The 90,194-nt window shown below is 59.0% G+C and carries 90 protein-coding genes, 2 tRNA genes and 1 pseudogene; 40 read left to right on the top strand and 53 right to left on the bottom strand.

Annotated elements, in window-relative coordinates:
- The first annotated feature begins 186 nt into the window (after window positions 1-186).
- The gene (locus tag ACVWZG_RS08940; RefSeq protein ID WP_244349857.1) at window positions 187-276 is read left to right on the top strand and encodes a cytochrome b6-f complex subunit PetN; all 90 of its coding nucleotides are present in this window, start codon (window positions 187-189) and stop codon (window positions 274-276) included.
- Between the two features lie 91 nt (window positions 277-367).
- Entirely contained in the window at window positions 368-529 is a 162-nt protein-coding gene (locus tag ACVWZG_RS08935; RefSeq protein ID WP_011434030.1) for a hypothetical protein, read from the top strand.
- A 23-nt stretch (window positions 530-552) separates the two neighbouring features.
- On the opposite strand, the gene ACVWZG_RS08930 is transcribed toward ACVWZG_RS08935, so the two are convergent.
- The 3 genes from ACVWZG_RS08930 to ACVWZG_RS08920 form a co-directional block, all read right to left on the bottom strand.
- On the bottom strand, window positions 553-924 hold the full coding sequence (locus ACVWZG_RS08930; protein ID WP_011434029.1) for a DUF309 domain-containing protein: 372 nt from the start codon (window positions 922-924) through the stop codon (window positions 553-555).
- A 4-nt stretch (window positions 925-928) separates the two neighbouring features.
- Entirely contained in the window at window positions 929-3,433 is a 2,505-nt protein-coding gene (locus ACVWZG_RS08925) for a sensor histidine kinase (protein ID WP_457405935.1), read from the bottom strand.
- A gap of 214 nt (window positions 3,434-3,647) precedes the next feature.
- Complete coding sequence (locus ACVWZG_RS08920) at window positions 3,648-4,427, bottom strand: TatD family hydrolase (protein ID WP_457406049.1); 780 nt, start codon at window positions 4,425-4,427, stop codon at window positions 3,648-3,650.
- A 207-nt stretch (window positions 4,428-4,634) separates the two neighbouring features.
- On the opposite strand from ACVWZG_RS08920, the gene ACVWZG_RS08915 reads away from it, so the two are divergent.
- Window positions 4,635-5,222: a thioredoxin family protein gene (locus ACVWZG_RS08915; protein ID WP_041437584.1), complete on the top strand. Its 588-nt coding sequence runs from the start codon at window positions 4,635-4,637 to the stop codon at window positions 5,220-5,222.
- On the opposite strand, the gene hisN is transcribed toward ACVWZG_RS08915, so the two are convergent.
- On the bottom strand, window positions 5,207-6,055 hold the full coding sequence (gene hisN, locus ACVWZG_RS08910; protein ID WP_457405937.1) for a histidinol-phosphatase: 849 nt from the start codon (window positions 6,053-6,055) through the stop codon (window positions 5,207-5,209). The genes ACVWZG_RS08915 and hisN overlap by 16 nt on opposite strands.
- Before the next feature lie 35 nt (window positions 6,056-6,090).
- Between hisN and ACVWZG_RS08905 the strand changes: the two genes are divergently transcribed.
- Both ACVWZG_RS08905 and ACVWZG_RS08900 read left to right on the top strand, forming a co-directional pair.
- Window positions 6,091-6,723, top strand: coding sequence for a biotin transporter BioY (locus ACVWZG_RS08905; protein WP_457415341.1), 633 nt, complete (start codon window positions 6,091-6,093; stop codon window positions 6,721-6,723).
- A 175-nt stretch (window positions 6,724-6,898) separates the two neighbouring features.
- Window positions 6,899-7,324, top strand: a complete 426-nt coding sequence (locus ACVWZG_RS08900) for a hypothetical protein (RefSeq protein ID WP_414331421.1) — start codon at window positions 6,899-6,901, stop codon at window positions 7,322-7,324.
- A 293-nt stretch (window positions 7,325-7,617) separates the two neighbouring features.
- Here the strand turns inward: ACVWZG_RS08900 and ACVWZG_RS08895 are convergent, their stop codons facing one another.
- Window positions 7,618-7,734 carry a photosystem II reaction center protein I gene (locus ACVWZG_RS08895; protein ID WP_011434021.1) on the bottom strand — a complete coding sequence of 39 codons (117 nt, stop codon included), beginning with the start codon at window positions 7,732-7,734 and terminating at the stop codon, window positions 7,618-7,620.
- Window positions 7,735-8,120: 386 nt separating this feature from the next.
- Here ACVWZG_RS08895 and ACVWZG_RS08890 point away from each other — a divergent pair, with 386 nt between their 5' ends.
- Window positions 8,121-9,080 carry an alpha/beta hydrolase gene (locus tag ACVWZG_RS08890; protein ID WP_457415338.1) on the top strand — a complete coding sequence of 320 codons (960 nt, stop codon included), beginning with the start codon at window positions 8,121-8,123 and terminating at the stop codon, window positions 9,078-9,080.
- Window positions 9,081-9,105: 25 nt separating this feature from the next.
- Window positions 9,106-10,092: a porphobilinogen synthase gene (gene hemB, locus ACVWZG_RS08885; RefSeq protein ID WP_414344721.1), complete on the top strand. Its 987-nt coding sequence runs from the start codon at window positions 9,106-9,108 to the stop codon at window positions 10,090-10,092.
- Window positions 10,093-10,103: 11 nt separating this feature from the next.
- On the opposite strand, the gene ACVWZG_RS08880 is transcribed toward hemB, so the two are convergent.
- Complete coding sequence (locus tag ACVWZG_RS08880; RefSeq protein WP_414344726.1) at window positions 10,104-10,640, bottom strand: slr1601 family putative cell division protein; 537 nt, start codon at window positions 10,638-10,640, stop codon at window positions 10,104-10,106.
- A gap of 347 nt (window positions 10,641-10,987) precedes the next feature.
- Here ACVWZG_RS08880 and thyD point away from each other — a divergent pair, with 347 nt between their 5' ends.
- Complete coding sequence (thyD, locus tag ACVWZG_RS08875) at window positions 10,988-11,908, top strand: thylakoid membrane protein ThyD (protein WP_457405944.1); 921 nt, start codon at window positions 10,988-10,990, stop codon at window positions 11,906-11,908.
- 16 nt (window positions 11,909-11,924) lie between these two features.
- Here the strand turns inward: thyD and secA are convergent, their stop codons facing one another.
- On the bottom strand, window positions 11,925-14,798 hold the full coding sequence (secA, locus tag ACVWZG_RS08870) for a preprotein translocase subunit SecA (RefSeq protein ID WP_414389641.1): 2,874 nt from the start codon (window positions 14,796-14,798) through the stop codon (window positions 11,925-11,927).
- A gap of 258 nt (window positions 14,799-15,056) precedes the next feature.
- On the opposite strand from secA, the gene ACVWZG_RS08865 reads away from it, so the two are divergent.
- Genes ACVWZG_RS08865 through purU form a run of 3 tightly spaced genes read left to right on the top strand, consistent with a single transcriptional unit; the run spans window position 15,057 to window position 16,541 of the window.
- Window positions 15,057-15,371, top strand: a complete 315-nt coding sequence (locus ACVWZG_RS08865) for a TatA/E family twin arginine-targeting protein translocase (RefSeq protein ID WP_457415336.1) — start codon at window positions 15,057-15,059, stop codon at window positions 15,369-15,371.
- Between the two features lie 3 nt (window positions 15,372-15,374).
- Window positions 15,375-15,635: a hypothetical protein gene (locus tag ACVWZG_RS08860; protein WP_457403072.1), complete on the top strand. Its 261-nt coding sequence runs from the start codon at window positions 15,375-15,377 to the stop codon at window positions 15,633-15,635.
- A 57-nt stretch (window positions 15,636-15,692) separates the two neighbouring features.
- Window positions 15,693-16,541 (top strand): formyltetrahydrofolate deformylase, encoded by an 849-nt coding sequence (purU, locus tag ACVWZG_RS08855; RefSeq protein WP_457405947.1) that lies wholly within the window; start codon window positions 15,693-15,695, stop codon window positions 16,539-16,541.
- On the opposite strand, the pseudogene ACVWZG_RS08850 reads toward purU, so the two are convergent.
- A pseudogene (locus ACVWZG_RS08850) lies at window positions 16,542-16,976 on the bottom strand (ABC transporter ATP-binding protein); the annotation flags it as partial. It abuts the gene before it with no gap.
- A 201-nt stretch (window positions 16,977-17,177) separates the two neighbouring features.
- Complete coding sequence (locus ACVWZG_RS08845) at window positions 17,178-17,486, bottom strand: gas vesicle protein GvpV (RefSeq protein WP_238376787.1); 309 nt, start codon at window positions 17,484-17,486, stop codon at window positions 17,178-17,180.
- A 100-nt stretch (window positions 17,487-17,586) separates the two neighbouring features.
- On the opposite strand from ACVWZG_RS08845, the gene ACVWZG_RS08840 reads away from it, so the two are divergent.
- Window positions 17,587-18,081, top strand: coding sequence for a pentapeptide repeat-containing protein (locus ACVWZG_RS08840; protein ID WP_041436747.1), 495 nt, complete (start codon window positions 17,587-17,589; stop codon window positions 18,079-18,081).
- Window positions 18,082-18,095: 14 nt separating this feature from the next.
- Here the strand turns inward: ACVWZG_RS08840 and ACVWZG_RS08835 are convergent, their stop codons facing one another.
- Complete coding sequence (locus ACVWZG_RS08835) at window positions 18,096-18,404, bottom strand: hypothetical protein (protein WP_414330858.1); 309 nt, start codon at window positions 18,402-18,404, stop codon at window positions 18,096-18,098.
- Between the two features lie 194 nt (window positions 18,405-18,598).
- Between ACVWZG_RS08835 and ACVWZG_RS08830 the strand changes: the two genes are divergently transcribed.
- The 3 genes from ACVWZG_RS08830 (at window position 18,599) to tenA (ending at window position 21,245) form a co-directional block, all read left to right on the top strand.
- Window positions 18,599-19,330 (top strand): aldehyde oxygenase (deformylating), encoded by a 732-nt coding sequence (locus ACVWZG_RS08830; protein WP_041436745.1) that lies wholly within the window; start codon window positions 18,599-18,601, stop codon window positions 19,328-19,330.
- 110 nt (window positions 19,331-19,440) lie between these two features.
- Window positions 19,441-20,466, top strand: coding sequence for a long-chain acyl-[acyl-carrier-protein] reductase (locus ACVWZG_RS08825; RefSeq protein ID WP_457405950.1), 1,026 nt, complete (start codon window positions 19,441-19,443; stop codon window positions 20,464-20,466).
- A gap of 119 nt (window positions 20,467-20,585) precedes the next feature.
- Window positions 20,586-21,245 (top strand): thiaminase II, encoded by a 660-nt coding sequence (gene tenA / locus ACVWZG_RS08820; RefSeq protein WP_414416477.1) that lies wholly within the window; start codon window positions 20,586-20,588, stop codon window positions 21,243-21,245.
- Here the strand turns inward: tenA and ACVWZG_RS08815 are convergent.
- The 4 genes from ACVWZG_RS08815 to rpoB form a co-directional block, all read right to left on the bottom strand.
- Window positions 21,242-21,967: a uracil-DNA glycosylase gene (locus ACVWZG_RS08815; RefSeq protein WP_457405951.1), complete on the bottom strand. Its 726-nt coding sequence runs from the start codon at window positions 21,965-21,967 to the stop codon at window positions 21,242-21,244. The genes tenA and ACVWZG_RS08815 overlap by 4 nt on opposite strands.
- Window positions 21,945-25,862, bottom strand: coding sequence for a DNA-directed RNA polymerase subunit beta' (locus tag ACVWZG_RS08810; RefSeq protein ID WP_457405953.1), 3,918 nt, complete (start codon window positions 25,860-25,862; stop codon window positions 21,945-21,947). Before ACVWZG_RS08810 ends, ACVWZG_RS08815 begins: the two co-directional genes overlap by 23 nt.
- 63 nt (window positions 25,863-25,925) lie before the next feature.
- The gene (locus tag ACVWZG_RS08805; RefSeq protein ID WP_414388674.1) at window positions 25,926-27,809 is read right to left on the bottom strand and encodes a DNA-directed RNA polymerase subunit gamma; all 1,884 of its coding nucleotides are present in this window, start codon (window positions 27,807-27,809) and stop codon (window positions 25,926-25,928) included.
- Between the two features lie 115 nt (window positions 27,810-27,924).
- The gene (gene rpoB, locus ACVWZG_RS08800; protein ID WP_457405956.1) at window positions 27,925-31,344 is read right to left on the bottom strand and encodes a DNA-directed RNA polymerase subunit beta; all 3,420 of its coding nucleotides are present in this window, start codon (window positions 31,342-31,344) and stop codon (window positions 27,925-27,927) included.
- Window positions 31,345-31,937: 593 nt separating this feature from the next.
- Here rpoB and ACVWZG_RS08795 point away from each other — a divergent pair.
- A complete protein-coding gene (locus ACVWZG_RS08795; protein WP_457392901.1) occupies window positions 31,938-32,651 on the top strand; it encodes a biliverdin-producing heme oxygenase in 714 nt (237 codons plus the stop codon).
- Window positions 32,652-32,698: 47 nt separating this feature from the next.
- Here the strand turns inward: ACVWZG_RS08795 and ACVWZG_RS08790 are convergent, their stop codons facing one another.
- A complete protein-coding gene (locus tag ACVWZG_RS08790; RefSeq protein ID WP_457392899.1) occupies window positions 32,699-33,229 on the bottom strand; it encodes a pentapeptide repeat-containing protein in 531 nt (176 codons plus the stop codon).
- 147 nt (window positions 33,230-33,376) lie between these two features.
- Here ACVWZG_RS08790 and pyrR point away from each other — a divergent pair, with 147 nt between their 5' ends.
- The 3 genes from pyrR to ACVWZG_RS08775 all read left to right on the top strand — a co-directional run bounded on the left by pyrR (window position 33,377) and on the right by ACVWZG_RS08775 (window position 35,600).
- A complete protein-coding gene (gene pyrR, locus ACVWZG_RS08785; RefSeq protein ID WP_414391142.1) occupies window positions 33,377-33,925 on the top strand; it encodes a bifunctional pyr operon transcriptional regulator/uracil phosphoribosyltransferase PyrR in 549 nt (182 codons plus the stop codon).
- A 51-nt stretch (window positions 33,926-33,976) separates the two neighbouring features.
- Complete coding sequence (locus ACVWZG_RS08780) at window positions 33,977-34,948, top strand: putative 2-dehydropantoate 2-reductase (protein ID WP_457406051.1); 972 nt, start codon at window positions 33,977-33,979, stop codon at window positions 34,946-34,948.
- A 79-nt stretch (window positions 34,949-35,027) separates the two neighbouring features.
- The gene (locus ACVWZG_RS08775) at window positions 35,028-35,600 is read left to right on the top strand and encodes a metal-binding protein (RefSeq protein ID WP_457415334.1); all 573 of its coding nucleotides are present in this window, start codon (window positions 35,028-35,030) and stop codon (window positions 35,598-35,600) included.
- 1,165 nt (window positions 35,601-36,765) lie between these two features.
- On the opposite strand, the gene ACVWZG_RS08770 is transcribed toward ACVWZG_RS08775, so the two are convergent.
- Window positions 36,766-37,521, bottom strand: a complete 756-nt coding sequence (locus ACVWZG_RS08770; protein ID WP_457405961.1) for an ankyrin repeat domain-containing protein — start codon at window positions 37,519-37,521, stop codon at window positions 36,766-36,768.
- Between the two features lie 241 nt (window positions 37,522-37,762).
- Between ACVWZG_RS08770 and ACVWZG_RS08765 the strand changes: the two genes are divergently transcribed.
- Window positions 37,763-38,371 carry a J domain-containing protein gene (locus ACVWZG_RS08765; protein ID WP_414373594.1) on the top strand — a complete coding sequence of 203 codons (609 nt, stop codon included), beginning with the start codon at window positions 37,763-37,765 and terminating at the stop codon, window positions 38,369-38,371.
- Here the strand turns inward: ACVWZG_RS08765 and ACVWZG_RS08760 are convergent.
- Complete coding sequence (locus tag ACVWZG_RS08760; protein WP_457405964.1) at window positions 38,368-39,771, bottom strand: 2-succinylbenzoate--CoA ligase; 1,404 nt, start codon at window positions 39,769-39,771, stop codon at window positions 38,368-38,370. The two genes, ACVWZG_RS08765 and ACVWZG_RS08760, sit on opposite strands and share 4 nt — an antisense overlap.
- Before the next feature lie 146 nt (window positions 39,772-39,917).
- Here ACVWZG_RS08760 and petG point away from each other — a divergent pair, with 146 nt between their 5' ends.
- The 3 genes from petG (at window position 39,918) to ACVWZG_RS08745 (ending at window position 42,876) form a co-directional block, all read left to right on the top strand.
- A complete protein-coding gene (gene petG, locus ACVWZG_RS08755) occupies window positions 39,918-40,031 on the top strand; it encodes a cytochrome b6-f complex subunit V (RefSeq protein WP_011433989.1) in 114 nt (37 codons plus the stop codon).
- Between the two features lie 63 nt (window positions 40,032-40,094).
- Complete coding sequence (locus ACVWZG_RS08750) at window positions 40,095-41,723, top strand: bifunctional pantoate--beta-alanine ligase/(d)CMP kinase (RefSeq protein ID WP_457406053.1); 1,629 nt, start codon at window positions 40,095-40,097, stop codon at window positions 41,721-41,723.
- 115 nt (window positions 41,724-41,838) lie between these two features.
- Window positions 41,839-42,876, top strand: coding sequence for a hemolysin family protein (locus ACVWZG_RS08745; protein ID WP_457384194.1), 1,038 nt, complete (start codon window positions 41,839-41,841; stop codon window positions 42,874-42,876).
- Window positions 42,877-42,906: 30 nt separating this feature from the next.
- On the opposite strand, the gene ACVWZG_RS08740 is transcribed toward ACVWZG_RS08745, so the two are convergent.
- From ACVWZG_RS08740 to ACVWZG_RS08730, 3 genes are read right to left on the bottom strand one after another with little or no spacing between them, the layout of a single operon-like run.
- Window positions 42,907-43,224 carry a hypothetical protein gene (locus tag ACVWZG_RS08740; protein WP_011433986.1) on the bottom strand — a complete coding sequence of 106 codons (318 nt, stop codon included), beginning with the start codon at window positions 43,222-43,224 and terminating at the stop codon, window positions 42,907-42,909.
- Between the two features lie 15 nt (window positions 43,225-43,239).
- The gene (locus tag ACVWZG_RS08735) at window positions 43,240-43,869 is read right to left on the bottom strand and encodes a DUF4126 domain-containing protein (RefSeq protein ID WP_414413217.1); all 630 of its coding nucleotides are present in this window, start codon (window positions 43,867-43,869) and stop codon (window positions 43,240-43,242) included.
- Window positions 43,870-43,878: 9 nt separating this feature from the next.
- On the bottom strand, window positions 43,879-45,870 hold the full coding sequence (locus ACVWZG_RS08730) for a HAMP domain-containing sensor histidine kinase (protein WP_457406055.1): 1,992 nt from the start codon (window positions 45,868-45,870) through the stop codon (window positions 43,879-43,881).
- A gap of 369 nt (window positions 45,871-46,239) precedes the next feature.
- Between ACVWZG_RS08730 and ACVWZG_RS08725 the strand changes: the two genes are divergently transcribed.
- Entirely contained in the window at window positions 46,240-47,217 is a 978-nt protein-coding gene (locus tag ACVWZG_RS08725; protein ID WP_457406058.1) for a deoxyhypusine synthase family protein, read from the top strand.
- A gap of 10 nt (window positions 47,218-47,227) precedes the next feature.
- Here the strand turns inward: ACVWZG_RS08725 and ACVWZG_RS08720 are convergent, their stop codons facing one another.
- From ACVWZG_RS08720 to ACVWZG_RS08710, 3 genes are read right to left on the bottom strand one after another with little or no spacing between them, the layout of a single operon-like run.
- Complete coding sequence (locus ACVWZG_RS08720; RefSeq protein ID WP_457405966.1) at window positions 47,228-47,794, bottom strand: ankyrin repeat domain-containing protein; 567 nt, start codon at window positions 47,792-47,794, stop codon at window positions 47,228-47,230.
- Window positions 47,795-47,798: 4 nt separating this feature from the next.
- Entirely contained in the window at window positions 47,799-48,617 is an 819-nt protein-coding gene (locus tag ACVWZG_RS08715; RefSeq protein ID WP_414413658.1) for an MBL fold metallo-hydrolase, read from the bottom strand.
- A complete protein-coding gene (locus tag ACVWZG_RS08710) occupies window positions 48,614-49,267 on the bottom strand; it encodes an anthranilate synthase component II (RefSeq protein ID WP_011433980.1) in 654 nt (217 codons plus the stop codon). Before ACVWZG_RS08710 ends, ACVWZG_RS08715 begins: the two co-directional genes overlap by 4 nt.
- A 195-nt stretch (window positions 49,268-49,462) precedes the next feature.
- On the opposite strand from ACVWZG_RS08710, the gene ACVWZG_RS08705 reads away from it, so the two are divergent.
- Both ACVWZG_RS08705 and ACVWZG_RS08700 read left to right on the top strand, forming a co-directional pair.
- Window positions 49,463-51,874, top strand: coding sequence for a DEAD/DEAH box helicase (locus ACVWZG_RS08705; RefSeq protein ID WP_457405967.1), 2,412 nt, complete (start codon window positions 49,463-49,465; stop codon window positions 51,872-51,874).
- A gap of 40 nt (window positions 51,875-51,914) precedes the next feature.
- Window positions 51,915-52,274 carry a hypothetical protein gene (locus ACVWZG_RS08700; RefSeq protein ID WP_414331067.1) on the top strand — a complete coding sequence of 120 codons (360 nt, stop codon included), beginning with the start codon at window positions 51,915-51,917 and terminating at the stop codon, window positions 52,272-52,274.
- 418 nt (window positions 52,275-52,692) lie between these two features.
- Here ACVWZG_RS08700 and ACVWZG_RS08695 read toward each other — a convergent pair.
- From ACVWZG_RS08695 to ACVWZG_RS08660, 8 genes are all read right to left on the bottom strand, one after another.
- Window positions 52,693-52,777 (bottom strand) — tRNA-Ser (locus tag ACVWZG_RS08695).
- 73 nt (window positions 52,778-52,850) lie between these two features.
- On the bottom strand, window positions 52,851-53,279 hold the full coding sequence (locus tag ACVWZG_RS08690; RefSeq protein ID WP_457405968.1) for a DUF2358 domain-containing protein: 429 nt from the start codon (window positions 53,277-53,279) through the stop codon (window positions 52,851-52,853).
- Window positions 53,276-54,073 (bottom strand): MBL fold metallo-hydrolase, encoded by a 798-nt coding sequence (locus tag ACVWZG_RS08685; RefSeq protein ID WP_457405970.1) that lies wholly within the window; start codon window positions 54,071-54,073, stop codon window positions 53,276-53,278. The genes ACVWZG_RS08690 and ACVWZG_RS08685 overlap by 4 nt, the downstream gene beginning before the upstream one ends.
- A gap of 15 nt (window positions 54,074-54,088) precedes the next feature.
- Window positions 54,089-55,429, bottom strand: a complete 1,341-nt coding sequence (locus ACVWZG_RS08680) for a TldD/PmbA family protein (protein WP_457405972.1) — start codon at window positions 55,427-55,429, stop codon at window positions 54,089-54,091.
- Between the two features lie 54 nt (window positions 55,430-55,483).
- Window positions 55,484-56,881 carry an RNA-guided endonuclease InsQ/TnpB family protein gene (locus ACVWZG_RS08675; RefSeq protein ID WP_457405974.1) on the bottom strand — a complete coding sequence of 466 codons (1,398 nt, stop codon included), beginning with the start codon at window positions 56,879-56,881 and terminating at the stop codon, window positions 55,484-55,486.
- A 4-nt stretch (window positions 56,882-56,885) separates the two neighbouring features.
- Complete coding sequence (locus tag ACVWZG_RS08670) at window positions 56,886-57,299, bottom strand: DUF4351 domain-containing protein (protein WP_414331009.1); 414 nt, start codon at window positions 57,297-57,299, stop codon at window positions 56,886-56,888.
- Entirely contained in the window at window positions 57,296-57,727 is a 432-nt protein-coding gene (locus ACVWZG_RS08665) for a hypothetical protein (protein WP_457405976.1), read from the bottom strand. Before ACVWZG_RS08665 ends, ACVWZG_RS08670 begins: the two co-directional genes overlap by 4 nt.
- A gap of 20 nt (window positions 57,728-57,747) precedes the next feature.
- On the bottom strand, window positions 57,748-59,208 hold the full coding sequence (locus ACVWZG_RS08660; protein ID WP_457387919.1) for a TldD/PmbA family protein: 1,461 nt from the start codon (window positions 59,206-59,208) through the stop codon (window positions 57,748-57,750).
- Between the two features lie 160 nt (window positions 59,209-59,368).
- Here ACVWZG_RS08660 and ACVWZG_RS08655 point away from each other — a divergent pair, with 160 nt between their 5' ends.
- Complete coding sequence (locus ACVWZG_RS08655) at window positions 59,369-60,109, top strand: uracil-DNA glycosylase (RefSeq protein WP_457405979.1); 741 nt, start codon at window positions 59,369-59,371, stop codon at window positions 60,107-60,109.
- Between the two features lie 57 nt (window positions 60,110-60,166).
- On the opposite strand, the gene ACVWZG_RS08650 is transcribed toward ACVWZG_RS08655, so the two are convergent.
- Window positions 60,167-61,015 (bottom strand): methyltransferase domain-containing protein, encoded by an 849-nt coding sequence (locus ACVWZG_RS08650; protein WP_457405981.1) that lies wholly within the window; start codon window positions 61,013-61,015, stop codon window positions 60,167-60,169.
- Between the two features lie 122 nt (window positions 61,016-61,137).
- Window positions 61,138-61,797 carry a CDP-alcohol phosphatidyltransferase family protein gene (locus ACVWZG_RS08645; RefSeq protein WP_414407724.1) on the bottom strand — a complete coding sequence of 220 codons (660 nt, stop codon included), beginning with the start codon at window positions 61,795-61,797 and terminating at the stop codon, window positions 61,138-61,140.
- A 421-nt stretch (window positions 61,798-62,218) separates the two neighbouring features.
- Between ACVWZG_RS08645 and ACVWZG_RS08640 the strand changes: the two genes are divergently transcribed.
- Entirely contained in the window at window positions 62,219-63,202 is a 984-nt protein-coding gene (locus ACVWZG_RS08640) for an ABC transporter ATP-binding protein (protein WP_414344385.1), read from the top strand.
- A gap of 95 nt (window positions 63,203-63,297) precedes the next feature.
- Here the strand turns inward: ACVWZG_RS08640 and ACVWZG_RS08635 are convergent, their stop codons facing one another.
- The 3 genes from ACVWZG_RS08635 to ACVWZG_RS08625 form a co-directional block, all read right to left on the bottom strand.
- Window positions 63,298-64,413 (bottom strand): glycosyltransferase family 4 protein, encoded by a 1,116-nt coding sequence (locus tag ACVWZG_RS08635; protein WP_414390806.1) that lies wholly within the window; start codon window positions 64,411-64,413, stop codon window positions 63,298-63,300.
- Between the two features lie 139 nt (window positions 64,414-64,552).
- Complete coding sequence (locus tag ACVWZG_RS08630; protein WP_414419233.1) at window positions 64,553-64,693, bottom strand: hypothetical protein; 141 nt, start codon at window positions 64,691-64,693, stop codon at window positions 64,553-64,555.
- A gap of 131 nt (window positions 64,694-64,824) precedes the next feature.
- Window positions 64,825-65,556: a M50 family metallopeptidase gene (locus ACVWZG_RS08625; RefSeq protein WP_457393304.1), complete on the bottom strand. Its 732-nt coding sequence runs from the start codon at window positions 65,554-65,556 to the stop codon at window positions 64,825-64,827.
- Window positions 65,557-65,715: 159 nt separating this feature from the next.
- Here ACVWZG_RS08625 and ACVWZG_RS08620 point away from each other — a divergent pair, with 159 nt between their 5' ends.
- Window positions 65,716-66,348 (top strand): class I SAM-dependent methyltransferase, encoded by a 633-nt coding sequence (locus tag ACVWZG_RS08620; RefSeq protein ID WP_414328936.1) that lies wholly within the window; start codon window positions 65,716-65,718, stop codon window positions 66,346-66,348.
- Window positions 66,349-66,370: 22 nt separating this feature from the next.
- Here the strand turns inward: ACVWZG_RS08620 and ACVWZG_RS08615 are convergent, their stop codons facing one another.
- From ACVWZG_RS08615 to ACVWZG_RS08600, 4 genes are all read right to left on the bottom strand, one after another.
- Window positions 66,371-67,198, bottom strand: a complete 828-nt coding sequence (locus ACVWZG_RS08615) for a thiazole synthase (RefSeq protein WP_041436737.1) — start codon at window positions 67,196-67,198, stop codon at window positions 66,371-66,373.
- Between the two features lie 32 nt (window positions 67,199-67,230).
- On the bottom strand, window positions 67,231-67,428 hold the full coding sequence (gene thiS / locus ACVWZG_RS08610; protein ID WP_457387925.1) for a sulfur carrier protein ThiS: 198 nt from the start codon (window positions 67,426-67,428) through the stop codon (window positions 67,231-67,233).
- Window positions 67,416-68,564: an FAD-dependent oxidoreductase gene (locus ACVWZG_RS08605; RefSeq protein ID WP_457406061.1), complete on the bottom strand. Its 1,149-nt coding sequence runs from the start codon at window positions 68,562-68,564 to the stop codon at window positions 67,416-67,418. The genes thiS and ACVWZG_RS08605 overlap by 13 nt, the downstream gene beginning before the upstream one ends.
- Before the next feature lie 537 nt (window positions 68,565-69,101).
- Window positions 69,102-70,178 carry an ABC transporter substrate-binding protein gene (locus ACVWZG_RS08600; protein WP_457405985.1) on the bottom strand — a complete coding sequence of 359 codons (1,077 nt, stop codon included), beginning with the start codon at window positions 70,176-70,178 and terminating at the stop codon, window positions 69,102-69,104.
- A gap of 570 nt (window positions 70,179-70,748) precedes the next feature.
- Here ACVWZG_RS08600 and upp point away from each other — a divergent pair.
- From upp to ACVWZG_RS08585, 3 genes are all read left to right on the top strand, one after another.
- On the top strand, window positions 70,749-71,438 hold the full coding sequence (gene upp / locus ACVWZG_RS08595) for a uracil phosphoribosyltransferase (protein WP_011433955.1): 690 nt from the start codon (window positions 70,749-70,751) through the stop codon (window positions 71,436-71,438).
- A gap of 270 nt (window positions 71,439-71,708) precedes the next feature.
- Complete coding sequence (locus tag ACVWZG_RS08590) at window positions 71,709-72,593, top strand: hypothetical protein (RefSeq protein ID WP_457405986.1); 885 nt, start codon at window positions 71,709-71,711, stop codon at window positions 72,591-72,593.
- Window positions 72,580-73,287, top strand: coding sequence for a tetratricopeptide repeat protein (locus ACVWZG_RS08585; protein WP_414383967.1), 708 nt, complete (start codon window positions 72,580-72,582; stop codon window positions 73,285-73,287). The genes ACVWZG_RS08590 and ACVWZG_RS08585 overlap by 14 nt, the downstream gene beginning before the upstream one ends.
- A 75-nt stretch (window positions 73,288-73,362) precedes the next feature.
- Here ACVWZG_RS08585 and ACVWZG_RS08580 read toward each other — a convergent pair whose 3' ends face one another.
- Both ACVWZG_RS08580 and ACVWZG_RS08575 read right to left on the bottom strand, forming a co-directional pair.
- The gene (locus ACVWZG_RS08580) at window positions 73,363-73,515 is read right to left on the bottom strand and encodes a hypothetical protein (protein WP_414328994.1); all 153 of its coding nucleotides are present in this window, start codon (window positions 73,513-73,515) and stop codon (window positions 73,363-73,365) included.
- A gap of 72 nt (window positions 73,516-73,587) precedes the next feature.
- The gene (locus tag ACVWZG_RS08575; RefSeq protein ID WP_457387926.1) at window positions 73,588-74,790 is read right to left on the bottom strand and encodes an LptF/LptG family permease; all 1,203 of its coding nucleotides are present in this window, start codon (window positions 74,788-74,790) and stop codon (window positions 73,588-73,590) included.
- A 173-nt stretch (window positions 74,791-74,963) separates the two neighbouring features.
- On the opposite strand from ACVWZG_RS08575, the gene ACVWZG_RS08570 reads away from it, so the two are divergent.
- Window positions 74,964-76,433 carry a pyruvate kinase gene (locus tag ACVWZG_RS08570; RefSeq protein WP_457405988.1) on the top strand — a complete coding sequence of 490 codons (1,470 nt, stop codon included), beginning with the start codon at window positions 74,964-74,966 and terminating at the stop codon, window positions 76,431-76,433.
- Window positions 76,434-76,445: 12 nt separating this feature from the next.
- Here the strand turns inward: ACVWZG_RS08570 and lptB are convergent, their stop codons facing one another.
- Window positions 76,446-77,174 carry an LPS export ABC transporter ATP-binding protein gene (gene lptB, locus ACVWZG_RS08565; protein ID WP_414344406.1) on the bottom strand — a complete coding sequence of 243 codons (729 nt, stop codon included), beginning with the start codon at window positions 77,172-77,174 and terminating at the stop codon, window positions 76,446-76,448.
- A gap of 25 nt (window positions 77,175-77,199) precedes the next feature.
- On the opposite strand from lptB, the gene ACVWZG_RS08560 reads away from it, so the two are divergent.
- The 3 genes from ACVWZG_RS08560 (at window position 77,200) to ACVWZG_RS08550 (ending at window position 78,395) form a co-directional block, all read left to right on the top strand.
- Window positions 77,200-77,421 carry a hypothetical protein gene (locus tag ACVWZG_RS08560; RefSeq protein WP_457405990.1) on the top strand — a complete coding sequence of 74 codons (222 nt, stop codon included), beginning with the start codon at window positions 77,200-77,202 and terminating at the stop codon, window positions 77,419-77,421.
- Between the two features lie 18 nt (window positions 77,422-77,439).
- Complete coding sequence (locus tag ACVWZG_RS08555; protein ID WP_011433947.1) at window positions 77,440-77,736, top strand: hypothetical protein; 297 nt, start codon at window positions 77,440-77,442, stop codon at window positions 77,734-77,736.
- A gap of 167 nt (window positions 77,737-77,903) precedes the next feature.
- Window positions 77,904-78,395, top strand: a complete 492-nt coding sequence (locus ACVWZG_RS08550; RefSeq protein ID WP_457405992.1) for a pentapeptide repeat-containing protein — start codon at window positions 77,904-77,906, stop codon at window positions 78,393-78,395.
- Window positions 78,396-78,471: 76 nt separating this feature from the next.
- On the opposite strand, the gene ACVWZG_RS08545 is transcribed toward ACVWZG_RS08550, so the two are convergent.
- The 6 genes from ACVWZG_RS08545 to ACVWZG_RS08520 all read right to left on the bottom strand — a co-directional run bounded on the left by ACVWZG_RS08545 (window position 78,472) and on the right by ACVWZG_RS08520 (window position 81,768).
- A tRNA-Leu gene (locus tag ACVWZG_RS08545) sits at window positions 78,472-78,552 on the bottom strand.
- A gap of 90 nt (window positions 78,553-78,642) precedes the next feature.
- On the bottom strand, window positions 78,643-79,566 hold the full coding sequence (locus ACVWZG_RS08540) for an NAD(+) kinase (RefSeq protein WP_011433945.1): 924 nt from the start codon (window positions 79,564-79,566) through the stop codon (window positions 78,643-78,645).
- Window positions 79,567-79,829: 263 nt separating this feature from the next.
- Window positions 79,830-80,402 (bottom strand): response regulator, encoded by a 573-nt coding sequence (locus tag ACVWZG_RS08535; RefSeq protein ID WP_457415331.1) that lies wholly within the window; start codon window positions 80,400-80,402, stop codon window positions 79,830-79,832.
- Window positions 80,403-80,690: 288 nt separating this feature from the next.
- Window positions 80,691-81,005 carry a DUF3007 family protein gene (locus ACVWZG_RS08530; protein WP_457405998.1) on the bottom strand — a complete coding sequence of 105 codons (315 nt, stop codon included), beginning with the start codon at window positions 81,003-81,005 and terminating at the stop codon, window positions 80,691-80,693.
- Between the two features lie 28 nt (window positions 81,006-81,033).
- Window positions 81,034-81,255 (bottom strand): NAD(P)H-quinone oxidoreductase subunit L, encoded by a 222-nt coding sequence (gene ndhL / locus ACVWZG_RS08525; RefSeq protein ID WP_011433942.1) that lies wholly within the window; start codon window positions 81,253-81,255, stop codon window positions 81,034-81,036.
- A gap of 108 nt (window positions 81,256-81,363) precedes the next feature.
- Window positions 81,364-81,768 carry an NIL domain-containing protein gene (locus ACVWZG_RS08520; RefSeq protein ID WP_011433941.1) on the bottom strand — a complete coding sequence of 135 codons (405 nt, stop codon included), beginning with the start codon at window positions 81,766-81,768 and terminating at the stop codon, window positions 81,364-81,366.
- 295 nt (window positions 81,769-82,063) lie between these two features.
- Between ACVWZG_RS08520 and ACVWZG_RS08515 the strand changes: the two genes are divergently transcribed.
- Window positions 82,064-82,234: a hypothetical protein gene (locus ACVWZG_RS08515; protein ID WP_457405999.1), complete on the top strand. Its 171-nt coding sequence runs from the start codon at window positions 82,064-82,066 to the stop codon at window positions 82,232-82,234.
- A 7-nt stretch (window positions 82,235-82,241) separates the two neighbouring features.
- Complete coding sequence (locus tag ACVWZG_RS08510) at window positions 82,242-84,677, top strand: endonuclease MutS2 (protein WP_457406002.1); 2,436 nt, start codon at window positions 82,242-82,244, stop codon at window positions 84,675-84,677.
- Between the two features lie 95 nt (window positions 84,678-84,772).
- On the opposite strand, the gene ACVWZG_RS08505 is transcribed toward ACVWZG_RS08510, so the two are convergent.
- From ACVWZG_RS08505 to ACVWZG_RS08495, 3 genes are all read right to left on the bottom strand, one after another.
- Window positions 84,773-85,027, bottom strand: a complete 255-nt coding sequence (locus tag ACVWZG_RS08505; RefSeq protein WP_011433939.1) for a hypothetical protein — start codon at window positions 85,025-85,027, stop codon at window positions 84,773-84,775.
- A gap of 122 nt (window positions 85,028-85,149) precedes the next feature.
- Window positions 85,150-85,572, bottom strand: a complete 423-nt coding sequence (locus ACVWZG_RS08500; RefSeq protein WP_457406004.1) for an urease subunit beta — start codon at window positions 85,570-85,572, stop codon at window positions 85,150-85,152.
- A gap of 49 nt (window positions 85,573-85,621) precedes the next feature.
- Window positions 85,622-85,924: an urease subunit gamma gene (locus tag ACVWZG_RS08495; protein ID WP_011433938.1), complete on the bottom strand. Its 303-nt coding sequence runs from the start codon at window positions 85,922-85,924 to the stop codon at window positions 85,622-85,624.
- 427 nt (window positions 85,925-86,351) lie between these two features.
- Between ACVWZG_RS08495 and hrcA the strand changes: the two genes are divergently transcribed.
- Together hrcA and tilS are read left to right on the top strand one after the other, a co-directional pair.
- Window positions 86,352-87,503 carry a heat-inducible transcriptional repressor HrcA gene (hrcA, locus tag ACVWZG_RS08490; protein ID WP_414344420.1) on the top strand — a complete coding sequence of 384 codons (1,152 nt, stop codon included), beginning with the start codon at window positions 86,352-86,354 and terminating at the stop codon, window positions 87,501-87,503.
- Window positions 87,504-87,556: 53 nt separating this feature from the next.
- The gene (tilS, locus tag ACVWZG_RS08485; protein ID WP_457392825.1) at window positions 87,557-88,540 is read left to right on the top strand and encodes a tRNA lysidine(34) synthetase TilS; all 984 of its coding nucleotides are present in this window, start codon (window positions 87,557-87,559) and stop codon (window positions 88,538-88,540) included.
- 282 nt (window positions 88,541-88,822) lie between these two features.
- On the opposite strand, the gene arsB is transcribed toward tilS, so the two are convergent.
- Window positions 88,823-89,833 (bottom strand): ACR3 family arsenite efflux transporter, encoded by a 1,011-nt coding sequence (arsB, locus tag ACVWZG_RS08480; RefSeq protein WP_457406006.1) that lies wholly within the window; start codon window positions 89,831-89,833, stop codon window positions 88,823-88,825.
- Between the last annotated feature and the right edge of the window lie 361 nt (window positions 89,834-90,194).

The raw sequence follows: 90,194 nt of genomic DNA, 5'->3' as shown, positions 1-90,194 counted from the left end.
TCAGGACTTGGGTCATGGTTCTATCATAACTTCCGCATTCCTCCCGACACTGACCCTACGGGTACAGTGCGGGGCTCCTGCGATTTCTAGCTGAAAACAGGTGTTCGTAGATGTCCGTTGACAAGGGATCTCCTCTCGTAAAATGGGATCACCTCGAGATAACCCCTCTTTAGCTGGGCTAGACCTATGGACATCATCACCCTTGGCTGGATTGCCGTCCCCACCTTCTTCGTTCTTTCCATTGCCCTGGTGGTCTGGGGGCGCAACGGCATGTAATTTGTCATGCCTGGATTGAGCCTCACATCCATCTTGCATTCATCTTGTTGTTCCTGCCGCCGATATTGACGGGGTTACCCCCGCTCACACCATGGAAACCGATCTTCCCTTGGTCGCCCGCATCGCCTACGGAAGCATCTTTTTGCTGTTGACAGCCGTAACCCTGGGCGTTGGCTACATTACCTTCATCGACTGGCGGGATCGGCGGCGACGCAACGAAGTTGAGCGCAAAGCCCGTCGCTCCAAGCGCTAGCGCCGCTGTTGGGCCTGCTCAGGTCAGTCTTCAACCCAACTCAGGGTGGGGATGGCCAGGTAAGGCAGGGGATCCTGGGGTTGCAGTTGAGAAAGATGCCGCAGGATGCCCTGGTTAGCCTGCCACAGGGCTTGCACATCCCATCCAGCGTAGGTGGGCAGAAAGTCCGCCAGCTTGCGGTTGGCCTCCCCCAACAGGATCATGCAGCCGCGGCGGTTGCCGTTTTGCAGGTGATAGTAGGCCACGGCGGTTTGCAAAAGCCCCTGGTAGAAGCGCCGCTCTGGATCCACTGCCTCCATCCACAGGGCCTCTAGGGTGTCGTGGCAGGCGTAAAATTCCCCCCGGTTAAACTGCTCGGCGGCCAAACGCAACGCTTCTGAGTGGGCATTGCTCATGTGGCTAGGCACAGTTGTGGGCTAGGGGTGAGGTCTGCACAGGCAGGGATCCCTGCGGCAACACCAGGGTAAAGCAGGTTTTGCCTTGAGAGCTCTCCACCGAGACGCTGCCCCCCAGCCGCTGCATCCACTGCTTGACCAAAGCCAGGCCCAGGCCGGTGCCGCCCCGCTTCCAGGGATCCCCGCTGGGAATGCGGTAAAACTTCTCGAAGATGCGCTCCCACTCGCTGTGGGGAATTTCTACTCCCTCGTTGATCACCCGAATTTCCACCTGCTGCGGGCCAGAGCGCTGCGCTGTTACCCAGATGTTGCACCTTGGGGGAGTATACTTGCAGGCGTTGTTGACCAGCTCCTGCACCACCCGCTCCAGGCCACCTTGATCGGTGAGCACCTTGCCCACATTCGGCGCGATCTGCCACTGCAACCGTTGCTGGTTGGCCTGGGCCCGCTGTAGAAACGGCTCCAGCACGCTGGGCAGCCAGGTTGCCAGCGGCACTTCTTCCAGATGGAGCGTTTTGGATCCCTGCTCCAACCGCTGCAGATCCAGCAGGTCGTTCACCAATTCCGCCTCCCGCTCACACTCCTGCTCCAAAATCTTGAGATATTGCTCTCGTTTTTGGGGGGCGCGGGCGGTTTTCAGCAGTTGGATGGCCATCTTCATGTTGGTGATGGGGGTGCGCAGCTCGTGGGAGACGGTGCTCAAAAAATCATCTTTGAGGCGGTTGAGGCGCTCCAGCTCACCAATTTGCTGCACAGAAGCCTGGTAGAGGCGGGCCTGGCGGATGGCAATGGCGCAGTGATCCGCCACCTGCTGCACCACCTGCACCTCCAGTTCATCAAAGCACTCGGCTGCCGGCTTCGCCAGCCAGAGATCCCCCAGCACCCCTTGGTCATCCCGCAGCGGGCACACCAGCAGGGTCAGCCCTTCCCGACGGGGGATCCAGCCCTGCCCAGGCAAGTGGCAGAATTGCACCGCTTGACCCCCTTGCAGGTGCCGGTAAAGATCGGGGTAGTCGGCCAAGGTCAGGGTGATCCCACCGGCAGGTGGTAGAGCAGAGGTGTATTCATAGCGCACCGTCGCCTGGCCAGATGCCCAATCGTAGAGACAGAGATCGCAACCTTGAATGGGCAACCCCAGAGCCAACTCCTGCACCACTGCCCGCAGGATCTGGGCTTCCTCCAAACTGCTGCGCACCTGGTCGGTGACCCGCTGCAAGAGGGCATCCATAGCCAGAGATCGCTGCAGGGCCGCCGTCCGCTCCTGCACCTCCTGCTCCAGACGGGCGTTGAGGGTTTGCAACTGCCGGTAGAGCTGATTTTGCGTAATGGACAGGGCCAAATGTACCCCGACCCGACTCATCAGCTCTTGCTCTGCAGCTGACCAAGCCTTAGGCTCGTCAATTTTCAGCTCCCGCCAGGCAGCAAAAGAAATCAAAGGCAGTTCTTGTCTGGGATCCCCCTGGGTAAACCAACGGTAGCCCGCCCAGTGGGTTTCTTGGTAAACGGCCCCGCGAAACACGCTCAGCCAGCCCACCGGCTGGTCATTCCAGGCGAGCTGGGCCACCAGCAGGCCACGAATGGGTGTCTGCTTCATCTGCTCTTGCAGCTCCGGCCATTTCTCCAAGTGGGATAGCGACCACATCTTGACCCAGCCCCCCGCTCCTCCGGCCCTTCCGAGCTGCTCCTGTAGCCAGGTGTCGTAGCTTGCCGGGGGTTGCACACCATGACAACAGAGGGTGTCTGCGCCCATAAAGTGGATCCGCAGCCGCGCCCCGATCCCCTGCAAACCGGCAGCAAGCTGCTCCAGCACCGTAGTCAAGGTCGTCTCCGGGTGTAGAGGCGAATAAACCAGGGCAGCAATTTGGTTGATGAGGCGTTCCTGCTGCGCCTTCTGCCGCGCCTGCTCCAGCAATTCCGCCTGAGCAATGGCAATGGAAACTTGATCCGCCACCAACTGCACCACCTGCAGCTCTTCTTGGGAGTAGGGACGAGGCTCAGCATGATGGGAGACCAACAGCCCCCATAGCTCCTGGTGATGCATCAGGGGAACCACCAAGGAAGAGGCCACCCCCATGGATTTCAAATAGTGAACATGGCAGGGATCCACAGGCCGCTGTAGCGGCTCGCCCAGCTGATCCCTAGCAGAGAACCCCCAGGACTCCGGCTGGCTGATGGAACGGCTCTGCGCCTCTACATCCACAATCACCCGCGCCTGGGCCGAACGAAACAACCGCCGCGCCTCCACCGGAATATCCCCTGCCGGGAAAGTCAGCCCCAAGAGCGAGGGCAGCCGCTCCCCTCCTCGCGCTTCCGCCACCACCGTCCCATGCCCTTCCGGGTCGAAGCGGTACACCTTCACCCGATCCGTTTCCAGAAAAGACCGTATCTCTTCCGCTGTTGCCTTGAGGATTTCCTCCAGCTCCAGGGATTGCCGAATCTGGTGGGTGATGCGGTTGATGAGGGCATCTCGGCTGGGTCGAGCTGCGGCAGCCCACGTTTCAGTACCCATAGTTGCAAGCCCCTAGCCCCTGGGATTAACGGGAAGTATCTAGAGATACATCCCTTTTTTCCAGCATAGGATGTCTTTGAGAAAGGTAAGCGGGCTCAAAAGAAAAGTTAAAGAAAAAGTTAAAAATGGTAACTCAGGGTTTCCCGGGTTGGAATCGCCTGAGATCTGGAGCCGGGAATGGCCTACGGCTCACCCGCGCCCTCGGAAAGCAGAGCTAGAGGAGAGGCAGCTGAAACAGGCGAGCGGCATTTTGGCTGGTTTCTTCTGCCAGTTTTTCCGGCGGGATTCCCAACAGCTCCGCCAAGGTTTGGGCCACCCGCTGCACATAGGCCGGCTCATTGCGTTTGCCGCGGAAGGGGGTGGGAGCCAGAAAAGGGCAATCGGTTTCCACCAAAAGCTGGGATAGGGGCACCTCCAAGGCCGACCGGCGGACAGTCTCGGCGTTCTTGAAAGTAACAATGCCGCTGAAGCTGATGTAGCAGCCCAGCTCCACAAACTGCCGGGTTTCCACCGGGGATCCGCTCCAGCAATGCATCACCGCCCGCACTGGCCCCCCCGTGGCCATGGCCTCCTTGAGGATGGCGTAGGTGGCTGCTGCCGCCTCGCGGCAATGGACGATCAACGCCAGATCCTGCGCTTGGGCAATGGCAATCTGGGCCCAGAAGGATTCTTTTTGCCGCTCGATATCCGCCGGGTTGGACTTGTAGAAATCCAGGCCCGTCTCCCCGATAGCCACCACTCGCTCGTCGCTGGCGGCCAGGTGGGCGATCTTTTCGGCCAAATCGGGCTGCCACTGGCCCGCCTCCAAAGGGTGCAGCCCCACCGACAAAAATACTTCCGGATACTGGTCGGCAATGGCCTGCAACTGGGGGAATTCTGCCGGTGTTACACAAGAATGCACCAAACGCCGGATCCCCGTCTGACGCCAGCGCTCGGCCACTTGGGGCAGATCCGCGGCAAAATCGGGGTAGTTGAGGTGGACGTGAGTATCCACCAAAGGAGCAGCAGGTAAGACGGCGGTGCTCAAGGCTCAGCTCCCCAACAATCGTGTTGCCAACCTTATCCAATTGTAAAAGCTGTCCCCGGCCTGCTTGGGATCCCTTCCGGCGCTCCCGTTTGCCGGCGAGATCCCCTTGCGACGGCTCCTGTGGGAGCAGGATGATCCACAATGATTGAGGAAACCTTACGCTGGAGGTTTGTTATGGCCCGTACCCCCTCAACCATGCTGCCTTTGGGCACCCCAGCCCCTGACTTCAGCCTGCCGGATGTGGTGAGCGGCCAAACCATCTCCCTCTCCACCTTTGCCGACAAGCCGGCCCTGCTGGTGATGTTCATCTGCCAGCACTGTCCCTATGTGAAGCACGTGCAAGAGGAGCTGGCCCGCCTTGGCAGAGATTACAAGGATCGCGGCGTCGGCATTGTAGCCATCAGCGCCAACGATGTGGAGAAATACCCGGATGACAGCCCAGAGAACTTGAAGAAGATGGCCGAGACCTTGGGCTTTACCTTCCCCTTCTGCTACGACGAAACCCAAGAGGTGGCCAAAGCCTTCACCGCCGCCTGCACCCCCGACTTTTTCTTGTTCGACGCGGATCGCAAGTTGGTCTATCGTGGTCAACTGGACGACAGCCGTCCCAGCCTGACCGATGTGCCGGTGACGGGCAAAGATTTGCGGGCGGCGCTGGATAACCTTCTGGCCGGCAAGCCCATCGATCCCGACCAAAAGCCCAGCCTGGGCTGCAACATCAAGTGGAAACCTGGCAATGAGCCTGCTTATTTCGCTGGGTAGATCCCGCTTTTTTGAATCACGGCCAGGGCCTGTCGATGCAAGCTGGGGTTGGCCGCCGCCAGCACTTCTCCGGTGGAGGTGCGGGTTAAGGGATCCCCTCGCCAATCGGTAATCACGCCACCGGATCCCTCGATCACCGGCACAAGGGCAGCAAAATCGTAGAGGGCAAGGCCACACTCCATCACCAGATCCACACAGCCGCTGGCCAGCAGGCCGTACTGGTAGCCATCGCCCCCATAGGAGGTAATGTGAACTGCTTGGCTGAGCCCCTGGAAGCACCGTTGTTGGTCGGGTTGGGTGAACAAATCAGGGGTGGTACAGCTCAAGTAGGCGCGGCTGAGGTCGGTATTGGCCTTGGTTTGAGCAGCCTGTCGGTGAGAGGGGGTCATCCATTGGGTGGGTTGTCCCCGCACCCCCAGCCAGCGTTCCCGCAACACCGGTTGATCGATGATGCCCAAAATGGGGCGGTCTTCTTCCAAGAGGGCAATCAAAGTGGCAAAGGTGGGCTTGCCGGTGGAAAAGGCGATGGTGCCATCCAGGGGATCCAGAACCCAAGTATAGAGGGATCCCGTCTGGTGAAAACCAAACTCTTCGCCAAGGATGCTGTGTTCTGGCACTTGGGCCATCAGCAAAGCTCGCATGGCCCGCTCTGCCTCCCGGTCGGCCACCGTCACAATTGGGGAGCGGGCCTCTTTGTATTCGGCTTGCAGTTCTCCGCGAAACAGGGGGCGAATCACCGCTCCGGCAGCATCGGCCAGGGCCTGGGCCAGTTCAATCCACTCTGCCTTGACCACCTTTTGCCCACCCCATCTGCCCCTTCCCTTTCTTAGCATAGGGAAAAATTTCCTCTCGGTTTATGCGGTCTGGCTTGCTCTTAACTCCTCTGGAATGGCTTTGGACGGCGATTGGGGTCCTCCTGACCATTTTGGGCACCCTAACCCATTTGAGTTTTCCGCCCGGGCTGCCTGGGTTGGGGGGATACAGCTTCTCGCTGCAAATTGGGGGCGTGTTGCTGACGGCTTGTTTGGCGGGGCCGGTGGCAGCGGTGTGCGCCCAGATCGTCTACCTGGGGTTGGGGCTGGCAGGGCTACAGGTGTTTGCCCAAGGGGGAGGGTGGCAGTACCTATACCAGCCCGCCTTTGGCTACTTGCTGGGGTTTCTGCCAGGAGCCTGGGCCTGCGGGACAATTGCTTTTCCGCAACGGGATCCCTATCCACCCCCTTCTCCTCTGGCCCGCCAACGTGCTGTCGATGGGAAGCGGTTGGCAGGAGGGATCCCTTACTCCCCGGTGGGCCTCCAAGAGCTGGGATCCGGCAGCTTGGTGGCTTTGGCCTTGGTTCACCTGACCGGGATTCTCTACCTTTTGGCCACACAACCCTGGAATGGGGAGTTGCTGAGGTTGATAGGGCTTTACTCCGGCTATACTCTGCCGGGACAGCTCATCGTGGCCAGCTTTGTTGCAGTGATAGCGTTGCTGTTGCGGCGCTTGCTGCTGCTCTGAAGCAAGGGAATCAACTCTGCGCAAAGGCCCATGCAGATTTGGGTCGTGGCGCATCTTTTCTCAAGCTGCAGAGGCAGAAAGTAGCTTAGAGCCGTGCTAACGGCAGTCCCTGAGGGGAGTGTAGATTCTAGTCAGGTCTTGTGAGGATTGACGGGTTTTCGTGAGGAACTGAGGGATGCAACGGACTGCTCTGATCCTTTTGGCCACTGGCCTGGCTGCCTGTGGAGATGGCGGCAGCTCAGGGGGCTCGATCCTGCCCCCACCCCAAGGCCCAACGGTTTCGTTTATCAATGCGCCCACCTCGGTGCGGGTGGGTACCTCCACGCCGGCCTTCACGGTGCAGGTGAGTGTGCCCGGCGGTGCTCGTCCAACGCAGTTCCTCGAGCTGGAAACTTTCAACCCCAGCGGCGTGCGCGTGCAAAGGGAATTCTTCAGCCCACAGCAGGCCGGCTGTAACCCTGGGGCCACCTTTTGTAGCTTCAGTACCGATTTCCGCGTTGCCCTCGGGGATCCCATCGGCGTTTGGCAGTTCCGGATTACCGCGTTTGACCAACAGAATCGCTCCGGATCCCAGACATTGCTGATTACCGCCTTCCAGTGAGCCAGCCGAGTTGCCAGCTTTGAGGCGAGGCCATTCACTCCAGAGGGGAATGGCCGCCACAGGTCGTGCCAGCGGGACGGAGTTGCAATAAGACTGAATCTCGCTCACCGCTGCTGCAACCCATGACCAGCAGCAACTTTGTCGCTACCCCGCCAGCAGGAGCTCCCTGGGCATCCGTTCTCCCATAGCTAGGGCAACCAGCAAGGTTCGGCAAAAACAGGGCCAGAGGCATGCTCCCTCAAGCGATGAGCCAGTTATCACTGGAGTTCGCAAGCTGCCCAAGGCGGGATCCCCTACTCCAGGTCTCGACGGTTGGGGTTACGGGAGGGATCGTTGCTCAAAAAACCAAACACAAAAAGCCCCACAAAAAAGATGACAACCGCGTAAACAGAGATTTTCAGTAACAGCATAGTTTCAGCAACCCGTTTCCGACTGAATGAACCGATGAGGCGCTAAGGCAATGGTAAAGCAAGGGCGAACCACCCCAGAGAGGGGATCCCGTCAAACCTGAGACCCCGCAAAACTTCTTCACAACATCATACCTCTCAGAGGGCCTTTTTCCCGCAAATGGCCCCAGTCTCCCCCCGAGAGATCCTTTCATCCCATCCTCAGAAAAGGCTGCAAAGCTTGGCCTGTTAGGGATCCCCGGCAAGAGCAGAGATTGTTAAGAAATATGCTGGGCTGGAAACAAAGATTGCAACTCCTCAGCGGCGGCAGCGCTCGCGGGCGACTGGGACATAGGAAGATAGGATTTGTGGCTTTGCCGGGTCTTGCCGGACGTGTGTTGGATTTGCCCATGCCTTTTGATCGGTTAGGTGACTTAGAGGCTCTGGATGGGCGGTCGGAAACTCAGCCGCAAACTGCGTCGGGGATCTATCGGCCTCAGGAGTTGCTGCTTTCCGATGGGATCCCAGCTTTTCTGCACCACTGGCCCCAGGGATCCCCTTGCGGACGGGTGTTGCTTTTGCACGGTAAAGGGGATCACGGCGGCGGGTTTTGCCCTTTGGCCGGCGAGTTGGCTGCTCAAGGGTGGGAGGTTTTGGCGCCTGACATGCGGGGATTTGGTCGCTCCGGCGGGATCCGCTGCTGGATCGACCGTTTCAGCCAATATCAAGCCGATCTGGAGAGGATCACGCAGCAGATTTGGCCGCAGAAAGGGATCCCGCAGATCTGGTGTGGGTATAGCGCGGGGGCCAACTGGGTTACGGAATATGCCCTTGCCCATCCCGGCCAGGTGCAGGGCCTGATCCTCATCTCTCCCGCTTTTCGCATCGACCACTATTTCACCCCTTTGACCCACGCCCTTCTGCAAGTTTTGGACAGGGTTATTCCCCAGTTGGCCTTGACCGGCCTCTACGAGCCAGCGCGGGTGACTTCCCTACCCGAGCAGCAAGCCGCCTTTGCGGCGGATCCCCACATGTGTGGTGTAACGCGGGCCAGATTCACAGCCGAACTGGTGCGCAGCGGGCAGCGCTGCCTTGATCAAGCCCATCGGCTCCGCCTGCCGGTTTTGCTGCTTTACACCTCTGCCGATATCGTCGTCAATCCTGCCGGAGCTGTGGATTTTGCCCGTCGGCTGCCCCAGGGAGAAATCCACGATTTTCCCCAGTCCCGCCACGATCTTTTACACGACTGCCAAGCGGAAGCGGTAAAAGAGCCCCTTCGCCGCTGGCTGGCCCGGCATTTCCCCTCTGCCCCGGATGTCGCCCCTCGCCGGACGACCAGCTCAGCCCCTACCGACCTCATGGCAAAATAGAAACGCCCTCTTTCCTGCTGCTCCCATGAGCCAAGACCTGATCTACCGTCCCCGTCGGCTGCGGCGCACAGAGGCCTTCCGCCAGATGGTGCAGGAAACCCACCTGCGGGTGCAGGATCTGATCTATCCCCTGTTTGTCATGGAGGGGGAGAACCAGCGGCAGGAAGTGGAGTCGATGCCCGGCTGCTACCGCTACACCCTAGACCTGCTGCTAAAGGAGGTGGAAGAAGCCGCTCAACTGGGGATCCCGGCGGTGGCCCTGTTCCCGGTGGTGCCGGAAGAGAAAAAGGATCCCACCGGGCAGGAGTGCTTCAACCCGGAGGGCTTGATCCAGCGGGCGGTGCGGCGGATTAAACAGGAAATTCCCGAGATCTTGGTGGTAACCGATGTGGCTTTGGATCCCTACAACAGCGATGGCCACGATGGCATCGTGCGGGATGGGGTGATCCTCAACGACGAGACGGTGGAAGTTTTGGTCAAGCAAGCCCTCTCCCAAGCAGAGGCGGGAACGGATATTGTGGCCCCCTCGGACATGATGGACGGTCGTGTCGGTGCCATTCGGGAGGCCCTGGACGACCAAGGCTATACCGATGTGGCGATCCTGGCCTATTCTGCCAAATATGCCTCTGCCTTCTACGGCCCCTTCCGCGATGCCCTGGGATCCGCGCCCAAATCGGGAGACAAGAAAAGCTATCAAATGGATCCCGCCAATGCTCGGGAAGCCATCAAGGAAGTGGAGCTGGACGAGGCCGAGGGGGCGGACATGGTGATGGTGAAGCCGGCCCTGGCCTACCTGGACATCATCTACCGAGTTAAGGAATCGACGGATCTGCCCGTGGCCGCTTACAACGTCAGCGGCGAGTACGCCATGATCAAAGCCGCCGAACAAAAGGGCTGGATCGACGGCAAAAAAGTGATGATGGAATCGCTGCTGGCCATGAAGCGGGCTGGCGCCGATATCATCCTCACCTACTTTGCCAAAGAGGTGGCCTTGCTTCTCAAACAAGCCTAGGCAGAGGCAGCCTACGGCCTGGCAGGCGACTGGGTGGACTGCCCGATCCAGGAAGGGTGGGTGTTCTTCTCGTCGTCCGCCACCCAGGTACTGGGATCCACCAAACGCACCTGAATTTGATTGCGTGGCACCCGATTCAGCCGTTCCTTGATCAGGGCCTCCTGCTGCAAGGGATCCATACCTCGATCCACCCCCTCCTGCAGCCGAGAAATCCGAGTGGACAAGACCTCGATATGCCGCTCCAGAACCTGGAGCCGGTGGTGCTGAGCCAACTGCACCGGCAAGAGGCGATACAAACCACTGAGGGCAGCCGCCGTAAACAAGACATTCACCCCGATGTGACAGGCCATCTCCCAGACTTGAGGCTCGTGGCCAGGTTCTTGCCGTCCGCGCCGGCGGGAGCGCTGGACAGGGATCGTCCGCCGACCGGAAATTGGGAGAGAGGAGGGAAACCCTGCCCGAACCAGGGATCCCTGCCCTTGGGAGCGATGCACTCGTGGAGCAACAGAGATGTCCAGCCGCGGCCCAGCAACCTGCTCTGCACGCATAGACACGTGGCGAGCCGGGGTACGGGAAGAAGACTTGGGTGTCACGGGTGAAGGGAAGAAAATAGGGGGACGATGAACCACCTCTGCTGCCAAGAAGCGCAGCTAGGGCCTATTGAAGCCGATTTTTCCAGGTGTGTCAGGCTTTGCCGCAAAACATTTTTATTCTTGGGCTTTCTTGGGCTCTGCCACTTCGCCAAGCTCAGCAAACGGATGGCGGGATCCCAGGCAATGGCCAACGCGGGGCAGGAAACGCGCTAGGCTAGAGGTTCGAGTAGCGGAAAGGCTCTGCACCGTTCAAAGGACAAGGGCGGCACAGGGCTTGTGCAGATGCAAGTCGGATCCACATCATGCGCATTGTCATCACGGGTGGAAGTGGTTTTATCGGGCGTCGCTTGGTGGCCCGTCTGCTGGAGCAAGGGGATCAGGTTTTGGTCTTGACCCGCCGCCTGGAGCAGGCCCGCCGCATTTTGGGGGAATCCCCCAACCTCAAGCTGCTGCCCTACGATCCCTACCAACCGCAAGCCTGGGCAGCCGCCCTGGAAGGGTACGAGGGGATTGTCAACTTGGCCGGAGAGCCTTTGGCTTCTTCTCGCTGGACAGAGACCAAGAAAAAAGAAATCCGTCGTAGCCGTGTGGAAACCACCCAGGCCCTTGTCCAAGCCCTCGCCTCCCTCAACCAAAAGCCCCAGGTGATGATCAGCAGCTCGGCGGTGGGTTACTACGGATCCCATCCAGAAGGGGATCCCCTGACGGAGACGGATCCCCCGGCCCAAGATTTTCTGGCAGGAGTCTGTCAGGCCTGGGAAGCTGCCGCCCGGCCGGTTGAGGAATTGGGGATCCGTTTGGCCATCGTGCGCACGGGGATTGTGTTGGGTCCGGATGGAGGAGCGCTGGGGCAGATGCTGGCCCCCTTTCAGTTCTTTATCGGCGGAACGATCGGCTCCGGCAAACAATGGCTGTCCTGGATCCACCGCGAGGATTGGGTGAGCTTGGTCTGCTTCCTGCTGGAGCAGGGATCCGGAGTGTTCAACGCCACCGCTCCCAACCCGGTGCAGATGGAAGAGTTTTGCCGAACCTTAGGCCAGGTCTTGGGTCGCCCCTCTTGGTTGCCTGTGCCGGAGCTGGCGTTGGAACTGCTGTTGGGCGAGGCAGCTCAAGTGGTTTTGACGGGGCAGAAAGTGATCCCGCAAGCGGCTTTGCAGATGGGCTTTACCTTCCAGTACCCACAACTGAAAGAGGCATTACGACAGATCCTCCTCCCCCGCTGACTTCTCTCTACGCCAATTATTCTTCCGTGAAATCGGCTTCCACCACCCCTGAAGCAGAGCTGGGATCAGGGCTGGCAGCCGCAGTGGGTGCCGGAGCCGGTCGCGATGCCTGGGGCACTTGCACAATTTGGGGAGTAAAGATGAATAGGTTGTACACCGTGTTGCGGCGGATGTTGTCCATCATCTCCAGGAACAGCTCGTAGCCCTCGTTCTTGTACTCGATCAGGGGATCCTTCTGACCGTAGCCTCGCAGGCCCACAGCTTCCCGCAGCGCCTCCATCTGCTGCAGGTGTTCCCGCCAGAGGGTGTCCACCTGTTGCAACAGGAAAAAGCGCTCTGCCTTGCGCATCAAACCGGGCTCAAAGGTATCCAGAAAAGCCTCTTTGGCCTCATAGGCCAGTTCTGCCTGCTTGATCAGGTAGTCCAAGATCTGCTCGTAGGAGAGATCCCGCAGATCCTCAACCTTGAGGTTCTGCTTCAAGAGCGGCACAAACTCCTGCATCTTGGCGGTCAGCTTGTCGATTTCCCACTCTTCCGGGGGCAGCTCTGGGTTGACATGCGCTCGCACAATCTCGCCAACGGTTTTGCGCACATAGTCAAGGATCTTGGTCTTGAGGTTTTCCCCCTCCAAGATGCGCCGCCGCTCTGAGTAGATGGCCCGCCGCTGGTTGTTCATCACCTCGTCATACTCGAACACCTGCTTGCGCATGTCGAAGTAGTATACTTCCACTTTTCTCTGCGCATTCTCCAGGCTGCTGCTGAGCAGCGGGTGCTCGATGGGCATATCCTCCTCCACCCGGAACATGTCCATGAGCTTGGCTACCCGCTCGCCACCGAAAATCTTGAGCAGGTTGTCTTCCAAGCTGAGGAAAAACCGCGAGGAGCCGGGATCCCCTTGTCGCCCGGCGCGGCCCCGCAGCTGGTTGTCGATACGGCGGGATTCATGGCGCTCCGTACCGATCACATGCAGGCCCCCCAGCCTCACCACCTCTTCGTGCTCGGCCTCAGTAATTTTTTCGTACTCGGCTTTGATGCTGTTGTAAACCTCCCGCAGTTGCAAAATTAGCGGATCCTGCACCGGCGCTTTCTCGGAAGCTACTGCGATGAGATCCTCCACCACCAGCTCTGGCAGACGGTTCAACCCGTACTTGGTCACCGCTGCCGCCACCACTTCGTCCAAGGCTTGGCTGGTGCGGGCCGACAGCTCACAGGGGTAAAAATTGGGGGAGACCACCGTCCAGGATTTTTTCGGCTTGGGTGCTGTCCCACCAAATCCCTGGCCACCCCCCCGTCCCACCATCTGAACGGATCCCAAGGGGTTGTCGGCGTCCAATTGAGCCAGCTTGGGCATCAGCCGTTCCCGCAGCTTGAGGCGGGCCATGTACTCCGCATTGCCTCCCAAGATGATGTCCGTGCCTCGACCGGCCATGTTGGTAGCAATGGTTACGGCGCCTTTTCGCCCCGCCTGGGCAATGATCTCCGCCTCCCGCTCCACGTTTTCTGGCTTGGCGTTGAGGAGGTTGTGGGGGATCCCCATTTCCTTGAGCATGGCCGAGAGGCGTTCGGATTTTTCCACGCTGGTGGTGCCCACAAGGACGGGGCGCCCCTGGGCGTGCATGTGGGCAATTTCCTCGGCAACCGCTTGCCATTTGCCCCTTTCGGTCTTGTACACCAAGTCGGGGGCATCTTTGCGGCGGATGGGTCGGTTGGTGGGGATCACCGTAACTTCCAGGTTGTAGGTTTTGCCGAACTCGGCCTCCTCAGTGCGAGCCGTGCCCGTCATGCCGGAAAGCTTGGGATAGAGCAGAAAAAGGTTTTGGTAGGTGATGGTGGCCAGGGTTTGGCTCTCGCTTTGAATCGGCACCCCCTCTTTGGCCTCCACCGCCTGGTGCAGCCCATCAGACCAGCGGCGGCCGGGGAGCACCCGCCCGGTGAACTCGTCCACGATCACCACCTCTTGATTGCGGACGATGTAGTGGACATCCTTGATGAAGAGCTCTTTGGCCTTCACCGCGTTAAAGACAAAGTGCGCCCAGGGATCCTTGGGATCAAACAGGTCAGAGACCCCCAGCAACCGCTCGGCGGCTTCAAACCCCTCGTCGGTAAGGATGACGTTGCGGGCTTTTTCATCCACCTCATAGTGTTCATCTCGGATCAGCTCCCGCGCCACCTGGGCTGCCCGCAGGTATTTTTCGGAGGGGCGAGCCACCTGACCGGAGATGATCAGGGGAGTGCGGGCCTCGTCGATAAGGATTGAGTCCACCTCGTCGATGATGCAGTAGTTAAAGGGCCGTTGCATCACCTCTTTGATGTCGGTGGCCATGTTGTCCCGCAGGTAGTCGAAGCCCAGCTCGCTGTTGGTGCAATAGGTAATGTCGCAGTTGTAGCTGCGGCGCTTTTCTTCGGGTGACATGCCCTCTTGCACTAGACCGACCGTCAGGCCCAAGAAACGGTGCACCTGCCCCATCCACTCCGAGTCGCGCCGCGCCAAGTAGCCGTTGACGGTAACGATGTGAACCCCCTTCCCAGTCAGGCCGTTCAAGTAGGCAGGCAGGGTGGCGACCAGGGTTTTCCCCTCGCCGGTTTTCATTTCGGCAATCTGGCCTTCGTGCAGCACCATGCCGCCGATGAGCTGTACGTCGTAATGGCGCAAGTTCAAAACTCGCTTGGCGGCCTCCCGCACCACGGCAAATGCCTCCGGCAAGAGATCGTCCAGAGATTCTCCTCTGTCTAAGCGCTGGCGAAACTCCGTGGTCTTGGCCTTGAGCTCCGCATCCGAAAGAGAGGCGATCTCGATCTCCAGCGAGTTGATCAGCTTGACGACAGGACGGTACTGCCGGATCTTCCGATCGTTGGGATCCCCGAGGAGCTTTTGTAGGGTTTGGAGCATGGGCAAGCCTAGGCCAATGAAGAACATTGATTAATGATGCAATTCTACCATTTTGACTTGGCCGGCCAGGGAGAGGTGGGCCCAGATGAGCTGAGAGGAGAACACCAAAGCCAACCAAAGCCATCAGAATGGATGAGGAGAGCCGGCAGTTACTTGCAGTCCGCGGCAAGAAAATGTCACTCTAGGGAGGCGAAGGGATCCCGACCAAACCGTACTCTGCCGAGGCTCATGAATTTTTTGGGTGTTGGACTGCCGGAAATGTTGGTCATCTTTGCGGTGGCTCTCTTGGTTTTTGGGCCCCGCAAACTGCCGGAGATTGGTCGCACGCTGGCCAAAACCCTGCGCAGCCTGCAGGACGCTTCCAGAGAGTTCGAGGCGCAACTGAACAAAGAGGCCCAAGAGCTGGAAAAAGCCACCCGCGGGACAACGGCTGCCGCCCCTCCCAAGGTTTCCCGAACAGCAGCCGCGGCTGAGCCCAAAGCCGAGTCGGTCGCCACAGCCGATACACCCACCTCAGAGATGGCTCCCCCCCCATCCGTAGCCGACGACGCTCAAACCGCAGACGCTGCTTAGTCTATGCCCCGCTTTAACCCCCTTTGCTTCGGCATGGAAATCACGCGCCTGTTCGAGCAAGGGCAGTCCTACTTCGCTCCTGCTAAAGTGGAGACCTGGCTGCGGCAGCATGGCCAAAACCCGTCCGACTATGAGATCTCGTTTCACCAGGAACTGCCCCCCGCCGGCTCTTCTGCGGCGATGTGGATTCGCATCGACCTAAAGCGTTGGGATGGCCAGCCGGTGGATCCCTGGCTATTGGAAGAGATCAACCGGGTAGATTGAGAATGGATTGCTCTTGGGGAGAGCCAGTCCCCACAAAGTTGAGGCTGTTGTCTACCGATGCCCAGTGCCACCCTGTTGGTATCTTGCCCTGATCAAAAAGGGCTGGTAGCCAAGCTCTCCAGCTTCATCTACAGCTACGGCGGCAACATCATTCACGCCGATCACCATACGGATCCCGAGGCAGGACTGTTCTTGAGCCGCATCGAGTGGGACTTGGAGGGCTTCCAACTGGAGCGAGGGGAAATTGTCCCCGCCTTTTCGGGTATTGCCCGTGGGATCCAAGCCAACTGGGAACTGCATTTTTCCGACACTCGCCGTCGCCTTGCAGTGTGGGCCAGCAAGCAAAGCCACTGCCTTTTGGATCTGATCTGGCGGCAAAGGGCGGGAGAACTGCCCGCCGAGATCCCCTTGATCATCAGCAATCACCCCGACCTGGAATCGGTGGCCCGCTCCTTCGGTATCGATTACTACCACATCCCCGTTTCTCCAGAGGGCAAAGCCGCAGCCGAAGCCCGTCAGCTCGCTCTCCTGCAGGAATATCGAATTGACCTGGTGGTGTTGGCCAAGTACATGCAGGTCTTGAGTGGGTGGCTGCTCCGCCAAGCCCCGCCGGTCATCAACATTCACCATTCCACCCTGCCCGCCTTTGCCGGAGCCAACCCCTACCACCGCGCCCATCAACGGGGGGTGAAGATCATCGGCGCGACTGCCCACTATGCCACCGAAGATCTGGACGAAGGGCCGATCATCGAGCAAGACGTGGTGCGGGTCAGTCACCGCGATACCGTTGCCGACCTCGTCCGCAAAGGCCGCGACATGGAACGCCTAGTCCTGGCACGGGCAGTGCGGTATCACCTGGAGAATCGGGTGCTGGTGTACCACAACAAAACGGTGGTGTTTGCCTGATCAGCCCGCGGGCGCAGCGTCGCTCAACGGGATCCCTTTCTGGTTTCGTAGGAGAGCCAAGATCTCGTCCTTCACCTCTTGGAAGGAAGAAGTGCGCTTGAGACTGTAGTCGCGCCGACTGGGGAAATCAACCCGGAGCTCCCGTTTCACCCGCCCAGGATGGGACGTGAGTACATAGATGCGCTGGGCCAGAAAGACGGCCTCTTCCACATCGTGGGTAATCATCAAAATTGAGGTGCGCGTGCGCTGCCAGAGATCCAGCAAAAACTCCTGCATCGTCTCCTTGGTTTGCACGTCCAAAGCGCCAAAAGGCTCATCCATGAGCAAAATCTTCGGCTGGGCCGCCAGAGCTCGGGCAATGGCCACCCGCTGCTGCATACCGCCCGAAAGTTGCCTGGGCAGGGCCTTAGCAAAACGCTCTAGACCGACGATATCTGACGATATCTGGGGAGAAGAAGTCATAAGCCCTGAAGTTCAGGTAACTGTGCAGCCAGCTTGAGAACAGCTGTTCGCTGGCCCAGATTCTGGAGTCGGGTTGAGATAAGCAGCAAATAGTTAAGTTGGCTACAGAATCCCCTGACTTGTTGCTTAGGTCTGCTTTGAATCTTGGGTCTTCTTTGAGATTTATAGGATCCCTCAATACTCGAAGGTCATGGGCGGGAAGCGGGAAGGGCGGGATCTGAGCTGGGCGGGTTCAGAGGCAGGAGCGGGATCCCGAAAGGCTTTTGCCTCCTGCTGAAGGTGTTGCATGGCCTGCTCGATTTCCTGAAGTCGCGCGTGGATTTGCCCTTGCCGCTCTCGAATAAACTCTAGCTCTTGGTTGAGCCGCTGCTTTTCGACAGTGAGCTGCTGCATTTCGGCATAGAGGGCGGATTCGGTTTGGCGGCGAGGGATCGAGCGCAGCTTGGGGCGAGGTCGAGTTCGGGGCACACGGGGCAAGCTCATAAGGGGGGATCCCGGAAAACGGCTTGCGCCTATCCTAGCGTGCTCTTGGCGGCCCTTCTATTCCTAGGTAGGATCCATTCGTCCGGTGTGGAAAACAGCGATGGTGGAAACTGGAGCAGACCTGTTGCAACGCTACGGCAGCGGTGAGCGGGACTTCAGCAACAGCCAACTGGCCGGAGCTGATCTGGCCGGGGCCGACTTGGCCGGGATCGACTTGGGGGGATCCATTCTCCGCCAGGCAAAGCTGGCCTCTGCCAACCTGGAGCGGGCCTACCTGAGCGGCGCCGACCTCAGCCAAGCGGATCTGCAGGGATCCAACCTGCGGCTGGCCAACCTAGAGAAAGCCAAGCTGCAGGGATCCCGATTGCAAGGAGCCAACTTGCGTGGGGCCAACCTGGCCGAAGCGGACTTGAGCGAAGCCGATCTCAGCCAAGCAGACCTGGCAGGGGCCAATCTCACCGGGGCCAACTTGAGAGGAGCCCTTCTGGCCCAGTGCAAACTCAAGCTGGCCAACCTGCGAGGGGCTTGCTACGACGCCACCACTCAGATGGAAGCGGGTGTTACACCGGTGGAGCTGGGCATGGTTCAAGCCTAGAGGGGGAAATGGGGCTAGTCCTCCGGCTCCAAGTCCAGGATCTCCTGAATTTCGGCATCGGTATAGCCCACCGCCCGCAACTTCTCCGATACCGTCTGAATCTCCCCTGGAGACAAATCCTGCTGCCGTACCCGATCCCAGAGATTGGCCACAATCTGCAGCAGCAAACCGCTGCTCTCCGCCTCAAACAGCTCAAAAGCCGTGGCTAGCTCAATGGCCTGCAACACCTCCTCGGCACTGCCAATCGGCTGATCGAGGGATCGTTCCTCCAGCTCCACCAGCAACTGGCGCAGTTGGTTCAGGCCATCCCCAAGAGCAGACATACAGCAGGCTCCACAACGGCACTCGAACCCTCACCCTAGCAGACCCCTATCATTCCGCAAAAGGAATCCCGCCAATTCTGCGGCAGCTACAGCTATTCTGATTAAGAGAGCGATTCAACTGCAATCGAGGCGATTGTCGAGTCAGCATAGACAATCAACAACACCCAAACAACACCGAGAGGAGATGCATGAGTATGGCCCCAGTGAACGTCCTGCCCAATACCCCCCAGCCTTTAGCCGATGAGGGTGGCACCACCTTGGACTATGGCAGCGCGGTTTACCGGCAGGCCTACTCTCGCATCAACGGCATTGTGATCGAAGGGGAACAAGAAGCCCACGACAACTACCTCAAGCTGGCCGAGATGTTGCCGGAAGGGGCAGAGGAGCTGCACAAGCTGGCCAAGATGGAATTGCGGCACATGAAAGGCTTTCAATCCTGCGGCAAAAACCTGCAGGTAGAGCCGGATAGGGAGTTTGCCCGCACTTTCTTCGCCCCTTTGCGCAACAATTTCCAAAAAGCGGCAGCAGCCGGAGACCTAGTTACCTGCTTGGTCATTCAGTCGCTGATCATCGAATGCTTTGCCATTGCCGCCTACAACATCTACATCCCCGTCGCCGATGAGTTTGCCCGCAAGATCACCGAGGGGGTGGTCAAGGATGAATATCTGCACCTCAATTTTGGAGAGCGCTGGCTAGGGGAGCATTTTGGCGAGGTCAAAGGGCAGATCGAAGCGGCCAACGCCCAGAACCTGCCTTTGGTGTGGCAGATGCTGCAGCAGGTGGACCAGGATGTAGAAGCCATCTATATGGATCGCGAGGCCATCGTCGAGGATTTTATGATTGCCTATGGAGAGGCGCTGGCCAACATCGGCTTCAGCACCCGCGAGGTGATGCGCCTCTCTGCCCAGGGTTTGCGGGCAGCATGACCCACCTCAGCATTCATCCTCTGCCGGCGGACTGCAGTTCTAGGCTGGCTACAGGCGGGTATGGACATGTTTTGATGGGATCCATCAGTTATCCAAGCGGGTAAACCTTTATGTTCGGCCTGATTGGGCACTTGACCAGCCTGGCCCATGCGAAGCGGGTGGCAGACAAGCTGGGTTATTCCGAATATGCGGAGAGCGACCTGGAGTTCTGGTGCATGGCTCCCCCTCAGGTGGTGGACGAGATCACGGTAACCAGCATCACCGGCCAAAAGATTTATGGGCAGTACGTCGAATCCTGTTTCTTGCCGGAGATGTTGGCGGGGGGACGGGTGAAGGCAGCTTGTCGGAAAGTGTTGAATGCCATGGCCCTAGCCCAGCGGCGCGGCTTGAACATTACTGCTTTGGGGGGATTTAGCAGCATCATTTTTGAGACTTTTCGCCTCGACAGTCTCCGGCGAGTCCGCAACATTGACTTGGAGATCCAACGCTTTACCACCGGCAATACCCACACGGCCTACATCATCTGTCAGCAACTGCAGTTGGCGGCCCAGCGCTACGCCATGGACTTGGCAGCCGCTACGGTTGCGGTGGTGGGGGCGACCGGAGATATCGGCAGCGCCATTTGTCAATGGTTGGTGGCCCACACTCACTTGGGCAAATTGTTGCTCATCGCCCGAGAGCGACGGCGTCTGGAGGAATTGCAGGCCAACCTCAAGCAGGGGGAGATCTGTTCGCTGGAAGAGGCCCTGCCCCGCGCTGACTTTATCGTTTGGGTGGCCAGCATGAGCCAAGGCATGGCCCTCGATCCCCAAGTTTTGCCGGATCCCTGTGTCATCATCGACGGTGGCTACCCGAAGAACATCGCCTCCAGCTTGCATCGGAAGGGGCTCTACGTCATTGACGGGGGGATGGTGGAGCACTCTTTGGACATTGAATGGAACATCATGCAGTTTTTGAATGTGGCCAACCCGGCCCGTCAGCTTTTCGCCTGCTTTGCCGAGTCCATGCTACTGGAGTTTGAGGGGCTGCACACCAATTTCAGTTGGGGCCGCAATTTGATCACCCTTGAGAAATTGGATCTGATCGGGCAGCTTTCTCGCAAGCATGGGTTCCGCCCCCTCATGCCCGAAGCCTAATTGAGATTCAAAATGAAGAGAGTCTCAGCCACAGCAGAGGTGCTGCCCCCGGTTAGGTCAATCAGCCCTCGACCGAAGCCGGACAAAACCCGAAGACCAAACGCCGAGAGACGGTCGCCATGCCCCAGTCCTTTACAGCCCACCTTTGGCAAGCCATTCAGCCCATCTACAAGCAAATCCTCGATCACCCCTTCAACCGAGAGTTGGCAGCGGGCAGCCTATCGCGGCAGCGGTTCCAGTTTTACTTGCAGCAGGATGCTCTTTATCTCACCGACTTTGCCCGCGCCCTGGCCTTGATTGGAGCTCGTTCCGAAGGGGCTGAGCAGGTGGTGAGTTTCTTGAACTTTGCCCTGGGAGCCATTGTGGCCGAACGCAGCCTGCACGAAAGCTATTTTCGCCTCTACGACATTCAACCCGAAACAGCCTATGCCCCTGCCTGCTTCGCCTATACCCGTTTTTTGTTGGCTGCGGCGGCTGTGGATCCCTATGAGGTGGCCATTGCCGCTGTGCTGCCCTGCTTTTGGATCTACCGAGAGGTGGGATCCACCATCTATCGCACCGCGCAGCCTGACAATCCCTACCAACAGTGGATCGACACCTACGCCGGGGAAGAATTTGCCCAAGTGGTGCAGCAGGCTTTGGACATCACCGACTCCGTCGCTCAGCAGGCTACAGAACCGCTGCGGGAAAAGATGAGGGCAGCTTTTGTCACTGCCTCCCGGTTGGAATGGCTGTTTTGGGACAGTGCCTATCGCCTCGAATCTTGGCAACCCGCCTAATCCTCAGCCGGTCGGGCTGGCTTACCAGACAGCAACTGCTGGGCTTGCGCGAAAACGGCATCCAACATCGGCTCCGTCAGCAGCCGTGTGGCCGTGTTGCGCCGGCTGGGATGGTAAGACGCCAGCAAATAGCGACCCTCTGCCAGGGGAATAACGCAGTTGTGGCCAAAGCGGGGACGGGGCCTGAGAGGTGGCAAGAGCGTCAGAGCGTGTTGGAAGGCAAAATGCCCCAACGTCAGGATCACTCGCACCTGGGTTAGCAGTTCCAGCTCTTGCTTCAGGTAGCCCAGGCAGGTCTTGGCTTCTATGGCGGTGGGGCGGTTCTCCGGGGGCACACAGCGCACCACTGCCGAGATGTAGCAATCCTGCAATTGCAGGCCATCCTCTCGGTGGGTAGAGGTGGGCTGATTGGCAAACCCGGCTCGGTACAGGGCGCGAAACAGCCAGTCCCCGCTGGGATCCCCGGTAAACACGCGCCCGGTGCGGTTGCCCCCATGGGCTGCCGGCGCCAACCCGATCACCCACAGCCGCGCCTGCGGATCCCCGAACCCTGGCACCGGTCGGCCCCAGTAGAGCTGGTCGCGAAAACGGGCCACCTTCTGAAGGGCGACTGCCTCTCGCCAGGCCACCAAGCGGGGGCAGCGGCAGCAACTGACGATTTCAGTTTGCAAAGTGGCCCAATCCTGGAGACCCAGCGCCTCACTCCTCCTCCTCGTCGTCATCCTCCTCTAGCTCGTCGAAGGCAGGGGTGGAATCGTCGATCAATTGATCATCTTCCAAGATCAAACGAGGCGGCAGCTCCGGCAACACCGCAGGCTCTTCCTCCTCTTCGTCAGGCTCCGGCTCGGCGGCAATCTCCTCGTAGGTGGTGAAGCCCGTGCCTGCCGGGATCAAGCGCCCGATGATTACGTTTTCCTTCAAGCCGCGCAGCCAGTCGGATTTGCCCTCAATGGCCGCCTCAGTCAGCACGCGGGTGGTTTCCTGGAAGCTGGCCGCTGAGATGAAGCTGTCGGTATTCAAGCTGGCCTTGGTGATCCCCAGCAGGACGGGCGTGTATTTGGCCGGCGCTCCTCCAGTAATGGCCATGGTGGCGTTGGTCTGCTGGATTTCCCGCAACTCCACCAGCTCGCCCGGCAGCAGGATGGTGTCGCCGCCATCATCCACCCGCACCTTCGAGGTCATCTGGCGCACCACGATCTCGATGTGTTTGTCGGAGATCTCCACCCCCTGGGAGCGGTAGACGTTCTGCACTTCGTTCACGAAGAAGCGCTGCACCTCCCGCAAAGCCAACCGCGCGGCTTGGTCATCTCCCAAGGTTTGGCGATGGTACTCGTAGTAGATCTCCAAGAGGTCGTGAGGGTTGGCAGGGCCATCGGTAAGGGGATCCCCCACCCCCACCGGCTGTCCATCTACCACGATCAAGCTCTGCCCCGGCAGCACAGGATAGTCTCTAACCGTGCCATCGGCTTCGATGACCTTGAGATCTGGCTCTTCTCCCCGCCAGCTCAGTTGAACGGTGCCGGGCCGCTTGGCCAGAACACACATTTCCTTGGGCTTGCGGGCCTCCAGCAGCTCCTCAATCCGCGGCAGACCCTGGATGATGTCCCCCGTCTTGGCCCGCTCAAACACCAGGAGGGCCAGGGAATCCCCCCGCTGCACCAGATCGCCATCTCGTACCTGCAGAATGGCACCCGCAGAAACCAAGTAGGGCCGCGCTATCCGCAACACCACTTGGCCGTCCGTTATCTGCATTACCTGTCCCGACTGTGGAGAAGGGATCCCAGGCGCCAGCTCATCTCCGGCCCGCACCAGCGCCCCTACCGCCACGCTGGCTGAACCTGTCAGGGGCACCTGCACCAGATCGTCGTCGGTAATCACCAGCACCCGCCGTACCACCTCCGCTCCCTCGCGGATCCCTTGGACGATCCCGGCCTTTTTGGCTTGGATTTCGGTGCGGGCGATAACATCTCCGCTGGCGATGGAGTCTCCTTCCTTCACCAACAGCCGCGTGTGGGTACTCCCCTGCGTCAGATCCGCTTCCACGTCGCGGCGCAGCAACAGGGTTTCCAGAATCACCAGTTGCAGGCGGCGAATATCTGGATCCTTCTCATCTTGGATCAGCTCGATATCGGCCTTCAGTTGTGGGGCGTCGGTATCGATTTCCAGCACCAGTTGGGTGCGCAGGAGCTCTACAGGGCCTACCGACTTCACCCGCTCCCCATCTTTGAAGGGAACCCGCTGCACCGCCCGCAGACGAATGGAGCGACCGGACTCGCTGGTGGACTCTTGAGTGGGCACCAAGGGCCGGTCGGGGATCTCGTACTCCTGCACCGGACGCAGCAGCAAGCCTGGGCCTTCGGGAGTTTCCACGTGTTCCAGGTAGACCAGTCGGTCGGGAACGATGCTGCTGAGCACCGGTTGCCCTGGCTGGATTAGGGTGCCACTTTTCACTTCCAAGTCGGCGGGGTTGTCCACCAGATGCAGGGATCCCGGCTTGATGACAATCTCCCGCAGAATGTCGTTCTTCTGGATGACTTCGACAACACCGGCATTCTGGCAAAAGATGTCTTTCACCACCTCAGTGCCTGCTTCCACATACTGGCCATCGTCCACGTTCAGCAGGGAGATGTCCTTGTTCACCTCGTGGGTCTCTTCCGGGATCCACAGCAGGGTGCCGCCCTGGATGACTTCGTAACCTTGCTTGGCCTTGCCGCGCCGTGCCACCTCAATGCCGGCGAACTTCACCAAGCCTCCCGTCTGACTGCGGAAGTGGTTGTCGATCAGCTCCGCCACCACCTCATCGTTGCCCACTTTGGTGCCCGGAGTAGCCTTGAGAACAAAGGTCTGCCCACTGGAAGTGTCCAGCAAAAATTGTTCCCGCCCCTGGTGGGATTCCACCCGTACCCGTGCTTCCCGCAACACCACCGAAGCGTTGATGATCTCCACCTCGCGCCCACTTCTGGTGTCGCTGCGCTCCGGTAGCCGCACAATACCGCCATGCTCCGTCACCAGCGAGGTTTCGGCGATCACATCCCCCGCCTGCACCCGATCCCCGTTTTTCACCACCGGCTCGGCCCCCGGAGGCAGGTTGTACACCTGTCCAGACATCACCCAGATCAATCCCTGCCGCTGGGCAGTGTAGGTGGTGTTACCCTGGCGGTCAGTCTTCTCCTCGATGGGCAGATCGGCAAAGCGAATTTCTCCAGCCAGGTCGGCCACCACCTCTTTCTGGGCTTTCTCGGTGCTCTTACGGCTGGCCTTGGCCAGGGACACCTCTGCAATCAACTGATCCCGCTGCACCTGGGCTCCGTCCCGCACCAGCAGGGTGGATCCCTGGGTCATGTCGAAGGACTCCCGTTGACCGTCTGGGCCTTCCAAGATGATTTGGTTGTTTACCTCCACTTGTAGAGCATCGTCGCCGTGGCGGGTACGGAAGGGGCGGGTGCGCAGATTTTTCGGGAACCGCACCACACCCGCAAAGGGGGCGCGAATTTGGCGGGCCACCTCCCCTGTAAACACGCCTCCCGTGTGGAAGGTGCGCATGGTCAACTGGGTGCCCGGCTCCCCAATCGATTGGGCGGCGATGATCCCGACCGCTTCCCCCAGATCCACCAAGCGGGAATGGGCCAGGCTCCAGCCATAACACATCCGGCACACGGAGCGGTTGGCTTCACAGGTGAGGGGAGAACGCACCATCACCTGCCGGATGCCGGCCTCCACAATCGTCTTGGCCAGGTCGTGATCCACCTCTTGGTTGCGACGGGCGAGGATCTCCTGGGTTTCTGGGTGCACCACGTCGCGCGCCAGCACTCGGCCCACCAAGCGCTCCTCCAGAGACACCACCACCTTGTCCCCATCCATCAGGTATTCCAGGAGAATGCCCTGGTCGGTGCCGCAGTCAGATTCCCGCACGATCACATCCTGAGACACATCCACCAAGCGGCGGGTGAGGTAGCCAGAGTCGGCGGTGCGCAGGGCCGTATCCACCAAGCCCTTGCGGGCCCCATAGGAAGAGATGATGTATTCGGTAACGGTCAGGCCCTCGCGGAAATTGGTTTTGATGGGCAAATCGATGATCTCCCCCTGGGGGTTGGCCATCAGGCCGCGCATGCCCACCAACTGGCGCACCTGGGAGACGTTCCCCCTTGCCCCCGAGTTGGCCATCATGTAAACGGAGTTAAGGGGATCGTTCTGGCGGAAGTTGCTGAGCATCTCCTCCTTGATCTGGTCGTTGGTTTGGTTCCAGGTGTCGATCACCTTTTGGTAGCGCTCCACCTCTGTGATTTCCCCGCGGGTATAGCGCTCGGTGGCCGCCTCGATCTCGGCTTCCGCTTGCGCCAACAACTGCCGCTTGCTGGGGGGAACGCGCAGATCTTCGACGCTGATGGAGACGGCTGCCTGGGTGGCGTATTTGAAGCCCAGGGTCTTCAGAGCATCCGCCATCTGAGCGGTGCGGGCCGTGCCGTAGCGGGCAAAAGACCAGGCAATCAGGTTACGCAGCTCTTTTTTGCCAATTTGATAGTTGCGAAAGGGCACAGGGGGCAAAGGGGCGTCGGCTTTGTTGCCGTCGGCAGCCTGCCGCGACAGGCCAGCGGAAAATCGTCCTTTTTCGCTCATGATGCCTCGCTAGAGAGAAGAGGAGAGAGGGGAGAGAAGAGCCGTCCTACGGCAGAGGATGAACTACGCAGACAAAATATCTTGCACGGTCTTGTTAAAAATGATCCGGCCCGGCGTGGTGCGAATGTACTGGCTGATCACGTTGCCGTCTTGATCCTCGCGGATACGGCGGTAGTTGGTGATCTTGAGGCGAATGCCGCCTGGTTCTTCGATGATTTGCGGCTCGGACTCTTTTTCGCCCTTGCCCAACTCCATCGGGCCGTGGTAGCGCACCCAGACCTTGCTGTGCAGGCCGATAGCACCGCGGTCGTAGGCGATGAGAGCATCTTCCAAGCTGGCAAAGAAGCGATCGCCAATATCTGGCGCGTGGGGGTTGTCCGCCGTCAGGTAGTAGCACCCCAACACCATATCTTGGCTGGGGGTGATGATGGGAGCGCCAGTGGCAGGGGAGAGGATGTTGTTGGTGGCCAGCATCAGCAGGCGAGCTTCCGCCTGAGCTTCCAGAGAAAGGGGCACATGCACAGCCATCTGGTCGCCGTCGAAGTCAGCATTGAAGGCGGGGCAAACCAGAGGGTGAAGTTGAATCGCCCTTCCCTCCACCAGGATCGGTTCAAAGGCTTGGATCCCCAGGCGGTGCAGGGTGGGGGCACGGTTGAGCAAGACGGGGTGGCCGTCGATCACCTCTTCCAGCACATCCCAAATCTGTGGGTCATTGCTCTGGATCATCTTTTTGGCAGCCTTGATGTTGTTGACAATGCCCCGCTTGATCAATTTGTGGATGACAAAGGGCTGGAACAGCTCGATGGCCATCTCTTTGGGCAGGCCACACTGGTGCATGCGCAGGTTGGGCCCCACCACGATCACCGAACGCCCGGAGTAGTCCACCCGTTTGCCCAACAGGTTTTGCCGGAAGCGCCCCTGTTTGCCCTCGATGATGTCGGAGAGGGACTTGAGGGGACGGTTGTTGGCCCCCGCCACTACGCGCCCCCGCCGACCGTTGTCGATCAGCGCGTCCACCGCCTCCTGGAGCATGCGCTTTTCGTTGCGCACAATGATCTCCGGCGCCATGATCTCCTGCAGCCGGGCCAGACGGTTGTTGCGGTTGATCACACGACGGTAAAGATCGTTGAGGTCGCTGGTGGCAAAGCGGCCCCCATCCAACTGCACCATGGGACGCAAATCCGGCGGGATCACCGGCAGCACCCGCAACACCATCCACTCCGGACGGGATCCGGTGGCGATGAAGTTGTCGATCACCCGCAGCCGCTTGATCAGGCGTGCCCGCTTTTGGCCGCGAGCAGTGGTGATCTCCTCCCGCAGTTGCTCCGCCTCTTTTTCCAGGTCGATATCCTTGAGCAGGCGCTCGATGGCCTCTGCCCCAATCATGGCCCAGTTCTCCGGCAGTTGCAGTTCGGATCCCTCCTCGTACATCTGATCTTCGATCTCGAGGAATTGATCCTCCGTCAGCAGTTGTTTGTAGGAGAGATTCTGGGCATTGCCCGGATCCACCACTACGTAGGCGTTGAAGTATACCACCTGCTCCACATCCCGCAGCGGCATATCCAACAGGGTGGCGATGTGGCTGGGGATCCCTTTCAAATACCAAACGTGGGTGACCGGAGCGGCCAACTTGATGTAGCCCATGCGGTGGCGGCGCACCCGCGACTCGGTCACCTCCACCCCACAGCGCTCGCAGACGATCCCCCGATGCCGTACTCGCTTGTACTTACCGCAGTGGCATTCCCAGTCTTTGGCCGGCCCAAAGATGCGCTCACAGAAAAGACCATCCATCTCCGGCTTGAGGGTGCGGTAATTGATGGTCTCGGGCTTGGTGACTTCCCCCACCACTTGACCATTCGGCAGGGTGCGCTGGCCCCACTCCATGATCCGTTCTGGAGAAGCCAAGCCGATTTTGACATAGTCAAAGCGTTGCTCTGTTTTGGCCATCGCCGTTTTCCTCCTGGCTTGCTGAACCCAAAGGAGAGGGAAGCCCCACCCTCCTTCGTGGGTTGAAGGGGATCCCCGTCACGTTCGCGTCAGGGGTGGGGAGCGCTCTCAACCCTCAAAAGTCCTCTTCCTCCTCCTCGTCCTCATCTTCCTCAAGGCTGCGGCTGGCATTCGCGTCAGCGGTGCGGAGCACTCTGGTAAAGGCGGGTGATGGCGAGAGATCCTCAGCCGTAACCGATTCATAAGTGGGTCGAGAGGGAGTATGACGGTTGGAAGTATCGGCCATCAGATCCACTTCCACATCGCAGGTTTGCCCTTCGCTGTCCACCTCCACCTTGTGTACCGACACATCTAGGCAGAGGGACTGCAGCTCCCGTACCAGCACCTTGAAGGACTCCGGCGTGCCGGGTCGAGGGATCGGCTTGCCCTTGACAATGGCGTTGAGAGCCTCGTTGCGCCCCACCATGTCGTCGGACTTGACGGTGAGCAACTCCTGCAGGATGTAGGCTGCCCCAAACGCCTCCAAAGCCCACACCTCCATCTCCCCAAAGCGCTGGCCGCCCTGCTGCGCCTTGCCCCCCAGCGGTTGCTGGGTCACCAAAGAATAGGGGCCGGTGGAGCGGGCATGGATCTTGTCATCCACCAAGTGCACCAGCTTCAGCATGTAGGCGCGGCCCACCGTAACGGGCTGGTCGAAGGGCTCCCCGGTGCGACCATCAAACACCTGGATTTTGCCGCAGTACCTGCCTTCCGGGTTGAAGATCCAGTCCTTGCCGGTCTTCTCTCGGGCTTCCCTCAGCTTGGCCTCCACCGTCAGACGGGAGGCTTCTAAACCGTGCATCTCGTCGAAGGGCATCAGCTTGAAGCGCACTCCCAGATGCTCTGCTGCCCAGCCCAGCAGGCACTCGTACACTTGGCCCACGTTCATGCGAGAGGGCACCCCCAAGGGGTTGAGCACCACATCCACCGGTGTGCCGTCCGCCAGGTAGGGCATGTCCTCAATCGGCAAGATGCGGGAGATGATACCCTTGTTGCCGTGACGGCCCGCGATCTTGTCCCCCACCTGGATTTTGCGCTTGAGGGCAATGTAGACCCGCACCACCATGTTGGCGCCGGGAGGCAGCTCATCCCCCTGTTCGCGGGTAAAGATGCGTACATCCACCACCCGACCGCGCTCGCCGTTGGGCACCCGCAGCGAGTTGTCCCGCACATCCCGAGCCTTTTCCCCGAAAATGGCCCGCAATAGCCGCTCTTCTGGGGGCTGATCCGACTCCCCTTTGGGGGTGACTTTGCCCACCAAAATGTCGCCGGCCTCCACCCAAGCCCCAATGCGCACAATGCCGTTCTCATCCAGGTCCCGCAGGGCATCTTCCCCCACGTTGGGGATTTCGCGGGTAATCTCCTCAGGGCCCAGTTTGGTTTGCCGGGCCTCGATCTCGTGCTTCTCGATGTGTACCGAGGTAAAGACATCGTCGTAGACCAGCCGCTCGCTGATCAAGATGGCATCTTCGTAGTTGTAGCCCTCCCAGGGCATGTAGGCCACCAACACGTTTTGGCCCAAAGCCAACTCGCCCCCTTCGGTCGCCGGGCCATCCGCCAGCACCTGGCCAGCCACCACCCGATCCCCCGTATAGACAAGGGGACGCTGGTTGAGGCAGGTGTCTTGGTTGGAGCGCTGGTATTTCTGCAGGCGATAGACAATTGGATCCCCGCCGTCGTCTGGCCGCACCACGATTTCGTCGGCAGAGACATAGGTCACCACGCCATTGGTGCGCGACACCACCACCATGCCGGAGTCGCGTGCCGCCTGGGCTTCCAGGCCAGTGCCCACGTAGGGCCGATCCGGCTTGAGCAGGGGCACCGCCTGCCGCTGCATGTTTGCTCCCATCAAGGCACGGTTGGCGTCATCGTGCTCCAGGAAGGGGATCAAGGAGGTGGCCACCGAGATGACCTGCACCGGCGCCACTTGGACGTAGTGCACTTCTGTGGGGTGGGCGGTGGTGAACTCTTGGCGGTAGCGCACCGGCACCAAGTCGGCAGTGATGCGGCCCTCGGCATCCACCGGCACATCCCCCGGGGCCACGCGGTACTCGTCCTCTTCGTCAGCGGTGAGGTAGACCATGCCCAGATCTTTGCGCACCACGCCGTTCTCGACCCGGTAATAGGGGCTTTCGATAAAGCCGTACTGGTTGACGCGGGCATGGGTGGCCAGGGATCCAATCAACCCGGCGTTGGGGCCTTCTGGAGTTTCGATGGGGCAGATGCGGCCGTAGTGGCTGGGGTGGATATCCCGCACCGCAAAGCCGGCCCGTTCCCGACTTAGGCCGCCAGGGCCCAGGGCAGATAACCGGCGCTTGTGGGTCAGCTCCGCCAGGGGATTGGTCTGATCCATGAACTGGGAGAGCTGGCTGGAGCCGAAGAACTCCTTAATGGCCGCCACCAAGGGTTTGGGGTTGACCAAAGAGGCCGGGGTGAGGTTTTCCGACTCGGAGACTGTCATCCGTTCTCGGATGATCCGCTCCAGGCGATTCAGGCCCACCCGCACCTGGTTTTGCAGCAGCTCGCCCACGGAGCGCACGCGGCGGTTGCCCAGGTGGTCGATGTCGTCCACATGGCCGATGTCGTACTCCAAATTGATCAGGTAGTCGATGACGGCCAAAATGTCGGTGACGGTAAGCACCCGCACACTTTCGGCTACGTTCAAATTTAACTTTTTGTTCAGCTTGTAGCGCCCTACCCGGCCCAAATCGTAGCGTTTGGGGTCGAAGAAGCGGGATTCCAGCAACTGCTGGCCACCCGATACGGTGGGGGGTTCCCCGGGCCGCAACTTGCGGTACAGCTCCATTAGGGCTTCTTCTTCGGTGTAGGGCCCCTCTTTCTCCATGGTTTTCTGGAAGAATTCGGGGTGGCGCAGGTTGTCGTAAATCTCGGAGTCGCTCAGGCCCAAGGCTTTCAGCAGAACTGCCGCCGAGAGCTTGCGGGTTTTGTCGATGCGCACCCACACCAGGCCGTTTTTGTCGGTCTCGAACTTCAGCCAGGCACCGCGGTTGGGGATGAGGCTGGCGCTGTAGGTGCGACGCCCGCTTTTGTCCAGCTCCGATTTATAATAGACGCCGGGGCTGCGCACAATTTGGTTGACGATCACCCGCTCGGCGCCGTTGATGATGAAGGTGCCCCGATCCGTCATCAAGGGCAGTTCGCCGATGAAGACGTCCATGTCTTTGATCTCGCCGGTCTCTTTGTTGATCAGGCGAGTGGGCACCCGGATCTGCGCTTGATAGGTGGCGTCTCGCCGCTTCGCCTCCTCGGGGTCGTAGCGGGGGCGGTTAATCTTATACCCTTTGGAGGGATCCCCAGGGCGATATTCGGGCAGGAAGTGCAGTTCCAGCTTGCCGGTGTAATCGACGATGGGGGAAAAGCTGAGAAGCTCCTCTTCAAACCCTTCTCGCAAAAACCACAAGAAACTCTCCCGCTGAATCTCCACCAGGTCAGGAAAGGTAGGAGCGACAGGGGATGGCACTGCTAATTGTGTCATGCGTTGCTCGGGAGGGGTCGCGCTGCAGTCAGGCCTTCCATTATAGAAACCCCGCCAACGATCGTCAACGAACGTTACAAAGGCCGAGGGACTGTCCGGATCCCTTGAGGGCTCACTTGGAAAATCTCGGCAAAACCGCTGGGGATCCCCTTTTGGCTGCCGGAGCAGGGACGATTCCCACCGTGCCTTAAGGATTGTTCACATCCATTCACACTCAAGCAGATTATTCTAATCTTTAACCGTTTTTGCGGATCATCCGCTGCTCCAGCTCGGATTTCCGGTCGACCTTGGGGATCGGAGGGGTGGTTCTGACAGGCTCAGCCGGTCGCCAGGGTGGACGCGGCGCCGGTCTTTGTCGCTTTTGAAATGCACGCTGTTGATGCAGGCTATGGGGCAAGACGCGGAGCCATCAATCATGAGAAAGGATCGGGAATGGGTTTACAAAGCTTCTCAGGCTGGGGGAACCTCGGGATGGCTTGCGGGTGATCTGCGGGTGATCTAATGAAGCACAGTTTGTTGGCGAGGAGGGTTTTGTGAGTCAAAGTCAGAACAATCAGAATAAAAAAAGTGATCTGTATAACCGGGACCACAGCTTGTCGGCCCAGTTGCGGGAGGGCACCAAGCAGTCCCACACTATGGCCGAGAACATGGCCTTTATCAAGTGTTTCCTGAAGGGAGTGGTGGATAAGCGGGCCTACAGCCGCTACCTGGGCAATTTCTACTTTGTCTACAGTGCTCTGGAAGAGGGCTTTGCCCAACTGCGAGAGCACCCGCTGGTGGGCCGGTTCTACTACCCGGAGCTGTGGCGCAAGACCAGCTTGGAGAAGGACTTGAATTATTTTATCGGCCCCAATTGGCGCGCTGTGGTCAAGCCCTCCCCTGCCTGCCAGGTCTATGTCAACCGCATCCGAGAAGTGGTGGAAAAAGATCCACTTCTCCTGATCGCCCACGCCTATACCCGCTACATCGGTGACTTGTCGGGTGGCCAAATCCTCAAAAACATCGCCCGCCGGGCCATGGGCTTGCCGCAGGGGGAAGGAACGGCCTTCTACGATTTCGAGCAGATCCCCCACGAGGGCAAGTTCAAGCAGCGCTACCGTGCCCAGCTGGATGCGTTGGAGCTGGATCAAGCCACCATCGACCGCATTGTGGCAGAGGCCAATTATGCCTTCAAGCTGAACATGGACTTGTTTAGGGAGTTGGAGGGGAATTGGCTGTTGTCGATGGCCCGCTTGGCCTGGAATTCGCTGCTCAGCCAGTTTCAACGCAAGCCCACCCGTTCTGAGGCAGCCGCTCCCAGCTCCTGAGCCCTAGATTCCAGATCTCCCCTCTCCCAGAGGAGAGGGGGTGAGGGCTAGTTACATTCGAGGGTGTCGCGGGTGGCCCGACCAGTTACAGGGTTAACGCCGGTGGCCCGTTCACAGAGGATGGAGAGGGCGTCTTGCCGTATCAACGCATTGGTGAAATCCGCCCCATCAATTTGGATCCCTTCGACTCGGGCCAGCCACATCATGCTGTCCTGCAGTTGCGCTTCTCGCAGATCCGCACCCTGTAAGTTGGCCATGTCCAAAGTGGCCCCCCGCAGGTCGGCCCCGCGCAAGTTGGCTTTGCTGAGATTGGCCCCGAATAGGTTTGCCCCTGCCGCCTTCACGTGGCTGAGATCGCTTTGGCGCAGGTTGGCCTTGAGAAACTTCCAGCCGCTCAGGTCTTGCCCTGAAAAGCTCACCCCCTGCAGATCTCGTTTGGTGTAGTCCTCTGCCTGGGCCGGGGATCCCAGCGGAGTAACCCCCAGGCAGAGTATCAGCCCGCAAAGCACCATCCCCCGCAGGAAACGGCTCAGCCAAGACCGCCTCGCCAGAACCGAAGCCAGCCAAGCAACAGACATCGTGGATCCCTCCCTCAAGGAAACCTCCATGGCTTGGGAATTGCTTCTGGTTTTATCTTACCGGATAGGGATCCCGCCGGCAGATTGGGCTATCTTAAAGTCTTCTACAGACCAGATCCGCGATTGGCGAGGGGGCGACAGGGATCCATGTCCGAGATCGAGGTCTTCGATGCGGAGCAGTTGGCCGGGCTGATCGAGGGTCTGGCAGAGGCGATCGGCAGGGATCATCCCCACCTCCAAAAGTTGACGTTGATCGGCATTCGCACCCGGGGAGTTCCCCTGGCCTACCGCCTGCGGGATCGGATTGCCACTCTACTGGGGATCCCGCCCCAAGTGGGGGAGCTGGACATCACTTTTTTCCGCGACGATTTGAGCGCCGGCGGGTTGCGCACCCCCGATCGCAGCGAAATGCCGCGTGACCTGACCGGCCAAGAAGTGGTGCTGGTGGATGATGTTATCTTTCGCGGTCGCACCGTCCGAGCAGCTTTGGAGGCCCTAAACCACTTTGGGCGACCGGAACGGGTGCGATTGGCGGTGTTGATCGACCGGGGTCACCGACAGTTTCCCATCCAGCCCGATTACTGCGGTTGTCAGCTTTCTACAGAACCGGAGCAAACGGTGAGAGTCCATCTGCGGGAAACCGATGCGGAAGATCGGGTGCTGTTGATAGACAAAACGGCAAAGATCAAGTCCTGAGCCGGCGCTGGGGTGCGGTATTTTGGGGATGACCTGCTAAAACTTGCCGCCATGCCTCGGTTGCCGGAAACTCGCCGTTACGCTGTTTTGGGTACGGGTGCTTTGGGAGGATTTTATGGGGCGAAATTGCAACAGGCGGGCTTTGCGGTGCATTTTCTGCTGCACAGCGACTATGACCATGTTCGCCAAAGCGGCCTCTGGGTGCAGTCCTGCTGGGGGGATTTTCATTTGCCCCAGGTGAATGCCTACGCAGCCGTGGAGGACATGCCGGCTTGCGAAGGGGTGATCGTGGCTTTGAAAGCCACCCAAAATGCGCTTCTGCCGCACTTGATCCCGCCTGTGTTGGCCGAGAATGGCGTGGTGATCTTGTTGCAAAATGGGCTGGGGGTGGAACCCGAGATTGCCGATTGCGTTGGCCCAGAGCGGGTCATGGGGGGCCTCTGCTTCATCAGCTCCAATAAGGTTGGCCCCGGCCACATTCACCATCTGGATTACGGTTCGGTGCTGCTGGCAGAGTACGGCCCTGGCTATGCCCCCCAAGGGATCACGCCCCGCCTTCAACAAGTTCAAGCCGATTTTCAACGGGCAGGGATCCCGACTTCGCTCTCACCAGATTTGATGTTGGCCCGCTGGCAGAAACTGGTCTGGAATATTCCCTTCAACGGCCTCTCGGTGGTGTTCAATGCCGATACTCAGCAAATGATTCGAGACCCTGAGGCCCGTGCTTTGGCGGAAACGCTGATGCAGGAGGTGATACAGGGAGCTGCAGCTTGTGATCGCCTGCTTCCCGACTCCCTGATCCAAGAAATGCTCACCAATACCGAGAAAATGGCCCCCTACCGCACCAGCATGAAAATCGACTATGAGCGCAAACGTCCTCTGGAACTGCAGGTGATCTTCGGCAACCCACTGCAGTACGCTCGACAAGCTGGGATCCATCTGCCACGGGTTGAAATGCTCTACCGACAGTTGCAGGTGTTGGATCGCCTGAATCGAGGGATCCCTGGGGAGCAGCAGGCTTAAGTTTTTCAAGATCCGGCGGAGCGATCCCAGGGCTGGAGCAGGCTTTCTCCTTTGCTTGCGGGTAGACTGAGCCGCAGTCGTGTACTGTTGCTCTGGCTTTATGCCGCTGGGATCCACCCACGATCGCATTACCCTCTGGACGGCCCCCGGCATCACCCTAGCCGCCGGTGTGTTGGGGAACAGCACCACAGTTGCCCTGGCTGTGGGATCCGCCTATCTGTTCAGCGGCCTGATGTTTTCTGGAGATCTGGACACCTGTTCCCGACAGTATCAACGCTGGCTGTTCTTGCGCTGGATTTGGCTGCCCTACCGCAAGTGGATGCGGCATCGCTCCTTTTGGTCTCATGGGCCGATTGTGGGCACCGCCGTGCGGGTACTGTACTTGAGCCTATGGGCAGGAGGAGCTGGCCTGCTGGGGGCTTGGCTGGGATCCCGGTTGGGCTGGTGGATGTGGCAACCCTGGGTGTGGCGCAGCGATCTCTGGCAATTGCTGCAAGTTCACGCCGAGATGCTCTTTTGGATTGGGATGGGGTTGGAACTGGGATCGGTGAACCACAGCCTAAGCGACTGGATGGTCTCCCGCTGGAAACGCTGGCGCAGAAAACGCCGTCAGGTTCGATCTCCCGCCAGGCGACTCAGCTATCGTGGCTAGGGATCCATTGGGCCAAGGTTTGATTTTTCGCCCGCCACGGCATTTGAATGGCAGTGAGGTTACCTACTGTTCCGCAACGCGTAGTCATTTATCTCACCGTCAAGGTGAAACAAACGACCGGTTGCTTCCTGCTAAGGCCTCCGGCCCGCTACGCGAGCAGTTGAAATAGAGGGTAATAAGAACCACGACTGCTATCAGCCCCTCACCCCCCCTTGAACCTGTGCTGTGCCCACAACTCCGCGACCTATCCTCTCAAGAGGGCTGAAACTGCAAATCTTGGCCAATTACCCTTTAGCCCAGGTACTCTGCTTGTGGCCATTTCGATTCAAACTGGGACACTGCACCCATACCTAAAGCCTTGAATACAGGGAATCAGAAGGCTCTCCTCAGTAGCCCAAGCGTCTCACCCTAACTTGAAACGACTACTTGAAGCAGTTTTGTCAAGAACATTTCCTCTTACGTTGGCTAGGTATTGCGATTTAATCTCAATAAAGCTATGCTGTTACTCAGTTGAGTGGTGGAGTCATATCCATCAGTCTTCCTCTCTTGTCTTGGATGTGACAGGGATCCTGTGCTGGCAGAGCTGGCCATCTGCGTCAGCAGGGATCCCTTTTTCTCCTCTCCAAGGCTAAGCAAGGTTCTGTGCTAATGAGAGTCAGAATCAGTTGATAGAGAGATTTTTTGCTTGCTCATGTCAATCTGTGGAGGTGGCAGTGTAAAGGAGCAACAGCGGCTGAGGGTTATGGCTTTGGAAGGGGGCAATCTGGCTTCGGGAACCGGAAGACAAGACCGAATACAAAGATTGCTGCTCTAGTTTCCTTTGCAAACTTGTCAGAAGCTAAGGAAAAAGACCAACCTTTTGGGACAAACTGTCTGTCCTATGTCTTGTTTTGTCGTTCAAAAATTTATGTTGGGCTCAAGAGAAACTCTAGAAAAAAGTTGAATCAGGTGGAAGAATCAGTTAGAATCTAGCTGGCGTTAACGCTAACCGCGACGAAGAGACTGGAGGGAGGAAAGCCTAACAGCCTCTCTCCTTTTTTCTGTAGAGATTACCCTCACCTTCAACCCCTGTCTTGTGAGAGAGGGGGAAGCCTGAATGTCCTATGACCCAAAGCGGCTAGAATTTCCATCAACTCTTGTTTTATTCTCTATCCCAAACCTGATACTAAAGGGTTGCCCCTCGATCTTGTAACCATTGGACAGCCAGTCTATGTTGGCGTTTCTGCGCATAGGCCAAGGGGGTATGCCCATCTTCATTGCGAGGGTTTAGTTCGGCTCCATTTTCCAGCAAAAGCTCCAGGATTTGGATATGCCCTTCCCAAGCAGCCCAGTGCATCGGTGTCGCCCCGAATCGGTTGCGCGCATTGGCATTGGCCCCGTACAAGAGCAGAAAGCGAGCGATGCCCAAATCCCCTCGGGTGGCGGCTTCATGCAGAGGGGTTCGGCCTGTTTCGTCAGTGGCATCCACCGGCGCTCCCTTGGATAGTAGGCGGGCCAGAATGCTTTTTCGACCGGTGGCTGTGGCCCAGTGGAGAACACGACCAGTGTTGGCTCCCTTCTGGATGAGCAGACCGATTACCTCCGCCTGATCGGTTAAAGCAGCCCGCTGGAGAGGGGTATAGCCATGGTTATCTGGGAGATCGATATCGCTGCCTGCCCTCAAAAGACGCTCCACCAGCTTGACCTGGCCGACGGCAGCAGCCAAATGGAGAGGGGTGGCACCTGTGGGATCCAAGGCATTGGGAGAAGCGCCATGGGCCAAGAGCAAATCCAACAGTTCCAAATCGCCAAGGAGTGTCGCTTTATGAAGCAAAGTCATTCCCTGAGCATCGACAGCATTCACATCTTCCCCCCGCTGCAAATGGGCCAATAATTGTTTTAGATCTCGATTGGCAAGAGCTTGATGAAGCGCTTCACTCATAACAGATAGAAATAAAAAAGCCAAGTTGCAATGAAGTTGGGCAACAGGAAGGGATCCTCGATAGGCCGGAATGGAGGCTCCAAACAACTTGGGCAAAGTCTAACACTGGATCCCTGCTGCTGAGGGAAGCGGGAGAACCAAGCGCTTGGTGGGATCCCTTGGTCAAGCCGGGGCCGCAGCGATAGACTAGAGCTGGTTTTTGGCCAGGTCTTTTCCCGATCCCTTAGTTGCGCCACCGTTTATGGATTACTACGCGATCCTGAACCTATCTCCTGCAGCGGACATTGAAGAGATTAAACAGGCGTTTCGACGGTTGGCGCGGCAGTTTCACCCTGATGTGGCAGGGGAGGGATCCCGAGAGCGTTTCCAACAAATCCACCAAGCCTACCAAGTGCTGAGCGACCCTGAGCAGCGGCGGCGCTACGATGCACAACGTCAATCTGCACAACGTCAATCTGCACAACGTCAATCTCCACCCAGCTCTCCTGCTGCCGGCGAAAGGCGGGTGGTCATTCGCAGCATAGGCCCCTCATCGGCAGAGCAGCCCAATCCGGAAGGGCTCAAGGAGGGGATTGCCCGCGTCAAGGCAGCCTGGCGGGAGCGGAAGTTGCCCACGGCGGTGGCCCAGGCGGAGGCGCTGCTGAAACGGTTTCCCAACTCCAGCGAGGCCATCCACATCTTGGCGTTGGCCTACCAGCGCTTCGGCAACCATTTGATCTACGAGGGGCGCTATCAGCAGGCGGAAGCCTACTTGAGAAAAGCTTTGGCCACGGAGCCGCACAACCGAGAATTGGCCTTTGAAATCAAGCGAGATTTAGCCCGTCTGGGCATTCGGGAGGGATCCCGCTAACTTGCCTGCGTTGGGATCCCCAACGTCTGAGCTGCCCACTGCCGGAGTTGTTGGCGGTTGACTTTGCCCTGAGGGTTGCGCGGGATCCCCGTACACCACAGCCAGTGCTTGGGGTGCTTGAAGGGACTCAGTTGGCGGCTTAGGTGTTGCTTCAGGTGCATTTCCAGCTCTTTGGGGATCCCCGTTTTGGGGACGACCACCGCCACCACCTGCTGCCCCCATTCGGCATCCGGTAGGCCCAACACGCACACATCTTCCACCCAGCCGCTGGCTCGGATCTCCCCTTCCACTTCTGCAGCCATCACCTTTTCCCCGCCGGTTAGGATTAGGTCATCGGCTCGACCTAACCAATAGAGGGATCCCTGTCGGTCTAGATAGCCCAAATCGCCGGGGGTAAAGCCTTGCTGTTGCCCTTCGCGTAAGCGGTGCGTAGCACTTAGGTGCGGGTAGTAGCCCAGTGCCAGCGACTCTGCCTGAATGTGAATGTAGCCCACAGCATGGCTGGGCAGGGGATCCCCTTTTTCGCTGCGGATCTGGAGCGTGGCGTGGGGCAGAGGCCGACCCAGACTGTCGCTCCCTTGCCAAAAGGCTTCTGGCAGCAACGTACACACCTGGGAGGCGGTCTCGGTCATACCGTAGGTGAGGGCAAGGGGAAGGTGAAGTTGCCGGGCCTGTTGTCTCAGGCTGGGCCAGGTGGGGCCACCGCCGACCAAAATGGCCCGAAATTGGCGCAGGCTCTCCAAAACTCCCGGATGGGCGCTGAGCAACAGCCGTTGCAACTGAGTGGGCACCAGCGATAGAAAGCTCCCCGGCAGAGGGGGATCCCAAGCCTTGGCCTGCTGTTGCCGTTTCCAATCCCAGACAACCCATTGCCCACCGCTCAGCCAGGAGCGGACTGCCTGCATCAAGCCGCTGACGTGGTACAAGGGCAGAAGGCAATAGCTGTGTATAGGCCCGACGGCAAAGTGCTGTTGGTGGGCTTTGGCCGAGGCGCTGAGGGTCAGCCAAGAGTGCAGGGCCCATTTCACTTGGCCGCCAGAGCCACCCGTGGGGATGCCGATCAGCGGCCAATGGGAGCTGGGCACAGCTTCCCGCAAATCCCGCAGGCGCAGATTCAAGGGGGCGGGATCCCCTTCCAGTCGGCCCTGGCGCCAGCACCAGCCGGATCCCATATCCGCCAAAGCCTGTCCCCATTCCCGTTCTCCCCAGTGGGGATTACCCAGGAACAGCGGGATCCCCAAGCGTTGGCAGGTCAAAACTGCCGCCCACACCTGCACTGGATGCGAGTCCGCCACCAGCAGGGGAACGGCCTTGTCTGCCAAAGGGCGCAGTTGCTCTTCCAGTTTGGACAGGCACTCCTTCAAGTCTCCGCCATCCCCGGACAAGACAATTGACCTCATGGGCTATGGGTATGCCATCTCAACGGCTTCGCGGATCCCCTGCATTTTATTAGGGGATCCCCCCTCGATTTCCTTGGCAAGGAACGGTGAGGATAGGTTTGGGCTTGGCTTATCATGATCTAGGTTTGAACTGGGAGGTCTGTGTTGTGATCGAGCCGATTTTGTTGGGGATCGTCTTGGGCATGGTGGTGGTCACCTTGGCGGGCTTGTTCGTGGCAGCCTACAGGCAGTATCAACGCAGCAACAAGATCGGCCTGTAGGAGCAGCCTTTGGGGGGGTTGGAGAAAACCCATAGGGGAGAGAGAGATTGAGGTGGCATGGCAATGCACTGGCTGCGCACAGTTGCTGCTTTGCGGGAGCAGGTAGCCGATTGGCGGGGATCCACAGTTGGCTTGGTGCCCACGATGGGATCCCTGCATGAGGGCCATCTCAGCCTAATCCGCCGCTGCCGGCAAGAGTGTGACCACATGGTGGTCAGCATTTTCGTCAATCCGCTGCAATTTGGCCCCAACGAAGACTGGGATCGCTATCCCCGCGACGAAGAGGGGGACCGAGCTTTGTGCGAGGCAGCAGGTGTGGATGTGGTCTTTGCCCCTGACCCGCAAGAGATGGGAGCCGACCCCGCAACCGGAAGCGACCGCACCTGGGTCATGCCCCCCGAATCCCTTCTGCAGACCCTCTGCGCCCCCCACCGACCTGGCCACTTTCGCGGCGTGGCCACCATTGTGCTGCAACTGCTGAACTTGGTACAGCCGCAGCGGGCCTACTTTGGCCAGAAAGATGCCCAGCAACTGGCGATCATTCAACGTTTGGTTCGGGATCTGCAGATACCCACCACGATTGTTCCCTGCCCCACGGTGCGAGAAGCCGATGGCCTTGCCTGTAGCTCCCGCAACCGCTACCTTTCTGCTGCTGAACGACAGGTGGCCGCCGGGCTGTACCGGGCCTTGCGTCGAGGATATGACCATTGGCAGGCCGGGGATCCCTCAGCAGAAGGGATCCTTGCCGCCGCCCGTGCTGAGCTGGATCATACCCCAGAGCTGCAACTGCAATACCTGGAATTGGTGGATCCCCAAACGCTGCAACCGCTGCCGCGGGTGGAAGACAAGGGCCTGCTGGCCATTGCTGCCTATGTGGGGCAAACTCGCCTGATCGACAACCTGCTCCTTTCCCCAGAGCAAGGGGATCCCTCGCCGGAGAGAGTCCAGCATGCGGCACCGCCCTCTTCCGGCACGACCTCTCCCCCGCGTCGCCCGCTGATTGCCATCGACGGCCCGGCTGGAGCCGGAAAATCCACCGTGGCGCGGGCAGTAGCCGCCCAGCTGCAGCTTTTGTACTTGGACACGGGGGCCATGTATCGAGCCATCACCTGGCTGGCACTGCAACGGGGGATCCCTTTGGACGATGCCGAGCAACTCACCCAACTGGCCGCCCAAACCCAGCTCACCCTGCAGAGCGGCACCTCTTCGACAGAGCCGACCCGCATCTGGGCCGATGGCGAAGAAATTACCCAGGCCATTCGCTCTCCGGAAGTGACCCGCTGGGTCTCTCACGTGGCGGCAGTGCCGGGAGTACGCCAGGAGCTGGTGAAGCGGCAACGCAGTATTGGCCGGGATGGCGGTGCTGTCTTGGAGGGGCGGGATATCGGCACCCACGTCTTTCCTGATGCAGAGCTGAAGGTTTTCTTGACCGCTTCTGTTGGGGAGCGGGCGCAGCGTCGGCAACACCAACTCCAAGCCCAAGGGCAAATGGTGCCTCTCGAAGAATTGAAAGCGCAAATCGAGCAGCGGGATCGCCGCGACAGCGAACGGCTCATCTCTCCCTTGCGGCCTGCCCCCGATGCCATCTTGATCGACACAGATCACCTGAGCCAATCCGAGGTGCAAGACAAGATTGTCATGTTGTACCGGCAACTTTTGGAGCGATCCGGCTCCGCCCATTTCGATCAGTAGCCTTAACTCAATCAAGAACAAATCAACGGGATGAATAAGATCTTCGAGGAGCTGACTGGCTTGAGCAGCTTGGGTTTAGTCCTTCGACGCCACCCATATCCCGTAACGGAGCGCTATGGTTAATGTCTTCCTCTTGGCCTTTTTGCTGCTCCTCTCAGGAGCTTGCTCTGGGGCCGAAACCGCCATCACGGCCATGGACAACCTGCGCCTGGAATCTCTGATCGAAGAACAAGGGGATCCGCAGGGCTTGTATCGACTGGCCCAACAACAGCGCTCGCGGCTGATCACCACCCTGTTGCTGGTGAACAACTTTGTCAACATCGGCATTGCTGCTCTGGCCACAACCCTCTCCATTGAACTGTTGGGAACCCAGATTGGAGCTTTGGCCGCCACCGTGCCCACCACAATTGTGGTGCTCCTCTTTGGAGAAGTAGCCCCAAAGTCCTTGGCGGTGAGCCATCCGCTAGGGGTGTTCCGCTGGGTGGTGCGGCCTGTTCATGTCCTATCGGTGCTGTTGCGCCCTTTTAGCGACGCTTTTGAGTGGGTTGTCAGCAGGCTCTTCAATCTATTGGAATTCTCCCCCCTGACGGCCACCGCTTCTCTCAAGGATTTGGAGCTGCTGATCGATGTGTTGGGGCAGCGGGGGCTGCTGGATTGGCAAAAACGGCGGCTGTTCCGTGGGGCCTTGGCTTTGGACTTGCTGCAGGCGCGGGACGTGGCCAAGCCCAGAGTTAAAATGGAGACCATCTCCCACGACAAAACACTGCAGGATGTGGTGAAGCTCTGTTTGGAAACGGGCTACTCCCGCATCCCCGTACAGGGAGAATCCAAGGACGAGATCGTCGGCATCATCCACCTCAAGCAAGCCCTGCGCCATCTGGATCGAAAAGGCAATGCCGAAGTGACCCAGGCGATGGCACCGCCTTTTTTTGTGCCGGACACCAAGCGGGTCAGCCTGTTGCTCAAGGAAATGCTGCGCTCTCGCCAACACCTGGGGATCGTGGTGGATGAGTTTGGCGGCACCACCGGCCTCATCACGCTGGAAGACATTTTGGAGGAGCTGGTGGGGGATATTTACGACGAGAGCGACCTCTCCCCCCTGCTGCTGCAGCGGCAGCGGCGACCAGGTGGAGCTTCTACCTCCCCTGGCTGAGAAGCAAGGGGATCATCCCCTCTCTAAGTCCTAGCTGGCTCTGGAGGGATCCGTCTCCGCGGCTGTTGGGTTTTCGTGCGCGCCGGGAGTGAGCTCCCCAAAGCCGGCCTCGACGGGATAGCGGGCCACAAAAAAGATCCAGAAGCTGTGGATCCCTAGCCCCAAAGCCCACCAGCCCAACAGGGGCACCAGCCACGGCCAATCCGCGCGGTACAGTTGCTGAAAAAACACCAGCCCAGACCCGCTACAGAGGAAAACAGACAGGTGGGCGGCATAGGTATAGCGATCATCCAGCTTGCGAAATTCGGGATCCCGACGGGAGGGCTTCCGGGGCCAGCGAGGCGGCATGGCAAAACCATCCAGTTAAAACCTTCTCCAGTGTAGAACAGCCGTCGGCGGGGATCCCTGAGACTTGGGAGCGGCATTTCTGCTGCGGAACCCCAGTTTCAACGCCCGTTTGCCCAGCCAGTACACCAGCAAACCCATCAGCAGCACTGCCAGCCAAGGGGCCAGCACCGCCACCACCGCCAGCAGCAGAGAAGTGACGTTTTCGCCGGTGGCCAACAGCGGGTTGCCCAGCCCCCCTGTGGTGGTGGTAGAGGCCAATCGCAGCACATCGGTGGTGCCTTGGGTGATCCCAGCAGCCCCCCCTCCGAGAATGGCAGCCAAAGCCCAGCGCCACATCGGGCTCAGGTCACCAATGTCCCCCATTGCCGCCGACATCACCAGGATTCCGGCCACCACTGCCACCGGCGTTGCCACTACATCTAGCAAGTTGTCCACCCAGGGCACGTAGTAGGCAGAAACCTCGAAAAAGGTGGCCACCACAAAAACCAGCAGCGCCACCTCTGAGCCAATCCATTGCAGATCGGGAGCCAGCTCCAGATGTCCAGCCTGAGCCGCTATGCTCATCACCAGCAGCGGCACAAAAATACGAAAGCCACAGGCAGCACTGAGGCCCAGCCCCAAAAAAATGGCCAGTAGGCTTTCCATCTTGGCTCCTTAGGTTTGGTGGGAATGGCGGGGATGCTCCCGCCAGCAGCAACTGGGGGGATCCGTCTCGGCTGGCTGAACCTCGAACTCTAGCGGTCCCTCTTCAGTGTACAGGTGCAGGTCGAACCAGAAGGTGGATCCCTGTTCTAGCTTGCTCTCCAGGCAGATGCGGGTTCGATGTTTCTCCAGGATGTTGCGCACGATGGCCAACCCCAGGCCGGTGCCCTCTAGGGTGTGGACCCGGTTCTCGACACGGAAAAAGCGGTCGAAAATCCGCTCCTGATCTTCTGGGGCAATGCCAATGCCCGTATCGGCCACCGCCACCCGCACTGCCTGCGGGGATCCATCCGCCTGAACCACCAGGTGGGCATGTACCGTCACCAGGCCCCCTGAGGGGGTGAACTTGAGGGCATTGCCCAGGAGATTGGTCATCACCTGCAGCAGCAGATCGTAGTTGCCCCACACCAAAGGCAGATCCGGATCGACGAACTTGCGCAGCTGGATCCCTTTGTCGCGGGCCTGCAGTTGGTGGGTGCGCAAAGTCTGCTCGATCACTGCCGCGATGTCGACACCTTCAAAGTGGTACTGCTTGCCCGATTCCAGACGAGACAAATCCAAAACATCGTTGACCAGGCGGGTGAGGCGGTCGGTTTCGCGGTTGGCAATTTCCAGGTAGTCCAGCCGCTCCGCCGAGGACATCTGCTCGCCGTACTCGTAGAGGGTCTCGATAAAAGACTTGATGCTGAAGAGGGGGGTGCGCAGCTCGTGGCTGATGTTGCTGATGAATTGAGCCTTGGCTTCGTTGAGCTCCACCTCGCGGGTGATGTCCTGCACCGTCATCACGATCCCCTTGAGATTTTGCCGCCGCGGATCCGACACCGGCGAAAGCAGGATGCGGATAACACGCTTGGTGGGGCCGGTGAGGTTGACGCGAACTTCCTCTGCTTCTTGATCCCCGCGGGCAATTTGCATCAGGGGGCGGGCCAGTTGCTGCCGCAGATCCTCCGGCAACAGCTCCGGCAGGGGTTTGCCCAAAACGGGATCCCCTTCCCAGCCAAACATGCGGGAGGCGGCAGGGTTGAGCAGCAGCACCCGCAACTCGGCATCCAGCAAAATGGCAGCATCGACGATGGAGAAGACCAAGGTCTCCAACTTGGCTTTGGCTGCAGCCAGTTCCTCGATGTTTTGCTCTTCGTAGCTTTGCAGCCGCTCCGCCATCTCGTTAAAGCTGTCGATGAGCTGGGCCAGCTCTCCCCCGAAGGGCAGGTCGATGCGCTGCTTGAAGTTACCTTTGGTGATCTCCTGGACACCTTTGACCAGCTCTTTGATGGGATAGGTGATGGTGAGGGCATTGACCACCGCTCCCAGGATGGCCAAGACCCACACCGCCAAAAACACCCCAATCGAGACCTCCCGCGCCAGCTGGGTGGAGCGCACCAGGGCGGGATTGGGATTGATGCCCAAGCCGAGGGTGCCCAAAAAGCGGCCCTGATGGTAGATGCCGACGAAAATATCCGTCACCCGCCCAGCAGGGGTAAGGTGGGTGCGCACCAGCGGTTGGCCCTCAGCAGGAGGACGGTTGTCCGGCAGTTGCATGCGACGGGTAAGGCTGAGGGAGGTTTTCACCTCCTGATTGGAGAACGGGATCCCGTAGTAGATGTTTCCTTCGGGATCGGCGTAGAGCAAATAGCGGATGCTGCTGGTGCTCTCAAAGTACTGGCGGGACAGTTGCGCCACTTCGCCAATGCGATCTTCCGCAATCAGGGGGGCGACATTGGCGGCCAAGAGCAGCCCCAGATCTCGGCCAAAGCGGGCTTCGTTGAAGCGAGCATCCTGCTGCACGGTGCTGACGGCCCAGAAGGTGAAACTGCTCACCACCAATGAGACCACCAGCGTTGCCACAAAGAGCAACTGAGTTTCCAACCGCAGTTTTTGCTTCCATCGCGCCCACCAGCGCCGCAGGGATCCCATAGAGATCCCGGTCGTTGTTGGCACTGACATGTCCACAGCGCCAGGCAATGGCTCGGCAGGAGAAGAAGCCAGCTCAGGAGATTGGACTTCGGCAATGGGCTCGGCTGGCTCGACAGTGCTGACAGGAGGCATGAACCCAACGTGAACAGATAGCGTGAACGGATATAGGGCGGTGATTCGCCACCATTCTGACATGGGCAGGCGATCCCTTTGTCTCAGCCAAGGCCGGGTGAGAACCGGTATGGGATCCCGGCTTCGCAACGCAACCTGCTCCAGCCGACCTGCAGGGGAATGGTTGCCAATACCGATAAAGGTATCCCCAAGCAAAGCTTGTCAGCGCCCCTAAAGTTGATAGACTAGAAAATCGTGCTTCACCAGGTCAGAGTGACCGGAAAAATCGTGACCAACAGCCCCGTCAGCCAATTTATCCAACATCATTTTCGCCACTTCAACGCAGCCGCGCTGCTGGATGCAGCCAAAGGTTATTGTGCTCACCTGGAAAAGGGCGGCAAGATGATGGTGACCTTGGCCGGTGCCATGAGCACAGCAGAGCTGGGCCTTTCCCTAGCTGAGATGATCCGGCAGGGTAAGGTTCACGCCATCTCCTGCACCGGCGCCAACCTAGAAGAGGACATCTTTAACCTCATCGCCCATGAGTTCTACGAGCGGGTGCCCCACTACCGCGATCTTAGCCCGCAGCAGGAGCAGGAGCTGCTGAAGCGGCACCTGAACCGGGTAACCGATACCTGCATTCCCGAAGAGGAGGCGATGCGGCGCCTAGAAAAAGCCCTCTTGGAAGAGTGGATGGCTGCCGACCAGGCCGGGGAACACTACTTCCCGCACGAGTTTATCTACCGCATCCTGCGCAGTGGCCGGCTGGAGCCCTACTACCAAATTAATCCCCGGGATTCTTGGGTTTACGCCGCTATGGAGGCCAACTTGCCCATCTATGTGCCGGGATGGGAGGACTCCACCACCGGCAACATGTATGCCGCCCACTGCATCACGGGTGAGATCCGCAATGTGCATACCGTCCGCACAGGGATCGAGTACATGATCCACCTGGCGGACTGGTACACGCACACCTCGGCGGAGTGCTCCATTGGCTTCTTTCAAATTGGCGGCGGCATTGCTGGGGATTTCCCCATTTGTGTGGTGCCCATGCTCCATCAAGATCTGGGTCGCCAGGGCGTACCCCTGTGGGGCTATTTCTGCCAGATCAGCGACTCCACCACCAGCTACGGTTCCTACTCGGGGGCAGTGCCCAATGAGAAGATCACCTGGGGCAAATTGGGGATCGACACCCCCAAATTTGTCATCGAGTCGGATGCCACCATCGTGGCGCCTTTGATCTTCGCCTGGGTGCTGGGGTGGTAGAGAAGGGGAATCAATCTGTATGCCCGTCGGTTGAGGCGGAGCGGGGCCAGCGGGACAACAGGGTTGCAGCTTCCCAGCGGCGCAGATCCTGGGCAATGCGCAGGGGCGTGAGGCCGTAGTCGTCCGGCTCGTCGATCTCGGAGCCATGTTCCAGCAGCAGCCGAACGACCTCGGGGTTGCCGGACCAAGCGGCAAAATGCAGGGGAAGGCCACCGGCGCCAAAACGAGCATTCACCTCGGCCCCTCCCTGGAGCAGGGCTTTCGTAACCTCAGGGTTGCCCAGGCGAGCGGCTTGGTGTAAGGGGCTGGCTCCCCCATAGTCTAGTTGATTGGGATCCGCCCCCGCTGCCAGCAAAAGACGGGCGTTGAGGCCGCTTTCTACGAAAAACAGGGCTGTCTTGCCCCGCTCATCGACGGCGTTGGCGTCTTTCCCCAGCCAGAGAGCCAGTTGCAGCCGCAGCGGGTTGGCTTGGGCCAAGGCTTGTGGATCTTCTGGTAGGGAGTATCCATAGAATCCCAGACCCCCCACCATTAGGGATCCCAGTCCGACAGCGATTTTTAGGACCTGACCTCGCATAGCCCTATTCCTCAAAGAAAAGGATGGCGAGCCCCTGCCTGGGCAGAGCCTGGGCCGAGAGCAGCAACGGGTTGCTGAGGGCAGGTTGCGCGGCAGCAGCGGGGAAGAGACGCAAAAACTCCTGCAGCGGCAGCAGCTCGCATTGGGATTCCTCGGCGGCGGCCGTGCGATACATGGTGGGGATGACCAACTTCGGCTGCAGCGCTTCAATGGCCGCCTTGGCCCCAGCAGGATCGTAATTTTTCGGCCCACCCCCCACCGGCACCAGCAACAGGTCGGGACGAGCAAGCAGGATGGACTGCTCCCGCGTAATTGGCTGCAGCGCCCCTCCCAAATGGACAATGTCGATCCCAGCCATGCGCCAGCGCCAACCCACGTTTACGCCAAAGCGAGGGCCACGGGGCATGCGTACTCCTTGCACCCGGATCCCGTCAATCAGATAGTCTCCCGGCTGAAACAGCACCTTGGGGTTGCCGGGCACCACATCCAAAGCACCCTCATCCAACAAGCGGCTGCTGAGCAACACCAGATCGGCAGCAACTCGTGGGGCAGGATAGCCAGCCGTACAGCCCGCCGGCCGAAACGGGTTGACCAGAAACCGTCGGCCCTCCCCCTCGAACAAAACACAACTGTGGTGCAGCCAAGTCAGTTGCAGCCCCTGCGAGCTGGAGCCGGGAGTGAACTCTATAGACCCTGGGGTTGTTGGCGTTTCCGAACCTTGTGCCGGCGCTGTCTGAGCGCCCGCTTTGCGCCCTCTGGCCAGGTTCACGGCCATCGATCCCAGCAGCCCAGCGCTGGCTTGCAGAAGCTGGCGACGCTTCATGGAGTGGGGATCCCTGATGTAACAACGGCAACGGTTTCCTGAGGTTTCTGCGAAACATTGGGCTGAGCAGCAGTTGAGGCTTTGGCGCTGCGCAGGAAGTTGCTCAACAAGCGCTTGCCCTCTGCAGTCAAGATGCTCTCCGGGTGGAACTGCACGCCCTGAACGTGGGGATAGCGGCGGTGGCGTACCCCCATGATGATCCCATCGCCTGTTTGAGCCGTCACCTCCAGCTCGTCAGGACACGTAGAAGGCTCGATCACCAAGCTGTGGTAGCGGGTGGCCGTGAAAGGCTGGCTCAACCCCTCAAACACCCCCACCCCTCGATGGTAAATGAGCGAGGTTTTGCCATGCATCAGCTCAGGTGCGCGCACGATCTGACCACCATAGACCTGGCCAATGCACTGGTGCCCCAGACAAACCCCCAAAATCGGCAGCTCTGGCCCCAGCTCCCGAATCAACTCCAGGGAGATCCCGGCATCTTCCGGCCGCCCTGGCCCAGGAGAGATAACTACAGCTTGCGGCTGCATTCGGCGCAGGTCGTCAACGGAGAGCTGGTCATTGCGAAAAACCTGAAGCTGAGCTCCCAACTCCCCCAGGTACTGCACCAAGTTGTAGGTAAAGCTGTCGTAGTTGTCGATGACGACCAGCACGATAGCATCCGGCAACGGCACCCCATTTTAGCACTTGCTTGAGCTGCTGTTCTTGATCCAAAGAAGCAGAGTAACTGGCGCTTTTTGCAGGGGAGCAGTCGACGCCCCAAGAAAGCTTGTATCCTAGAAGGTACAACCCACAGGAAGCAGTGAATTGGGCGGGTTTCCAGGTTTCCCAATGCTGATTTGGATCCCATGAGTGCGCTTCTCTCCCCGGCAACCGATTTGCTGGACGAGTTGCGGCAGCTTTTCCCCTTCGAGCTGGACGACTTTCAGATCCGAGCCATTCAGGTTCTGGCTGCTGGGGAATCGGTGGTGGTCTGTGCTCCCACGGGATCCGGCAAGACCCTGATCGGAGAGTATGCCATCTATCGGGCCCTATCCCAGGGCAAGCGGGTTTTCTATACAACGCCCCTGAAGGCCCTCTCCAACCAAAAGTTCCGGGATTTTGGCCAGCAATTCGGCCCAGAACAGGTTGGCCTGCTCACCGGCGACATCTCCATCAACCGGGAGGCGCCGATCTTGGTGATGACCACCGAGATCTTCCGCAACATGCTCTATGGCACGCCGCTCTCTCTGGCCGTTCAGAGAGGAGCCTCCGGCGATGGGATGGAACCTTGGGAGGAGGCGGAGGCCCTGAGTCGGGATCCCTTGCGAGAGGTGCAGGCGGTGATCCTGGACGAATGCCATTACATGAACGACCAGCAGCGGGGCACCGTCTGGGAAGAAGCAATCATCTACTGCCCCCCCACGATCCAGCTCATTGCCCTTTCTGCCACCCTGGCCAACAGCGACCAGCTCACCGATTGGATGAACCAGGTGCATGGCCCCACCCATCTGATCGACTCCAACCACCGCCCGGTGCCGCTGCAATTTCACTTTGCCAATCGCAAAGGGCTGTTCCCCCTGCTGGAGCAAACCGAGTCCGGCCAGTGGGTTTGCAATCGCCGCCTGAAAAGCAAACTCCCCAAGTCAGGTCAGTCTCCCTATGGGGGAGTGCCGGATATGGTGCAGGTGGTGGAGAACTTGCGCCAGCGGGACATGCTGCCGGCCATCTATTTCATCTTCAGTCGCAAAGGCTGTGATATGGCCGTGGCCAGCGTAAGGGATCTGGACTTGGTAGCCAGCGAGGAAGAACGGCAGCAGTTGGCCGAGCAGATCGACCGCTTTTGTCGAGAAACGCCCGAAGCTGTCCGCCGAGATCAGTTGGATGCCCTTTACCGGGGTATTGCCGCTCACCATGCCGGCATGTTGCCTGCCTGGAAGGGACTGGTGGAGCATCTGTTTCAGCAGGGGCTAGTGAAGCTGGTCTTCGCCACTGAGACTTTGGCCGCCGGGATCAACATGCCCGCCCGCACAACTGTCATCTCCTCCCTTTCTAAGCGCACCGACAACGGCCACCGCCTCTTGACCGCTTCCGAGTTCATGCAAATGTCGGGCCGAGCCGGACGGCGGGGCAAGGACATCATCGGCCATGTGGTGACGGTGCAATCCCCGTTTGAGGGGGCCCAAGAAGCTGCGCGGCTGGCCACCTCTGGAGCGGATCCCTTGGTGAGCCAGTTTACCCCCACCTATGGCATGGTGCTGAACCTGCTGCAAAAGCACTCTTTGGAAGCAGCACGGGATCTGATCAACCGCAGCTTCGGCCAGTATTTGCTCTCGTTGCAAAAGTTGCCCGAACAACAGGAGATCCTGCACACGCGCGCCGAGCTGGAGGAGATCGACCGTCTCTTGGGAGGCATTGCCGACGAAGATATCGCCCGCTATGAGAAGATGCAGGCGCAACGGCGGGAAGAACGACGCATTTTGCGCTACTTGCTCAAACAACGGGAAGCTGAGCCGGATCCCACCTTGCGGCTGTTGGCCTTTCCCCACATCCAAGCCCAAGAGGAAAAAATCCGTGCCCTAGAAGCTCAAATCCGAGAGAACCCCGCTCACCAAGTGGGGAAAAAGTTGCTGGGTTTGCGAGAAAAACGACAGCGCTTGCTCAAGCGCCTCGAGCACCTGGAGCGGCAGAGCGATTCCGTGCAGGAGTTGCGCTGGCAACAATTTATGGCCTTGGTGGGGGTGTTGCAGGATTTCAACTGTCTGCAAGAATATCAACCTACCGATAGCGGAGAGGTGGTGGCCGCGCTGCGGGGGGATAACGAGCTCTGGCTGGCGCTGGCTCTGCTCTCGGGTGAGTGTCAGGGCTGTGCTCCCCATCATTTGGCCGGAGTTGTGGCTGCCTTGGTCTCAGAGGCTCCCCGTTCAGGTACCTACAGCCGGCTGCGCACCTCAGGACTGGTGGAGGATGTGCTGCACGGATTGCGGGGTTTACGGCGGCAGCTGTTCCGCAGCCAACGGCAACACCAGGTGTTTCATGTGCCGATCGGGTTTGAGCCCAGCTTGGCTGGGATCGTCGAACATTGGGCGCAAGGGATCCCTTGGGAGACCCTGGAAGCCAGCACCAACCTAGATGCCGGAGACCTGGTGCGCCTGATCCGCCGCACGCTGGATTTGCTTTCTCAGATCCCTTATGTTCCCCATCTGCCGGCGGAGTTACGGGAAAATGCCCGTCAAGCCCAAAAAATGCTGGATCGCTTCCCGGTGAGCGAGTTGATCTAGCGAGCTCAGACCGTTTGCTGTTCAGTGAGGTTGCAGCTCTATGATGCCCGCCGGTGAACCCACCCTCAGGGATGTATTGAGTGTTATTGAAGAGATCCGGCAAGATGTGGAAGAGATCCGACAGGATGTGGAAGGACTCCGGCAGGATGTCTCCAGAACCAACGAGCGGCTAGAAGCCCTGGCAGCCGATCAAGCAAAGCGCTGGGCCGAGCAGGAAAGACGTTGGGCTGAGCAGGAGAGACGTTGGGCCGAGCAGGGGATAGAAAACCGGGTGATCCTAGAACGAATTGACACCTATCAAAAGGCTAGCGCCCAAGTGGTTAACCTGGCTTTTGCCTTGATTGGAGCTGCCACCGTAGCTCTTGTCGGCATCGTCCTACGGTTGGCCGTTAGTCTATAGTCAGCTGGTTCGGCAAAAACTTCGGCAGGCAGGATGGCCTTGCTTCTCTATTCGGCAACTGGTACGGCTTGTCCTTGAGTTTGGCATTCCGAATGGCCATCTCTGACAGGGCCATGTCGCACCCCGTCTGTTATATCCCCTATTGTGTCCCACTTTAGCCTGGATTACAGTGGGTTTCCCCGGTCTATCGTGGACACTAAAAAGCCCAGAAGCCTTGCTGGGTAAGAGCTTTCTGGACTTCAGTGGACGTTATCGGATTACGGAGAGAGTGGGATTCGGTCGCGCCAGCGGGCCGGATGGCCCTACCCACGGTGAGTTGCTCTCACAAACAAGTTCCAGCGGAGAGAGTGGGATTCGGTCGCGCCAGCGGGCCGGATGGCCCTACCCACGGTGAGTTGCTCTCACAAACAAGTTCCAGCGGAGAGAGTGGGATTCGAACCCACGGTGAGTTGCCCCACACAGCATTTCCAGTGCTGCGCCTTCGACCACTCGGCCATCTCTCCAGATTGAGAACAGGGGCGACTTTCCAGAGAGCTAAAAAGTCAGCTTTGTGATCCTAGCAGAGGATGGAAGCCATCAATGAGATCCTTTGGGATCCCCAGGCCGAAACATTTGCAGCAGCACTTCCCAGCGGGAGCATCGCCAGTAGTCAATATGGGATCCGATTAACCCCGACTCGTTGATCTGTATTTCTGTCCAGCCGGGGATGCACAGGCGGGGACGCCAAGGCAAAGCCAAAGAACCGCTTAGGATCCACTCGGTGCGGATCTGGCTGCCGGTTTGTCGAATATCCTGCAGCTCGAGACGGATATCCTGTAGCCAACGCCCTATCCCCTCGATCATGCGGCGATAGCGATCCAAGCCGCGAAACTCGTTGAGGGGATCCCGGAAGTAAACCTGCGGGTCGTAGATCGCATAGGTCTGATCCTGGGGAAAGCGAGCGTAATCTGCCCGCAAGATGGCCACCAGATCGGCGCTAGGCGGGGCTTGGGAAGGAAGGCTCATGTCTTGGCCGCGACAGAAAGAGACACCGTTTCCCCAGGGGCGGGGCAACACAACTGGATGGATTGGGACGTGGCGGCATTCAAGGCTGCCAGCTTTTCTCGAAACTCCTGCAGGCTGCCCAAGGGGCGGATCTGGGCGGCAAACCACCCGTGGTAGTCCACCTCTCCCATCGCCGTAGGGATCACCTGCTGGGGGCGTAGGGCTGCCACCACCTCCAGGGCCCGCTCTGGCCCCATGATCACCTCTCCCAAGAGGGGAAAGATCTGCCCCACCACCGGGATCAGCAGAGTATGAATGGGGCACAATTCCTGCTGCAATCGCAGCCGGACATCCGGTTGGGAAAGATGAGGCTCGTAGTAAAGCCGTGTCTGGGAGGACACCTCTTCCAGCAGATAGCCCAGCTCACGGACAGGCCCCAGGAGCGCACCGGGAATGGCCGTGACGCGCAGATCCCCCCACTGAGCGGACTGCCAGGGATCCAGAGCTTGAACTGTTGCAAATCCCAGACTCTTCACGACTCTGGCTGCAGCCGGCGAGGCCAAAACGGGGATCCGCTTATCCAGGCGCTGCAACGTTGGTGGGTGGCAGTGATCCGGCTGGGCTTGGCTGAGGAGGATCCCGTCGATTTTGGGCAAGGTCTCCGGCGTAAAAGGGAGCGGCTGGCGGTGCTCCAGGCGGATGAACCAGGGCATCCCCAGAAACACCAAGGGATCCACCAGCCACGGATCCAATAGGAAGGTTTGCTCCCGGGTGTGGATGAGCCAACTGTTGAGGTCGATGCGGGTCAGTTTCATAAGTTGAAAGTAAGGTTATTGGCCGGTAGTGGAGAGATCGGCAACCCAGATGCGGGGACACAGCCCACCCGGTGTGACTTGCGGCTCGGGCTCGACGTAGAAAATCGACTTCAACAACTCCAGAAAGTCTCCGGCCACCGTGGCGGCTTCGATGCTGATGCGCTCTCCTTGGCGCACCCACCACCCCTGAAACGGCAGCGAGAAGGATCCCTGTAGGGGCTTAACGCCGGCATGAAGCGCTTGCAGCTCATCGATCCAAACTACATTTTCAGCCGTAGCCAAGTCATAGGTGCTCTCCGGCGGTGCCCCGGCAAATACATGGTAGTAGTGGGCGGCAACTGTGACCTTGGCGCCGATGTTGGCATGGCCAGTGGGCTTGGCTCCTAGGCGCTTAGCCGTACCGGCGCTGTGCAAAAAGTGGGTCAAGACCCCATTGGTGATGAGGGGGACGCGGCGAGTGGGTGTGCCTTCGCCATCAAAGCTGATCGCTCCCACATTGGTCGGGTGTAGGGCATCATCACACACCGATAGGAGAGGCGAGGCAATGGTCTTGCCCAGGGATTCTGGGGTGGACAGGCTTTGGTTGTCCAAAATGTTTTGAGCATTGAACACATTGGAGAAGGCGCCCAACAAACTCAAAAAGGCTTCTCCGGAAAAGACCACTGTGTATTTTCCAGAGGGGATCCGCTCGTACTCCAGATGGCTAATCAGTTTCTCAGCAGCTTCCTGCACACAACCCTGGATATCCAACTCATCCAGGCTGCGAGCCACTCGCATGGCTCCGGCGCTGCGGGGTTTGCGACCTTCTTGCTCTGCCTTGCTGTAGAGAAAAACCGAAGCGAGGGTATGCTCCTCTTGTCGTAGGGCTTGGTGGCTGTTGAGGTAGAAGCGGTTGATCTGCCGCTGCGCTAGGCCGTTATAGGGCACCCCCTGAATGGCGGGATGGGATCCCAGGAGTGCCTTTTCAGCAGCCACCAACTGTTCCAACAAGTCGCCGGCCAAAGCCAACGGCCCTTTGTCATTACAAGGCTGGGCAATGGGCAGAGTGGCTTCCGGGCTGAATTGAGGGGCATGTTCCCGCACGCCAAAATGGCTGGCTTCAAAGGCTGTTTGCAGGGCCAGTTCCAGCCCCGCCTCATCCACATCAGTGGTGGAGGTCACCCCCACCTGACCCTGGTCGTTCCAGGCCCGCACCGTCACGCTGCAGCGGTGGGAAGCCTTGACCTGGCGAGGTTCCCCATGATCTACCTGCACGCTGGTTTCATCCACTTGAGCCCCGTAGAGATCAAACTGAGGGATCCCCAACCGCTGGGCACAGCTTTGTGCCTGTTCTGCCAACACCTCGACTTGCACCATTGCCACTCCCCAAGTTCCTGTTGCCATCCAGCGCCTCTAGTAAACTACCCGCACTCATGCTGACGCAGAGCGCTCCGCACCGCTAAAGCGAAAGAGTGCAGGCTTTCGGTAGCCCTGTAGTTGGCAAGCCAACCACGGACCCCTAGGCTGGTTTACAGCAGCCCCAAGTTTGGCAATCATGTTGGCCCCATTCCAGTCCGCATCCCCTTCCCATCCACAGTGCCCACACTTAAACTTCTTCCCACTGCGATAGGATTGCGCAGGGTCGGGATGGATGTGCAAACACTTGTGACAGGTCTGCGAGGTATAAGCAGGCGGAACAAGGATCAGAGAAACCCCTGCAACTCTCGCCTTGTATTCCAGAAACTGCCTCAGTTGGTAGAACGCCCAACTGTTGGCCCTGCGCCGCTCGGCTTTGCTGCGGGGTTGTTGGTTGATACGCTCCCGTATCCCTGTCAAGTCCTCTAAAGCAATAGCGCTATTTGTGGCCTTTGCCCTAGAAACAATAGCTTTAGAGATGCAATGATTGACCCACGTTTTTGCTACGCAACGCTGACGCGACTGAAAGCGTCTCTCCTTACCAGACAGCCGTTGCAACAGTTCTCTGCATCTGCGCCGCGAACTGCGTGTGCCCTTACTGGCTTTGCGTTGGAGTACCGCCCTCAACCGGGAGTAGTGGTCTCGGACTCTGTTCAACTGCTGTCCATTCCAGTTGTCCCCCTCTGACGTATGGGCAATATCTGTCCTTCCCAAGTCCACGCCTACCACCTGAGCGGTGTTCTGCTGTTCCGGTAACTTTGCTTCCACGCAAATCTGGATGGAGTAGGAACCGTCTTTGCGCTTGACCAGAGTGGCCGTTCGCGTCAGCGGACCGGAGGTCTTTCGCGTCAGCGGACCGGAGGTCTTTCGCGTCAGCGGACCGGAGGTCTTTTTGGGATTGGAGCCTGCCAACTGTTCTCTCTGGTAATGACCAATCGCCAGCTCAAAGCGTTCTCGACCCTCCACCGTGGTGTTCGCGTTAGCGTCGCGTAGCGACAGCGACACCGTCCAGTCTTTCTCGCGAAACAAAAAGATACGAGCGTCGTAGGTAGCGAAGCCACCCTTGTTCGCGTTAGCGTCGCGTAGCGACAACGCTTTGACCGGGCGGTTTTTCTGTTGTGCCACCTTGCGAGCAGACGCTACCCGTCTGCATATCTGTTGGTCGCGTAAGCGGGACGTAGTCCTTGCCAAATTACTGGACAAGCCGAAACGGGCACGGATTTCGTAGTAGCACAGGGATTGGAGTTTCAGTGGGTTGACGACTTTCTCGGGTGTGTTTTGGTTGACCCAGTTCAAGGCTTGGCCGTTCGCGTTAGCGTCGCGTAGCGACAAAGCATCCAATGTCTCGTCCAATTTGGCGGCTTGCGACTGGGACACCTTGAGCTTGCAAGAAACGGTCAGGACTTGGGTCATAGCCTTATTGCATTTTACTCACATTCCTCCCGACCCTTGCCCTGTGGGCAGAGAGCGGGGCTCCTGCGGTTTCTAGCTGACGGGCCAGCCAGGCGGTCAACTCTTCCGAGCTGCTGAAGTCCAACAGAGCTTCCCCCAGCGCCTCCAGTTGTGACGTTGACAAAGCCCAAATCTTATTCTCAAGGGCCGGGTCAAGGGATCCCAACTTCCGCCTGAGCAGCCGCAAAACCAGCGTTGCTTCCCCGTGTTGCAATCCCTGTTGTAATCCTTGTTGCAATCCTTGTTGTAGCCCTTGTTGCAGGCCCAGTTGTAGTCCTTCTCTGCGTCCTTCTTTGCGCCCTTCTTCCAGTCCCTCTCGCAGAGCTTCTGCCCGCCACTCTTGGTAGATCACCGATTCCCTCATATCCAAAGACCTCATGATCTGCCAATCAAACCCCGATCCAATGCTAGTCCCGCCAAGACGGCTGTTGCGGCTGCCAATTCCCTTCTCTCACTGGGGTCTGCCAAGCTCTCTAGCTCACTGACCACCTCTCGCAAGGTTTCTGCTGGATCTTCCACCTGGCTCAGAACCCGAAAAGGCAGTAGGGCTTGCCGATCCGCTCCGGCCCTCAAATCACATTCCCACAGGCGGACAACATCAAACTCATGGCTCAGCCTCTCTAGACGAAAAGAGGTCTGGAAAACTCGCTCCGACCCCGTTTTGCGCAAGTCAATGACCACCTGCTGCACCGATAGGTGAGGATACCTCCGATAGAGTCGGAGCCGAGCCACTTCTCCCATGAGCCAGCGGGCAAACTGCTCTGGGAAACGCTCGGCCAGATATTTGCAGACGTTGTCATAGGCCATGTCGAGGTGGATCCCTGGAATTAGCGACCGCCCACGGTAATGGAATCTACCTTGATGTGAGGCTGCCCGACGGTGACGTAAATGCTGCCACTTACAGAGCCACAGAACCCAGCTGCCAAGCTGAGGTCCTTAGAACACATGGAGATTTTGGTCAAGATGTCTTTGGCTTCTCCGATCAGAGTGGCTCCCTTGAGGGGTTTGGTAATCTTGCCGTTTTCGATGAGATAGGCTTCTTCGACGGCGAAGTTAAATTGCCCAGTGGGGCCGACGCTCCCTCCCCCCATACGCTTGCAGTAAATGCCTTTGTCGATAGAAGCAAAAAGATCGTCCAACTCTGCATCTCCAGGGGCGATGTAAGTGTTGCGCATACGGCTGGCAGGGGCAAAGGTGTAGTTTTGGCGGCGACCGCTGCCGGTGCGGGGGTGGCCGGTGCGCATTGAGCCGGCCCGGTCGGCCAGGAAGTTTTTCAAAATGCCCTTCTCGATCAGCAGAGTGCGCTGGACGGGCATCCCCTCGTCGTCCACATCCAGGCTGCCAAAGGCCCCTTCAGAGAGACCTTCGTCCCAGGCGGTAAGGTTTTTGTGGGCAATTTTCTGGCCTTTTTTGTCGGCAAAGGGAGTGGTTTTGCGCTCAATCTGGGTGGTTTCCAACAGATGCCCGCAGGCTTCGTGGAAGATAACGCCGCCAAAAGCGTTGGACATCACAATCGGGTAGGTGCCGGATTCCACGTAGTCGGCATAGAGCATCTGGCCGGCGGCTTCTGCCAGTTCCCGGCTATGGGCCTCCAGATCCCAACGGCGCAAAAAGTTGGGATCCCCCGTACCGCCGGAGCGTTGACTGACAGAGGCGCGATGGGATCCATCGGCACAGAGCAGCGTAGAGCTCACGGATTGGGTGAGGCGCACATCCCGCACAAAGGTGCCATCGCTGCAGGCCACCAGAATCTCTTGCCAATCGCGGAAATAGGTGGTGCGGCGGGACTGCACATGGCGGGCTTGGCGACCCAGTTGCTCGTTGGCTTTGAGCAGGATCTCCCCCATCTCCGCAATGGGGCTACATTCCTTCAACCAGCCATCTTTGCGGCGACGCTCGCCGTAGTCCTGCAGCATCTCCAGGTTGATGGCAGAAACCAGCGCTGTGGGGCCAGGAGGGGTGAAGCCCATCAGCGAAAGGCCCTTCTCCAGAGCAGCCTTGAGACCGGCAAAGGACAGATCGTTGGTGCTGACGTAGCAGTCGGCCAAGCCGCGAAACACCCGCACGCCGGCCCCGGTGGAGAGCCGTGGGGTGATGCTGGTGATGGCGTCATCTTCGGCCAGGCAACTGATGGAATTGCCCCGTTCTAGAAAAATCTCCACCAAATCGGCACCGGCAGCGCGCCCCCAGCCCAACAGGGCAGAGAGGGGATCCCGCCAATCCTCGTCGAAGCGCTGTAGAGTATGACGGTAGTTCAGGTTGGGCAGTTCTTTGGACAAAAGCAGCATGGCAGGCTCAGGGAGTAGAGACGAGCTAAGGCCGGCGCAAGTTTTCGTTTTCTCAGTTTAACAAGGAGTAAAGGTTCTCCCCTGCCGGCAAATTGACCTGGAGCTTGACAAGGGCGGGGGAGCAATCGAAGATCGCTGCACAAGGAAACCTCGACTTGCAATGGCTGCCAAGAAAAAACCGCCGGAGCTTCAGCCCAGCCTGTTTGACGATCCCATCGAGCCGCCAGCCCCGGCGGAGGAGACACTCCCCCAGTGGGATCAGATCCCCTTATCGGCCCAAGTGCCCATCCCCCCCGGCACCTACAGCGATCTGGAGCAACTGAAGCAGCATTGTCTGGTGTGCCAGCGCTGCGAGTTGGCGGCCAGCCGTACCCATGTGGTGGTGCATCGGGGCAACCCCAAGGCAAGGATTTTAATCATCGGAGAGGGGCCAGGGGAAAGCGAAGACCTGCAGGGGCTGCCTTTTGTGGGCAAGTCGGGACAATTGCTGGATAAAATCCTGGCTTCGGTGGGGCTGGATCCCGAGCAGGACACCTACATCTGTAATGTGGTCAAGTGCCGCCCCCCTAACAACCGCGTGCCCACCCAGGAGGAGATGGACGCCTGCCGCCCCTATTTGCTGGAGCAGATTCGCTTGGTGGATCCCTGGATTATTCTGCTCACGGGGGCCACCTCGGTGCGCTCCCTTTTGGGCGAGAAGCGAGGGATCACCAAGATCCGCGGGGAATGGATCCAGTGGCAGGGACGCTGGTGTATGCCCATTTTTCACCCGGCCTATCTGCTGCGCAACCCAGACCGCACCCCTGGCAGCCCCAAGTGGTTGATGTGGCAGGATATTCAGGCGGTGAAGCAAAAGTATCTGGAACTCACCGGCACAGCACCGCCCCAGCCCAACTTTTGAGCCCATTTTCCCAAGCGCCCCTTCTCCCAAAGGGGAGCAAGGGATCCCTGCGGTGGGCTAGCTTTTGGGTTTGAACCCAGTCAGCAGGCCAAAGCGAAGCAAGCCGGTGGCATAAGCCCGACGCATCAGGCCCAGCCCCAGCGCCGCCCGAAGGGTAACCCAACCGCTGCGCAGCAAAGCCCAGATCCAGCGCCAGTCGCGGGCAGAAGCGATCACCTCATCCCAGAAAGGGGCCACTCGCTCCGACCAGTCGGCGCTGCGCACCTGCTCAAAGCCCACCTGTTGGGCCAGAACCTCGTAGCCGGAGAGGCTGATCACATAGGGTAGGCAGTACACCTCGTAGATTTTCTGCAAAAGCTGTTGATCCTGCTGGCTCAGGGATCCCTCGCGGTGGCACCAGGTTACCACCATCAACTGCCCGCCCGGTTGCAAGACCCGCCAGCATTCGGCCAGAAACCGCTGCTTATCCGGCATGTGCTCGCCGCTTTCCAAAGACCACACCAAATCGAAGGTGTCGGCTGCAAAGGGCATCTCCAGAGCATCGGCCACCTGAAATTGCACCATGCTGCTCAGGCCGGCCTCTTGGGCGCGCTCCGTAGCCCGCTTGGCTTGGACGGGGCTGAGGGTAATGCCCGTAACCTGTGCCCCAAAGCGCCGGGCTAACTCCAAGCTGCTTCCCCCAATGCCACAGCCAAGATCAAGAATGTGCTGGGGAGGGCAGGGATCCCCGATCTGGCCCCACTGGATAACCCTATCAATCAAGTCAATCTGAGCTTGGCGGCGATCCTTACCGGTTTGGCCCGGCTCGTAATAGCCATGGTGCATGTGCTCCCCCCACACCCGCTCCCAGAGGCCGGAGGAGGCATCGTAGAAGTGGCGAATGCGTTGGTTGAGGGTGGAGGTCATGGCAACAGATCTCCATGGCTTTTTTATTTTGGATCCTCTCGCCCGGTGAAATCTGATGGGGAACCCTTGTAACCCAACTCGCGCCAGCCGGACGGAGCCATAGTAACAGACCCTTTCCGGGCTCACCTTGGAGCAGAAAGCGATCCCAGCGCCCAAACCAACCGCTGCACAGCACTCAAGAGCACCAGAATCGCCATCAGCCCAAACAAGCCCACCATGTACTCCGGGAAAAGGAAAAACAAGCCGTAGAAAAAGATGGTTTCGCTGCCCTCGATAAGCCCCGACGGCATACTTAAGCTGGTCAGTTCATCCAGGGATCCCGCCCCGACAGTGCCATCCGTCCTTGTTGCTCCGCAACGCTGTCGCGAACGCCGTTTTTCCAACAGCCCTGCCAAATACATCCAGGAGCAAAGGTTGATGTAAAAGCTGGCCAGCATCAGAGCCAGAGAAGCATAGCCCAGCAGGGATCCCTGGTGAAAGGCCAGCCCCAGGGGAACGACTGCGTAGACCACCACGTCCAGCAGCATATCCAGGTAGCCCCCCAGATCGCTTTGCCGTCCCTGCAGACGAGCCAACGTGCCGTCCAGCCCGTCCATAAACCGGTTCAGCAACCACAGGCCCAGCCCCCACCCGTAGGCCCCGTAAGCTGCCGCTGTCCCAGAGGCCAGGCCCATGGCAAACCCCGACAGGGTAATGGCTAGGGGATGCACCTGTTGGAGAGGGGTTTGCAGCACTGGAGCCAACAGCCGCTCCTTCCACTGCCTAAGCACCTTATCCAGCAAGAAACACTCCTTTCTTATTGCTCTGCAACGCTGTTGCCGATGATCACCACCGGCTGGGATCCCACAAAACCTCTGGATTCAATTTTCTTGCTCCGCACCCGCCAACGCGATGGAAATCATCATCCCAGAATCATCCCAGATGATGAGAATGCTACTGAAGGGAGGTCAGAGCAAAGTGCTGTGCCTACGGCAAAGGAACCGCACCGCTGTTGCGAATGAAGCGGATACCTACGCGGAGTATGTTTGCTCTGGCCCCTTTCCTCTACCGGAAGTGCTGCGGCAAGCCTAGGCTGGGACAAAGCCTGTGGGTAAACTAAAGGTTAGGCTGGGTAGCCTATCGCCTGGCGGACTGTGTGCTCCTTAACTCGGTGTTCGCGGCACCTTTTTCTCCCTCAACTCCAACATACCTACGAGCGAGTCCATGAGCGAGACCCCCACTTCCCCAGCAGAAGCGTTCGCGGCACCAGAGCCGGTCATTGCCATCACCGGCCTGACCAAAACCTATCGCACAGGATTTTGGCTGAACAAGGTGGTCAGCCCCCTCAAAGATTTTTCTCTGACTGTGGCCCGCGGAGAAACCTTTGGGCTGCTGGGGCCCAACGGGGCCGGGAAAACCACCACCATCAAATGCCTACTGGGCATTGTGGAGCCCACCCGCGGCAGCGGCACTTTGCTGGGCAAACCCCTGGGGGATCGCTCCATCAAGCAACAGGTGGGATATTTGCCGGAGAACCCCTATTTTTACGATTACTTGACGGCATGGGAGTTTCTCCAGTTTGCCGGCAAGGTGTTTGGTCTGCCCAATAGCCTGTTGAAGGAGCGGATCCCGCAACTGCTGGAGCTGGTGGGGCTTTCTATAGATACGGCCCGCAAAAAACAACTGCGCACCTACTCCAAGGGCATGCTGCAGCGCACTGGCATGGCCCAAGCGCTGATCAACGACCCAGAGCTGGTGTTTCTGGATGAGCCGATGTCGGGACTGGATCCCATGGGCCGCTATCAAATGCGCGAGATCATTCTGTCCCTCAAGCAGCAGGGCAAAACGGTGTTTTTCAACAGCCATATCCTGGCGGATGTGGAAGTTATCTGCAACCGAGTCGGCCTGATCATCGGCGGCAAATTGGTGCATCAGGGAACTTTGGATGACTTGCTGGGAGAGAGCAAAAGCTATCGGGTACAGGGGCACGGTGGCGCCGTCGAACAGTTCCGCGACCGCCTAGAGCACTTCTCGATTCAGGGATCCCATTGGTCGGGGGAATGGAGTGGATCCCTACCGGAGTTGCTGAGCCTTTTGAACCAAGCGGGGGCACTGGTCACCGACTTGCATTGGCAACGGCAATCCCTAGAAGAATTCTTTGTGGAGCAAGTGCGGGCCATTGAAGGGGATCATCCGGTCTCTGCCTAGGCTGGCCGTTCGCACTGGTGCTATGGAGAACCCCGAGAGCAGGACGGAGTTCTGCCCTGAGTATTTCCCAGTAGGGGACTCTGTGCTCCGCACCGCTAATCGGCGGCAATAACAGCCCGGTAGTAGCCTTCCAACTGTTGGGTGGCTGCCGACCAGCTCCAACGTTCTGCCTCTTGGCGGGCTTGCTGTCGGAAGAGCTGTCGCTGCCCGACGCTGCTCAGGAGTTGCTGGGTAACCTGGACAAAGTCGCTATCCGAATTGGGATCGAACAGAAAGCCATTGCGCCCACTGTCCACCACATCGGTAATGCCGCCGCAGCGGGGGGCAATCACCGGACAACCGGCAGCCATGGCTTCCAACAGAACCAGCCCCAAGGTCTCGGTGCGGGAGGGGAACACGAACAAATCCGCCGAAGCAAAGGCCGCTGCCAGAGACTCCCCCTGCAGATAGCCCGTAAACACCACATCGTAGCCGGCAAAATGTTGCTCCAGGGATCCCCGCTCTGGCCCATCTCCCACAATAGCTAGGCGCGCCTGCGGGATCCGCTCTAGCAACACCCGGATCCGCCCTACTTCCTTCTCAGCCGAAAGCCGTCCCACGTAGAGCAAGAGAGGCCGTTCCGGTTGCCCTGCGGTGAGCCGAGCCCGCATCTCTGGACTGGCAGCCTGGGGATGAAACAACTCCGTATCCACTCCCCGCTGCCACAGTTGCACCCGCTCAATGCCGTGGGCGCTCAGCTCCTGCATCATGGCCGTCGAGGTGCAAAGATTGACCCGCGCCAAATTGTGCCCCAGCTTCAGGAGATTCCACAAAACCCCTTCCAGAAAGCCCAGCCCATAATGCTGCAGATACTTCGGCAGATGGGTATGGTAGGAGGCCACCAGCGGGATCCCCATCGTCTGGCTGTAGTAGAGGCCCCCCAATCCCAAAACTGCCGGGTTCACCACGTGGATCACATCCGGTCGGAAACGGCTGAGCAACTTGCCGATGGCCGGGCCAGGGGCGGCCAGCTTCAACTCTGGATACAAAGGCAGTGGCATCCCCGGGATCCCGTAGACCCGTGCCCGTGCAAACCGCCGGGGGGCTCCCCGGGGCGCGACGATGAGCACCGAGTTGCCTCGAGCGGTTAGGTGACGCACCGTGTGGCAGAGGCGGGTAACGATGCCATCCACCTTGGGCAGAAACGTCTCCGTAAATAGGGCTATGCGCATCAGGGATCCCAAGCCTACTGTTATTGCTCCGCAACGCTGCTGCGACCGCGCCACTCGGACGGAGTCCTCAAAGACTCTAGAATGAGTGTTGCACAAAACGACAACGCCGCTACGACTTCCGTCAGCAGACTTGAGTACCTCACTCCACCGGAAAAGAATGGGGCGTTGGCTCAGGTTCGGTGAAAGTCTGCACCTGGCCTTGGCCAAGCGTATCTGCGGCGGTTTTGCTGATCAACAGTAAGGTCGCCGCCAGGGCCAGCCCGATAATATCCCGCCACATGCTCCACTCCTCAGCTCCTCACTCCTCTTGCCCATTACTGTAGCGGCGGTTTTCTCGACTTGGCAGGGATAGAGGACGGATTTTTACATAACACGAACCACTGCCAAAATTGCGGCTTTGCCCCCCACCGGCTAGTCTCGGAACGTCAGTTGCAAGCTGGTTATCAGCAGCACCAAAGAAGAGACCGCCATCACCCCTCCCCAAAACCAGTAGGGCAAGAACAAGTTTTGGGCAATTTGGCTGGAATCGGAGTGGATCACCTGCCCGTTGATCACAGCAGAGGCCGTAAATAAGTAGTCAAGCTGGTGGTAGGTGCTCACACAGGCCTGCACCCCCAAAAATTGTGCAGCGAAGCCCCGCAGCCAGGGGGAGGCCCAGCGAGCTACCGCCAGGATCCCCAAACCCATACCCAAGAGGAACAGGAGGCCAAAGGGAGAGCGAACCCAGAGCAGCGTCGATAGCAACAGCAGGGATCCCAGAAGTACCAGCCCCAACCGAGTTGTGCTGTGGCGGCGGGAGGCAAGGATGAACAGGGCCCCAGCCAGCGGCGGCCCCATCGGCCCAGCAGCGGCCACCAAAGCTTGCCCCACCCGTCCCAAAAACAGCTCGCCACTGTGAATGGCCAGCCCCGAGCCGTCGGGATAGATCTCCAGACGATGAAACTCCCCCCCCAACAGCACTGCCATCAGACCATGGCCCATCTCGTGAAACCAGGTGGCCAACAAGGTAAAGGGGTAGAGGATGTAGTTACCCCAGGGAAACCGCCAGAGCAAGACCGTCAGACCTGCAGCAACCACCAGCCAAACCAAGCTGTGCCGGTTAGGTCTTCCAGAAGGGGGAGAAGGCAGCTCAAACTGAGTCATCATCAGCAGGTGGATGGAGAAAAGGCCTAAGATGGCCCATCTCCCCAGACGACTGCCGGCGGGAAAAAGTTCCACATAGGCCAAGAAAATAGCCAGGCCAACTCCCCTGCTGGGAGAGGGGCTAGGTAGGCTGAAAGAGCCCCTGAGGGATCCCTGTCTGTGGCCACCTTCCTGCGGGATTGGAGCTACCGCTTTCCCTGGCTTTACCGCAGCATCAGTCGCGGGGCTGCCCTGGCAGTGGGCGGATATGAGCGGTTGCGGAAATTGCCCCTACAAGGGATCCAGATTCATCCCCAGGAGCGGGTGTTGGATCTCTGCTGTGGCCCAGCTGAAGTAACCCCACTGTTGGCGGAGCTGAGCCAGCAGGTGGTGGGCCTGGATGCTTCCCCCAAAGCTCTAGCGGCAGCCCGCAAACGCCTTCCCCAGGTGGAGTTTGTGGAGGCCTTTGCCCAAGATATGCCCTTTCCCAATGCCAGCTTTGATTGGGTGCATACCAGCTTGGCTCTGCACGAATTGTCCTTCGCCGACTTGGAGCAGGTGCTGCGGGAAGTGTGGCGGGTGCTCAAGCCGGGGGGAGGACTCTTGATTCTGGATCTGCACGCGCCTCGACAACCCTTGATCTGGCCTGGGCTGGCCCTCTTTTTGGCCCTGTTTGAAACCGAGACCGCCTGGGAGCTACTCAAGCTGGACTTGCCCGAGCATTTGCAGCAGCAGGGTTGGCAATCCATCCGGCAGACCCTCCACGCTGGGGGAGCTCTGCAGGTTATCCAGGCGCGAAAGCCTGCCGCCTGAGCTGCACCCCTGAGAGCGGCAGTCAGCCCTGGTGCCAAAAGGGAGTGCCGAGGACAGGCGTACTGGGCTGAGCTGTTTCCTGAGGGATCATGGCCCCGGCCAGGTAGGCTCGGCGGCCTGAGCGCACCGCTTCTGCAAAGGCCTCGGCCATGGCCACCGGATCCCGGGCCAAGGCCACCGCCGTGTTTAGCAGCACCCCGTCGAAGCCCCACTCCATCACCTGGCAGGCATGGGAGGGCAGGCCCAAGCCGGCATCCACGATCAGCGGCGCCTCGATCCGCTCCCGCAGCAGGCGCAAGTTGTAGGGGTTGAGAGGGCCTTTGCCGGTGCCGATGGGGGCCGCCCAGGGCATCACCACCTCACAGCCAGCATCCAAAAGCCGCTGGCAGAGCACCAGGTCGTCGGTGCTATAGGGCAGCACCTTAAAGCCGCGCCGGACCAGCTCAGCAGCAGCAGTGGGCAGTTGCACGGGATCCGGCTGCAGCGTGTAGTCATCCCCGATCAACTCCAGCTTGATCCAGTCGGTGCCGAACACCTCCCGCGCCATCTCCGCCGTTGTGATCACCTCCTGCACGCTGTGGCAGCCGGCGGTGTTGGGCAGAACCGGGATCCCCATCTTCTGCAACAGAGCCCAGAACCTCTGGGAAGTTTCTGGCCCCAGTGCCCCTTGCCGCCGCAGAGAAACCGTCAACAAACAGGGCTGCGCGCGCGCCACCGCCTGCTCCAAAATGGCTGGCGAAGGGTAGCGAGCCGTACCCAACATCAGACGGCTGGGCAACGGTTGGCCATAGAGCACCAAAGGATCCTCATCGGCCAGAGTTGAGGGAGAGCAATGGAGAAGGGTGGACATGGCTGAGGCAGATAGAAAAGCGGACTTGAGCGCTAGCCGCCGGCAACCGGAGCGACGATCTCCACCTGGTCGCCTTCTTGCAGACGAGTTTGCTCGTATTGGGCACGCGGCACAAACTTCAGATTAACCGCTACCGCAAAAGGGCCGCTGGCCCCCACCTGAGCCACTGCCTCGGCCAAAGTGGTGCCTTCCGGCAAATCGTAAGGCTTCTGGTTGATCAAGACACGCATGGCGACAGGGACTCACCGGAAAAAGGGGCAGCCTGCACCTGAAAGGGGATCCCAAGCTGCTGAGCCAAGCGACAACTGCCCTGGTGAAGATACTCCAAGACAGCATCGTGGATGGCCGGGGAGATCAGAAAGCCATGGCGATAGAGGCCGTTGATCTGCAACAGGCGAGGTGAGCGCTCCACCACGGCTGGCAAATGGTCTGCCAAGGTGGGACGACATTGGCTGCCCAATTCCAGGATACGCGCTTCTGCAAAGGCAGGATGTACGGCGTAGGCGGCGCTGAGCAACTCCAAAGCCGAGCGAACGCTCACCGGCGAGCGATCCTCAGATTCGATTTCGGTGGCCCCCACTACGAACAGGTGTCCCGGCTTGGGAGCGATGTAGATCGGATAGCGAGGGTGCAACAGCCGGGTTGGGCGCCGCAAAGAGACTTCCGGGGCATACAGGCGCACCACCTCACCCCGAACTCCGCGCAGCAGTTTTTGCCCGCCCCATTCTTTTTGGGCCCCCAGGCCGCGGCAATCCAAAACCCAGCCTCCGGTTTGTTGCTGCCAGGCTTGGGCCTGCTTCAGATCCCAGGGGCAACCCCACTCCACCTCCACCTCGTGCTGCCGCAGCTTGGCCAGCAGAGCCGACAACAGTTGGCGGTTGTCCAGTTGGCCCTCTTGGGGAAGATACAGACCCTGCGCAAATCGCCCGGCTACCGATGGCTCCAGCTCGGCAATAGCCTGGGCATCCAGCGGCTGAGGGCGGGGGAGATGCGGGAGGTGTTCCCCCACAGCGGCCAGTAGCGCCGAGAAGCGCTTGGCTTCCCCGGCATCTTGGCGGTGCCAGAGGATCAAAGTGCCCTCCTGCTGAAAGAAAACCGGCTCTGGCAGGCTGGCCAGAAGGGCGGGCCAGCGGGAGAGGGCATAGTACCCCTGGGCCACCACACTGGCTTCGGCGATGGCAGACTCGGCTAGGGGAGCCAGCATAGCAGCGGCAAAATGGGCAGCACTGCTCTCAACAGCAGCAGCAGGAGCCGCCTCCACAATGCGGACAGGATGCCCAACCTCGACAAGGCTGGCGGCCAACAGACGCCCCATCAGCCCAGCCCCGAGGACAAGGATGGGATCCCGCTGCGCTGCCCAAGGCAAAGTGATCCCTGCTGCGTCAGCGGCGGGGAATGAGCCCGTCAGACTGGCTGGCGGGTCTGGCGGAGAAGAGGAGGGTGAAAGGGTCAAAGTGCCCTGCGCTGCTGACACAATGGATTCCATACTGGATCCCATGATAGGCTTTCCAGCTCGGCGATGAATCTGCTCCCACCTGTGCCTGCATTTGTTGATGGAGTGCTGGGCCAAGCTTCGCTGGAACGCCTTTTCACTTGGAGCTTTTTGTTTGATCTCGCTGTTGGTCTCCGGGATCCGTCTGGGGGTGCCGGTGTTGCTGGCGGTGTTGGGGGAGGTGATCACGCAGTGTTCTGGCATTCTCAATTAAACCGGAATGAAACATTTCCCTCTAGCCCCCTTCTCCCTCTGAGAGTAAGGAATGGGGGTGAGGGCAGTGGCGCGGAGCGTTTAGGGGGTGTCTCAATCTAGTTTGAAATGACTATAGTTCCCCTCTCCCTTGGTGGAAGAGGGGCTGGGGGCGAGGGGGGATCCCTTGGGCTGAGAAGCGCCAAGGGTGGAAGTCCGTCAGGCAGTGTAGTAGGCAGTGCCTTTATTGACGAAGCCCAGTGTGTAGGCAGCCCGGTAGTTGATGGTTGGCTCAAATACGCCGGCCACCGTCATGCTGTCGAAGAAGTCTTGCCAGCGTTTGTCGGTCATGGCGCCAATGCCTTTTTCCAACGCATCGCCGGACAAGATGATGCCGTACTCCTGCAATTTCTCGAAGCTGTAGGCCAACTGGGCATCGGTCATCTCCGGGTTGTCCTGCTTGATCAAGCGATAGGCCGGACGGGGATCCTCCAAGAAGCTGTACCAGCCTTTGATAGAGGCATCCACGAATCGCTCCACCAAGTCGGGCTTGGTTTCCACCAGTTGGCGACGGGTTTCGATGGTGGTGGCATAGGGTTTGTAGCCCAAATCCGCCAGGAGGAAGACCACCGGCTCAAATCCCCCTTCCCGTTGGATGGCAAAAGGCTCGGATGTCAGATAGCCTTGCTGAGCTGAGCTGGGATCCGCCAAAAAGGGGCCGGGGTTGAAGTTGTAGGGACGAACCTGATCGTCGGTGAAGCCAAAGCGGGCCTTTAGGTAGGGCCAGTAGGTGGCAAGCCCCCCTTTCGAGACGAAAATGGGCCGGCCCTTGAGCTCTTCAAAGCGCTGGGTGCCGGGGTGGGTCATGATGATCTGCGGGTCTTTCTGGAAAATGGCTGCCACACACACCAAAGGGATCCCTTCTCGCACAGCATTGATCACCCCTGTGCTTCCCCCCATGGCAAACTCGGCAGCTCCACCGGCCAAAACTTGGGTGATGTTGATGCCGGGGCCACCCATCTTGATGGTTACATCCAGGCCATGCTCGCGGTAGATGCCGGTCGCCACCGCCTGATAGAAGCCGCCATGTTCCGCCTGAGCATACCAGTTGGTAGCATAGGAAACGCGATCCAGGCCGGATCCCTGAGCCACGATCAGGGTGGGAGAGGGTTTGCGCTGAGCTTGGCCGCCCCCTGCCGCCAGCAGACCGCCCCCAAGGGCTGCGGCCCCCACCTTGAGAAGTTGACGGCGGCTCAGAGCGTTGGTGTTCGAGTCAGAGGGTTGAGGCGAAGCCATATCCATTCTTCCTAACCTAATCCTTGCAGGGTGTGAGGGGGCCAAAGATGCAGGTACAGCCTATTGAGGGGCTACGGATACGGTTGTAAACCTACTTGTTCTAAACCTCATCGGAGTCAAGCCTCAGAAACACGATGTTTTGTATCCCTTAAGTTTTGTATCCCTTAATTTGTGAACAGGCTGTAACTTGCGACACCCCATTAAGCCAGAAACCCTTGGGCAGAGCGGTATCTCCGGCTACCGGCACTTGCAGACGAGAGCCGTTGGCGTTCGGTTCCATCGGCGGGAGGCCAAGCTGCCCTGGGGCCAGCACCTCAGTTCGCAAATGGCAAGAGGAACAAAACCCGAAACCAGCCTTGCCCTGGTCTATCCCAAACCTGTAGCCACCGAACATGACCGGCGCTCGAAGTAACCTGCAGATCTCATTCTGCCGCAATCTTGCTGGGTCAAAGAGCCCCACCCCTTGAGCATTTGCCGGAGCTGTTGGCAATTTATCCCCGGTCGGGATGGAGTTGCGGCCAATTGGAGAGCTTGCTTTCTAGAGCTTGCTTTCTGCTAAGGCAACCCGCTATGCTACCGCCCAGATTGAGGCATTCTCCCGTGGCAAGTCAGCAGCTTCGTGTCTATGTCCCCCCTCACCCGCTCATTAAGCACTGGCTAACCGTGGCTCGGGATGCGGAGACGCCCATGCCCCTGTTTCGCACGGCCATGTCGGAGCTGGGCCGCTGGCTAACCTATGAGGCGATGCGGGAGTGGATCCCCACCCAAACCGTTCAGGTGCAAACCCCTTTGGAACCCGTTGCCGCAGAGGTCATCGCGCCGGATACCCTGCTGGGCATTGTGCCTGTATTGCGGGCTGGCTTGGCGATGCTGGAAGGCTGTCAGGCCCTTTTGCCCCAGGCGCGGATCTTTCACATTGGCATGGTGCGGGATGAGGAAACGCTGCAGGCCAGTTGCTACCTCAATCGCCTTCCAGAGCGGATCCCTGAACAGATGCGCATTCTCATTCCCGAGCCGATGTTGGCCACCGGGGGCACGCTGCTCTGGGTTTTGGATGAGCTAAAAAAACGGGGGGCGGATCCCAGCTTGGTTAGAATTGTCAGCGCATTGGCAGCGCCCCCAGGGTTACAGCGGTTGGGATCCCACTACCCGATGGTGCAAATCTTCTGCGCCATGATTGACGAGCGGCTGAACGATCGAGGGTTCATTTTGCCCGGGCTGGGGGATGCAGGGGATCGCGCCTTCGGCACAGAGAACTAGCCACTGACCCACTCAATCTGTCTGTCTTCTCTGCTGCTGGTTTTTGAGCCAAGATCTTCGGCGACACACGCATTCTGTAGTGCTCAATCGAGCTTTTACCACTTCTGGCGCACGGATTGCCCATTCACCCAGATGCTTTGAGGGAGAGCATTTGAGGCTAATCCCCCTCAGGTTGGTCAAGCTATTGGATCATAGGTACTGTAGGACGCTTCAGCCGGTCGTGCTGCTTGAAATTTTGACGGGGCCAGCGCCTTTCCCTTTCCTGCACCTATGCGACTTGTCCTTACCAGTTTAGATGGCAGCTTGCTGGATCTAGAGTTCAACAGCTATGGTGCTGCCCGACAAGCCTTGGCTGCCCTAGAGCGCCGCTCCATTCCCTTGGTGCTCTACAGCCTGCGCACCCGCGCTCAACTGGAACATGTGCGGCGGCAGTTACGCCTGGAGCATCCGTTCATCTGTGAGGATGGCTCTGCCGTTTACGTTCCCGAGCATTACTTCCCGGCGGGCATCCTAGACGAGCAGTGGCAACACCGACCGCCCTACTACGTGTATGCTTTGGGTCTGCCCTATTCTCGCCTGCGCAGCATCCTGCAACAGGTGCGTCAAGAGTCCCACTTGGATTTGATCGGGTTTGGGGATTGGACTGCCTCTGAGCTGGCCGCTGCCACTGGGATCCCTTTGGAAGAGGCAGAGCGGGCGCAGCAGCGAGAGTACAGTGAGATTTTCAGCTATTCCGGGGATCCCGAAACCCTACGGGAAGCTTTTGCCCAACAAGAGGCCAACCTCACCCAACATCTGCTGCGGGTGCGTCAGCTTCACTTCTCCAGCCTGCCGCAATGGTATCTGACCGGATGGATGCAGCCAACGATGGCCGCAGAACCCAATTTCTCGCCGGGGGAGCAGGCGGTGCGGCGGCTGCTGGATTGCTATCAACGGCATTTGGGCCCTATCAAGGCTTTGGGCATTGGTTGTTCCCCGCCCGATGTGGCCTTTTTGCGGTGGACGGAGCAAAAAGTGGTGCTTCCCAGCCCAATTGCGGATAGCCTCTGGAGTGAGGCCCTGCCCCAATGGCAATTGGCTCAGCTCCCCGGCCCAGAGGGGTGGAATGAAGTGGTGTTGATGTGGTTGGAGGAAACAGATCATGGTGATGAATAGGCAGCAGATTGGTCGTCAGGCTGTACCCTTAGGCCTGAAAACGGTGGGGTGCCTGCTGAGCTTGGCGGTGGCCATGCCTGCCCACGCGCAACCGCCCATGACCCTACTGACAGGGGAGCCGACGGTCGCCCAACTGAAGGAAGACGGAGCTCGCTATCTGCAGATGGGCTTCCATACCTTGGCCATCAACGCCTACCGGAGCGCAATTGAACTGGAAGAAAAAACCTTGGTGCTGCCCAGCGAACGGGATCCCGACGTGCCTTTCAACCTCGGCTTGATCTATGCCCGTCAAGGCAAGCTGGCGGAGGCCCGCGCCGCCTTTCAGCGCTCGGTGGAGGTGGATCCCAGTGGCTTTAAGGCTCGCTATCAACTGGCCTTGGTGGATCTCAAGCTGGGGAACCTGGTCGCTGCCAAAGAGCAGCTCACCCTCTTGGCCCATGCCGCCAGCAACCATCCCGAAACCCACAGCCATATTCAAGCTCTGCTGGCCACTCTGGAGTCTGTTCCCTTGCCCGGCCAACAAGGGGAGAACCCGGCTCGCCCTCCAGCCGTTGAGTCAGAAGCCGCCAAGCTTTTGCTCGAACCTCAGAAAACAGAAACAGCCGCCCTGCCAACTGCGACTGAAAAGAAAGGGCCAGAGGAAGAGAAACCCCTCTCGCTTCTGCAGCGGCTCCGCCAACAGGAGCGGGACTAGTTCTCTCTCGGCCCAGACTGACAACCCATGAAGGCATGTAGCTGGATGCCAGGGATCCCGTCACCGGGCCTTGGGCTAGGCTCGCCCCTTTTGGGGATCCGACTGAGAATCCTCGGGCTGGGGCCCTTTGGTGGTGAACACCGTGGTGAACATCATCAGCATGCCTCCCCCCAAGATCAGCAGGGCTAATCCGCCAAACATCCAATTCATCCAAGCTTGAACTTCCATGGGGGAGCTCTCCAGAATACGAGAATCCATTGGGCAGTTTTATCCTACATCTGGAGAAACGGTGCCCAGCAGCTACTGATTGGCTCGGTAAAGCAACCCCAGCCCTACGGCGGCACAGATCAAGTTGGGCAACCAAGCCGCCATTGCTGGCCCCAGCGTCCCAATTTGTCCCAGCGCCTGGGTGATGAACAGCAGCACATAGAAGGCAAAGATAATCAGCACACTGATGCCCAACCCCAAAGAGGAACCGGTGCGCTGCGGGCGCAGCCCCAAAGGCACCCCAATCAGGGTAAACGCCAGACACGCGAAAGGAATGGCATACTTTTGGTTGAGGCTGACCTGCAGACGGCGCACCCGTTGCAGATCTCCAGAACTGGCGATCACCTCGATGTAATGCTTCAGCTCCCGAATGTTCATTTCCTCAGGGCTGCGAATCTCCTGAGCCAGCTCCAGCGGCGCGCGAGGCAGACGCAACTCCTGCCGGCTGAAGGTGGCAATGTTGCTGTAGGTGCCATCCGGAGAAACGATGTAGTTGGTGCCATCCTCAAACACCCAAAGATTCTCTTGGGGATCCCAGCGCCCCCGCTGGGCCAGCAGAATTTGGTTGAGCGCCTCGTTGGAAAAATCCAGGACGATAATGCCGCGCATTTGCTTCCCATCGAAGCTGCGGGCGTAGAACTGACGGGTTAGCCCTTGTCGCCGGGAAAAGGTGCCGTCTGGCTCAGGCATGAGGATCTCGCCAAATTCTTGGTAGAGGATATTCTCCCGCCGGAAGTCGGGATCCCGATTTAAAGCTCGGTTCAAAGTCGTGGCCGCTTGGCGATTGCTCACCGGCACCACCAGCTCATTGAACAGAAACGTTAACGTCGTCACCAGCAAGCTGAGGACGAGGGCAGGCACCATGAGGCGGTAAAGGCTCACCCCGCATCCGCGCAAGGCCGTGATCTCGTTGTCGGCAGACAAGCGCCCATAGGCCAGCAACGTCGCCAGCAACATGGACATCGGGAACGTCAGGACGATGATCCCCGGCGCCCGCAACACAAACACCTGTAACGCCGCCGAAAGCGACAGACCCGCTTCCACCACCAGGCGCACCAGCTCAAACAGGGATCCCACCGCCATCACCAAGGTTGTGAAAGCTCCCACCCCAAAGAGAAACGGCAGCAGCATCTCCGAGAGGACATAGCGATCCATCAGGCCCACCGCGCAAACGAGGGAGAGCCTGTGGTCAGGCCGCTCGCGGGAACGGGCAGGAGGGAGAGAATGAAGTTTCACGCAACCCAAGGAAGTAGTAGGCAGGACAGCCGAAGGCTGTTAACGACTCTAGACCGGAACACTGGGCAATGAAAGGCTATCGCCTTCCTTTCTCAACCTAACCCGCCTATGATCGACCCCAAGTAAGCTCAGGCATAGAATTGGGCCCGGTTTGTCTTGGGAAGACTTTCGACATGGTTTCCTCCTCTTCCCCCTCCTGCAATCTTAGGAGTTTGCTGGAGCGGCTCCTGGAGCTGCGGCAGCAGGTTGTAGAGGGATCCCAGAAATACTTGGCCGCTTGGGGCTGCCTTACGAGCCCTCCTGCGGCCATCCACAACCTGGCGCGCTACCTGGCGCTGCGCCAACAGGATCTGCGCAGCTTGCAACTGGAGCTGGCGGCTGCGGGGCTGTCCTCGCTGGGGCGCTGTGAGTCGCGGGTTCTGGAGAGCCTGGATGCGGTGATTGCTATTTTGGCAGCCACCCAGGGTTTGACCCATACGGCACCCAGCTATGAAGAGTTTTACGCCGGGGATACGGCACTAGAGCAGCACGCCGAGGCGCTGTTTGGCCCTCCTTCTCCCCATCGCCGCGCGCGCATCATGGTGACCCTGCCCAGCGAAGCCGCCGAGCAGCCGGAGCTGTTGCTGCAGTTGTTGGAGCGGGGCATGAACGTGGCCCGCATCAACTGCGCCCACGACGAGCCCTCGGTGTGGGAGAAAATGGTGGCCCACTTGCGCCAGGCCGAAGCCCAGACCCAACGGCGTTGCAAGATTTTGCTGGACCTGGCTGGCCCCAAGATCCGCACCGGCCCAGTGGCCATGCCCCCCGGCAAAACCAAGGTGTACCGCGGGGATCGCATCCTGCTCACCGCGAAGGTTCCTGAGGCCAGCGCCGATATCTCCTGCCAGGTGACCTGCAGCCTGCCGGAGGTTTTGGCGCACCTGCAAGTGGGGGCAACCGTTTGGATCGACGACGGCAAAATCGGCGCCCGCGTGGTAAGGATCGAGCCGGCAGGCGTGGTGCTGGAGGTGGACAAAGTTGCCCCTCAGGGCAAGAAGTTGCGAGCAGAAAAAGGCCTCAATTTTCCTGACAGTCAGCTCCAGATCCGTTCCCTTACCGACAAAGACTGCCAAGACCTGGACTTTGTGGTGCGGCATGCCGACTTGGTGGGCTATTCCTTCGTCCAGCAGCCCGCGGACTTGCAGTTGCTGGTTTCTGAGCTGGAGCGGCGGCAGGCTCGCCCCGATCTGGGCTTGATCCTCAAGATGGAAACGCAGCGGGCGGTGAAAAACCTGCCGGCCTTGATCGCGACCGTTGCCGGCTGCCGGCCCCTGGGGGTGATGATTGCCCGCGGCGATCTGGCCGTGGAGATCGGTTGGCTGCGCTTGGGCGAGATCCAGGAGGAACTGCTGTGGATCTGCGAGGCAGCCCAGGTGCCGGTGGTCTGGGCTACCCAGGTGCTGGATCAGCTCACCAAGGAGGGCTTGCCCTCGCGGCCTGAGCTTTCCGATGCGGTGATGTCTGCCCGCGCCGAATGCGTGATGCTCAACAAGGGCCAGTATTTGCTGGAGGCGGTCGCCCTCCTCGATGAGCTGCTGGCCCGTATGCAGACCCACCAACACAAGAAAAGCCAACGCCTGCGAGCTCTGTACTCCTGGAGGTGACCTGGAGCTGCCCTAGAGACGGAACTTCTCCCCCAGGTAATACTTGCGCACCAAGGGATCCGCTGCCAACTCAGCAGAAGTGCCTTTGGCCAGGATTGCCCCGTCGTTGAGGATATAGGCGCGATCGGTGATCTCCAGCGTCTCCCGCACGTTGTGGTCAGTAATCAAAACACCGATGCCCCGTTGCTTGAGCTTGGCCACCACCTCCTGAATATCCGCCACCGCGATGGGATCCACCCCCGCAAAGGGCTCATCCAGCAGCAGAAATTTCGGCCCGTGGATCCCAGCGGCCAAGGCACGGGCGATCTCCGCTCGGCGACGCTCCCCCCCCGATACCTGCAGGCCCAGGCTGTGGGCCACGTGGGCGATGCGAAACTCCTCCAGCAGTTGGTTGAGCCGCTGCTGCCAGAGGCGGCGAGGCACCCCCGTTTGCTCCATGATCAGCAGCAGGTTGTCTTGGATGCTGAGGCGACGAAAAATACTCGGCTCCTGGGCCAGGTAGCCGATCCCCAATTGGGCCCGGCGATGCATGGGCAGGTGGGTGATGTCTTGGTCATCCAACCAGACATGGCCGCGGTTGGGCTGGATCAGGCCAGTCATGATGTAGAACGTGGTGGTTTTCCCCGCCCCATTGGGGCCCAGGAGCCCCACGATTTCCCCCTGCTGAATGTTCAGGCTAACGTCGCTCACCACCTCACGGCGGCCATAGCGCTTACAGATGTTTTCTAAGTAGATCTGCATAGGGCCGGCACAGGGCTGCTGATCAATGCTTACTGATTCTGTAGGGCTGATTCTCTCCAACCGACAGGGATCCCGGCTGCCGCAGCGCACAGGCTACTTCCTCAAAGATGCCCCAAACCCCGCCCACAATCCAGGGGAGTGTAGGCAAAGTGGATCCCTCTCAAGCCAACTGGAGGGATCCTTAATGGGGTTCTCATATAGCTCACGGCAACTGCTCGCCCCCCTCAAAATGGGATCATTTCACTAGGGGATCCCTGGCCTTCCCATGCTTCGCTGCCCAGCTTGCTACTGGCTCAACTCCAACTCCGATTATCGCTGTCGTCGCTGTGGGCACTTTTTGCGCCATCGCCCGCTTCCTGTTGCCGAGAAACTCAACCCAAGAAGGCCAACAACCAGCCCTGCCGGCTGGCGGGAAATCCGCTGGGATCGCGTCCTGACTTCCTCGGCAATACTCGGGGTTTTGGTGGGGTTGGGGCAACTGTCTTGGCATTGGGTGCAGCCGCTGCTCAAAGATCCACCCCTTCCCAGTGTTGGCAACGGCCCGGCAGCTTCGGGACGATAGGACTCCAAACGTCATCCCGCCCTGAGAGAGCCTGCTATCAGGTGGGCCAGACAGACCTGCGGAGTGGCCGAAGCCAGAAGATGCCACTATCATGTGACCAGCGCAGAACCATCCCCCTCTGCTGTGTCCCTTCACGTAAACCTTCAAAATTGTGAGGCTTGGTAACCATGAACCTCAATCTCAAAGTTCCCGCCATTTGGGCAATACTGGCCACGGCAGCCTTGGCTTCCTCTGCCGCAGCCACAACCTACAACTCTTGTTTTATGCGCTACCTCATGGCTTCCCGCACCTGTCCCAACTGCCGCCTGGGATCCATTGAGCTGAGCAATCTGGATTTGGCGGAGGCCAATTTCAGCGGTTCCGATCTCATCGAGGCCAATCTGGAGCGCACCATCTTGACGGGCGCCGATCTCAGCCAGTCTTACCTGGTGGGGGCCAATTTGCGGCGGGCTCAATTGGGGGGAGCCAACCTGAGTGGCGCTTACCTGGAGGGAGCGGATTTGCGGGGGGCCAACCTGCGGGGGGCCGATCTCTCTTCTGCATCCCTGTACGGCGCCGACTTGCGGGGGGCCGATCTACGCGACGCCAACCTGGTTGGGGCTGACCTGCGCTTTGCTCGCACCTGGGGCGCACGCCTGCAGGGTGCCGTTCGGGAATAGTGCCAAAGGCCGAAGCCAGCTTCCCCTCTCCCTCTCTGGGAGAGGGACTAATGAATAACGCGTACTAATTGCGTAATGCGGATGGCGAGACTCGAACTCGCAAGGCAAAGCCACACGCCCCTCAAACGTGCGCGTATACCAATTCCGCCACATCCGCTTCCGAGCCTAACCATCATAGCGACAGAGGGGTGGAGTTGTTAAGGGCATTGGCCATTTTGCAGCTATGGCTTGTCCTGCCTCGGCAAAGTTAAGGCAACTCCACCGACGTGGGCTTGGAAGCGTGGGGCAGTCCCCACCCCAACTTCTCTCGCATAACCCGGAAAAATTCCGGTCGGCGCAGGCGCATCAAATCTGTCCAATAGGGGGCACGTACCACCCGAATCTGGTCTTCCGGCATGATGTAGCAGCCGGCATTTCCATCTACCACCAAAACCAGTGGCTGAGGGGTAACGGGGCTAATCCATACCTCCTCCGAATCGGGGAAGACCAAGGCCCGCGACGCCATGGAATGGGGGCAGATGGGAATCAGCTGCAAAACCGGCACCCCCGGTGTGATCACCGGCCCACCCGCCGAGAGGGCATAGGCCGTCGAGCCGGTGGGAGTAGCCAAGATGACTCCGTCGGCAGCCACATCCAGAGGTGAGTGATCCCCGATGGTGATCTCGAAGTGGCACATGCTGGTCAAAGGCTCGCGGTGCAACACCATCTCGTTTAAGCTCAAGACCTCCCAGCGCAATTCTTGCCCTCGGTAGGCTTGCACCAGCAACATGCTGCGGCGATCCAGGGTGTATTCCCCGGCAATGGCGGCACTGGCTGCCTCTTCTAGGTGAGGAAGGTAGGTCTCCGTCAGAAAGCCCAGATGGCCCGTATTCACCGCCAACAAGGGGATCCCTTTGGGGGCCAGTTGCCGTGCTGCTGCCAAGACGGTGCCATCTCCCCCCAACACCACCGCAAACTTCATGGTTTGATCAAATCCAGCCGGGGCCAGGCTATCTACTTTGGTCAGGCAGATGGGGCTGTCGGGCTTGGCATAACCGAGGATACCGCCCCAGTTGGGGGCCACACAGACTTCCCAGCCCTGCTCCTGAAACCAGCGGGCTAGGGTTTCGCTGCTGCGTTTGGCGGCGGGTTTGGCGTCGTTGTAGAGGATCCCGGCTTTGGGCTTGGTCATGGGCAATGGGAAGGCAGAGGTGCCAAAACTCTATCAGTTCTGCAGGCCCCTCTGCTGGCCAGGTGATCCATTCCACAATTTCTGCCAGCAGACTTCGCTGATACATTGACGCTGAACAAGACGGGTAGCTTGCATGGCGAGGCCATACGCTGCTGCCCGGGGCTGCAGCGATTGCATCCTGCTCGTTGCCAATCGGCAGCTCAACCCTGGCAGGGCAAGAAGCTACGAGGAAAAACGAGTGACGGCAGGTTGGAACGAGTACCTCAATCGACAGGGCGACCCCGGTACATCAGTCGGTACTTCACCTGCGGGGTCAAGTCTTTTTGCCCTGGATCCCCTTCTGCGGTGATGGGTTGTGGAGGGGCGGTGGGAGAGTGGGCGCTCGGCTGCGGGGGAGGGGTGGAAGAAGATGTACGGCTGACCTCCGCCGGCCGTAAGCCCGCTTGCTTCAGAGCCCTGTGGAGCGCCTCCGTGTCAATAGGCAAAAACCACCTGGCAGCCTCGTAAATCCGTTCGAGGGAGTGGAGAAGGTCGCCGGCCTCCGCCAAGCCAGGGATCACATCTGCTGCCCCCTGATAAATTGCCCAGCGCCGCTCTGCAGGCTCGATGTGGCGACGGGGGTGATGAGTCAGGATCACAGGGATGTTGGGCAGCTTACTTTGGCACTCTCGACAAAAGGCATAGGGGTTAAACAGCCCCGTCGTCATGTCCACCACCATCAGATCCAAATCCAGAGGCTGACTTGCTGCCACCTCCAGCAGATCTTCACGCGGGGAAACCAGCACCACAGAGTGCCCCTGAGACTCCAGCGCCAACTTCCAGAGATGAGATTGCAAGGCCTGGCCCTGAGCTAGCAGTATGGTTTTGCTCACCGTAGATGGAGATATGCGAGTAGAAGGAAAGGCAAAGGCTTGCACCACTTAATAATCCGGTCGTACGCCAGAATCTTGTGCGGGGCGTAATGTAGCATTCTTAGGGGAAGCAAATGGTAACCGGATATACAGATATACAAGTATTGCGGTTTAAGCCCGACGCTTCATACCCTTAAACCTGGATCCCTAGCAGCCGACAGCCCATTTCTGGGTGCGGCCTGTCCGACGGCCTCAACGTTTGTCTTGCTCAATTCAATCTGGGATCCCTTCTTTCTCGCTTTCCAATTCAGCTTGCAGGGCTTGCCACTCTTCCGGAGACAGCGAGTGGAGTTTCTCTTGAAGTTGCTGGGTCTCAAAGCTGGCCCACTGAGCCTTCAGGGTCATTTCCCCCCGCAGCACCCGCCTCAGGTAGCCAAAAGTCCAACCCAAGCAAGCCAGCAGGAGCACCACGCTCGATATCTGCTGCGCAGCCCCCGTATCCAAGCCCGCCCAAAGCAGCAGGCCATAGAGGATCCCTACCCCCAACAGCAGGGCCAAGCCTATGCCAAGAACGTCCAATCTGCGCATGGCTCAGTGAACCGACAAACGGCTGACCTTACAGCGACCGAGGCTTGGGCCGGAACGTCATGAAGGGAGCCAAGAGCACCATGCCGGGAAAGAAAAACAAGACCAAGAAAAACATCAACACCTTTTCCCAAGCACTGCCTGAAGTCCAGCGTTTGTCCACATACAGCAGAGACAACAGAGGCAGCACCAGCAAATAGAGAACAGCCAAACCGGCATAAGTTAACCCAATCAACGATGGAGTAGAAGCCATGTCGAGTGCGCTCCGCAGCTAGACCTATGTCGAACAAATCTAACAGGATTGTAAAGGGATTTGTCAGCTTGGGGGAGTTCGTAACTCAGCCAACTGACCACAAACTGACTACAAGCTGGTGCTGATCGCCCCAACGGGGCAGGTGGCAACACACTGTTCGCACATGACACAGCGGTTGCGAGAGAACTCCAGCTTCCAGTTGGGAGCAGAAATCTTCAGGGCCTCGGTTGGGCAAACTCCCGTACACAATCCACAGTCCACGCACAAGTCTGGGTCGATTTGAATTTCCTTGGCCCGTTCTGTCACCTCAATGCCCAAAGACTGCACCCACTCCAAGCCTGCTTCCACCTGGTCGATATCCCCCGACAGCTCCACCACCAAAGTACCCACTTCGTTGGGGGCTACCCTGGCGCGCACGATATTGGCAGCCACATCGAAGTCTTTGGCCAACCGATAGGTGAGAGGCACATTCACCAAATGGCGGGGGAAAATGAGGGTGACTCGTTTGCGCACGGATCTTGAGTGTTTTGAGTGCAGCAACTTCCTTCAGTATGGCAGGCTTGTGAGGTTCAGTTTGGCCGTGAATGCAGCTCACTTCCACCCTCCACAGGACACCCAAGGCGAACCCCACAGCGGTAGGGCGGGGCTTTGAACCCAGTTTTTCGGTGAGCTCAGCTTCTTGGGAAGATCACCAGAGGCAGCGCGTGAGACAACGGCGCCATTATCAGCGTGCCCCTCCCACCAAAAGCCATCTGTGGAAGCCGACCCAGAGCCTGCCACAATAAGATAGAGAGCATCCCCAATCCCTATGGACTCATCTTTTGCTCAGCCCCGTCTCAACTCAGAGCAGTACCGCCAGATGCTGGTGCGGGATGGCGAGCGTCGCTTCCGCGAGTGGCACACGGCCTTCCTCAAGTACCAACGGCAGTTTTTGCAGGAGATGAAGCAACTGCGTCTCCAGGGTTCTTTGCATCGCTGAATGGTTAATGCCCACCGTCCCCACCTTGCACCCGCTGCCAGTCTTCTCCAAGCCCGATCCCTCCCCAAGGCCTACGGCCTGCCAAGGCGAACGGCAAGAAACCTTGGAATTGCTGGAGTGGCCCCGCCTTTGTCAGCACTTGGCCACCTTTGCGGCCACACCCTTGGGCCGCCGCGCCTGCTTGGAGCTGGATCCCTGGCAGAGCCGCGCCGACAGCGAAGCCTACCTTGAGCAGACGGAAGAGGCGATCCGCCTCGATCGCACACAGGCGGGGGGCCTTTCCATGGCAGGGATCCACAACCTGCTGCCGGCTTTGGAACGGGCCGAACGGGGGGGGATCCTGAGCGGGGAAGAGCTGGTGCAGATCGCTACAACTCTGGGGGCAGCCCGCCGCATCCGCCGTCTGATCGACGACCACGACCATCTGCCACGCTTGCAAACTTGGGTGAGCACCCTGCGCACCTACCCGGAGGTGGAGCAGGAGATCTTCCGCTGCCTGGAGGAACATGGCGAGGTGCGGGACAGCGCCAGCCCTACCCTTGCGGATCTGCGCCAGCAGCAACGGCAACAGCGCAGCCAGATCCAGGAGCGCCTGCAACAGTTGATGAGCCAGTATCCCCAGGCGCTGCAGGATACCCTGATTGGCCAGCGGCAGGGGCGGTTTGTCCTGATGGTGAAGGCCACCCATCGGGATCTCATCCGCGGCCTTGTGCACGACAGCTCTGCCAGTGGAGCCACCCTCTATGTGGAGCCCTACGCTGTGGTGGAACTGGGCAACCGCTGGCGAGAAACCCAAGCTCAGATTCAGGCGGAGGAAGAGCGGATCTTGGCCGCGCTCTCGGCTCAGGTGGCCTCCGTCGCCACCGATCTGGAGCATCTGCAGGGGGTGATGGTGGGGTTGGATGTGGCTCTGGCTCGGGGTCGCTACAGCCTCTGGCTGGAGGGCAATCGTCCCCAGTTTGTCTCGGCAGGATTGCGCCTGCGTCAGGCCAAGCACCCTCTGCTGCTCTGGCAGTCCCGCGCCGCCGCCCCTTCGGAGGGTCAAGGTTCTGCCGTTGTCCCCATCGACTTCACCCTCGCGGACTCCATTCGTGTCGTGGTTATCACCGGCCCCAACACCGGCGGCAAAACCGTTGCCCTGAAAACCCTGGGCCTGCTGGTGCTCATGGCCAAGGCGGGGATCTTCCTGCCGGCTCAGGATCCGCCCCAGCTGCCTTGGTTCGACGGGGTTTACGCCGACATTGGGGACGAGCAGTCGCTGCAACAAAATCTCTCCACCTTTTCGGGGCACATCCGCCGCATCAGCCGCATCGTGCAGGCCCTGCAGTCTGCTCCGGAGCCGGCCCTTGTCCTGTTGGATGAGGTGGGGGCGGGCACGGATCCCACCGAAGGCGCTGCCCTGGCGGCTGGGCTATTGGAGTACCTCTCGGAAAGGGCACTGCTCACCCTGGCTACCACCCACTACGGCGAGCTAAAGGCCCTGAAATACCAACATCCCGGCTTTGAAAATGCCTCGGTGGAGTTCGACGAGGTCACCCTGGCCCCCACCTATCGCCTCTTGTGGGGGATCCCAGGCCGCTCCAACGCCTTGGCCATTGCCCAACGGCTGCAGTTGGATCCAGAGATTCTGCGGCGGGCCCAGCGGCACCTGCAAGGGGAAAGCCAGGTGGATAGGGTCATTGCCGGCCTGGAAGCGCAGCGGGCTCAATTGGAAGAGCGGGCGGCCCAGGTGGGATCCCTGCATCGAGAGCTGGAGAGCCTACATCAACAAATGCAGCAGCGCAGCCGCCAAATCGCCGAGCGAGAAGCCCGGCTGGAGCAGAAGCAAAACCAAGAACTCCAAGCCCTGTTGGCTGCTGCCCGTCAGGAAGTGGCTGCCGCCATCCGCAAATTGCAGCAGGGAGAGGATCCCCAACGCATTACTGCCGAGCTGGCGCAAATCCAGCAGCGCTACTCTCCCCCACCGCCGCCTGTGGATATGGAGTTTGTGCCAGAGGTGGGAGATCGGGTGCGGCTGAGAGGCTTGGGGCAGACGGGGGAAGTGATCGCCATCGAAGGAGATGTATATGTAGTGCGCAGCGGCATCCTCAAATTCACAGTGCCACGGGGGCAGTTGGATCCCATTGATGAACACCAGGCTAAGCAACGCCAACGCCCCAAAGCCCCACCTCCCTCCCCTGCAGCCACCGCTCCCCTGAACCTGCGCACCAGCCAGAACACCCTCGATCTGAGGGGGAAAACCGTTGCTGATGCTGAGGCCATTCTGGAACAGCACTTTGCCCAAGCTCCTCCCGGCCCGGTTTGGATCATCCACGGCCACGGCACAGGGCGCCTGAAAGCCGGCGTCCAGGCTTATCTCCAAAATCACCCGCGCGTTCAGCGTTTTTCAGCCGCTGATCCCGAAGACGGCGGTACTGGAGTGACCGTGGCTCATTTACAGTGAGGCTTGTACAGTGAGGCTTGCCAGTGCCAGAAGGGAGTAGGGGTGGTCGCGTTGGCATTCTCGAGTCGGAGACCGGACAAGTGCCGGGCAATGTCTCAAGCTTGACTGTGGAGCACTGCCGCTGCTGAGCTGACGGGCTGGGATCCCTTCTGTTGCCGCTGGCTTTGCCAGAGCCAGTAGCCCCGCACCAGTTGGCTATCCCCAATGAGCTTCAACATCACCGCCACCGTTGCACCTGTCCAACTGAGAGGCCCAAAGGCGGCGCCTGCTGCTGCCAACAGCGCCAACCCAGAAAGATTTAGCCCCAAGCCTTGCACCCACATCCACAAGACAGTCTCGCGCTCTGACATCTGTCAGCTCCTAGAGGAGAAATAGGATAGCCCTACTGTCCTGAATCTGAGCAGAGACGGGGATGGGGTTGAGCCTTGACACCGCTGCCCAAAGCTGCACACTTGAGGGGGGCATATTCCCCCTACGGATGGGCTGCTTCACCCAGCCACTCCTGCAATCGGGCCAGAGCCAGCCGCTTCTGGGCAGCGGAGCGTATCGTGCCCTCCGTGAGCCGATTGAAGCCATGCACCAACCCCTTGCCCCCCAAAGCCACCAGCTTTACCCGATGGGTTTGCCCTGGCTCAAAACGCACTGCGTTGCCGGAAGGGATGTTGAGGCGCATGCCAAAGCTGGCGGCGCGATCGAAAACCAGGGCTCGGTTCACCTCAAAAAAGTGAAAATGGGATCCCACCTGAATGGGCCGATCCCCTCGGTTGGTAACCTCCAGGGTCACGGTGGCCCGTCCGACGTTGGCTTGGATGGGATCCTCTGCCAGCAACAGTTCCCCTGGGATCAGGGCCGGCTCTGCGTTGGCAGCAGGGTTGGTTCTGGATTGGCGAGCCATGGGGACGACCTCCTGAAGTCTCTGGGTCTTTGGAGCATCTGGGGGATCCCTAGCGAATGGGGTGGTGTAGGGTAACCAGCTTGGTTCCGTCGGGGAAAGTAGCCTCCACTTGAATTTCCGGGATCATCTCTGGGATCCCGGGCATCACGTCCTCGCGGGTCAGCCACGTCAGCCCCTCGCTCATCAATTGGGCGACTGTTTTCCCCTCCCGCGCCCCTTCCAAGACTGCTGCGCTCAAGTAGGCCACCGCCTCAGGGTAATTGAGTTTGAGGCCCCGCTGCCGCCGATCCCGAGCCAACTGGGCAGCCAGGTAGATCAACAACTTGTCTTTCTCCTGGGGGGATAAGTACATGGGGCAACCTCAAAGATAAAAAAGGATACAAAGAGGACAGCAGCAGGCCCAGTTGGCCTAGAGTTGACCGAACTCATGCGCAGAAATCCCCAGTCTTGGCGCAGCGGACTGTTGCTACGCAACAAGGTGGCTAGCCGTAGTTCATCTTCTACCACCTCTGGGCAAAAAAGGGGAGCCCAGGCTACAAGAGATTTCACTCTCTCCTGCACAAGCAGCAGTCTCAACCTCTTCCGACATCGGGTTTTGCAACTTCCTTCCTAGGCAACCCGCTATATAAAGAGTAACAATAGATGCATATAGATTAGAAGATGTAAAAGTCTGTCTGGATTCCTATCTCAGCTCTGAGTTGGTTTATCCTGGAGCAATTTACCGGCTCTGTATTAACAGTTTCCTTTGATAGGCGTTGACTGGGTTCTTTTGATCGGCTATGAAACTCGAACTGACTCCCCGCCAGCGGAAGATTCTCTGGGCGACAGTGCGTAGCTACATTGCTACAGCTGAACCTGTCGGTTCCAAAACCTTGGCCCAGTCCTACAACTTTGGGGTAAGCACGGCCACCATTCGCAACGACTTGGCCACCCTTGAGCAAGTGGGATTGCTGTTTCAGCCTCACACCTCCGCCGGACGGGTTCCTTCCGACTTTGGCTATCGGGTTTATGTCAACGATTTGTTGACCTCCGCCAACAGCGGTGGGATCCCTCACGATGCTCCTCAGCCGGATCCCCATCCTGCCCTGCAACAGTTGATGGATCAGCTTGGCCGTGAGCTGGGAGATGACTTGGACAGTCTCCTACAAAGGGTGGCCCAGCTTTTGGCCCATCTGAGCGGTTGCATTGCTCTTATCACCCCTCCTCAGGGGCCGGTGGTAGCCATTCATCATGTGCAGTTGGTGTCGGTAGCGCCAGGGCGGGTGATGGTGTTGGTGGTAACCGACTCCTATCAAACCCATTCAGCTCTGGTCAGCCCCCCCGACTGGCCCAGCGACTCCCGAGAGGATTTGGAAGATGAATTGCAATTGCTCAGCAACTTTCTCACCCTGAAGCTGCGGGGCAAAACCTTTGCCGAGTTGCAGGATCTGAGCTGGCTGAAACTGGATGAAGAATTTCGTACCTACGGCCATTGGCTGCAGCAACTGCTGCGCTCGGTGGTGCAACGCTGTCTACAGCCCTCTCTGGGGCAGGTGTTCAGTGCCGGTATGGCCGAGTTGATGCGTCAGCCGGAGTTTTCCCAGGCCCGGCAGGTGCAGGCAGTGATGCAGTTGATCGAGGAGGGAGCCAAGCAACTTCAGGGGATGATTGGGCTCCATTTTGCCGATGGGGGTTTGCCCTCTCTGCCGAGCTCAACGGAGATGGATCAGGAGTCGGGACAGTCTGCCCGCAAGACCCCGGTGATCATCTACATTGGCAGCGAGAATCCACTGGAGTCTCTGCACCACTGTACGGTTATCGCCTCCACTTACCACCGTCGCTCAGCTCCTCTGGGTACGGTCACCTTGCTGGGGCCGACCCGAATGGCCTACGAGCGCAGCATTGCTGCTGTGCAGGCGGTGGCCTCTCATCTGACCCGAGCTCTTGCCTAAGGGATCCCATAGCGGCAGGTAGGGTCTGGGTTGCACCTGAGCAATAACAAGCTGTGGCCAGGCTCTCTCCTCTCCACCTGCGGGTACAGTGCGCCATTCGGCAGCGGCAACTTCTTCACCCTGGCCAGCGGCTGCTGGTGGCTTTTTCGGGCGGGCAAGATTCTTTTTGCCTGCTCCAGATCTTGCGGGATTTGCAGCCTCGCTGGGGCTGGCAGATATTTGTTCTGCATTGTGATCACCGCTGGTCGGCAGATGAAACGGAGTGTGCTCGCTTTTTGCAGGGGTGGCTGCAGCAGCAGGGACTGCCTCATGCCGTTGAGACTGCGGATCCCATCCGCCGAGATGAGGCAGGGGCCAGGGCTTGGCGCTACCAACAACTGGACAAATGGGCCCGCACCTGGGACTGCAGCGCCGTGGTGATGGGGCATACGGCCAGCGACCGGGCCGAGACATTTTTATGGAACTTGCTGCGAGGGACAGGAGCCGCCGGGCTGAGCAGCCTAGATTGGCAGCGTCGCCTGGACGACCGGGATCCCACCTCTGCCCAAGTGGTGCGACCCCTGCTGGAGCTATACCGTTGGGAAACCGAGCAATTTTGCCAACAGCACCAATTGCCAGTTTGGCCGGATCGCAGCAACCAAGATCTGGCCCATGGCCGCAACCGCCTCCGCCTAGAGGTGATGCCTTACTTGAAACAGCACTTCAACCCGCAACTGGAAGCGGCCCTGAATCGGGCTGCCACACTGCTGCAAGCAGAACATGAGCTGGTGGTAGCTCAAGCAGCTCAGCTATGGCCACAGGTATATGAGCCCGCTTTGCCAGGGCTGCGACGGGATCCCTTGCGGGCTGCCCCCTTGGCTCTGCAGCGGCAGGTGATGTTTCAATTTTTGTCTTTGGTGCTGCCCCACCACCCCACCTTTGACCAGGTAGAAGCCGGGATCCAGCTCTTAAAAGCAGACCGAGGCAGCCGTAGCCCCGATTATCCAGGTGGGCACTGGCTGGAAGTGAAAGGGGATCACTTGGTTTGTTTCCATTAATTTTTCCATTAATTCCACTTCCCCGAAGGGAAGCGACTGATTCATTAATAGTAAGTATCACCACTGATTGTGGCAATACTTGGATACGATTAGCATCTTATGGTAATAATACGGGCCCGAGTCCATTGGCTACAGCACCTGATATGACCACTGCATTTGTACCTACCCCATCACAATGGGCAACCAAGACAATAGATTTAAGCCCGTATGCTTCTCAAACCGCCGCCAGAATCAGATTCTAATTGCGAAGTGGATGGGGAAATGTTACTTATCTGGATTTATTTAATACCTCCAACTGTTAGCGATGGCTACCAACGATAACATGATGGGTACTTCTATGAGTACACCAACCACCGTGGCTAACGACGCACCTGAATTAAGACCAAAAAGTGATATGGCCACGGCAACTGCGAGTTCAAAAAAATTACTGGCACCAATCATCGCAGCCGGTGCACAAACCGGATGTGATAAACGGAGCAATTTTCCACCCAGCCAGGTTATAAAAAATATGAAGTAGGTTTGAATGGTCAGTGGTATGGCTATCAACAAAATGGTGTATGGATGATCCAGTATGTGTTCGCCCTGAAAGGCAAAGAGTAAAACCAGGGTTGAAAGCAATGCTAGTATGGAAACAGGACGAAGTGCCGGAAGAAATTTTTGTTCAAACCAATCCTTTCCTTTTCGTCGAAGCAATATCCGATTGGTCAGATAGCCCGTAGTTAGCGGTATAACAACAAAAACAACCACCGAAGTAATCAGTACTTCATACGGTATCTGTATGTTGGTTACTCCCAGCAGCCATTTTACAATGGGTACAAATGCAACCAGCAGAATAAGATCGTTGACTGAAACTTGTATTAACGTATAATTGGCATCGCCTTCTACCAAATAACTCCACACAAACACCATGGCTGTGCAGGGTGCGGCACCCAGCAGAATGGCGCCTGCCAGGTACTGGTCTGCATCTTCCGGAGTGATCCAGGTAGCATACAGATTTTTAAAGAAAATCCATCCAAACAATGCCATGGTGAAAGGTTTGATCAGCCAGTTTACAGTAACTGTCAGCGCCAGCCCTTTCCAATTTTTTGAAACACCGCCTATCGATGAAAAATCAATCTGTACCATCATCGGGTAGATCATCATCCAAACCAACACCGCTACCGGAATGTTGATGGTATATATCTGCCAGCTTTCAAGCACCGAAACAGAATTCCCCAGTATTTTCCCAAGACCAATGCCTGCAGCAATGCATAGCGAGACCCAAACGGTAAGGTATTTTTCAAAAAACTTCACGGGTTGAAATTTAATTACAGCGTTTCCATTAATTCCACTTCCCCGAAGGGAAGCGACTCCCCCCCATTATAACCCTTGCCCAGAGGTCTTGTTTTCGGCTGCAATTTCCCCTTGTTTTTCTCCGCCGAGGGGCCTGAAACCCTTGCCCAGAGCGGGATCGACCGGGTCAACGGAAGAATCAGGGTTTGAGGTTTGTCGCCGACCCTGTCGCTAACCATGTTGGTGTAGAAATTAACATGGATCCTGGGGTCGCTGCCTGGATAGGTTGGGGGCTTGGGCCAGCCCTGGGCAATGGGGCTTGCTGGTGGCGTCCGTAGAACAGAGTCTATGAGAGAATCTCTCGGCCCAACCGTGGGAAAAG

Source organism: Thermostichus sp. OS-CIW-33, assembly GCF_054059615.1.
The sequence above is the reverse complement of the archived record's forward strand: the minus strand, read 5'-3'. Positions and strand labels throughout refer to the sequence as shown.

Coding starts and splice junctions, on each gene's coding strand:
- ACVWZG_RS08940 (WP_244349857.1), top strand. CDS start 187: ATGGACATCATCACCCTTGGCTGGATTGCCGTCCCCACCTTCTTCGTT.
- ACVWZG_RS08935 (WP_011434030.1), top strand. CDS start 368: ATGGAAACCGATCTTCCCTTGGTCGCCCGCATCGCCTACGGAAGCATC.
- ACVWZG_RS08930 (WP_011434029.1), bottom strand. CDS start 924: ATGAGCAATGCCCACTCAGAAGCGTTGCGTTTGGCCGCCGAGCAGTTT.
- ACVWZG_RS08925 (WP_457405935.1), bottom strand. CDS start 3,433: ATGGGTACTGAAACGTGGGCTGCCGCAGCTCGACCCAGCCGAGATGCC.
- ACVWZG_RS08915 (WP_041437584.1), top strand. CDS start 4,635: ATGGCCCGTACCCCCTCAACCATGCTGCCTTTGGGCACCCCAGCCCCT.
- hisN (WP_457405937.1), bottom strand. CDS start 6,055: ATGCTAAGAAAGGGAAGGGGCAGATGGGGTGGGCAAAAGGTGGTCAAG.
- ACVWZG_RS08900 (WP_414331421.1), top strand. CDS start 6,899: ATGCAACGGACTGCTCTGATCCTTTTGGCCACTGGCCTGGCTGCCTGT.
- ACVWZG_RS08895 (WP_011434021.1), bottom strand. CDS start 7,734: ATGCTGTTACTGAAAATCTCTGTTTACGCGGTTGTCATCTTTTTTGTG.
- ACVWZG_RS08890 (WP_457415338.1), top strand. CDS start 8,121: ATGCCTTTTGATCGGTTAGGTGACTTAGAGGCTCTGGATGGGCGGTCG.
- hemB (WP_414344721.1), top strand. CDS start 9,106: ATGAGCCAAGACCTGATCTACCGTCCCCGTCGGCTGCGGCGCACAGAG.
- ACVWZG_RS08880 (WP_414344726.1), bottom strand. CDS start 10,640: ATGCGTGCAGAGCAGGTTGCTGGGCCGCGGCTGGACATCTCTGTTGCT.
- thyD (WP_457405944.1), top strand. CDS start 10,988: ATGCGCATTGTCATCACGGGTGGAAGTGGTTTTATCGGGCGTCGCTTG.
- secA (WP_414389641.1), bottom strand. CDS start 14,798: ATGCTCCAAACCCTACAAAAGCTCCTCGGGGATCCCAACGATCGGAAG.
- ACVWZG_RS08865 (WP_457415336.1), top strand. CDS start 15,057: ATGTTGGTCATCTTTGCGGTGGCTCTCTTGGTTTTTGGGCCCCGCAAA.
- ACVWZG_RS08860 (WP_457403072.1), top strand. CDS start 15,375: ATGCCCCGCTTTAACCCCCTTTGCTTCGGCATGGAAATCACGCGCCTG.
- purU (WP_457405947.1), top strand. CDS start 15,693: ATGCCCAGTGCCACCCTGTTGGTATCTTGCCCTGATCAAAAAGGGCTG.
- ACVWZG_RS08845 (WP_238376787.1), bottom strand. CDS start 17,486: ATGAGCTTGCCCCGTGTGCCCCGAACTCGACCTCGCCCCAAGCTGCGC.
- ACVWZG_RS08840 (WP_041436747.1), top strand. CDS start 17,587: ATGGTGGAAACTGGAGCAGACCTGTTGCAACGCTACGGCAGCGGTGAG.
- ACVWZG_RS08835 (WP_414330858.1), bottom strand. CDS start 18,404: ATGTCTGCTCTTGGGGATGGCCTGAACCAACTGCGCCAGTTGCTGGTG.
- ACVWZG_RS08830 (WP_041436745.1), top strand. CDS start 18,599: ATGGCCCCAGTGAACGTCCTGCCCAATACCCCCCAGCCTTTAGCCGAT.
- ACVWZG_RS08825 (WP_457405950.1), top strand. CDS start 19,441: ATGTTCGGCCTGATTGGGCACTTGACCAGCCTGGCCCATGCGAAGCGG.
- tenA (WP_414416477.1), top strand. CDS start 20,586: ATGCCCCAGTCCTTTACAGCCCACCTTTGGCAAGCCATTCAGCCCATC.
- ACVWZG_RS08815 (WP_457405951.1), bottom strand. CDS start 21,967: ATGACGACGAGGAGGAGGAGTGAGGCGCTGGGTCTCCAGGATTGGGCC.
- ACVWZG_RS08810 (WP_457405953.1), bottom strand. CDS start 25,862: ATGAGCGAAAAAGGACGATTTTCCGCTGGCCTGTCGCGGCAGGCTGCC.
- ACVWZG_RS08805 (WP_414388674.1), bottom strand. CDS start 27,809: ATGGCCAAAACAGAGCAACGCTTTGACTATGTCAAAATCGGCTTGGCT.
- rpoB (WP_457405956.1), bottom strand. CDS start 31,344: ATGACACAATTAGCAGTGCCATCCCCTGTCGCTCCTACCTTTCCTGAC.
- ACVWZG_RS08790 (WP_457392899.1), bottom strand. CDS start 33,229: ATGTCTGTTGCTTGGCTGGCTTCGGTTCTGGCGAGGCGGTCTTGGCTG.
- pyrR (WP_414391142.1), top strand. CDS start 33,377: ATGTCCGAGATCGAGGTCTTCGATGCGGAGCAGTTGGCCGGGCTGATC.
- ACVWZG_RS08780 (WP_457406051.1), top strand. CDS start 33,977: ATGCCTCGGTTGCCGGAAACTCGCCGTTACGCTGTTTTGGGTACGGGT.
- ACVWZG_RS08770 (WP_457405961.1), bottom strand. CDS start 37,521: ATGAGTGAAGCGCTTCATCAAGCTCTTGCCAATCGAGATCTAAAACAA.
- ACVWZG_RS08765 (WP_414373594.1), top strand. CDS start 37,763: ATGGATTACTACGCGATCCTGAACCTATCTCCTGCAGCGGACATTGAA.
- ACVWZG_RS08760 (WP_457405964.1), bottom strand. CDS start 39,771: ATGAGGTCAATTGTCTTGTCCGGGGATGGCGGAGACTTGAAGGAGTGC.
- ACVWZG_RS08750 (WP_457406053.1), top strand. CDS start 40,095: ATGCACTGGCTGCGCACAGTTGCTGCTTTGCGGGAGCAGGTAGCCGAT.
- ACVWZG_RS08745 (WP_457384194.1), top strand. CDS start 41,839: ATGGTTAATGTCTTCCTCTTGGCCTTTTTGCTGCTCCTCTCAGGAGCT.
- ACVWZG_RS08740 (WP_011433986.1), bottom strand. CDS start 43,224: ATGCCGCCTCGCTGGCCCCGGAAGCCCTCCCGTCGGGATCCCGAATTT.
- ACVWZG_RS08735 (WP_414413217.1), bottom strand. CDS start 43,869: ATGGAAAGCCTACTGGCCATTTTTTTGGGGCTGGGCCTCAGTGCTGCC.
- ACVWZG_RS08730 (WP_457406055.1), bottom strand. CDS start 45,870: ATGTCAGTGCCAACAACGACCGGGATCTCTATGGGATCCCTGCGGCGC.
- ACVWZG_RS08720 (WP_457405966.1), bottom strand. CDS start 47,794: ATGCGAGGTCAGGTCCTAAAAATCGCTGTCGGACTGGGATCCCTAATG.
- ACVWZG_RS08715 (WP_414413658.1), bottom strand. CDS start 48,617: ATGAAGCGTCGCCAGCTTCTGCAAGCCAGCGCTGGGCTGCTGGGATCG.
- ACVWZG_RS08705 (WP_457405967.1), top strand. CDS start 49,463: ATGAGTGCGCTTCTCTCCCCGGCAACCGATTTGCTGGACGAGTTGCGG.
- ACVWZG_RS08700 (WP_414331067.1), top strand. CDS start 51,915: ATGATGCCCGCCGGTGAACCCACCCTCAGGGATGTATTGAGTGTTATT.
- ACVWZG_RS08690 (WP_457405968.1), bottom strand. CDS start 53,279: ATGAGCCTTCCTTCCCAAGCCCCGCCTAGCGCCGATCTGGTGGCCATC.
- ACVWZG_RS08685 (WP_457405970.1), bottom strand. CDS start 54,073: ATGAAACTGACCCGCATCGACCTCAACAGTTGGCTCATCCACACCCGG.
- ACVWZG_RS08680 (WP_457405972.1), bottom strand. CDS start 55,429: ATGGTGCAAGTCGAGGTGTTGGCAGAACAGGCACAAAGCTGTGCCCAG.
- ACVWZG_RS08675 (WP_457405974.1), bottom strand. CDS start 56,881: ATGACCCAAGTCCTGACCGTTTCTTGCAAGCTCAAGGTGTCCCAGTCG.
- ACVWZG_RS08670 (WP_414331009.1), bottom strand. CDS start 57,299: ATGAGGTCTTTGGATATGAGGGAATCGGTGATCTACCAAGAGTGGCGG.
- ACVWZG_RS08665 (WP_457405976.1), bottom strand. CDS start 57,727: ATGGCCTATGACAACGTCTGCAAATATCTGGCCGAGCGTTTCCCAGAG.
- ACVWZG_RS08660 (WP_457387919.1), bottom strand. CDS start 59,208: ATGCTGCTTTTGTCCAAAGAACTGCCCAACCTGAACTACCGTCATACT.
- ACVWZG_RS08655 (WP_457405979.1), top strand. CDS start 59,369: ATGGCTGCCAAGAAAAAACCGCCGGAGCTTCAGCCCAGCCTGTTTGAC.
- ACVWZG_RS08650 (WP_457405981.1), bottom strand. CDS start 61,015: ATGACCTCCACCCTCAACCAACGCATTCGCCACTTCTACGATGCCTCC.
- ACVWZG_RS08640 (WP_414344385.1), top strand. CDS start 62,219: ATGAGCGAGACCCCCACTTCCCCAGCAGAAGCGTTCGCGGCACCAGAG.
- ACVWZG_RS08635 (WP_414390806.1), bottom strand. CDS start 64,413: ATGCGCATAGCCCTATTTACGGAGACGTTTCTGCCCAAGGTGGATGGC.
- ACVWZG_RS08630 (WP_414419233.1), bottom strand. CDS start 64,693: ATGTGGCGGGATATTATCGGGCTGGCCCTGGCGGCGACCTTACTGTTG.
- ACVWZG_RS08625 (WP_457393304.1), bottom strand. CDS start 65,556: ATGACTCAGTTTGAGCTGCCTTCTCCCCCTTCTGGAAGACCTAACCGG.
- ACVWZG_RS08615 (WP_041436737.1), bottom strand. CDS start 67,198: ATGTCCACCCTTCTCCATTGCTCTCCCTCAACTCTGGCCGATGAGGAT.
- thiS (WP_457387925.1), bottom strand. CDS start 67,428: ATGCGTGTCTTGATCAACCAGAAGCCTTACGATTTGCCGGAAGGCACC.
- ACVWZG_RS08600 (WP_457405985.1), bottom strand. CDS start 70,178: ATGGCTTCGCCTCAACCCTCTGACTCGAACACCAACGCTCTGAGCCGC.
- upp (WP_011433955.1), top strand. CDS start 70,749: ATGCTACCGCCCAGATTGAGGCATTCTCCCGTGGCAAGTCAGCAGCTT.
- ACVWZG_RS08590 (WP_457405986.1), top strand. CDS start 71,709: ATGCGACTTGTCCTTACCAGTTTAGATGGCAGCTTGCTGGATCTAGAG.
- ACVWZG_RS08585 (WP_414383967.1), top strand. CDS start 72,580: ATGGTGATGAATAGGCAGCAGATTGGTCGTCAGGCTGTACCCTTAGGC.
- ACVWZG_RS08580 (WP_414328994.1), bottom strand. CDS start 73,515: ATGGAAGTTCAAGCTTGGATGAATTGGATGTTTGGCGGATTAGCCCTG.
- ACVWZG_RS08570 (WP_457405988.1), top strand. CDS start 74,964: ATGGTTTCCTCCTCTTCCCCCTCCTGCAATCTTAGGAGTTTGCTGGAG.
- lptB (WP_414344406.1), bottom strand. CDS start 77,174: ATGCAGATCTACTTAGAAAACATCTGTAAGCGCTATGGCCGCCGTGAG.
- ACVWZG_RS08560 (WP_457405990.1), top strand. CDS start 77,200: ATGCTTACTGATTCTGTAGGGCTGATTCTCTCCAACCGACAGGGATCC.
- ACVWZG_RS08555 (WP_011433947.1), top strand. CDS start 77,440: ATGCTTCGCTGCCCAGCTTGCTACTGGCTCAACTCCAACTCCGATTAT.
- ACVWZG_RS08550 (WP_457405992.1), top strand. CDS start 77,904: ATGAACCTCAATCTCAAAGTTCCCGCCATTTGGGCAATACTGGCCACG.
- ACVWZG_RS08540 (WP_011433945.1), bottom strand. CDS start 79,566: ATGACCAAGCCCAAAGCCGGGATCCTCTACAACGACGCCAAACCCGCC.
- ACVWZG_RS08530 (WP_457405998.1), bottom strand. CDS start 81,005: ATGCGCAGATTGGACGTTCTTGGCATAGGCTTGGCCCTGCTGTTGGGG.
- ndhL (WP_011433942.1), bottom strand. CDS start 81,255: ATGGCTTCTACTCCATCGTTGATTGGGTTAACTTATGCCGGTTTGGCT.
- ACVWZG_RS08515 (WP_457405999.1), top strand. CDS start 82,064: ATGGACTCATCTTTTGCTCAGCCCCGTCTCAACTCAGAGCAGTACCGC.
- ACVWZG_RS08510 (WP_457406002.1), top strand. CDS start 82,242: ATGCCCACCGTCCCCACCTTGCACCCGCTGCCAGTCTTCTCCAAGCCC.
- ACVWZG_RS08505 (WP_011433939.1), bottom strand. CDS start 85,027: ATGTCAGAGCGCGAGACTGTCTTGTGGATGTGGGTGCAAGGCTTGGGG.
- ACVWZG_RS08500 (WP_457406004.1), bottom strand. CDS start 85,572: ATGGCTCGCCAATCCAGAACCAACCCTGCTGCCAACGCAGAGCCGGCC.
- ACVWZG_RS08495 (WP_011433938.1), bottom strand. CDS start 85,924: ATGTACTTATCCCCCCAGGAGAAAGACAAGTTGTTGATCTACCTGGCT.
- hrcA (WP_414344420.1), top strand. CDS start 86,352: ATGAAACTCGAACTGACTCCCCGCCAGCGGAAGATTCTCTGGGCGACA.